This window comes from Streptomyces sp. NPDC043878, from assembly GCF_056435735.1.
Genome location: NZ_JBWKDW010000006.1, coordinates 182,299 through 297,641, shown reverse-complemented (window position 1 = coordinate 297,641; position 115,343 = coordinate 182,299). Strand labels below are relative to the sequence as shown.

Here is a 115,343-nt window from a genome sequence, read left to right as displayed (position 1 = left end):
AGACTCTCCGGCCCGTGCAGGAGCGGCACCGGGACCTGTGCGCGGACCCCGCGTACGTGGAGGGGGTGCTGCGGGACGGGGCCGAGCGTGCGCGGGCGATGGCGCGGCCGACCGTGGACGCCGCCTACCGGGCGATCGGGCTGCTGCCGGCGACCGAGACCGCGCTGAGCGCGGCGCCGTAGGAACACCCGGCCGCCCCTCTCCGGAAAGGGGCGGCCGGGGTGTCGTCAGCTGGTGCCGGAGGCCAGGGCGCGGCTGCGGTCGCGGGCGGCTTCCAGGGCGGCGATGAGCGCGGCGCGTACGCCGTGGTTCTCCAGTTCGCGGATGGCGTTGATCGTGGTGCCCGCGGGAGAGGTGACGTTCTCACGGAGCTTGACCGGGTGTTCGCCGCTGTCGCGGAGCATCACGGCGGCGCCGATCGCGGACTGGACGATCAGGTCATGGGCCTTGTCGCGGGGCAGGCCCAGCAGGATGCCGGCGTCGGTCATGGCTTCGACCAGGTAGAAGAAGTACGCCGGGCCCGAGCCGGAGAGGGCCGTACAGGCGTCCTGCTGCGACTCGGGGACGCGGAGCGTCTTGCCGACGGCGCCGAAGATCTCCTCGGCGTGCGCCAGGTGCCCGGCGGTGGCGTGGCTGCCGGCCGAGATGACCGACATGGCCTCGTCGACCAGGGCGGGGGTGTTGGTCATGACGCGGACGACCGGGGTGCCCGCGGCGAGCCGCTCCTCGAAGAACGAGGTCGGGATGCCCGCCGCGCCGCTGATGATCAGGCGGTCGGCCGGGACGTGAGGGGCGAGTTCGTCGAGGAGGGTGCCCATGTCCTGCGGTTTGACCGTGAGGATCAGGGTGTCGGCGGACTTGGCGGCCTCCGCGTTGGTGACCGGCGTGACGCCGTACCGGGTGCGGAGTTCCTCGGCGCGTTCGGGCCGGCGGGCCGTGACCAGGAGGTCGGCCGGGGCCCAGCCCGCGCGGATCATTCCGCTGAGCAGGGCCTCACCGATCTTGCCGGTGCCGAGGACTGCGACTTTCTGCGACATGGCTGGGGTCCTCCGGGGGGTGTGTCGTCCGGGTTCATCCTCGCACCGGGGCGCGGTGTTCCGGGCGGCGTGTCCGGTGGGCGGACCGCGGCTGTGGGGAGGTCACGGGAGGCGCTTGTCGGGGCCGCCGCGCGCGTCAGCCGGTGCGGCGTCGCAGGGTGGCCGCGCCGAGTCCCAGTACCAGCAGGGCGCAGCCCGCCACGATCAGCGCGTCCCGGACGAAGGCCGCCGTCAGGTCCGTGTGGCGCAGGACCTCGTTCATGCCGTCGACCGCGTAGGACATCGGGAGGACGTCGGAGACGGCCTCCAGCACCGGGTGCATGTCGGAGCGCGGGGTGAACAGGCCGCACAGGAGGAGCTGGGGGAAGATCACCGCCGGCATGAACTGGACCGCCTGGAACTCCGAGGCCGCGAAGGCCGAGACGAACAGACCGAGGGCCGTGCCGAGGAGCGCGTCGAGCAGGGCCACGAGCAGCAGGAGCCAGGGGCTGCCCGTGACGTCCAGGCCGAGAGCCCAGACGGCGAGCCCGGTCGCCAGGGCGGACTGGACGATGGCGACGGCACCGAAGGCGAGGGCGTAGCCGGCGATCAGGTCGCCTTTGCCCAGGGGCATGGCGAGCAGGCGTTCGAGGGTGCCCGAGGTGCGTTCGCGCAGGGTGGCGATCGAGGTGACCAGGAACATCGTGATGAGGGGGAAGATCCCGAGGAGGGAGGCGCCGATGCCGTCGAAGGTGCGCGGGCTGGCGTCGAAGACGTAGCGCAGCAGTACGAGCATCAGGCACGGGATCAGGATCATCAGCGCGATCGTGCGCGGGTCGTGGCGGAGCTGCCGCAGGACCCGGGTCGCGGTGGCGGTGGTGCGGGCGGCGCTCAGGGCGTTCGTGGAGGGCCGGGTGCCGGTGGCGGGCCGGGGGCTCGTGGTCGTGGTCATCGGACCGTTTCCTTCTGGTGGGCCGCGGCGACGGCCTCGTCGACGAGATGCAGGAACGCCGTCTCGACGGTGTCCGAGCCGGTACGGGTACGGAGGGCGTCCGGGGTGTCGTCGGCGAGGATGCCGCCCTCGCGCATCAGCAGCAGCCGGTGGCAGCGCTCGGCCTCGTCCATGACGTGGGAGGAGATCAGGAGCGTCGCCCCGCGGGTGGCCGCGATGTCGTGGAAGAGGGTCCACAGGTCGCGGCGCAGGACCGGGTCGAGGCCGACCGTCGGCTCGTCCAGGACCAGGAGTTCGGGGCTGCCGAGCAGTGCCACGGCGAGGGAGACGCGGTTGCGCTGGCCGCCGGAGAGGTTGCCGGCGAGGGCGTCGGCGTGGGAGGTGAGGTCGACGTCGGCGACGGCCCGGGTGACGTCGGCGTCGCGCCGGTCGGTCGCCGCACGGCCCGGGGTGAGGATCGCGGCGAAGTAGTCGAGGTTCTGGCGGACCGTCAGGTCGTTGTAGACGGAGGGCGCCTGGGTGACGTAACCGATGCGGGTGCGCAGGGTGGGGTGGCCCGCGGGGCTGCCGAGGACCTCCAGCCTGCCGGTGACCTTGGCCTGGGTGCCGACGATCGAGCGCATCAGGGTCGACTTGCCGCAGCCGGAGGGGCCGAGCAGCCCGGTGATCTGGCCGCGCGGGACGGTGAAGTCGAGGCCGCGCAGGACGGTGCGGGGGCCGCGGACGACGGTGAGGCCCTCGGCGAGTATGGCCGGGGACCGCGTGGCGGCGGTGTCGGCGGGCGTGGCCGTGCCCGTGTCGGGAGGGCCGGAGGAGTAATTCACCATGTGATGAATAATGCTCGCGGGTGACGTCGTCGTCAAGGGGGCGCGGGGTGTGGCGCAGGCGCGGGCGGCGTACCTACGCCGTGGAGGTTCGGGGCCCGTTTGTTCGCCTGTTCGCCGCGGGGCGCTCGGGCGGGGCGGGGCGGTTGTCCGGGTGCTGGGGCACGGCTGTTCGCCGCCCCGCTCGACGGGCTGGAGGCGTCGTCGCCCGACCGGGGGTGAGGCGACGGCTGTTCGCCGCGACCGCTCGACGGGCTGGAGGCGTCGCCGCCCGACCGGGGGCTGAGGCTGGAGCTGGGCGGACCGCGGCACCCGCACCTCGCGTGTGCGGCGGCCTTCTACGGCTGGGGCACGCGTGTGCTGCGGCCCGCCACCGGCTGGAGCACGCGTGTACGCGGCCCGCCACCGGCTGGGACAGGCGCGTGTGGTGGCCCGCCACCGCTGGGGCACCGTGTACGCGGTCCGCCACCGGCTGGGGCAGGCGCGTGTGGTGGCCCGCCGCGGCTGGGCCGCCGCACGCGGTCAGGTCGTGACGGCGACGGCCAGGACGACGTCGTAGACCTCCTCGACGAACCCGTCGGGGAAGGACTCCAGCAGGTGCCGGCGCTGGTCGGCGAGGAAGGCGGCGGCCGCGTCCTGCTCGGCGTGGGTGAGGAAGACGGAGTGGCTGCCGAGGTTGGCGAGGTGCGTGTCGACCGGTACGCGCCGGCTCCAGCGGACCTCACGGCGTACGAAGTCGAGGCGGCCCGCGGGGTCGGCGGCCGCGGCACCCGCCTTCGTCTTCTCGGCCGCGGGGTCGACGCCGAGGAAGCGTCCGACGCGGGCGGCCTCCTCGGCGATCCACGGCACGTCGAGGGCGTCGGTGTTCCACCACAGGGCGAGCGCGCCGCCCGGACGCAGCACGCGTACCGCCTCCGGGACGGACTCGGCGGGGTCGGTCCAGTGCCAGGACTGGGCGTAGGTGAGGAGGTCGGCGCTGGCGTCGGCGAGGGGAAGCGCGTTGCCGTCGCCCCGCACGACCGGGACGCCGGGGAGGGTGCGGCGGAACTGGGCGGCCATGCCCTCGCCCGGCTCCACCGCGAGCACCTCGGCACCGCGTGCGTGCAGGAGGGCGGCCGAGATGCCGGTGCCGGCCCCGACGTCCACGACCCGGCAGCCGGCGAGGGGCCGGCCGGACAGGTCCTCGATGACGTCGAGGAGGGCGGGCGGATAGGCGGGGCGGCTGGCCGCGTACTGCGCGGCGGACGCGTTGAAGGAGTGTGCCCGGACGGCATGGGACGCGGGGAGCGGAGGGCGGGGCGCCGAGGATGCGGTCATACGGCCATGGTCGCCGGGCCGGAGCGGGCGCGGGGTGAATGCGGTGAGGTTTGTACGCAGTGAGCTTTGTACGCAGTGAGGTTGGTACGCAGTGAGAGGCCCCCGGCGTGGCCGTGGGGGTCGCTCGCCGGGGGTGGGTCGGGGCCCCGGCGAGGATCTTGTCACTTGCGGCGGCGCTTCTTCGGCGCGCTGCCGTTGCCGTTCTTCGACGGGTTGCCGGTGCGGCGGTGGGCGCGCTTCTCGTACCGGGTGCGGGCCGCGTCGTACTCCTCGCGGTGCAGTTTCTCGCCCGGCGCCTCGACCAGGGAGCGGAAGAAGTAGGCGACGAGCGAGCCGACGAAGCCGACGGCCAGCAGGCCGCGCAGGGACGCCTGGCGGTCGGGGTCGGGGCGCTTGGTGAAGCCGTCCAGGGTCTGGCGGAAGGCGAGGGCGCTGCAGACCGCGAACATCACGATCACCAGGAAGGTCACGAAGCGGCCGGTGGCCGCGACCTGAAGGCCCTCGTAGGCGAAGCGGAGGACCAGGCAGGAGATCACCGCCGCGGCGAGCGAACCCGCGGCCACGCCGGCCCGGCGCAGGGTGTAGCCGTCGTCGTGGTGCACCCAGGTCGTGCCGAAGAAACGCAGGGGCTCGGGGCGGGGGCCCGTGGAGCCCGCGGGGGTGGACGGGGTGCCGTTCTCGTCGCTCACCCGTTGATTATGTCTCCGGGTGTCCGCGGGCTCCGTGGCGGATCAGGCGCAGCGCGCGGCGACGTAGCCGTCGCTGCCGGTCCTCACGTACGCGTCCGACACGTACTCGCCGTTGTCGATGTTGTCCCAGATCTTGGTGGTGCCGTACGGGCCCGTGACGCTGGAGCCGGGTGTCTGGCAGAAGATCGGGACCATGGCGCCCTCGGCGAGGACGCGGACGATGCCGTAGGTGGTGCCGGGGCCGCTGCGGACGTTGAGGCTGACACCCGGCGCGACCGGGTAGTAGTGGAGAGCCGCGGCCGCCGCCTCCTTCACCTCGCCGGCCCCTCCTGTGGCGGCCTCCGCGGCCACCCCGCCCTCTCCGGCGCCTCTGACCTCTTCGACACGGTCGACAGACATGGACAACTCCCCCCGTTGCGACCCCATGAATGCCATGGGGTCCCGTTGATTCCCCTGAATCGCTTGTTGAAACACCTGTACGCAACTCGCACAGGGACGCCAGCCAGCCTCCTCTGTCTCGCACAGGTCATCGACTAGGCTCCGTGCGTCGCGCGCGCGGACGAACAGCACGGGGGTGTTCCCATGGCGCCACAGCGCAACTCCGGAGCGGGCGCGGAAGCGGAACTTCCCGAGTACGCCGGTCACTACCATCTTGAGTCCTGTCTCGGCTCGGGCGGCATGGGCATCGTCCATCTGGCCCGCAGCACCTCGGGTATGAGGGTCGCGGTGAAGGTCGTGCATGCCGAGTTCGCCAGGGACCCCGAGTTCAGGGGGCGTTTCCGGCAGGAGGTGGCGGCGGCGCGGCGAGTGAGCGGCGCCTTCACCGCGTCCGTCGTGGACGCCGACCCCGAGGCCGAACGGCCCTGGATGGCCACGCTGTTCATCCCCGGGCCGACCCTGTCCCACCATGTGAAGCGGAACGGGCCCATGGACGGCGCCCAGTTGCGCCGGCTGATGGCCGGGCTCGCCGAGGCGCTGCGCGACATCCACCGGGTCTCGGTCGTGCACCGGGACCTGAAGCCAAGCAACGTGCTGCTCGCCGAGGACGGCCCGAAGGTCATCGACTTCGGCATCTCCCGGCCGAAGGACAGCGAACTGCGCACCGAGACAGGCAAGTTGATCGGCACCCCGCCGTTCATGGCCCCCGAGCAGTTCCGGCGGCCACGGGAGGTCGGGCCCGCCGCAGACATCTTCGCGCTCGGATCCGTCATGGTGCACGCCGCGACGGGCCGCGGGCCGTTCGACTCCGACAGCCCCTACGTCGTCGCCTACCAGGTCGTGCACGACGAGCCCGACCTGACGGGCGTACCGGACAACCTGGCGCCGCTGGTGCTGCGTTGCCTCGCCAAGGAGCCGGAGGACCGGCCGACTCCCGACGAGCTGATGCGCGAACTGCGGTCGGTGGCGGCCTCGTACGAGACGCAGGCGTTCATACCGCTTCAGCGGACCGGGGATCTGCCGGCGTCGTGGCCGAGCGGCGAGGAGAAGGCCGTGTCGCCGGCCGACTCCCCGAGCGGGCCGGCGGCAGCCCTGGAGCCCGCGTCACCGGACGACTCACCGGACGACTCGCCGGCCGGGTCGGCATCCGCGTCCGCCTCCGGGGCGGCGGTCGGGGCGCCGGCCGGGTCGGCGTCCGCGTCGGCGGTCGGTCCGCGGCCCGGCCGGAAGCCCGGCCGGAACGGTGGGGAGCGCGCGGCCGGGAAGGGCGGCGAGCGCGCGGCCGGGAAGGGCGGCGAGCGCGCGGCCGGGAAGGGCGGCGAGCGCGCGGCCGGGAAGGGCGCGGGCGGGCCGCGGGCGGCGGATCAGCCGCAGCGGCCGCGCGGGGGGAGCCTGCGCAGGCGGGTGGCTCTCGCGGCCGGGGCGCTCGGACTGGTCGTGGTCGGCGCGTTCGCCTCGGTCCCGCTGTTCCGCGGCGAGAGCGGCGGTGCCACGCCGAAAGCCACCCAGTCACGTGCCGCGTCGGCCGGGTTCAGGGCCTGGGAGGCGAAGCCGGTCATCGACAAGGCGGCCACCTCGCAGTGCTCGTACGGGACGGGGACGCTGTTCTGCGCCCAGCCGGGCGTGGTGTTCGCCCTCGACCCCTCGGACGGCGGCGTGCTGTGGCGGCACCCGGTCGCGGCGGCCAGCCGGAGCGGGCCGCCGGTCCTGTCGGGCGGGCTCGTGCAGCTCTCCGCGGACGAGGGGCAGCGCCTGGAGGCCCTCGATCCCGACTCCGGCCGCACCCGCTGGCGGCGGGACGCGCCGGCGCACGGCGGGACCGCGTACGCCGGTGACATGGTGCTGCTCACCGCCGCCGACGGGACGGTCACCGGCGTGGACGGCGCGACCGGCCGCACGAAGTGGAGCCACCGGGTGCCGGGGCAGAGCGTGCCGTACTTCTCCGCCTTCGGCGGCGACTCCTCGGCGTACGCGACGAGCGGTTCCGCCGACAGGTCGAGCACGCGGATCAGCGCGCTGGACCCGGTCACCGGCAAGGTGCGGTGGGAGGCGCGGCTGGAAGGGACCCTCCAACCGGTGGGCGTGCAGGGCGGGTCCGTCTTCCTCGCCGCCGTCGACCCGGTGTACGAGGAGACGCGGGCCGTGGTCCGCTACACCCCCGGCACGCGGGCCACGCGGCGGGTGTCCCTGTCGTACCCCCTCGAACGCGCCCGGGCCGGCGTCCACGGGAACGTCGTCCATCTGCTGGCCGCGAACGGTTCCCTGACGGCCGTCGACATGGCGGCGGGAAAGCAGCGCTGGAGCCTCCAGACGGCCGTGAGCCGCGGTTCGACGCCCGTCGCCGACGACCGTCACGTGTACTTCACCGCCGCCGACGGCCGGCTGCTCGCCGTGGACGCGCGCCGGGGCAGGCTGCTCGGGCAGACCGCGCCACGGCCGGGCACGGACGCCGACCGGGTCACGGCCGCCCTGCCGGAGCCACTGCTCGCCGCCGGCCATGTCTTCGCCGGAGCCCCCGACGGCACCGTCTACGCCGTCGACGGTCGGGACCCGGCGGCCTGGTAGCGCGGCACGCGCGAAGGCCGGGACCCGGCGGCCTGCTAGCGCGGCACGCGCGAGACCTCACAGCCGCAGTCCGGCACCGCGGCACGCGCGAAGGCCGCCACCCGACGGCACCACAACGCAGCACACGCGAGACCCGACAGCCCGACAGCCCGGCACCGGGGCACACGCGAAAGCCGCCACCCGACGGCACCACAACGCAGCACATGCGAGACCCGACAGCCCGGCACCGCGGCACACGCGAAAGCCGCCACCCGACGGCACCACAACGCAGCACACGCGAGACCCGACAGCCCGACAGCCCGGCACCGCGGCACACGCGAAAGCCGCCCTCTCCGCTACGAGTTCACGTCAGGGAGGACTTCACGTCCGGGGACGGCCCGCCAAGCCGGGGCGGGGCATGAGCGAAGGCCGCCCCCGACGGCTTCAGGTCGGGGACGGCCCGCTGAACCAGGGCGAGGGGCTGGGCCCTCAGCCCAGCTTGCTCACGTCGCGTACGGCGCCCTTGTCGGCGCTGGTGGCCATCGCCGCGTACGCCCGCAGCGCGGCCGACACCTTGCGCTCACGGTTCTTCGGGGCGTACACCCCGCCCAACGCCTGCTCGCGGCGCGCCAGTTCGGCCTCGTCGACCAGGAGCTCGATCGTGCGGTCCGGGATGTCGATGCGGATGCGGTCGCCGTCCTCGACCAGGGCGATCGTGCCGCCGGAGGCCGCCTCGGGCGAGGCATGGCCGATCGACAGGCCCGACGTGCCGCCGGAGAAGCGGCCGTCGGTGATCAGGGCGCAGGTCTTGCCGAGGCCGCGGCCCTTGAGGAAGGACGTCGGGTAGAGCATCTCCTGCATACCCGGGCCGCCCTTGGGACCCTCGTAGCGGATGACGACGACGTCGCCGTGCGTGATCTGCTTGTTCAGGATCTTCTCGACGGCCTCTTCCTGGGACTCGCAGACCACCGCCGGGCCCTCGAACGTCCAGATCGACTCGTCGACGCCGGCCGTCTTGACCACGCAGCCGTCCACGGCCAGGTTGCCCTTCAGCACCGCCAGGCCGCCGTCCTTGGAGTAGGCGTGCTCGGCGGAGCGGATGCAGCCGCCCGCCGCGTCCTCGTCGAGGGCCTCCCAGCGCTCGGACTGGGAGAACGCCTCGGCGGAGCGGACGCAGCCGGGCGCCGCGTGCCAGAGTTCGACCGCCTCCGGGGAGGGGGAACCGGCGCGCACGTCCCAGGTCTTCAGCCAGTCCGCGAGAGACGGGCTGTGGACGGCGTGCACGTCCTCGTTCAGCTGGCCGGCGCGGTGCAGTTCGCCGAGGAGCGCGGGGATGCCGCCGGCGCGGTGCACGTCCTCCATGTAGTACGTGCGGTCCTTCGCCACGTTCGGCGCGACCTTCGCGAGGCAGGGCACCCGGCGCGAGACCTCGTTGATCTCCTCCAGGCCGAACGGGACGCCCGCCTCCTGGGCGGCGGCCAGCAGGTGGAGGATCGTGTTGGTGGAGCCGCCCATCGCGATGTCGAGGGCCATGGCGTTCTGGAAGGCCGCGAAGGTGGCGACGTTGCGCGGCAGGACCGTCTCGTCGTCCTGCTCGTAGTAGCGGCGGGTGATGTCCATGACCGTGCGGGCGGCGTTCTCGTACAGCGCCTTGCGGGCGGTGTGCGTGGCGAGGACCGAGCCGTTGCCGGGGAGGGACAGGCCGATGGCCTCGGTCAGGCAGTTCATCGAGTTGGCGGTGAACATGCCGGAACAGGACCCGCAGGTCGGGCAGGCGTTCTCCTCGATACGGAGGATGTCCTCGTCCGAGATCTTGTCGTTCACCGCGTCGGAGATCGCGTCGACCAGGTCGAGGGTGCGGACCGTGCCGTCGACGAGCGTGGCCCGGCCGGACTCCATCGGGCCGCCGGAGACGAAGACCGTCGGGATGTTCAGGCGCAGGGCCGCGTTGAGCATGCCCGGGGTGATCTTGTCGCAGTTGGAGATGCAGATCAGGGCGTCCGCGCAGTGCGCCTCGACCATGTACTCCACGCTGTCCGCGATCAGGTCGCGGGAGGGCAGGGAGTACAGCATGCCGCCGTGGCCCATCGCGATGCCGTCGTCCACGGCGATCGTGTTGAACTCGCGGGGGATGCCGCCGGCCTCGGTGATCGCCTGGCTGACGATCCGGCCGACCGGCTGGAGGTGGGTGTGGCCCGGCACGAACTCCGTGAAGCTGTTGGCGACCGCGATGATCGGCTTCCGGCCGATGTCCGCGCCGGGTACACCGGAGGCACGCATAAGGGCGCGGGCGCCCGCCATGTTGCGGCCGTGGGTGACTGTGCGGGACCTCAGCTCGGGCATCGTCGCTCGCTCCTTCGGGGACTGCGGGGACTGCGATCAGAGACGTCTGACTGGTAACGAGCGTACGCCGGTCATCCAGGGGGCGGACAGGTTGTCCGGAATGCGGGATGTACGTCTCAGGGGGTACGGCCGGTCGGCGCCGGGCGCGGGCAGCGGTGCGGCCGTCCACGTCCCGGTCAGGGCCCAGGTCAGGCTCCGAGGCCGGGTCCCGATCAGGCTCCGGGTCCGGGTCCCGGTCCGGCTCCCTGTCGACGTCCGGCCGAAGTCCGGCCGCGGCTCCCGGTGTGGGGGCGGCTCAGGGACCGGTCAGGTGTCCCTGCACGACCGGCGCCAGGCGCGCGATGACCTGCTCCACGTCCGCGGACGCCAGCGGCTCCACCTTGATCACGTACCGCAGCAGGGCCGCCCCCACGAGCTGCGCGGCCGCGAGTTCGGCGCGCAGTTCCGCGTCCGGCAGTTCCAGCTGCGCGGCGATGCGGCGCAGCAGCTGGGAGGCGATCAGCCGGCGGAAGACGGCGGCCGCGGTCTCGTTGGTCACCGCGGAACGGACGATCGCCAGCAGTGGCGCGCGCGTGGTCGGGTTCTCCCAGATGCCGAGGACGAAGCGGGCCAGGCGTTCCCCGATCGCGTCGACGGGACCGTCGGCGAGTGCCTCCGGCGCGTTCAGCGCGGGCGCGAAGGCGACCTCGATGGCCGCCTCGAAGATCTGCTCCTTGGTGCCGAAGTAGTGGTGCACCAGGGCCGGATCGACGCCGGCGGCCTTCGCGATGCCGCGTACGGACGTCTTCTCGTAGCCCCGCTCGGAGAACTCCTCACGGGCCGCGTTCAGGATGCGGTCGCGGGTGTCGGCGGCTTCCGTACGAGGGGGCCGGCCACGCCTGCGGGCGGTCACGCCGGTCACCGCCGGGGCACTTTCACCGCGGACGCCAGGTGCAGGCGCGTGAAGGCCAGGGCCTCGGCGAGGTCGGCCTCCCGCTCCGCGCCGGACATGGCGCGACGGGTGTTGACCTCGATGACGACATGGCCGTCGAAGCCGGTCAGGGCGAGCCGTTCCAGCAGCTCGGCGCAGGGCTGCGTGCCGCGGCCGGGCACGAGGTGCTCGTCCTTGGCGGAGCCCCTGCCGTCCGCGAGGTGGACGTGGCCGAGTCGGTCGGCCATGCGGTCGATCATCTGCATGGCGTCGCTGCGGGCCGTCGAGGTGTGGCTGAGATCGATCGTGAAGTGACGGTAGTCGTCCTTCGTCACGTCCCAGTCGGGCGCGTAGGCGAGCATCTCGCGGTCCTTGTAGCGCCAGGGATACATGTTCTCGACGGCGAACCGCACATCCGTCTCGTCCGCCATCCGCCAGATCCCGGTGACGAAGTCGCGGGCGTACTGGCGCTGCCAGCGGAACGGCGGGTGGACGACGACCGTGGTGGCGCCGAGCTTCTCAGCCGCCGCGCGGGCGCGCTGGAGCTTGACCCAGGGGTCGGTGGACCACACGCGCTGGGTGATGAGCAGGCAGGGAGCGTGTACCGCGAGGATCGGGATCTGGTGGTAGTCGCTGAGTCTGCGCAGCGCCTCTATGTCCTGGCTGACCGGATCGGTCCACACCATGACCTCGACTCCGTCGTACCCGAGGCGCGCGGCGATCTCGAAGGCCGTCGCCGTGGACTCCGGGTAGACGGAGGCCGTGGACAACGCGACCTTCGCATCCGGGATGCGCACGACTGGTTCTGCCACGGGGGCTAGCGTACGGGGTGCGGTCGGGGGGATGCGGTGCGTCCACCGGCCGTTGTGGCGTTCCCCACGGCCGCGCGCCCCCGGACACGCCGGTGCCGCCCACGCGTTGGGCGCACGGTGGCGCGGGCTCAGGCCCGGCGGGGCGGCCGTACGGCGCGATGCGCTCGCGCTCTGGGGCGTACGGCGCCATGCGCTCGCGCTCGGGAGACGGTCGTACGACGCCAGGCGCTCCCGCTCGGGAGACGGTCGTACGACGCCAGGCGCTCCCGCTCGGGAGACGGTCGTACGACGCCAGGCGCTCCCGCTCGGGAGACGCGGTCGTACGGCGCGATGCGCTCTCGCTCGGGAGGCGCTGTCGCCGGGCGCCGCCGCCTCCGCTTCGGGCACGCGGTCGTACGGTGCCGTGGAGCCGTGCCTACGACGCCCGGGCGTCCGGCCGCCCGTGTCACCGCCCCACGGCACACCCCGCGGCCCGTGCCGGGTGTGACGGCGGACGGTCAGGCGGATCCCATGTGGTCCAGGCGGCGCAGGATCACGCCCTCGCGCAGGGCCCACGGGCAGACCTCCAGGTGCTCCACCCCGAAGAGGTCCATCGCCCCCTCGGCGACCAGGGCGCCCGCGAGGAGCTGGCCGGCCCGGCCCTCGGACACCCCGGGGAGTTCGGCGCGTTCGGCGGTGGTCATGCCGCCCAGTCTCGGGACCCACGCCTCCAGGGACTCCCGCTTCAACTGGCGTTGGACGTACTGGCCGTCGGCGGAGCGGGCGGCACCGGCGAGGCGGGCCAGCTGCTTGAAGGTCTTCGACGTGGCGACCACGTGGTCGGGGGCGCCGAAGCGGGCGAACTCGCCGACCGTACGGGCGATCTGGGCGCGGACATGGCGGCGCAGGGCCCGTATCGCCTCCGGGTCGGGCGGGTCACCGGGCAGCCAGCCGGCGGTGAGGCGGCCCGCGCCGAGCGGCAGCGAGACCGCGGCGTCGGGCTCCTCGTCGATGCCGTAGGCGATCTCCAGGGAGCCGCCGCCGATGTCGAGGACGAGCAGCTTGCCCGCGGACCAGCCGAACCAGCGGCGGGCGGCGAGGAAGGTGAGCCGGGCCTCCTCCGCGCCGGTGAGGACCTGGAGTTCGACGCCCGTCTCGGCCTGCACGCGCGCGAGGACGTCGTCGGCGTTGGTGGCCTCGCGCACGGCGGAGGTCGCGAACGGCAGCAGGTCGACGACCCCCTTGTCCTCGGCGGCCTGCAGCGCGTCCCGGACGACGCTGATGAGTTTGTCGACCCCTTCGGGGCCGATGGCCCCGGCGTCGTCGAGCAGCTGGGCGAGGCGCAGCTCAGCCTTGTGCGAGTGCGCGGGCAGGGGGCACGCGCCGGGGTGCGCGTCCACCACCAGCAGGTGCACCGTGTTCGATCCCACGTCGAGGACACCGAGTCTCATGTACGGAACGCTACTGCCAGCGGAGCGTTCGGCCGTCCCCGGAGCGGCTCCCGGCGACTTACCCTGGACGGGTGCCAAAGACGAAAAAGGCGAAGACCGACATTTCGGCCGACGGTCCCGGGCAGGTGCTGCCGGTGAAGCCGTCGAAGAAGTCGAAGAAGGCCCTGGCAGCCGACGAGAAGGGGCTCGACTTCGCGCGCGCGTGGGTGGAGTTTCCTGATCCGGCGGACGACGAACAGGTCTTCCGCTGCGACCTGACGTGGCTGACCTCTCGCTGGAACTGCATCTTCGGCAGCGGCTGCCAGGGCATCCAGGCCGGCCGCGCGGCGGACGGCTGCTGCACCCTGGGTGCCCACTTCTCGGACGAGGACGACGAGAAGCGGGTGGCGGACCATGTGTCCAGGCTCACGCCGGAGCTGTGGCAGCACCACGACGTGGGCCGGGCGACCGGCTGGGTGTCGGAGGACGACGAGGGGTCGCGGCAGACCCGCCCCTACGAGGGCTCGTGCATCTTCCAGAACCGGCCCGGGTTCCCCGGCGGCGCGGGCTGCTCGCTGCACATCCTGGCGCTCAAGGAGGGCCGGGAGCCCCTGGAGACCAAACCGGACGTCTGCTGGCAGCTGCCGGTGCGGCGCACCTACGAGTGGATCGACCGGCCCGACGACACCCGCGTGCTGCAGGTTTCGATCGGTGAGTACGACCGGCGCGGCTGGGGCCCCGGTGGTCACGACCTGCACTGGTGGTGCACGTCGGCGACCTCCGCGCACGGCGGGGGCGACCCGGTGTACGTGTCCTACCGGCCCGAGCTGACCGAGCTCATGGGCAAGGCCGGCTACGACCGCCTGGTCGAGCTGTGCGAGGAGCGGCTGGCCGCGCAGCTGCCGCTGCTGGCACCGCACCCGGCGGACCCGGTCGGCTGAACCCACGCGCGGGGCGGGCTCTCCGCCCGAGGGGTATGGGCGCTCACGAGCCGGAAGGACTCGCGTCGCCACCGCGGGCGGGCGCTCACGAGTCGGAGGGACTCGGGTCGTCGCTGTCGGCGGGGGGTGGGGTCGAGCTGTCCGGGTCGGTCGGGGCGGAGTCGGTGGGGGTCGGGTCCGGGGGCGGTGAGGACGGCGGCTCGCTCGGCGTCGGGTCGGTGGAGGCCGGGGCCGTGGGCGTCGGACCGGGGTCTGACGGGTGCGGGCCGCCGTGGCCCGGACCGCCGGGGTGGCCGGGGTGCGTGCCGGGTCCGGAGGGGCTGGGCGCGGTGCCGTAACCCTCGATGGAGACGACGGCGGCGGCCGGTGCGACCGCGACGCGCGCGCTCCAGTGCCCGGCCGGCTCGCGCAGGTGGTCCACGTACACCTTGATCGTCAACGTTTCGCCCGGGCTGAGGGTTCCCGAGGACTGGCTGAGGTAGAGCCAGGGTGCCGCCGTGGTCGCGGACCAGCGGACCGGGGCGGAGCCGGTCGCTCTGAGGGTGACCAGCGTGGTGTCCCCGCTGTTGCCGGCCGACACGTCGAGGTGGCCGGCTCCCTTGCGACCGGCGCCGTTGACGCTGACGACCTCCACCGACACGTCGGGGGTGTCCTTCCCGGCGAAGCGGCCGCCGGGCCGGGTCCTGGCGTTGCCCGCGTTCTCGTAGCCGCCGGTCGCCGACTCGCCGTCGAGGCTGCCGGGGCCCTTGGCCTCACTGGCGGTGGCCGGGTGACCGTCCTTGCCGTCCCCGGCGGGCGCACCGCGGTAGGCGGCCCACAGGGCGAGCACCGGGGCGGCCACGACGGTGGCGACGACCGTCGTCGTGACGGCACGCGCGCGCAGACGGTCCCGGCGCGCGGCCCGGTCCCTGGGGTCCATCGGGAAACCGCGCCGGTCGAAGCGCGGGGCGGCGCTGCCCCGCGCGCGCGAGCCGTGCGCCATGGCCCCGTGCAGCGCGGCACGCGGCGCCTCCAGGACGGGCAGCTCGGCGGGGGTGACACCGGCGCCGGGCCAGCGGCCGGGGACCGCGCGTTCGGCGCTGCGGCGGCAGCGCGGGCAGTCGTCGACGTGCCGGACCAGTTCGCGGCGCACGGCCGTGCTGAGCACGAACTGGTCGTCACCGGTGAGGCGCGCCACACCGGGGCAGGAGCCGGTCTCGACGACGGCGAGGGCCGCGCGGGTGCGTTCGACCTCGCAGGCGGCGGAGGCGAGCAGTTCGCGGGCGGCGGTGAGGTCGGTGCCGAGGACGGCGGCGACCTCGTGGGCCGCGAGGTGGTGGCGCACCGCGAGTTCGAGGGCCTCGCGCTGCTCCGGGGTGGTGCCCGCGGCCTCGGGCCAGGCGAGCAGGGCGAGTTGGCTCCGGCGCTGCTCCCGGACCTCGGCGGGGACCGGCGGGGCGGCGGGCTGCGCGGTCCGCTGCCGTTCGGGCCCGTGGCCGCGGCCCGAGGCGTGTGTGCCCTGACGTTTCTGCTTGGCCTCGGCCAGCTTGCGCAGACAGGCCCAGCGGGCCAGCGCGTACAGCCAGGCCCTGCGGTCACCGGCCGCTTCCGGGCCGCGGCGGCGCCCGGCGAGCGCGAGGACGTCGCCCAGGGCGGCGGTCGCCGCGTCGTGGTCGCACAGCACGGACAGGCAGTAGGTGAACAGGCCGTCCAGATACGGCTCGTAGCGCGCGGGCGGCCGCTGCGCGAGCGTGCGCGCGGCACCACGGTCACGCGCCTCCCGGTGCGCCCTGTGTGCGCCGGTGGTGCGGGTCGAGGTCTCCGGAATGCTGCTCATCATCCGTGGACCGTAGGCGGCCCGCGTCGGCCCCTTCCTCCCCCTTGAGCACATTTAATTCGTACGGGTGAAACGATCCCTCATAAGGGGACATGAACCTGCGATGCGCTGGCTCGTTCGTGACGGCGGGTGTCCGGTTCACAGGGGGTGCCCCGCCGGCCGGCGCGGCCGGAACGCGCGCCGTCGGCAGCCCGGCGACCGGCCCGTGCCCGCGTTGTCAGTGGTGGCGGTTACGGTTCGGTCCATGGCTGCCCGTACGAAGACCACCAAGGACCGGCCGTCCTACCGCTGCACCGAGTGCGGCTGGCAGACGGCCAAGTGGCTCGGCCGCTGCCCCGAGTGCCAGGCGTGGGGGACGGTCGAGGAGTACGGCGTGCCCGCCGTCCGTACGACGGCCCCGGGTCGCGTGACCACCTCGGCGGTGCCCATCGGGCAGGTCGACGGCCGGCAGGCCACCGCCCGCCCGACCGGCGTGCCCGAGCTGGACCGGGTGCTGGGCGGCGGACTGGTGCCCGGCGCCGTCGTGCTGCTCGCGGGCGAGCCCGGCGTCGGCAAGTCGACCCTCCTGCTCGACGTGGCGGCCAAGTCGGCGAGTGAGGAACACCGCACGCTGTACGTCACGGGGGAGGAGTCGGCGAGTCAGGTGCGGCTGCGCGCCGACCGCATCCACGCCATCGACGACCACCTGTACCTCGCCGCCGAGACCGATCTGGCCGCCGTCCTCGGGCACTTGGACGCGGTGAAGCCGTCGCTGCTGATCGTCGACTCCGTGCAGACCGTGGCCTCCCCGGAGATCGACGGCGCCCCGGGCGGCATGGCGCAGGTGCGGGAGGTGGCCGGGGCGCTGATCCGGGCCTCCAAGGAGCGCGGGATGTCCACCCTGCTGGTGGGCCATGTCACCAAGGACGGAGCGATCGCGGGACCCCGCCTGCTGGAACACCTGGTGGACGTCGTCCTGAGCTTCGAGGGCGACCGGCACGCGCGCCTGCGGCTCGTACGGGGTGTCAAGAACCGCTACGGCACGACGGACGAGGTCGGCTGCTTCGAGCTCCACGACGAGGGCATCACCGGCCTCGCCGACCCGAGCGGCCTGTTCCTGACCCGGCGGGCCGAACCGGTGCCGGGCACCTGCCTGACCGTCACCCTGGAGGGCCGCCGCCCCCTGGTGGCCGAAGTGCAGGCGCTCACGGTCGACTCGCAGATCCCCTCCCCGAGGCGGACCACGTCCGGGCTGGAGACCTCCCGCGTGTCGATGATGCTCGCCGTCCTCGAACAGCGGGGCCGGATCAGCGCCCTGGGCAAAAGGGACATCTACTCCGCGACGGTCGGCGGTGTGAAGTTGTCGGAGCCGGCCGCCGACCTGGCGATCGCCCTCGCGCTGGCGTCGGCCGCGAGCGACACCCCGCTGCCCAAGAACCTCGTCGCGATCGGTGAGGTGGGCCTCGCGGGCGAGGTCAGACGGGTCACGGGCGTCCAGCGCCGGCTGGCCGAGGCATACCGTCTGGGCTTCACCCACGCCCTCGTACCGGCCGATCCCGGCAGGATCCCGTCCGGTATGAAGGTGATGGAAGTCGCAGACATGGGAGAGGCCCTGAGCGTCCTTCCGCGCTCGCGTCGCAGAGAGGCCCCACGGGACGGCGAGGAGCGCCGGTAGACTTTGCCCTGGTCTCGCCCGTCCGTACGAACCACATGTGCGAAACGGAGCCCCCAGAACCTGCGACCGGAGGAGTGCAGTGGCAGCCAACGACCGGGCGGCAGCTCCCGGAAAATCCGGTGGGAGTTCCGGTGCCGAGGGCCTGATGCGCGCCTCACTGAGTGCCGTGGCACCCGGCACGGCACTGCGCGACGGCCTCGAGCGGGTCCTCCGCGGCAACACCGGTGGTCTCATCCTGCTCGGCTCCGACAAGACCGTCGAGTCCATGTGCACCGGTGGATTCGTCCTGGATGTCGAGTTCACCGCGACGCGCCTGCGGGAGCTGTGCAAACTGGACGGCGGCATCGTGCTGTCCTCGGACCTGTCGAAGATCCTGCGGGCCGGCGTACAGCTGTTGCCGGACCCGGCGATCCCCACCGAGGAGACCGGCACCCGGCACCGCACCGCGGACCGGGTCAGCAAGCAGGTCGGCTTCCCCGTCGTCTCCGTCTCCCAGTCCATGCGCCTGATCGCGCTGTACGTCGACGGGCAGCGTCGGGTCCTGGAGGACTCGGCGGCGATCCTGTCCCGCGCCAACCAGGCGCTGGCCACCCTGGAGCGCTACAAGCTCCGTCTCGACGAGGTCGCGGGCACGCTCTCCGCGCTGGAGATCGAGGACCTGGTGACCGTCCGGGACGTCTCCGCGGTCGCCCAGCGCCTGGAGATGGTGCGCCGCATCGCCACCGAAATCGCCGAATACGTGGTCGAACTGGGCACGGACGGCCGTCTTCTGGCGCTCCAGCTGGACGAGTTGATCGCGGGTGTGGAGCCCGAGCGGGAACTGGTCGTGCGGGACTACGTGCCCGAACCCACCGCCAAGCGCTCCCGCACGGTCGACGAGGCGCTGTACGAGCTGAACGCCCTGGCACACGCCGAGCTGCTCGAAATGCCCACGGTGGCCCGCGCGTTGGGTTACACCGGCTCCCCCGAGGCGCTCGACTCGGCGGTGTCCCCGCGCGGCTTCAGGCTGCTGGCGAAGGTGCCGCGTCTGCCGGGCGCGATCATCGACCGGCTCGTGGAGCACTTCGGCGGACTGCAGAAGCTGCTCGCCGCGAGCGTGGACGACCTCATGGCGGTCGACGGCGTGGGCGAGGCCCGGGCGCGCAGTGTCCGCGAGGGACTGTCCCGGCTGGCGGAGTCCTCGATCCTGGAACGCTACGTCTGAGCGACCGGCCGTCCTTCCGGTACGCCGCCCGCGAGGTGTGACCGCTTCGCGGGCAGCCACCGGCTTCCCGGTCTCGGGTCCGTCCCCCTCGGAACCGCCCGGGGCCCCTCCTGGTCGTCACCAGTGGTTCCCGGCCGCCCCCGGCACTAGTCGTTCTGGAGCACGAACGACGTCTGGGTCCTGGCGAGGGCCGGCGCCTTGGCCTCGACCAGGTAGGTGCCCGCCTTGGCCGATCCCGCCGGCGGCTTCGCGCACTCGGGGGCACTCGGCTTGCGGTCCCACTTCACGGTGTACGTGATGCCGCCGCCGGCCGGTACCCGGAAGACCAGACCGCCGGAGACCTTGGGGCAGTCGGCGGAGGACCAGTAGTCGTCGTCGGAGCCGGCCTGCGTGATCGTCAACACCGCGTTCTTCGGGCCGAGATCGACCTTGCAGTCACTGGCGCCGGAGTTCTTCGCGGTCAGTTCGAAGGCGGGCGTCTGTCCGGGCTCGTAGGTGTTCCTGGCGCTGCGCAGGGTCAACGTCACGCTGCTCGCGGTGCAGTTGGGCAGGGCGGAGCCGGCCGGAAGCGCGTCGCCGGTCCCGACGTCGCCGCCCGTACCGCCCGCCGTACCGCCGCCGGCACCGCCGCCCGCGCCGCCGGAACCGGCACCGGAGCTCGCACCCGAACCGGCGCCCGAGCCCGAGCCGGAGCCGGACGTGGTGCCGGAGCCCGAACCGCCACCGGTTCCCGAGCCGGACCCGCCGGCGGCGCCGCCGCTCGACTCGTCGCGCCCGCCCGGGGCTTGACTGATCGCGGGGCCGGAACCGGAGGGTCCCGCGGTGATCGTGGGGACGGGGTTCTTTCCGTTGGAGCCACCCGCGCCGTTGTCGCCGCCACCGCCGCCGGAAGCCACGATCCAGACGATCAACAGCGTCAACAGGGCGAGTACGGACAGCAGTACGGCCCTCCGTCGCCAGTAGATGGTGGAGGGAAGCGGCCCGACCGGATTGCGCAGAGATCCCACGGCGCAAACTGTACGAGAGATCGCCACGTTCGCTTGCCCCACCCGCCGCCCGGGGCCACAACTTTTCCGGATCATCATCCCGGTTCCGGCCGTCCCCGCACGGCGTTCGCCGAGCCGGGACCGCCATGATCGCGGACTGTGACGACAACACCCTCTCGGCTACCGTTTGTGATCACGGAACGCCGGGTGAGGGTCCTGCCCCCCTCGTCCCGGTCGCCCCGGCCCCCCGCGCGACACCCGTACGGGGACGCCTGGACCGTCAGCCCCTCCGCGGCCGGACACCCGCCTCCACATCCATCCCGACGGACGCCATCCCGCGGTTCCACGGTCGCGTTCCCGCGGTTTCACGATCGCCTTGCCACGGTTCCACGGTCGTCTTCCCGCGGTTCCACGGCCGCCACCCGGACACCCGCCTCCGCACCCGTCCCGGCGACCGCCTCCCCGCCCGGTTCCGCGGTCGCCGCCGGACGGCCCTCCGCGCCCCCGCCCCCCGCCCCGCGGTACGTCGTGGGTCACCACCGTTCGGCGCGCGTGGGCGCTGCCGCGCCCGGGCGTTCGCGATCGTGTCCCTTGCACCTCTGGCCACGGCTGCGACACTCCGTCGCGCCGCCCGGCAGGCGCGCGCCCCCTGGGGTGGCGCTGCCCCCGTCCGCCCGCCCGCGCATGGCAGGATCAAAGAGCCATGACTGCGCCCACGAAGCCCCCGCACAGCGCCCCCTCCGGCACCGCGTCCGACCGCGATCCCGGAGCGTCGCTCCACTCCCCCGTCATCGACTGGTTCGACACGCACGCGCGTGACCTGCCCTGGCGGCGGGCCGAAGCCGGGCCCTGGGGGGTGATGGTCAGCGAGTTCATGCTCCAGCAGACGCCGGTGAGCCGGGTCCTGCCCGTCTACGAGCAGTGGCTGGCCCGCTGGCCGCGCCCCGCCGACCTGGCCGCGGACGCGCCCGGCGAGGCCGTCCGCGCCTGGGGCCGGCTCGGCTACCCGCGCCGCGCGCTGCGGCTGCACGGCGCCGCCGTCGCCATAACGGAACGGCACGGCGGCGACGTACCGACCGAGCACGCGCAGCTTCTCGCGCTGCCCGGCATCGGCGAGTACACGGCCGCGGCCGTCGCCTCCTTCGCCTACGGGCAGCGGCACGCCGTCCTGGACACCAACGTCCGCCGGGTGCTGGCGCGTGCCGTGACCGGCGTGCGGTACCCGCCGAACGCCACCACCGCCGCCGAACGCAGGCTGGCGCGCGAGCTGTTGCCGCCGGACGAGGCGACCGCCGCCCGCTGGGCCGCGGCCTCCATGGAGCTGGGCGCGCTGGTGTGCACGGCCAAGAACGAGGCGTGCCACCGCTGCCCGATCGCCGCGCGGTGCGCGTGGCAGCTGGCGGGCAAGCCCGAGCACGACGGGCCGCCGCGGCGCGGGCAGACGTACGCGGGTACCGACCGCCAGGTCCGCGGCAAACTGCTGGCCGTCCTGCGGGAGGCACACACGCCCGTACCGCAGACGGCGCTCGACCGGGTGTGGCACGAGCCGGTGCAGCGCGCCCGGGCGCTGGACGGGCTCGTCGCGGACGGTCTGGTGGAGCCGCTGCCGGGCGGTCTGTATCGGCTGCCGCACGCCTGACCACACACCCGTCCAAGCCCTCCGGTCCCTCAAATCCCGCTATAGCGCGCCCATTCGGTGCACCCCCTTACCCCGTTCCTACTTCCGTTACACAACCGACGGACAGCCGAGTCCTAGCCGCGCGCTGCTTCGGACAGCCCCGTGACAACCCCTCCGTACCTTCAGTTGCGTACCGCGGGGACAGCGGGACGCAGGCAACGGAGAACCGGCAGCGGGCAGGTCGGAAACGGGGATGGAGGCGGTTGATCATGGCGCAGGGCGAGGTGCTCGAATTCGAGGAGTACGTCCGCACCCGGCAGGACGCGCTGCTGCGCAGCGCGCGTCGGCTGGTCCCTGACCCGGTCGACGCGCAGGACCTGCTGCAGACCGCGCTCGTACGGACGTACGGCCGCTGGGACGGTATCGCCGACAAGCGGCTCGCGGACGCCTATCTGCGCCGGGTCATGATCAACACTCGGACCGAGTGGTGGCGGGCCCGGAAGCTGGAGGAGGTCCCGACCGAGCAGCTCCCGGACGCCAGCGTCGAGGACTCCACCGAGCAGCACGCGGACCGGGCCCTGCTGATGGACATCCTGAAGGTCCTGGCTCCCAAGCAGCGCAGTGTCGTCGTCCTGCGACACTGGGAGCAGATGTCCACCGAGGAGACGGCCGCCGCCCTCGGCATGTCGACGGGAACGGTCAAGAGCACGCTGCACCGGGCGCTCGCCCGGCTCCGTGAGGAGCTGGAGAGCCGCGATCTGGACGCACGCGCGCTGGAGCGTGAGGAGCGGGAGCGTTGCGCGGCCTAGGCACGAGGGCCGGGGACACCGGGCGGGACGGGTATCCGGCGGACGGAGCACCCCTCCCGCCCGGTACCCCCCTGGTCCGGGGGACCCTGCAGGCGGCGATCACGGCAGTGGCCGTGCTCGCCGCCGTCGCCCTTTTCGTCTCGGCCTGCGCCACCGGCGGCACCGGCGCGCGCGACGAGGGTCCGGCCCACTCCGACGTGGTGGGCGGCGGCGGGGTGGCCTCGGCCTCCCCCGCGGTGAGCCCCGCCAGGACCACCGAACGCGTCGACGCCGTCAAGCTGGTCAAGGACGACCCGGCGGTCTCGGCGGAGGTCAAGCGCGAACTGAAGCCGTGCGTCGCCGACGAGTACCCCGTGGACGTGTCCTACGGCGACCTGACCGGCTCCTCGGCGGACGACGTCGTGGTCAACGTGCTGACCTGCGGTGACGCCGTCGGGGTCGGCTCGTATGTGTACCGCGAGGAGAACGGCCGGTACGAGAACGTGTTCCGGGCCGAGGAGCCGCCGGTCTACGCCGAGATAGACCGCGGCGACCTGGTGGTGACCAAGCAGGTGTACGAGAAGGGCGACCCGGTGTCGAGCCCGTCCGGCGAGAACGTGATCACGTACCGCTGGAGCTCGGCCCGGTTCACCGAGGCGTACCGCACGCACAACGACTACAGCAACGCCGTCGGGGACCAGCCCACGGTGGCCCCGGACGACTGAGCGGCACGGCTCACGCACCTTGCGGACTTCACGAACTTCACGGACCTTGGGAGCCTCACGCGTCCGGTGCGCGGCGCGCGGTCCGCGATCCTCGTGGATCTCCGGCAGAGTGAACCGATCGGGCCCCCCGAAACGATTCCCCGGTGAGCGGCCGGCGCACCCGCGAGTGCACGGGCCGGCGTCCACGAGGCACGAGTCCACGAGTCCGCGGACGACGGCAGGAACGAGAGGCGAGAACAGCGGCATGGCAGACCAGACCCACGTCCTTTTCGTAGAGGACGACGACGTCATCCGCGAGGCCACCCAGCTCGCGCTGGAGCGGGACGGATTCGCCGTCACCGCCATGCCCGACGGGCTGTCGGGCCTGGAGGCCTTCCGCGCGAACCGCCCCGACATCGCGCTGCTGGACGTCATGGTCCCCGGTATCGACGGGGTCAGCCTCTGCCGCCGTATCCGGGACGAGTCGACGGTGCCGGTGATCATGCTGTCGGCGCGCGCCGACTCCATCGACGTCGTGCTCGGTCTGGAGGCCGGCGCCGACGACTACGTGACCAAGCCGTTCGACGGCGCCGTACTGGTCGCCCGGATCCGCGCGGTACTGCGCCGCTTCGGGCACGCGAGCGGCGGCGACCGCACCGAAAGCGCCGACGCCACGGCGGACGGGGGCGTGCTCAGCTTCGGGGAGCTGGAGATCGACACCGAGGGCATGGAGGTACGCCGCTCCGGCCGGCCGGTGGCACTGACACCGACCGAGATGCGGCTGCTCCTGGAGTTCTCCTCCGCGCCCGGCACGGTCCTGTCCCGCGACAAGCTGCTGGAACGCGTGTGGGACTACGGCTGGGGCGGGGACACCCGCGTGGTCGACGTCCATGTGCAGCGGCTGCGCACGAAGATCGGCCAGGACCGGATCGAGACGGTCCGCGGCTTCGGCTACAAGTTGAAGGCCTGAGCAGGGGATCACGGTATGCGGGGGAGAGCGCGGCGCCCGGCCCAGGAGCGCCAGGGCATGCGGACGGGCCTGCGGTGGAAGCTCAGCGCGGCCATCGCGCTGGTCGGCGCGCTGGTGGCGGTCGCGCTCAGCCTGGTCGTGCACAACGCGGCCCGGGTGTCGATGCTGGACAACGCGCGGGACCTGGCGGACGAGCGCGTGCAGATCGCCCAGCGCAACTACGAGCTGTCCGGGCGGCCGAACTTCCCGAGCATCAAGATCGACGACTCGCGGCTGCCGGGCGAACTGCGGGAGAAGGTCGGACACGGCCGCCGGGCCACCTACATCACCGACCGGCCCGACGGAGTACCGGACATCTGGGCCGCCGTACCGGTCAAGGACGGACACGTCCTGTCCCTGCACACCGGCATCCCCGACCGCAGCACCGACATCCTGAAGGACCTCGACCAGGCGCTGGTGATCGGCTCCATCGCGGTCGTCCTCGGCGGCAGCGCGCTCGGCGTGCTCATCGGCGGCCAGCTCTCACGCCGGCTGCGCAAGGCGGCGGCCGCCGCCAACCAGGTCGCCCGGGGCGAGTCGGACGTACGGGTGCGGGACGCCATCGGCGGTGTCGTACGGGACGAGACCGACGACCTGGCGAGCGCGGTGGACGCCATGGCCGACGCGCTGCGGCAGCGGCTGGAGGCCGAACGCCGGGTCACCGCGGACATCGCGCACGAACTGCGCACCCCGGTGACCGGACTGCTGACCGCCGCCGAGCTACTCCCGCCGGGCCGGCCCACGGAGCTGGTCCTGGACCGGGCGCAGGCCATGCGGACCCTGGTCGAGGACGTCCTGGAGGTGGCCCGGCTCGACGGCGCCTCCGAGCGGGCCGAACTCCAGGACATCCTGCTCGGCGAGTTCGTCAGCCGGCGGGTGGCGGCGAAGGACCCGGAGATCGAGGTGCGCGTGGTGCACGAGTCGGAGGTCACCACCGACCCCCGGCGCCTGGAACGCGTGCTGTTCAACCTGCTCGCCAACGCGGCCCGGCACGGCAAGCCGCCCATCGAGGTCAGCGTCGAGGGCCGGGTCATCCGGGTCCGCGACCACGGCCCCGGCTTCCCCGAGGACCTGCTCGCCGACGGCCCGAGCCGCTTCCGCACCGGCAGCAGCGACCGCGCCGGGCAGGGTCACGGGCTGGGCCTCACCATCGCGGCCGGCCAGGCCCGCGTCCTGGGCGCCCGCCTGACCTTCCGCAACGTCCGCCCGGCGGGAGCCCCGTCCCACGTACCGGCCGAGGGCGCGGTGGCAGTCCTGTGGCTCCCGGAACACGCCCCAACGAACACGGGGAGCTATCCGATACTGCCGTAGAGGTGGGGTGCGGGCACGCCGTACCCGGTGCGACGGGCGACGGCGAAGACCTCCCCGCGGCCGCCCGCGCACTGCGTCGAAGCACGTCCGCCGACGCCGGAAGGCCCCCGGGGGCGGACACCACCCGGGGGCCTTCGGTACGTCGTAGCAGATCAGACGGTTTCGACGACCGAGGTCGGCGCCACCGCCGCGTCATCGCCCGGCTTGCCCTCGCCCGGGCCCGCGCCCTTCAGCGGGACCTCCTTCACGAACACGGCCGCCACCAGCGCGACGACCGCGACCACGGCGCCCAGCAGGAAGGCGGAGTGCGTGCCGGAGGACACCGCGTGCTGGTACGCCTCGCGCGCCGCCACCGGCAGCTTCGCCAGGCTCGCCGCGTTCAGCTGCGGGGACTGCTCGGTGACCTTCGAGCCGAGCGCGCCGGCCCGCTCCGCCATCACGTGCTGGACCCGGTTGTTGAACAGGGCGCCCATGATGGCGACGCCGAAGGAGGAGCCGAGCGTACGGAACAGGGTGGTGGAGGAGGACGCGACGCCCATGTCCTTCATCTGCACGCTGTTCTGCGCGACCAGCATGGTGATCTGCATCAGACAGCCCATGCCGAGACCGACGACGGCCATGAAGACGCCGGAGGTGAGGCGGCTCGTACCGGTGTCCATCGTGGACAGCAGGTACAGCCCGACGACCATCAGCGCGCTGCCGACGAGCGGGAAGACCTTGTACCTGCCGGTGCTCGTGGTCACCCGTCCGGCGACCATCGAGGTGACGAGCATCGCGCCGAGCATCGGCAGGAGCAGCAGACCGGAGTTGGTCGCGGAGGCGCCCTGCACCGACTGCTGGTACAGCGGGAGGAAGAGCGTCGCACCGAACATCACGAAGCCGGTGACGAAGCCGATGGTCGACATCAGGCTGAAGTTGCGGCTGCGGAAGATGTGCAGCGGCAGGATCGGCTCGACCGCCCTGCGCTGCCAGAAGACGAAGCCGATGAGCGAGGCGACACCGATCGCGATGAGCTCCATGATCCGCGCGGAGGACCAGGCGTACTCCGAACCGCCCCAGGTGGTGACGAGCACGATGGAGGTGATGCCCACGGTCAGCAGTCCGGCGCCCAGGTAGTCGATGCGCGTCTCGGCCCGCTTCTTCGGCAGGTGCAGTACGACGCTGATCGCGGTGAGGGCCACCACGCCGAGCGGCAGGTTGATGTAGAAGGACCAGCGCCAGCCCCAGTTGTCGGTGATGGTGCCGCCGACCAGCGGACCGCCGATCATCGCGAGCGCCATGACGCCGGCCATCATGCCCTGGTACTTGCCGCGCTCGCGGGGCGGGATGAGGTCACCGATGATCGCCATGACGCCGACCATCAGACCGCCGGCGCCGAGACCCTGCACGGCACGGAACCCGATCAGCTCGCCCATGTTCTGGGCCATGCCGCTGAGCGCGGAGCCGATCAGGAAGATCACGATCGAGGTCATGAAGGCGCCCTTGCGCCCGTACATGTCGCCGAGCTTGCCCCAGATGGGGGTGGAGGCGGCGGTCGCCAGGGTGTACCCGGTCACGACCCACGAGAGGTGTTCCAGGCCGCCGAGTTCACCGACGATCGTCGGCATCGCCGTGCCCACGATCATGTTGTCGAGCATCGCGAGCATCATCGTGATCATGAGCGCGAGCAGGACCACCCGCACGCTCCTGGGCTGTTTCTCCGCCCGGGTTTCTGTGTTCTCTGTGTCCGCCATCGTTTCCCACTCCCCTGGGTACCACCGCCCGCGACCTACTTACTTGCCGCCCGGCTAGTTGACTACACTGTGAAGGTAGACGCGCAACTAGCCGGGCGTCAAGTAAGTATGACGGGGGTGCGAGGATGGGCGGCACGATGGACGGCACCAAGCGGCAGCGCCGCGGCAACACCCGCCAGCGCATCCAGGACGTGGCGCTCGAGCTCTTCGCCGAGCAGGGCTACGAGAAGACCTCGCTGCGTGAGATCGCCGAGCGCCTGGACGTCACCAAGGCGGCGCTGTACTACCACTTCAAGACCAAGGAAGAGATCATCGTCAGTCTCTTCGCCGACCTGACCCAGCCGATGGAGGACCTCATCGAGTGGGGGCGGCAGCAGCCGCACAACCTGGAGACGAAGCGGGAGATCCTCGGCCGCTACAGCCAGGCCCTGTCCGACGCGGCGCCGCTGTTCCGCTTCATGCAGGAGAACCAGGCAACGATGCGGGAACTGAGCATCGGCGAGTCGTTCAAGACCCGCATGATGGGCATGCGCGAGATCATCGTCGACCCGGACGCGGACCTGGTCGCCCAGGTCCGCTGCGTCAGCGCCCTGTTCACGCTGCACGCCGGGATGTTCTTCCTGCACGACCTCAACGGCCGGCCCGAGGAGAAGCGCGAGGCCGTCCTCCAGGTCGCCATCGACCTGGTGACACAGGCACATCAGGGGTCGTAGACCCTGTCGGCGCCCCCGGTCGGATCAGGGATCGCAGCCGCCGGACGGAACCCGGCCGGATCAGGGGCCGTAGAGCCTGTCGGCGGGACCCGGCCGCATCAGGCATCGCAGACCCCGCCGGACGGAACCCGGCCGGACCTAGACCGTCACGCCCTTGGCGCGCAGGAAGGCGACCGGGTCGATGGCCGAGCCGTAGTTCGGGGTCGTGCGGATCTCGAAGTGCAGGTGCGGGCCACTGGAGTTGCCCGTGTTGCCGGACCGGGCTATGTGCTGGCCGGTGGCGACGACCTGGCCGACCCGCACGTCGATGCGCGAGAGGTGGGCGTACTGCGAGTACGTGCCGTTGCCGTGCCGGATGACTATCGCGTTGCCGTACGCGGGCCCGTCACCGGCGCCGTTGCCGCCGGCCTTGACGACCGTGCCGCCGTGCGCGGCCATCACGTTGGTGCCGCTGGCCACGGCGAAGTCCTGCCCGCTGTGGGTGGAGTGCCACATGCCGCCGGCCTGGGCGAACTTCGCGGAGAGGGTGTATTTCTTCACCGGGTCGATCCAGGAGGCGGCCTTCTTCGCGGCGGCCCTCTTGGCGACGGCGGCCTTCTTCACGGCGGCCGCCTTCTTCACGGTCGCGGCCTTGGCCTGCGCCGCGGCCTGCGCCTGAACCGCGTTGGCGGCACCGGCGGCGGGCAGGGCCGTCACGCCGGTGTCGGCTGCGGCCGCGACCCCGGCCCCCAGCACGACCGACGCTCCCAGGCCCGTGGCCAGGAGGGCCGCACGGGTACGAAGGCGGGACGCACGGGAAGAACGGGACGAGACGCGCTGGGTCATCGGATACCTCACGGGACGGGGACAAGGAGAACCACCCGGCGCACTGTCATCCGCCGGATGGGGCATCCCTTGGTAACCCTGGAGCCCACCGGCACCCAAACGGCTCATCTACGACGGAACCTAGTAGTTCGGCATAAAACCTCCCTCTTATTGACAGACGCGCTATCCACGCCGAATCCACCCACTACGGCCGCATCCGACCCTCACCTGAAGACTAAAAGTCCTTTTTGCCCGAATCTGTCCATGCACTAAGTGGGTTAGTAACAGACAAATCAGCTGTGCGGCATGTCACCGGCCGACAAGATCCGAACTCCCGGGAATGTGACCGGGACTACGCTGCCGACCAGTCAACGGGGCTCAGGGGGAGGCCACATGGAACCGACGACGGTGGGCGTGAAGGTGGCGTCGAGCGTGGTCACCCCGCTGGTCCGCAGACTCTTCGTCACCGAGGGCCCGGGCGCCGCCCTGGTCGACAGACCGATCCGGATAGCGGGCTTCGTCTCCTTCCGGGGAGAGAAGCGCACCCTCGACGAACCCGCTCTGCGCAGACTCGCGGCCGAACTGGTCCGCCAGGGCCTGAAGACCGGGGAACGACCCGTCCACGCCGACGAGGAACAGGCCGTCGTCCACGCCCTCACCGACACCCTCCACGCCCTCGGCGACCTCACCATGACGGACGCCCAGGCCGTCGAGCTCGGTCACGAGTTCCTCGCGGCGAACCTCCGCTCGTCCGCCGGCCACCCGGACCGCGACCTCTCCCTCGACGCGGGCCTGTTCTACGGCCGTCTGCTCACCACGGCCTGTCTGCACATCGTCCACTTCTTCACCCAGCGGTCCAGCTTCGTCGCCCGCACACTGGTCGAGCAGAGCCGCAGGCAGCGCGAACTCATCGCCAAGGTCGACGCGTTGATCGCCAGGACACCCCCGACCGGCGGCACCGACACCGCCTTCGAACAGCGCTACCTGACCTACCTGGCGACCAGGCACAGCCACCTCACCATCTACGGCATCGACCTGGCGAACTCCCCCGACCGCTGGCCCCTGGACGCCGCCTACCTCAGCCTCCAGGCCCTCGGGCCGGCCGGACACGACCACACGGCCGGCCCCGGCGGCCCGCACCCCGCCTCCGCCGCGACGCCCCGGCCCGCCGACCGGGCGCTCGCCGCCCACGAGCGGGTGCTGCTGCGCGGGGTCGCCGGCTCCGGGAAGACCACGCTCGTGCAGTGGCACGCGGTCACCGCGGCCCGGGGCGAGCACGGTGACCTCATCCCGTTCGTCCTGCCCCTGCGCACCCTCGTCCGCCGCCCCGACGGCCTCCCGGCCCCCGACGCCTTCCTCGCGGCCGTCCGCGTCCCCTTCCACGCGAGCGGGCCTGACGGCTGGGCCGACCGCGTGCTCGCCGCGGGGCGCGGGCTGCTCCTGGTCGACGGCGTCGACGAGATCCCCGAGCGGGAACGCGAGCACACCCGCCGCTGGCTGCGGGACCTGCTGGACGTCTATCCCGGCAACCGGTGGCTGGTCACCTCCCGCCCCTCGGCCGTACGGGAGGACTGGCTCGCCCCCGACGGCTTCACGGAGCTGGCCCTGACCCCCATGGGCCCCGACGACGTCGCCGCCTTCGTCGCCCGCTGGCACGCGGCGGCCCGCAGCCACGCCCACGGAAGCGACCTGGACCGCCTCGACGGCTACGAACGCGGCCTCCTCGACGCCGTCCGGACCACACCCGACCTCGGCCGGCTCGCCACCAACCCCCTCATGTGCGGCCTGATGTGCGCCCTGCACCGCGACCGGCGCGGCCATCTCCCGCACGGCCGCCCGGAGTTGTACGACGCCGCCCTGTCGATGCTGCTCGCGCGCCGGGACGAGGAGCGCGACATGGTCCCGCACGGCGGCGACCACGACGGCGTCCGCCTCACCGAACTCCCGCAGATCCAACTGCTCCAGCGCCTCGCCTACTGGCTGATCCGCAACAACCAGTCGGAGATGGACCGCGAACGGGCCGAACGCATCGTCGCCGACGTCCTGCCGTCCCTCCCGGCCGCCGCGGCACAGGGAGACGCCCCCGCGATCCTGCGGCACCTCCTCGTCCGCAGCGGGCTGCTGCGCGAACCCACCACCGGCACCGTCGAGTTCGTGCACCGCACCTTCCAGGACTACCTGGGCGCGAAAGCCGCTGTGGAGGACGGCGACTTCGGCCTGCTCGTCCGGGGCGCCACCGACGAACAGTGGGCGGACGTGGTGCGGATGGCGGTGGCGCACGCCCGTCCGCGCGAACGCGCCCGCCTGCTCACCGACCTGACCGCCTCGGCACGCCACCTCGCCGGCCCGGCGGCCACCCGCGTACGACTCCTCGCGCTCGCCGCCCTGGAACACGCCACCGAACTCGACCCTGACGTCTGGGCCGCCGTGGAACGCGACGCGGCCGCGCTCATCCCGCCCCGGACCACCCAGGAGGCCCGCGCCCTGGCCTCCGCCGGGCCGCTCGCGCTGGAGCTGCTGCCCGGCCCGGAGGGCCTCGGCGACGCGGAGGCGCGCGCGGTGGTGGTCACCGCCTCCCTCATCGGCACGGACGCGGCGGTACCCGTGCTGGCCCGCTTCCGGGCGCACCCGGCGCTGTGGGTGCGCGCCCAGCTCACCTGGACCTGGGACCGCTTCCCGACGCGGCGCTACGGCGACGAGGTCATCGCCCACCTGTCCGAGGACGACGACCTCTTCTTCACGGCACGCTCCCCCGCGGAACTCCGCCACCTGCGGAAACTCGGCGGCCGTGGCAGCGTCCAGCTCATCGGTCACCTCACCCCCGCCGAGATCGCCGCCGGCCTGGTTCCCGAGCGGGTGACCCAGCTGGTCCTGCACCGCAACGACCGGCTGGACGACCTGGGATGCCTCTCGTCCCTGCGCGGGCTGACCTATCTGTCCCTCGGCCGGTGCGCGAACGTACGGCAGCTCGACCCGCTCGTGCAACTGCCCCTGACCTGGGTGTCGTTGAACGACATGACCGGCCTGGAGCGGCAGGCCCTGCACGCGTTCTCCGGCTCCACGACGCTGGAACGGCTCGATGTCGGGACACCGCTGGAAGGAGAGACCCTCGACGCCGTCCTGCCCACCGGCCTGCCGTTGCGTCACCTGGGGCTCCACGAGGACGCGGTGCGGCACACCGGCCTGCGCGGCCTGGGCCGCTTCCGTGCGCTGCGCCGCCTGAGTCTGCTGCGGCTGCCCGCCGGGCTCTCGGCGGACGACCACGACGAGATCGCCCGGCTCCCCGCCCTGGAGGAGCTGCACATCGACTGGCCGGAGACCGGCTGGGCCGGCCCGCCCCTGCCCGGCGTCACCGCCCTGCGCCTCAGCGGGTTCCAGGGGTCGGAGGACCTCTCGGCCGTGCCGGACCTCTTCCCCGGGCTGCGCGAGGTCTCCGTGGTCCTGGCCCCGGACGTGACCGCCGTACCCGAGGACGTTTTCGCCCCGCTCCCCCGCACGCCCGAAGTCATCAAGGTCTACGGCGTACTGTGACGCACGTCTCTGGCCACCTACCCCCCAGTAACCCTACGGTTCCCCTCGCGCCATCCTCGTGAACGAACATGCACCCGACAACGGCACGTACGTCCGGACGTGAGAGGAACCCCCACACATGAGAAGCCGACGCCCCCTGGCGCGCCGCACCGCCGTCATCGCCGCCTCGGCGGCCGCCCTCGTGGCCATGGCCGCCCCGGCGGACGCCGTCACGGCGACGACGAGCACCTCCTCCACCACCGCTGCCGCCGCCGCCGAGGACGTCGACTACGCCACCTGGCAGCAGGACTGCAAGGCCGTGATGAACCAGGCGCTGCCCGCCCTGAGGCAGCGCATCGCCGCGACGAAACCGGGCGAGAAGCAGGCGATCGTCTTCGACATCGACAACACCACCCTGGAGACCGACTTCGGCTTCAGCTACCCCCAGCCGGCCAACAAGCCGGTCCTGGACGTCGCCAGGTACGCCCAGGAGCACGGTGTCTCGCTGTTCTTCGTCACCGCCCGCCCCGGCATCATCGACTCGGTGACCTCGTACAACCTCACCTACGACGGCTACAAGGTCTCCGGCCTCTACACGCGCGGCCTGCTCGACCTCTTCAAGGACGTCGCCGCCTACAAGACCGCCCAGCGCGTCGCCATCGAGTCGAAGGGCTACACGATCATCGCGAACATCGGCAACAGCGCCACCGATCTGTCGGGCGGCCACGCCGAGACGACGTACAAGCTCCCGGACTACGACGGTCAGCTGTCGTAGGGCCTCCGGACATGCGGAAGGGGCCGGTGCTGTGATCAGCACCGGCCCCTTCCGTCGAGACGGACCCCGGAGGGTTACGCCTCCTTGCTCAGGTTCGGACCGGCTCCGCCGGCCGCCTGCTCGATCGGCGGGACGTCCGGCAGGGCCGCCTTCTCCTCACCGCGGAAGGTGAAGGTCTGGGTCTCACCCTCGCCCTCGGTGTCCACGACCACGATGTGACCGGGACGCAGCTCGCCGAAGAGGATCTTCTCCGAGAGGGTGTCCTCGATCTCGCGCTGGATGGTGCGACGCAGCGGACGCGCACCCAGCACCGGGTCGTAACCCTTCTTGGACAGCAGTTCCTTGGCGGACTGGGAGAGCTCGAGGCCCATGTCCCGGTCCTTCAGGCGCTCGTCCACCTTGCCGATCATCAGGTCGACGATCCGGAGGATGTCCTCCTGGGTCAGCTGCGGGAAGACGACCACGTCGTCGACGCGGTTGAGGAACTCGGGGCGGAAGTGCTGCTTGAGCTCGTCCGAGACCTTGTTCTTCATGCGCTCGTAGTTGGACTTCTTGTCGCCCGAGGCCGCGAAGCCCAGGTTGAAGCCCTTGGAGATGTCCCGGGTGCCGAGGTTGGTCGTCATGATGATGACCGTGTTCTTGAAGTCCACGACCCGGCCCTGGGAGTCGGTCAGGCGACCGTCCTCCAGGATCTGCAGCAGCGAGTTGAAGATGTCCGGGTGCGCCTTCTCGACCTCGTCGAACAGGACGACCGAGAACGGCTTGCGGCGGACCTTCTCGGTCAGCTGGCCGCCCTCTTCGTAGCCCACGTAGCCGGGGGGCGAACCGAAGAGACGCGAGACCGTGTGCTTCTCGCTGAACTCCGACATGTCGAGGGAGATCAGCGCGTCCTCGTCACCGAAGAGGAACTCGGCGAGCGCCTTGGACAGCTCGGTCTTACCGACACCGGACGGGCCGGCGAAGATGAACGAACCACCGGGACGCTTCGGGTCCTTCAGACCGGCACGCGTACGACGGATCGCCTTCGAGAGCGCCTTGACGGCGTCGACCTGGCCGATGACCCGCTTGTGGAGCTCGTCCTCCATGCGCAGCAGGCGGCTCGACTCCTCCTCGGTCAGCTTGAAGACCGGGATGCCGGTGGCCGTCGCGAGGACCTCGGCGATCAGCTCGCCGTCGACCTCGGCCACGACGTCCATGTCGCCGGCCTTCCACTCCTTCTCCCGCTTGGCCTTGGCGGCCAGGAGCTGCTTCTCCTTGTCGCGGAGGGAGGCGGCCTTCTCGAAGTCCTGCGAGTCGATCGCGGACTCCTTGTCGCGGCGCACGCCCGCGATCTTCTCGTCGAACTCGCGCAGGTCCGGCGGCGCGGTCATCCGGCGGATACGCATCCGGGAACCGGCCTCGTCGATCAGGTCGATCGCCTTGTCCGGCAGGAAGCGGTCCGAGATGTACCGGTCGGCCAGGGTGGCGGCCTGGACCAGCGCCTCGTCGGTGATGGAGACGCGGTGGTGCGCCTCGTACCGGTCGCGCAGGCCCTTGAGGATCTCGATGGTGTGCGGCAGCGACGGCTCCGCGACCTGGATCGGCTGGAAACGGCGCTCCAGGGCCGCGTCCTTCTCCAGGTGCTTGCGGTACTCGTCGAGCGTGGTCGCACCGATGGTCTGCAGCTCACCGCGGGCCAGCATCGGCTTCAGGATCGAAGCGGCGTCGATGGCGCCCTCGGCGGCACCCGCACCGACCAGCGTGTGGAGCTCGTCGATGAACAGGATGATGTCACCGCGGGTGCGGATCTCCTTGAGCACCTTCTTCAGGCGCTCCTCGAAGTCACCGCGGTAGCGGGAGCCGGCGACCAGCGCGCCGAGGTCGAGGGTGTAGAGGTGCTTGTCCTTGAGGGTCTCGGGCACCTCGCCCTTGACGATGGCCTGAGCGAGGCCCTCGACGACGGCGGTCTTGCCGACACCGGGCTCACCGATCAGGACCGGGTTGTTCTTGGTACGGCGGGACAGCACCTGCATGACCCGCTCGATCTCCTTCTCGCGCCCGATGACCGGGTCGAGCTTGGACTCACGAGCGGCCTGGGTGAGGTTCCGGCCGAACTGGTCGAGGACCAGGGACGTCGAGGGGGTGCCCTCCGCAGGACCGCCACTGGCGCCGGCGGTCTCCTTGCCCTGGTAACCGGAGAGCAGCTGGATGACCTGCTGCCGCACCCGGTTGAGATCAGCGCCCAGCTTGACCAGGACCTGGGCGGCGACGCCCTCGCCCTCACGGATCAGGCCGAGCAGGATGTGCTCCGTGCCGATGTAGTTGTGGCCCAGCTGAAGAGCCTCCCGGAGCGACAGCTCCAGGACCTTCTTGGCACGGGGGGTGAAGGGGATGTGGCCGGACGGGGCCTGCTGCCCCTGCCCGATGATCTCCTCCACCTGCTGGCGGACCGCCTCGAGCGAAATCCCGAGGCTCTCAAGGGCCTTGGCGGCGACACCCTCACCCTCGTGGATCAGGCCCAGGAGGATGTGCTCGGTGCCGATGTAGTTGTGGTTGAGCATCCGGGCTTCTTCCTGAGCCAGGACGACAACCCGCCGCGCGCGGTCGGTGAACCTCTCGAACATCGTTAATCGCTCCTCAGAGCGGTCAGGCAGTAAGGGGACGCTCCCCTCCCTGTCCTTCCGCAGCTTAGTCCCGCAAGCGGGGACCGCTCATTCCAACTGCCGACACCGGACCGAGAACCAACACTGCCTCCTGACCCCGAACGCCGACACCTACTCCAACCCGATCGTGCGAGACGATGTTCCCGCAGGCCAGGCAGTTACCCCCGCCACCAGTACGCCGATGGCGAACGTGAGACGGCCCGATCCGCGTGCCGCCCCCTCCCACTAGGGATTGTCTTACCCGCTCCGGCGGACACTCCATGCCGCGCGCACCGGTTCGCTCCGCTATGGGCGAACAACCTCGCTCCGCCCCGCACCCCCGTACGCCCCCCTGTCCGGCACTGTGTGCGTTTACCGAAACACCCAGCGTAACTCGCGGGGCTTTTCCGCGGTTGCACTTGGCATGGTTGGCACCCCTCGCCCGGTCCCGCTTCCCGTCCGCGCTTCCCACTCGCCCTCCCTCCCGCCGGCCGCCTCGCCGCCCGCCCTGCTCCCTCTCCCGCTTCCCCGCCGGCCGCTCGACGCGAGCGATCAGATCCGCCGGTGGTACGAGAACGAACTGGGCTGGCCGACAGTGCCCGCCGGCCCGGAGGGCGCGGCCGGTGCCGACAGCCCGGGGAGCCCAGCAGGGCCTGCGGGTCGGAGAGGGTCCGTCGGCCCGGGCGGTCCCGAGATCGCCGGGGTCCCGGTGCGGCTGCGGACGGGCGTGCGCTTCGACGTCCTGGACGTGCCGGCCGAGGCGGGCCGGGCGGCGCTGCGGCACCTCGCGCCGGACTCCCCGGTGGCCGTGCGGGGCGACCGGATGCGGCTGCTGGTGGCGGCGGGCAGCGCGGAGGAGCTGCCGGGGCTGCTGGACTGGCTGGAGTGGGGGGCGCTGGCCCTCGACCTCACGGTGCTCGGCGAGGGCGGGCTGATGGACGCGCCCGCTCCCCCCGGCGCGGGGCGGACCGGAGGGCCCTCGCTCTCCCCGGGCCGCGCGGAGGTCCTGCAGGGGGCCGCCACGTGGTTGCGGCCCCCCGGGCCGGGACGCGAGGTCGAGGCCTCGCTGCCGACGCTGTCGGCCTTGGGGGGCGGTGGGGGCGCCCCCGATCTCGTACGCGTGGTGGCCACCGCGGCGACGCGGTGCCACCGGCTGAGGCTGATGCGCGCGTGCGCTCAGCCGTTGGCCTTCTCGTAGGCCTCGCGAATCGACGCCGGAACGCGGCCGCGGTCGTTGACCTCGTAGCCGTTCTCCTTGGCCCACGCGCGGATCTGCGCGGTGTCCTGGCTGCCGCCTGAAGCGACGCGCGCCTTTCCGCGCCCGCCCGCGGCACGGCCCCCGGTACGGCGGCCGCCCTTCACGTAAGGGTCGAGAAGACCGCGCAGCTTGTCCGCATTGGCGGTCGTGAGATCGATCTCGTAAGTCTTGCCGTCCAGCGCGAACGTGACAGTCTCGTCCGCCTCGCCGCCGTCGAGGTCGTCGACAAGAAGGACCTGAACCTTCTGTGCCACCGGATTTCCTTTCATCCATAACCTGTGGGCCCGGGGCCCGCGGCGTCCGCCGTTTCGCCGTCCCCTGTTATATGCAGTACTGCAGTACGTCGGAAAGCAAACCGCTTTTGCCGGAAAAACACAAACCCCTGGCGGAGACCCGCAGGTCCACACCGGTCCGGAAACGTGCGCGTTTCGGACATAGGGAACCCGGGCAGGGCGGGCCGGAGTGAAATAGTTCTTGACGGTCCTTGTGGATCCTTGACGGACCTTGGGGATGCGTGTGGATGCCCGGCGATCACAGATGCAGAAGCATCCGACTGTTGCCCAAGGTGTTCGGTTTCACCCGTTCGAGACCGAGGAACTCCGCAACGCCTTCGTCATAGGAACGCAGGAGCTCCGCGTAGACATCGGTGTCGACGGGTGTCTCGCCGATCTCGACGAAGCCGTGCTTGCCGAAGAAGTCCACTTCGAAGGTCAGACAGAAAACGCGGCGAACACCGAGCCAGCGCGCGGTCTCCAGCAACTTCTCCAGCAACCGATGACCCACGCCGGCACCCTTGAGGCCGTCCTTCACGGCGAGAGTGCGGACTTCCGCGAGGTCTTCCCACATCACGTGCAGAGCGCCGCAGCCGACGACCTCGGCGTTGTCGTCCCGTTCGGCGACCCAGAACTCCTGGATGTCCTCGTAAAGCGTCACCGTGGCTTTGTCGAGCAGGATGCGGTCACGGACGTAGGCGTCGAGGAGACGGCGCACGGCCGGGACATCGCTGGTTCGGGCCCGCCGGACGGTGATGGCTTTCGAGGTGACTTCGGGGCGCTCTGCTGACATGAGCGGACGCTATCGCCCGCCGGTCTCCGGCGCCGAGCCGGGGTTCCCGGCGCCGGTATCGGGTGCGGTATCCGGGGCGGGTTCGGGAGTTTCCGGTCCCTGGACGATCCGTACGGCGTCCCGCAGGGCATGTCGCTGTTCCTCGCTCATCATCCCGAAGAACGCGACGAGAGCGGCGGCGGGGTTGTCGCTCTGGGACCAGGCGTCGTTCATCAGCGCGGCGGCGTAGGCGGCCCGTGTGGAGACCGCCTCATATCGATAGGCCCGGCCTTCCGCCTCACGGCGCACCCAGCCCTTCTGATGGAGATTGTCCAAAACGGTCATCACCGTGGTGTAGGCGATGGACCGTTCCTGCCGAAGGTCTTCCAGGACTTCCCGAACGGTCACCGGGCGGTTCCACTTCCACACCCGCGTCATGACCGCGTCTTCGAGTTCTCCCAATGGGCGAGGCACAGCTCAGCACAATAGTGGGAGATCCGGACATTGACCTGCCGGACGTGCGCTTTTACCGGCAAAGACGACAAAAAGGGCGTACGACGGGGAAGTCGTACGCCCTGCGGGGTGCGGCGGGTTCAGGCGTCGGTGGGCGCCGAGGTCCGGCGGGCGCTCTCCGCGCGCGCGAGGGCGGCGTCGACGGCGGCGTCCTCCTTGGCCTTGTTGGCCCCGCCCTGGGTCTTCACGATGACCCGGATGAGCCCGATGAAGAAGACGGCCATGACGACCGGAGGCACGAGCGCGGAGACGTAGTCCATGCGTCCAGAGTAGCCACGGCCCGGGGGACGGGCGGGGCGGGGTGCGGCGAAACGGGCCGGACGGCGGTCGCGGGCCCCTCAGACGGCGGTGAGCTGGTGCGGCGGGTTCGCCGGCGGCGGGGCGGGCTTGCGGCGGGGGAAGACCTCGCCCGGGGTCGGGATGGGGCGGGCCGGCCGGGGGGCGTCGGGGGCGGGCCGGGGGGCCGGCCGCTCGGCGGGCTTCTTCTCGGGCCGCCGGGCGGGATCCTGGCCGCCCGTCCCGACCGCGGCCGTCCGACCGCCCGTGCGGCCGCCGGGAAGGGCCAGCAGGCGCGTACGGGAGGCGGGAACCGTCGGGACGGCCGCGACGGCCGCGGGCGCGGCCCGGCGCGCGAGACGGGCCCGCACGTCCTGCTCGGCCAGCGGCCGGCAGCGGTCCAGGAGCGCGGCCGCCACGGGGTTGCCGCGCAGCGCCCGCAGCGCGGCGAGGTCGTCGGCGTCCGGGCGGTGTCCGGCACCGAGGGCCTCGTCGAGGAGCGCGAGGTAGCCGGCCGCGGTGCCCGGCAGGGCGGCCCGGTAGCGGACGAGGTCGGCCACCAGGAAGGCCCGCAGCCGGGCGCCCTCCCGCAGCGCCTCGTCGAGGGACTCGGCGAGCCGGAGACAGTCCTGGACGTCCTCGGCCGTGGCGGGGCTGGGCTGGAGGGCGAGGGCGAGAGCGCGGCGGAGCACACGCAGCTCCTCCGCACCGAACGCCATGCCGCCGCGGGATCCATATGGCGTGGGCATGCGGCGACAGTACCCGCTAATCAGACAAACCCGACATAGCGGGCAGGTGTGGCGCGGTGCGGCCACCCGGGCGGCGGGTGAGACGGGTGCGGCGGCCGGGTCACACGCCCCGGTGAACGGGAAGGCCGCCGGGTCACACGTCCCGGTGAGCGGGTACGGCGGGCTGGTTTGCGCGCCCTGCTGGGCCAGTGCCGCCGGCGATCCGCGCGCCCTGCTGGGCCAGTGCCGCCGGCGATCCGCGCGCCCGGCGGGGCGAAAGCGGCCTGTAATTTACGCGCCCGGCTGGGCGTGTGCAGTCGCCGGGCCGCGCGCCCGGGTGAGCGAGTGCCGCCGGTGATCCGCGCGCCCTGGTGGGCGAGTGCCGTCGGTGACCGCGCCAGGCTCACATGCGGGCCATGTTCCGTTCGTAGACCAGTCGCAGGCCCACCAGTGTCAGCCACGGTTCGTGCTCGTCGATGACCGAGGACTCCCCCAGCACCATGGGCGCCAGCCCGCCCGTGGCGATCACCGTCACCTCGTCGGGGTCCTGGGCCAGCTCCCGCGCCATCCGCTGCACGACGCCGTCCACCTGGCCGGCGAAGCCGTAGACGATGCCCGACTGCATCGCCTCGACCGTGTTCTTGCCGATCACGCTCCGCGGCCGTGCCACCTCGATCTTCCGCAGTTGGGCGCCCTTGACGCCCAGCGCCTCGACCGAGATCTCGATGCCGGGGGCGATGACCCCGCCGACGTACTCCCCGCGGGCGCTGACCGCGTCGAACGTCGTCGCCGTACCGAAGTCGACCACGATCGCCGGGCCGCCGAAGAGCTCGACGGCGGCGACCGCGTTGATGATCCGGTCCGCGCCGACCTCCTTCGGGTTGTCGGTGAGGATCGGTACGCCCGTCTTGACGCCCGGCTCGACCAGGACCGCGGGCACGTCGCCGTAGTAGCGGCGGGTCACCTCGCGCAGCTCGTGCAGCACCGACGGCACGGTCGCGCAGATCGCGATGCCGTCGATGCCGTCTCCGAGCTCGTCGCCGAGGAGCGGGTGCATGCCCATCAGGCCCTGCAGCAGCACGGCCAGTTCGTCGGCCGTGCGGCGCGCGTCCGTGGAGATGCGCCAGTGCTCGACGATGTCCTCGCCGTCGAACAGTCCCAGAACGGTGTGCGTGTTGCCGACGTCGATCGTCAGGAGCATGGCCTTTACTCCGCCTCGCGCAGGTCGAGGCCGATGTCCAGGATCGGCGCGGAGTGGGTCAGCGCGCCGACGGCCAGGTAGTCCACACCCGTCTCCGCGTACGCCCTGGCGTTGTCCAGGGTGAGCCGGCCGGAGGCCTCCAGGGCGGCGCGGCCGTGCACGAGGGCCACCGCCTCCTCGCACTCGGCCGGCGTGAAGTTGTCCAGCAGGATCAGGTCGGCCCCCGCGTCCACCACCTCGCGCAGCTGGTGCAGCGTGTCGACCTCGACCTCGATCGGCACGTCCGGGAACGCCTCGCGCACGGCCTTGAACGCCTGGGCCACCCCGCCCGCGGCGACCACGTGGTTGTCCTTGACCAGGGCCGCGTCCGACAGCGACATGCGGTGGTTGACCCCGCCGCCGCAGCGGACCGCGTACTTCTCCAGGGAGCGCAGGCCGGGCGTCGTCTTGCGGGTGTCCCGCACCCGGGCGCCGGTGCCCTCCAGCGTGTCCGCCCACGCGCGCGTGGCGGTCGCGACGCCCGACAGACGGCACAGGAGGTTGAGAGCACTGCGCTCGGCGGTCAGCAGGTCACGCGTGCGCGTGGTGACCGACAGCAGCCTCTGCCCCTCCGCCACGCGGTCGCCGTCCTCGACGTGCCGCTCGACCTCCAGCTCGTCGGTGCAGACCACGGAGAGCACGGCTTCGGCCACCCGCAGGCCCGCCACGACGCCCGCCTCGCGCGCGGTGAAGTCGGCGGTGGCGACCGCGTCCTCGGGGATGGTCGCGACCGTCGTCACGTCCACCCCGTGGTCGAGGTCCTCCTGGATGGCGACGTTCGCGATGTCCTCGACCTCCACGGGGTCGAGGCCCGCGTCGGCCAGGAGCTGGGCGAGCGCGGGGTCGAGCCCGCACTCCAGGTATTCGTCGCCGGCGTCCGCGCCGCCACAGGCGCAGCCGTCGCCGCAGCCGCCGTTCGGCACGAGGGGGAGGTCGGGGGTGCTCACTGCTGTCACTGCTCCTGAAGGGGCTGCCGGTGCTGCCGGGTCGGGGGGAAGTCTGCGGTATCGGTGGTGTGTACGGCGAGCGTGCGGTCCGAATTCAGCCGTACGACGATGTGGCGGCGCCATGCCCGGTCGTCCCGGTCGGGCCGGTCCTCGCGCCAGTGGCAGCCGCGGGTCTCCTCGCGCTGGAGCGCGGCGGCGACCAGGACGCGGGCCACGCACAGGAGGTTGGTGGCCTCCCAGGTGTCGACCCCGGGCTCCGCCGTCTTGCCGTTCTCGTCGAGGGCGTCACGCGCGTCGCTGTGCAGCCGCTGGAGCCGGCCCGCGGCCGCCTCCAGCGAGGCGGCCGAGCGCAGGACGCCCGCGCCGTCCGTCATGATCCGCTGGATCGTGAAGCGGTCCTCGGGCGCGAGCAGCGGGTGCGCGGGCCGGCCGGGGTGCGGCACCGGCTCGGGCACCCGCGCGCGCAGGCCGTCGTCCGCCCGGCTCGCCGCGATGTCCGCGGAGATGCGCTCGGCGTACACCAGGCCCTCGAGGAGGGAGTTGGAGGCTAGCCGGTTCGCGCCGTGCACGCCCGTGCAGGCGACCTCACCGCAGGCGTACAGGCCGGGAACGGTGGTGCGGCCGCGGGAGTCGGTGCGCACGCCACCGGACGCGTAGTGGGCCGCCGGCGCGATCGGGATGGGCTCGGTGACCGGGTCGATGCCGTGCGTGCGGCAGGCGGCGAGGATCGTCGGGAAGCGGTGCTCCCACATGTCGGCGCCGAAGTGCCGGGCGTCGAGGAACATGTGCTCGGCGTCCTGCTCCTGCATGCGGCGCATGATGCCCTTGGCGACGATGTCCCGGGGCGCCAGTTCGGCCAGTTCGTGCTGCCCGACCATGAAGCGCACGCCGTCCGCGTCGACCAGGTGGGCGCCCTCGCCGCGGACCGCCTCGGAGACCAGGGGCTGCTGGCCCTCCGCGTCCGCGCCGAGGAACAGCACCGTCGGGTGGAACTGCACGAACTCCAGGTCGGAGACCTCCGCGCCGGCGCGCAGGGCGAGAGCCACGCCGTCGCCCGTGGACACGGACGGGTTGGTGGTGGCCGAGAAGACCTGGCCCATACCGCCGGTCGCCAGGACCACGGCGGGAGCGTGCACGGCGCCCACGCCGTCGTGCTGGCCCTCGCCCATGACGTGCAGGCTCACGCCCGCGGTGCGGCCCTCCGCGTCCGTGAGCAGGTCCAGGACGAGCGCGTTCTCGATGGTCCGCATGCCACGCGCGTGGCATGCCTCGACGAGGGCGCGGGAGATCTCGGCGCCGGTCGCGTCACCGCCCGCGTGCGCGATACGGCGCCGGTGGTGGCCGCCCTCGCGGGTGAGTTCGAGGCCGCCCTCGGAGGACTCGTCGAAGTGGGCGCCGGTCTCGATCAGCCGGCGTACGGCGCCGGGGCCCTCGGTGACCAGGAGCCGTACCGCCTCCTCGTCACACAGGCCGGCGCCCGCCACCAGCGTGTCGTCCAGGTGCTGTTCCGGCGTGTCCCCGTCGCCCAGGGCCGCGGCGACACCGCCCTGCGCCCAGCGGGTGGAGCCGTCGTCCAGACGGGCCTTGGTGACGACGACGGTCGTCAGGCCGGCGGCCTCGCAGCGCAGGGCCGCGGTCAGCCCGGCGACTCCGGAGCCGACGACCACCACGTCCGCGGTGATGTTCCAGCCGGGCGCGGGCGCGTGCAGTCGTATGCCTGTGCTGGTCACGAGGCGGCTCCGAAGGTGAGGGGGATGTTGTCGATCAGCCGGGTCGTCCCGACCCGGGCCGCGACGGCGAGGACGGCCTCGCCGGTGAAGTCGTCCGCGATGTCCGTGAAGTCGGACGGGTCGACGAGAGCCAGGTAGTCCAGGTCCAGCGGCGGGTCCAGCCGGGCGGCCTCGTCGAGGACCAGGCGGGCGGCCGCTCGGACGGCCGCCGGGCCGCCCGGGGACGCCTGCGCGACGGCGTGCGCGTCGGCGGCCGCGCGGGACTCCCCTATGGCGCTGAGCGCCTCGGCGCGCGCGTGCGTGGCGGGCACCTCGCGCGCCCGTGCGCGCAGCGCCTCCTGGGCGGCGTGCCGGTCGGCGCCCGCGAACAGGGCCCGGGACAGGGCGAGAGCGGTGCGGCGCGCCCCGGCCGAGAGGTACCGGTTGCGGCTGGACAGGGCGAGGCCGTCGTCCTCCCGGACCGTGGGCACGCCGACGATCTCGACGCCGAAGTTCAGGTCACGGACCATCCGGCGGATCAGGGCGAGCTGCTGGGCGTCCTTCTGCCCGTACAGCGCGAGGTCGGGGCGCGTGAGGTGCAGCAGCTTGGCGACGACGGTGAGCATGCCGTCGAAGTGCCCGGGACGCGCGGCACCCTCCAGGCGCCCGCCCATGGGTCCCGCCGTGACGCGGACCTGGGGTTCGCCGCCGGGGTAGACCTCCTCCACGGACGGGGCGAACACGGCGTCCGCGCCGGCCGCCTCGGCGATCTTGAGGTCGGCGTCCAGGGTGCGCGGGTAGCGGTCGAGGTCCTCGCCCGCGCCGAACTGGAGGGGGTTCACGAAGACGGTGACGACGACCTCGCCGTCCGGGCCGGCGATCTCGCGCGCGGTGCGGATCAGGGTGGCGTGGCCCTCGTGCAGGGCGCCCATGGTCATCACGACGGCCCGCCTGCCCACGCGCGCGCGTGCGTGCAGTTCGTCGGCGGTACGCAGCAGCGTGGTGGTCATCGGGCGTCTCCCTCTGCGCCGTCGGTCCCGGCGGCGCCGGTTCCGTCGGCGAGTACCCCGAGGAGGTCCTCGGCGAGTTCCGGTTTCAGCAGGCCGTGGGCGAGCGCCCGGTCGGCGGTCGCGCGGGCCATCGCCAGATACCCGGCGACGGTCTGCGGGGCGTGCGCGCGCAACTCCGCGACGTGCGCGGCGACCGTGCCGGCGTCCCCGCGCGCGACGGGGCCGGTCAGCGCCGCGTCGCCGGAGCGCAGGGCGTTGTCGAGGGCGGCGCCGAGCAGCGGGCCGAGCATCCGGTCCGGGGCCTCGACACCGGCGGCGCGCAGCAGCTCCATGGACTGGGCGACCAGCGTGACCAGGTGGTTGGCGCCCAGCGCGAGCGCCGCGTGGTACAGCGGGCGGTTCTCCTCGGCGATCCACTCGGGTTCGCCGCCCATCTCGATGACCAGGGCCTCGGCGGCCAGCCGCAGTTCTTCGGGCGCGGTGACGCCGAAGGAGCAGCCGGCCAGGCGCTGGACGTCCACGGCGGTGCCGGTGAAGGTCATCGCCGGGTGCAGCGCCAGCGGCAGCGCGCCCGCGCGCAGGGCGGGGGCGAGGACCTTCGCGCCGTAGCGCCCGGAGGTGTGCACCAGCAGCTGGCCCGGCCGCACGGCGCCGGTCTCCGCGAGGCCCTCCACGAGGCCGGGCAGCGCGTCGTCCGGGACCGTCAGCAGCACCAGGTCGGCACGGCGCATGACCTCGGCGGGCGGTACCAGGGGCACGTCGGGCAGCAGGTGCGCGGCGCGGCGCCTGGAGGCGTCGGAGACTCCGGAGACGGCCACCGGGCGGTGTCCGGCGAGCTGGAGCGAGGCGGCGAGCGCGGGGCCCACGCGGCCGGCGCCGACGACGCCGACGGTGAGCCGCGCGGGGCGGTCCCTGGGGTCTGGCTGGTGGACTGTACTCACGCGACGGCGGCCTTCCCGTTCCAGTCCGCTCTGGGTACCGGACGATTTCTCGTCATGTTAACGCGATTGGTTCCGGGGGCGTCGGGTTGTCCACAGGCTGTGGGTTTCCGCGCACCGCGCGCGGGCGGTCGCGGCGGGAAAGGCGGGTACCGCGCGGACCGGCGGGAAAGACGGGTGCCGCGCGGGCCCGCGGGAAACGCGGGTGCCCTCCGGGCCCGCAGGCGGCATGATCCGGGCATGAGCGATACGGCGCGGCAGGACCGGGACGAGCGGCGACCTGGGCAGGAGTCCGACGAGGACCGACCGGGAGGGGACGCCGGTGTCGAGCGGTGGGGGCCGGCAGCCGGCGACGGGCAACCCCGAACTGCAGACGGCGACGAGCCGTCCGGACCGGAAGACGGCGACGAGCCGTCCGGACCGGAAGCCGGCGACGAGCCGTCCGGACCGGAAGCCGGCGACGAGCCGTCCGGACCGGAAGCCGGCGACGAGCCGTCCGGACCGGAAGCCGGACCGGAAGCCGAGGAGGACCGGCTCCGCCGGCGGCGGGACCGGCGCATCGCCGCCACCCGAGGCGCGGACCGGGCACTCGCGCGCCTCGGCTTCCTCGGTTCGCTCCGGGACCGGCTCGCCCTGTTGGACGCGGCGGCGGACGTGTACGACCTGGACGAGACCTCGGACATCTACGGCAACGGCGTCGTCGAGGCGCTGGAGGAGAAGGTCGCCGGGCTGCTCGGCAAGGAGGCCGCCGCGTTCTTCCCCACGGGCACCATGGCCCAGCAGGTGGCCCTGCGCTGCTGGGCGGGCCGCACCGGTGACCGGGCCGTCGCCCTGCACGCGCTGGCGCACCCCGAGGTGCATGAGCGCGACGCGTTCAGCCAGGTCAGCGGCCTGCGCCCGGTCACGATGACGAGCGAGGCACGGCAGCCGACCGCCGCCGAGGTACGCGGCTTCGAGGAGCCGTTCGGGGCGTTGATGCTGGAACTCCCGCTCAGGGACGCCGGTTTCGTGCTGCCGTCCTGGGAGGAGCTGACCGAGATCGTGGAGGCGGCGCGCGAGCGCGACGCGGTGGTGCACTTCGACGGCGCGCGCCTGTGGGAGACCACCGTCCACTTCGACCGCTCCCTGGCGGAGATCGCGGACCTGGCGGACAGCGTCTACGTGTCGTTCTACAAGTCCCTGGAGGCTTTCGGCGGGGCGGCCGTGGCCGGGCCCAGGACGCTCGTCGAGGAGGCGAAGGTCTGGCGACACCGCTACGGCGGCGCCGTGTTCCAGCAGTTCCCCACCGCGCTGTCCGCACTCGTCGGCCTGGAGCGGCAGCTGCCGCTCCTGCCCGCGTACGTGGCGCAGGCGCGCGTCGTGGCCGCCGCGCTGCGCGAGGGCCTCGCGGCGGCCGGGGTGCCGTGGGCGCGCGTGCACCCCGAGGTGCCGCACACCCATGACTTCCAGGTCTGGCTGCCGTACGACGTCGACGTGGTCTCCGAGGCCGCGATCCGGCAGGCCGAGGAGACGGGCGCCGTGCTGTTCGCCAACGCCTGGGACCGCAGGGGTCCGGGCCTGTGCGCGACGGAGGTCTACGTCCGGGAGGCCGCCCTGGAGTGGACGGCCGAGGACGTGCGGGCCGCCGCCACGGAGTTCGGCTCCCGACTGGTCGAGGAGAGCCGCACGGCCCGAACGCCCCAGTGACGCATCTCACAGGGGACGGCGCGGGTCCAGGCGTCGCCATGCGCGGTCGCCGGCCGAGGCGGTCGGTCGCCGATCGAGGCCGTCAGGCGTCGGTCCCGCCGGTCGCCGGTCGAGGCCGTCAGGCGTCGGTCGCCGGTCGCCGGTCGCCGGTCGCCGGTCGCCGGTCGAAACCCTCAGGCGTCCGTCGCCGGTCGAAACCGTCGCGTCGCCGGTCGAGGTCGTCAGGCGTCGGTCGCGGGCCGCGCTGTCAGTGGCCGAGTGCACCATGAGGGCATGAGCGTGCGCATCGACATCGCAGGGCTGCGGCAGGAGCGGGTCGCCGTCGTGCCCTCTCCCCTGGCCGAGCTCGGCATGGCCCTGCACGCGCTCTCCGAGTCCGGTCACCATCCGGGACTCCAGGGCTGGGCGACCGGCGTGACCGCCCGGCTCGACTCGCACCTCGCTGACCGGATGTGCGAGGCGGACTTCCTGTGGCGGTCGACGTTCTCGGACCTGTTCCTGCCGGCGGCCGGCCTCCCGGGCGGCGCCACGCCGCCCGGTGCCACGCTCGCCGAGGAGCTGGACCTGCTGGACAAGCTCACGGACGAACAGTTCGTGGACGCGGCCCTGGAGTTCACCTGCGCCCTGCCCTACAGCGCGCACGGCCCGGCCGCCCTCGCCGACGCCGGACTGCGGCGCCGGGCGCTGGAGCTGGCCGCCGCGCGCGGGCCGCAGCAGATGCGCTTCAGCGAGCGGCTGCTGGCCGACCCGCCGCGGATCAGGGCCTGGCTCCGTCAGTTCCTGGAGGACTGCGAGGAGGCCTTCTTCGCGGAGACCTGGGACCGGCTGCGGCAGCAGCTCACGGCGGACGCCCGCCACAAGTCGGATCTGCTGCGACGCAAGGGCCTGGCGGAGGCACTGGCCGCGGTGTCCCCGGCGGTCACCCTCGACGAGAGCGCCGCGCGGATCACCGTCGACAAGCTCGGCGACGGCCGTACGGCGACGGCGGAGGGCGGGCTCCTGCTCGTCCCCACCAGCCTGGGCTGGCCGCACCTGATGGTCCTGCACCGGTACGGCTGGCAGCCCGTGCTGCACTACCCGGTGGGCGCCCCCGAGCTCACCGCCCCGCCCTCGGTTGAGCAGCTGACCCTGCGGATGTCGGCCCTGTCCCACCCGGTGCGGATGCGGCTGTGCCGCAGCCTGGCCCGCAGCGCGTTCACCACGGGCGAGTTGACCCAGGTCCACGGCATGACCGCCCCGGAGATATCCCGGCACCTGGGCGTCCTGAAGAAGGCCGGCCTGGTCACCACCCGCCGCCGCGGACGCTACGTGCTCCACCAACTGGACGTGACCCTGGTGGCCCGCCTGGGCAGCGACTTCCTGGAGGGCATCCTCAGGTAGGCAGGCCGGAGGCGGGGGCGGTCAGTCGAACCGGATGTGCCGCAGGCCGACCCACGCCTGTCTGAGCCGCGTCCGCACCGCGCCCTCGGTGTTCGGCCCGAGCCTCAGCCCGGCCAGGACGGCGATGCGGTCCGCGGTCTTCGGCACGGTCGAGTCGTCCGTCCACAGGTGTTCGGCGAACTCCGGCTCCCGCAGTCGCTCCAGGCAGTGGTCGAGATGCCGCTCGGCCCAGTTCCCCGCGCGCGCGGAGGTGTTCTTCCCGGCGACGTGCTGGAGGAGGTGCCCGAAACCGCGCTCGCGCAGCCGTTTCAGGACGGTCTCGCGCCGTGCGAGCAGGGTGAAGTGCCTTACGTCGTGGTCGAGTTCACGCAGCCGGCCGACGGTCTCGGCGAAGTGGCCGGAGTCGGTGACCGTCATCGGGACGATCACCACCCCGGCGTGCGCGGTGAGGGTGAGATCCAGGATCTCGACGACGCCCTGCCGCCAGGACGCCAGGTCCTGGAAGTCACCGCGCAGTCCGGGCGGCAGCATGCGGTGCAGGCCGAACCCGAGGTGCTCGGGGTCGCAGATCACGCTGCCGGGCAGGCGCCGCCGGATCTCGTGTGCGGTCTGTGTCTTGCCGCCCCCGTAAGGGCCGTTGATCCACAGGAGCATGCGCAGACCCTAGGGGACGGCCGCCCTCGCGTGCCGCGTTTCCCGGGTTCAGCCGTGGCCGCCCGCCCGGACCAGTCCCGTCTCGTACGCCAGGACCACCACCTGCACCCGGTCCCGCAGGCCCAGTTTGGTCAGGATGCGGCCGACGTGGGTCTTGACCGTGGCCTCGGACAGCACCAGGCGGGCGGCGATCTCGCCGTTGGACAGGCCCTGGGCGACCAGGACCATGACCTCCCGCTCGCGTTCGGTCAGGCGCTCCAGGCCCTCGTGCCGGTCCTTCTTGCCGGCGGAGGGCAGCATGGGCGCGAACCGGTCCAGGAGGCGCCGGGTCGTCGACGGAGCCACGACCGCGTCGCCGCTGTGCACGGAGCGGATGGCGGTGAGGAGCTCGCCGGGCGGCACGTCCTTGAGCATGAAGCCGGAGGCGCCCGCCTTCAGTCCGGAGAAGGCGTACTCGTCGAGGTCGAAGGTGGTCAGGATCAGCACCCTGGGCGGGTTGGGGTCCGAGCAGATGCGGCGGGTGGTCTCCACGCCGTCGAGCTTCGGCATGCGGACGTCCATCAGGACGACGTCCACGGAGGTCGCGCGCAGCACCTGGAGGGCCTCGACACCGTCGCCCGCCTCGGCGACGACCTCCATGTCCGGCTGGGCGTCGAGCACCATCCGGAACCCGGTGCGCAGCAGCACCTGGTCGTCGACGAGCATCACGCGGATCGTCATCGGGTCTTCTTCCGTTTCCGTGGGGCCTGGCGGGTGCGGGGCGGCGCTGGCGCGGGGCGGCGTCAGTGCGCGGGTTTGAGCGGGAGCAGGGCGCTGATCCGGAATCCTCCGCCCGGCCGGGGCCCCGCGTCCAGGGTGCCGCCGACCATGCCGACGCGCTCGCGCATGCCGATCAGGCCGTGTCCGCGGCCGTCGGCGCCGCCCTCCTCGTACAGCTCGTGCGGGGCGCCCTTGCCGTCGTCCTCGACGAGCAGGCCCAGCCCGTCGTCGAAGTAGACCAGCCGAACGCTGGCGCCCGCGTTCGGGCCGCCGTGCTTGCGCGTGTTGGTCAGCGCCTCCTGCACGATGCGGTACGCGGTGAGCTCGACGCCGCTGGGCAGCGGGCGCGGCGTGCCCTCGACCTTGAAGTCGACGGGCAGGCCGGACCCCCGGCACTGCTGGACGAGGTCGTCGATCTGCTCCACGTCGGGCTGCGGGACGTACTCTCCGCCCTCCCGGTGCTCCCCGGTGCGCAGCACCCCGAGCAGGCGGCGCATCTCGGCGAGGGCCTGGCGGCCGGTGGAGGAGATGGTCTCCAGGGCCTTCTTCGCCTGGTCGGGCGCGGTGTCCAGGACGTAGGCGGCGCCGTCGGCCTGCACCACCATCACCGACACGTTGTGCGCGACCACGTCGTGCAGTTCGCGGGCGATCCGGGCGCGCTCGGCGGCGACGGCGACCTTGGCCTGCGCCTCGCGCTCCTTCTCCAGCCGGGCCGCCCGCTCCTCCAGCTGCGCGAAGTAGGCGCGGCGGGTGCGGATCGAGTCGCCGAGCACCCAGGCCAGCGCGAACGGCACCGTCTGGAAGATCACTATGGCGACGTTGCCGAGGACCGACGTCTCGTGGTTCGGCCAGCGCAGCTGGGCCAGCGGGGCGGCGCACAGACCCGCGGTCAGCGCGAGCCGGGAGGCCCAGCGGGCGCCGGTCGCGGCCACCGTGTAGACGATCACCAGCATGGCGAAGTCGGCGGCCGTCGTCGCCGCGTCCAGCGCGAGCTGCGCGGTGCCGAGGGCTATGGCGAGCAGCAGCATCTTCTCCGGCATGCGCCGGCGGAACGCGACGACCGCGCTCAGCAGGAACGCGATCGGGACGAGGACGGCCAGGGATTCCGTGCCCGCGCCCTCGTGACGGGCTGCCCCGCTGACGACGGAGATCCCGAACAGGACGGCGGCCCAGAAGCCGTCGACCCATGCCGGGTGCCTGCGGAGGAAGTCGTAGAGGCGTTGCACGTAACCCAGAGTAGGGAAGCCAGATGCGTGCAGGGGTCAACCGGAGGGGCGATCCGCGTCGGGTGCGCGTACTCCGCAAGGTGGAGGGAGCGCTCCCCTCTACGCCTAACCTGGGCGCGTGGCTGGAGAGGTGAGGGGTGAGTGGCGGGGCCGGCGGGCGGCGGCCGAGGCCGCGCTGTACGGACCGGACGGCTTCTATCGCAGGCCCGAGGGTCCGGCCGGGCACTTCCGTACGTCGGTGCACGCCTCACCCCTGTTCGCCGGGGCGGTGGCGCGGCTGCTGTGCCGGGTGGACGAGGCCCTGGGCGGCCCCGACGTCCTCGACTTCGTCGACATGGCGGCGGGGCGCGGGGAGTTGGTCACCGGCGTCCTCGCCGCGCTCCCGGCCGGTGTGGCCCGCCGCACGCGCGCGTACGCCGTCGAGCTCGCCGGCCGGCCGCCTCACCTCGACCACCGGATCGAGTGGCGGGCCGAGACCCCGCGGCACGTCACGGGCCTGCTGTTCGCCAACGAGTGGCTGGACAACGTGCCGGTCGACGTGGCGGAGGTGGACCACGCGGGCGCGGCACGCCTGGTGCTGGTGCGGGCGGACGGCGAGGAGCGGCTCGGGGAGCCGGTCGCGGGCGCGGACGCGCAGTGGCTCGCCCGCTGGTGGCCGCTGCCGGCCGAGGAGGGACTGCGGGCGGAGATCGGCCGGCCGAGGGACCTGGCCTGGGCGGACGCGGTCGCCTCCGTGGACCGGGGTCTCGCGGTCGCCGTCGACTACGGGCACACCGCGGACGCGCGACCCCCCTTCGGGACCCTGACCGGCTTCCGTGGGGGCCGTGAGACGGCGCCCGTGCCGGACGGGTCGTGCGACATCACGGCGCATGTCGCCCTGGACGCCTGCGCGCTCCCCGGCGCACGCCTGCTGCCGCAGCGCGAGGCACTGCGCGCCCTCGGCATCAGCGGCGCACGCCCCCCGCTCGCGCTCGCGTCCAGCGACCCCGCCGCCTACGTCCGCGCCCTCACGAGCGCCGGTGAGGCCGCGGAGCTCACCGCGCCGGGCGGACTCGGCGACTTCGGCTGGCTGCTCCAGCCGGTCGGCGTCCCCGACCCGCTCGGCCCGCCGGACTGACCTACTTGTCGATGTCCCCGACCACGAAGAACAGGGAGCCGAGGATCGCCACCATGTCCGCCACCAGCGTCCCCGGCAGCAGCTCCGCGAGCGCCTGGATGTTGTTGTACGACGCCGAGCGCAGCTTGAGCCGGTACGGGGTCTTCTCGCCCCTGCTGACCAGGTAGTAGCCGTTGATGCCGAGGGGGTTCTCGGTCCACGCGTAGGTGTGGCCCTCGGGCGCCTTCAGCACCTTGGGCAGCCGCTGGTTGATCGGCCCGGGCGGCAGCTCGGCGAGCCGGTCGAGACAGGCGTCGGCGAGGTCGAGGGCGTTGTGGGTCTGCCGCAGCAGCACCTCGAAGCGGGCGAGACAGTCACCCTCCTGCCGGGTGACGACCTCCAGGGTGTCGCGCAGTTCCGCGTAGGCGAGGTACGGCTCGTCCCGGCGCAGGTCGAAGTCGACACCGGAGCCGCGCGCGATGGGTCCGCTCACGCCGTACGCGTGCACGGCCGCCGGAGTGAGCACGCCCACGCCCCGCGTGCGCCCCCGGAAGATCTCGTTGCCGAGCACCAGGTCGTCGTACACGTCCATGCGCGAGCGGACCTCGGCGACGGCCCCGCGCGCGCGGGTCGCCCAGCCGGCCGGAAGGTCCTCCTTGAGGCCGCCGACGCGGTTGAACATGTAGTGCATCCGGCCGCCGGAGACCTCCTCCATGACGTTCTGGAGGGTCTCGCGCTCCCGGAACGCGTAGAAGACCGGGGTGATCCCGCCGAGCTCCAGCGGATACGAGCCGAGGAACATCAGGTGGTTGAGCACCCGGTTGAGCTCCGCGAGCAGCGTGCGCGTCCACACCGCGCGCGCGGGCACCTCCATGCCGAGCATGCGCTCCACGGCCAGGACGACGCCCAGCTCGTTGGAGAAGGCCGACAGCCAGTCGTGACGGTTGGCCAGCATGATGATCTGCCGGTAGTCGCGGGCCTCGAAGAGCTTCTCCGCACCGCGGTGCATATAGCCGATCACCGGCTCCGCGTGCATGATGCGCTCGCCGTCCAGGACCAGCCGCAGCCGCAACACCCCGTGCGTGGACGGATGCTGGGGACCGATGTTGAGCACCATGTCGGTGCTCTCCGCGGCGCCGCCGATGCCGACCGTGGTCTCCGTCGTAGGAGTCATGCGGACAGTCTCCCCTACGTACTCTTACCTCATGGAGACGGGGAGCCCGCACGACACGGGGCCTGCGGGATCGACGGGGACGACAGGGGCGGCGGAGGGCGAGCCGGCGTGGACCGGGCTGCCGCCGGGGCTGCTACGGATGCGACGGCTGCTGCTGGTGGTGTGGCTGGGCCTGCTCGCCGCCGGCCTGGCCGTGCTGCTCGGCCTGACGGCCGGGCCCGCCTGGGCCGCCCTCGCGCTGCTGCCGCTCGCGCTGGCCGCCTGGGGCTGGGTCCTGCTGGGCCGCAACTGGCGCTCCTGGCGGTACGCCGAGCGGGCCGACGACCTGCTGATCAGCCGGGGTGTGCTGTGGCGTGAGGAGACCGTCGTGCCGTACGGGCGGATGCAGCTGGTCGAGGTCACCTCCGGGCCCGTCGAACGGCACTTCGGCCTGGCCAGCGTGCAACTGCACACGGCCGCCGCGGCGACCGACGCGACGATACCCGGCCTGGACCCGGTCGAGGCGGAACGGCTGCGCGACCGGCTCACCGAACTCGGCGAGGCCCGATCGGCCGGCCTGTGACCGCGCCGGGTGTCGACGACGGTATACGCGAGAAGCCGCCCGTCACCGAGCGGCGGCTGCACCCCGTCACACCGTTCAGACGGGCCTGGGCGCCGATCGCGGTGATCGCCGGCTGGGCCGTGCACGACCCCGACCAGGCGCAGCGCCAGCTCACCCGGCTGACGACCACCACCCTCCTGATCGCGCTCGCCGCGGTCGTCCCGGCCGCCGCCCTCTACGGCTTCCTGACCTGGTGGTTCACCCACTTCGCGGTGACGGACTCCGAACTGCGCATCCGCACCGGGCTGTTGTTCCGGCGCACCGCGCACATAAGGCTGGAACGCATCCAGGCCGTCGACGTCACCCAGCCGCTGCTCGCGCGGGTCGCGGGCGTCGCCAAACTCAAACTCGACGTCGTCGGCGTGGACAAGAAGGACGAACTCGCCTTCCTCGGCGAGGACGAGGCCCGCGCGCTGCGCGCCGAACTGCTCGCGCGGGCGGCCGGTTTCGCACCCGAGACGGCACACGAGGTCGGCGAGGCGCCGTCCCGGCAGCTGCTGCACGTGCCGCCGGGCGTCCTCGCCGTCTCGCTGGTGCTGACCGGCGCGACCTGGGGCTCGCTGGCCGCCGCGCTCGTCGTACCGCCGCTGCTGTGGCTGGCCACCCACAGCCTGTGGACGGTCCTCGCCACCGGCCTGCCCCTGCTCGGTGCGGCGGGCGCGAGCAGCGTGGGACGGTTCGTCTCGGAGTACGACTGGGCGGTCGGCGAGTCCCCCGACGGGCTGCGCATCGACCACGGGCTGCTGGACCGCGCCCATGAGACCGTGCCGCCCGGCCGCGTGCAGACCGTGCGCCTCGTGGAGCCGCTGCTGTGGCGGCGGCGCGGCTGGGTGCGGGTCGAACTCGACGTGGCCGGGTCGTCCAACTCCGTGCTGGTGCCGGTCGCGCCGCGGGAGATCGCCGAAGCCGTCGTCGCGCGCGTGCTGCCCGGCGTGACCGTGCCGGCTCCGGCCACGCTGGCCCGTCCGCCGCTGCGCGCCCGGTTCTGCGTGCCCCTGTGGTGGCGGGCGTACGGCTTCACCGCCACGGACGCGGTGTTCGTCACCCGGCACGGCCTGCTCCGGCGCAGCCTGACACTGGTGCCGCACGCGAAGGTGCAGAGCGTCCGGCTGACACAGGGCCCGTGGAAACGGGCCCGCGGCCTCGCCGACCTCCATGTGGACACGGGCGCGAACAAGACGGTGACGGCACGACTGCGCGACACCGCCGAGGCACACGACCTGCTGCGCGAACAGTCGGAACGGTCCCGGACGGGGCGGCGGGGGGCCCGGCCGGACCGCTGGATGGTGTGACGCGGGGCTGACGCGACGAAGCCGGCGACATGTGCCGCCGGCCGTGGGTCGCGCGTGCGCCGGTGTCTGTCGGGACACCGCGGTGTGGTTCATCCGTCACCGCGGTGTGGTTCGTCATGGCACCGCGCGGTGGTCGGTCGCGACACCGCGCCGTCTTTCGTCACGACACCGCGCGGTGGTCGGTCGCGACACCGCGCCGTCTTTCGTCACGACACCGCGCTGCGCAGGCCCTCCACGTCGATGTGCTCCGTCTCGTCGTGGGCCGTCAGGTCGATGACCTGGCCGACGCCTCGCGCCTGGTCGGTCACCGGCTTGAAGTCCGCCTCGGACTCGGCCTTGTGGAGCGCGAGGGCCTCCTGGCCCACGACGTCGGCGAGGTCCTCGTTCTGGACGGACTCCAGCGGGTCCCCCGACTCCTGCTTCGTGCCGAAGAAGTCGAAGCCGCCCTCGACCGTCGGGCGTCGCGCGGGCGTCGCCGGTGCGACGGCCACGGCGGTCGGCGCGATGAAGTGCCCGGAGGGCTGCCGCACGGGCTGCGCGGTGCTCCGGGCCGGAGGGGTGGCGGCCGCGCGCTGATGCCCGTCGACCGCCTCGGGCTTCCCCCGCGCCTCGTCCTCCTGCGCGGCCTCCGTGTCGTTCCCGCCGGCGCCGCCGGCACCGTCGGTCGCTGCCTGCACCGGCGCTTCCGGCTCCGGCGTCTGACGGGGTTCCTGCTCCAGGAACGCGGCCCTGGGGGCCGGCTTCGCGGCGAGCCTGGGCTCGGGGACGAACGCGGCGGCGTCACGGTCGGCGTCGGTACCGGTACCGGACGCGCCGCCGGTCACCACGACCTCGCTCGACTCCGTGTCGGTGCCGGTGTCGGCGTCGGTCCCGGCCTCGGCGTCCGTGTCCTCGGGGAGGTCCGCCTCGGAGTCGGCCTCCGTCTGCGTCTCCACGGAAGCCCCGGCGTCTTCGCCGTCTTCACCGTCTTCACCGACTTCGACGCCATCGATGTCACCGGGGCCTTCGCCGGTCGCCTCGGCGTCGAACTGTCCCAGCGCCGCCTTCGCCCGCAGGAACAGCCGGGAACCCTCGGGCGAGAAGATCGCGGGGGCCGCCCCCTCGTCGGTGGTCTCGTCCTCCGTGGCCGCCCCGGCGCCCTCGTCATCGACCTCGGCAGCGGTGTCCGGACCGGTCCCGCCCTCGGTTTCCGCGTCGACCACGGTCTCCGTGCCGGCCTCGCCACCGGCCTGGGCCGGGGACTCGGCGGCGACCGCCCCGGTGTCCTCGTCCGGGCCCGTCTCCGTCTCCGCCACCGTTCCGGCGGCCAGTGCGCGCGCCGGGCTGATCGTCTCTATCTCCAGCAGGCGACGGCCTTCGAGGGCGCTGGCGCGCTCGGTCTCCGCGGTGGCGTACCGGCGCAGCAGCGCGGCGTGCTCGTTGCGCAGCCCGGCCAGCTCCGCGCGCTTGGCCCGCAGCCGCTGCTCCAGTTTGACGCGCAGTTCGCGCGACTCCTCGAGGTCGGTCTCCAGTTCGGCGACGCGTTCCTCGTGCCGCCACTCGTCGCTCGCCCGCGCGCGCGTGAGGTCGGCGACCTGCCGGCCCGCCTGGCTGTCCCAGTGGCGCATGACGACCGCGCCGCCGACCGCCGTCACCGCGGCGGCCGCGGCCAGCGCGCGCAGCGCCGACGGCTGCGTGAACAACCAGGGGCCGAGGGCGCAGACGAGGGACACGCCTGCGATCGCCGAGAAAGGAAGGAGCCGGTGCAGGGGCGGGGAATGGCGGTGGCGTCCACGTGGCATGGCCAGAAACTTACCGCGCGTAGGCGAACCTTGGTGCCCCGCCCCGTAAAAACAACGCCGTCCCACGCCCTTTACCCGACACCGGCATTCCGGCCACCCCCGGCATTCGCCCCGAGCCGCGCTCACCGGCCGCTCAACCGCCCGCTGATCCACTGGAGCGTCCCCGGAATCTCCCGCCGCCAGGTGTTGAAGTTGTGGCCGCCGCTGTCGAGGATGATCGACGAGATCCGCGTCAGTCCGGTGGCCTTCACCCGCCTTATGAACGCGAGGGTGTCCCTGTAGTTGGACTCCCCGATCCGGCTGCTGCTGACGAGCAGTGAGGTGTCCGGCGCGGGCAGGTGCTTGAGGCACCACCACAGGTCCGCGCGGTCGCGCACCTCGTCGTCGCCCTGGAAGAGGTCGCCCGTGGTGGGGTCGATCGGCGCCTTGTAGTACGGCGACAGCCCCGCCCCGGCCGCGTACACCCCGGGGTGGTGCATCGCGATCTTCAGCGCGCAGTAGCCGCCCGTGGAGTCGCCGATGATGCCCCAGCTGCCCGGCTTCCTGCCCACCCGGTAGTGCGCCAGCACGGCCTCGGGCAGGTCCTCGGCGAAGAAGGACTCGGTCTGCGGCCCGCCCGGCACGTCCACGCACTCCGTGTCCCGCGGCGGCGCCACCGTCGGGCGGAGCATCACCAGGATCATCGGCTGCACGCGCCCGTCCTTGGCCAGCTGCAGGGCCGTACGCGGATAGTGGAGCTTGTCCACGAGGGCCTGGGCGGTGCCGGGGTACCCGGTGAGCACGACGGCCGCCGGGAAGGTGCGCGTGCGGTACCGGGGCTGGAAGTACTCCGGCGGGAGGTACACGTACGCCGGCGTGGCGATGTGGGTGGCGCGGCCCACGATGTCGACGCGCTGCACCTGTCCGCCGTACTGCGGACGCGAACCGCCGGACTCCTTCACCCGCCGGGTGTCGACGACCCGCAGGGGGCCGCCCGATCCGGCGGCGGAGGTGTGGTCGACGACCACGCCCAGTCCGTCCTCCTGGCCGAACAGGTCCGCCCAGGTGGCGTAGAACCCGAACGCCTGGTTGGTGGCGAGTCCCAGTGTCGCGAACAGCGCCAGCTGGGTGGCGAACAGCAGACCGACCCGACCGCTGACGGCTCGCCAGCTCGGCCGTGCCAGCCGTGGCCACTGCCACACCGTGCCGCCGAACAGCACAACGGCGAACAGGATCGCCAGCGTCAGTGCCGCGTTGCTCGTGAGACCCATGGGGCTGCTTCCCGCCTAAGGTTTCCGCCCGGGCCCTCACAACGTCGTGAGAGCTTGTCCGGGACTTTCCTCCGCCTTTGAAAGGGCTTTGAGGAGTTGAGTGAACCTCTCTCCTCGAGACACCGTCCTAGAGGGCGCAATGTCGCCGGATGCCCGAATCGGCACCGGATCCAAGAAACTCTCGCGCTAGCTAGTGGGTTGCGATGTCTGTCAGGACAGATGAGGAAATGTCGGTCGAGGTTCCGAAACGATCACATCCGGTCCAGCGTGCCCTCCGTGGCCCGCGCCCCGAGGTGGTTCCCGTCCTCATCGCCAGAGCGTGTGCTCTGGTCGGTCTCCTGGACATCGCCGCGGGCGTCTTCCCGCGCTTCCGTCACAGCCGTATGCACACCGTCGCGGAGGTGCTGCCCGGCGCGCTCGGGCCGTTCGCGGCCGCCCTCTCGCTCAGCAGCGGAGTCCTCCTGCTGCTGCTCGCCCACGGGCTGCGGCGCCGCAAGCGCCGCGCCTGGCGGGCCGCCGTGGTCCTGCTGCCGGCCGGCGCGGTGGCCCAGCTGACGTACCGCCACTCGCTGCTCGGCCTGGTCATCTCGCTGGCGCTGCTCGCACCGCTGCTGCGCCACCGCGACCAGTTCGCCGCGCTGCCCGATCCGCGCAGCCGGTGGCGCGCGCTCGCCAACTTCGTCCTCATGGGTGCCGGTTCCCTCGTCCTCGGACTCGTCATCGTCAGCGTCCACCCCCATCGCCTGGTCGGCGACCCGAGCCTGGCCGATCGCATTACGCACGTCCTCTACGGCCTGTTCGGCTTCGAGGGACCGGTCGACTACCAGGGCGACACCTCGTGGACGGTCGCCTTCTCCCTCGGCGCCCTCGGGCTGCTCACCGCAGTCACCACCATCTACCTCGCGTTCCGGCCCGAGCACCCCGCCGCGCGGCTGACGGAGGAGGACGAGGCCAGGCTGCGGGTCCTGCTGGACAAGCACGGCGGCCGCGACTCGCTCGGCCACTTCGCGCTGCGTCGCGACAAGGCGGTCGTCTTCTCACCCAGCGGCAAGGCGGCGGTGACCTACCGGGTCGTGTCCGGCGTGATGCTCGCCAGCGGCGACCCCATCGGGGACGTGGAGGCGTGGCCGGGCGCCATCGAACGCTTCATGGACGAGGCCACCGCCCACTCCTGGACGCCCGCCGTCATGGGCTGCTCCGAGACCGGCGGCGAGGTGTGGACCCGCGAGACCGGCCTGGACGCCCTCGAACTGGGCGACGAGGCGGTGGTGGACGTCGCGGATTTCTCCCTCGCCGGCCGCGCGATGCGCAACGTACGGCAGATGGTCAAGCGCATCGAGCGGGCCGGTTACGAGACCCGGGTCCGGCGCGTCCGTGACCTCGGGGAGGCCGAGCTGGAGCGGATCCGCCGCGCCGCCGAGGACTGGCGCGGCACCGACACCGAGCGCGGCTTCTCCATGGCGCTGGGCCGCATCGGCGACCCGGCCGACGGCGACTGCCTCATCGCGACCGCCCACAAGACCGACGAGCGGCCGGGCCCCTACGGCGACCTCAAGGCGGTTCTGCACTTCGTGCCGTGGGGCACGGACGGGGCCTCCCTCGACCTGATGCGCCGGGACCGTTCGGCCGACCCCGGCATGAACGAGCTGCTCATCGTGGCGGCCCTCCAGGCCGCCCCGAAACTCGGCATCGCGCGCGTGTCGCTCAACTTCGCGATGTTCCGCTCGGCGCTCGCGCGCGGCGAGAAGATCGGCGCGGGTCCCGTGCTGCGTGCCTGGCGGGGACTGCTGGTGTTCCTCTCCCGCTGGTTCCAGATCGAGTCCCTGTACAAGTTCAACGCGAAGTTCCAGCCCCGCTGGGAGCCCCGCTTCGTGGTCTACCGCGCCTCCGGAGACCTGCCGCGCATCGGTTTCGCCGCCATGCAGGCGGAGGGCTTCGTCGACCTCGCCCTGCCCCTGCCCCGCTTCCTGCGCCGCCGCACCCCCGTCGCGCGCGCATGCGCCCACGGCACGGCGGAACGCAGCGTCCGCGCCGCGTGACGGCCCGCGGTACCGGTACCGGTACCGGCGCCGGGCCGGGACGGATGGGCCGGAAGGGCTCGCGCGCGTGCCCTTCCGGCCCATCCGTCGCGCGTGCCCTGACCGGACACCGTCGCGCGTGCCCTGGCCTGCCCGCGCTCACCCCGCGAGGCCAGGCGCGGGCTCCCGGTCTCGCGCCCTGGGCCTAGGCTGAACGCATGAGCAAGCAGAGCGGACGCGGGCGCATCGCGGGCCTTCCGGAATGGGACCGCTGCGCGGTCATGGGAGTCGTGAACGTCACCCCCGATTCCTTCTCCGACGGCGGCCGCTGGTTCGACACGACGGCCGCCGTCAAACACGGCCTCGCGCTGGTCGGCGAGGGTGCCGACCTGGTCGACGTCGGCGGGGAGTCCACCCGCCCCGGCGCCACCCGCGTGGACGAGGCCGAGGAGCTCAAACGCGTCGTCCCCGTCGTCCGCGGTCTCGCCTCCGAGGGCGTCACGGTGTCCGTCGACACCATGCGCGCCTCGGTCGCGGCCCAGGCCCTCGCCGCCGGCGCCGCCCTCGTCAACGACGTCAGCGGCGGCCTCGCCGATCCCGCGATGATCCCGGTGGTGGCGGAGGCGGGCGCTCCGTTCGTCGTCATGCACTGGCGCGGATTCCTGGACGGCGACAACGTCAGGGGCGTGTACGAGGACGTCGTACGGGAGGTCGTGGACGAACTCCACGCGCGCGTGGAGGCCGTCCTGGCCGGCGGCATCGCCCCGGACCGGGTGGTCGTCGACCCCGGTCTGGGCTTCTCCAAGGACGCCGGGCACGACCTCGTCCTGCTCGCCCACCTCGACCGCCTGCTCGCCCTCGGGCACCCCCTCCTGGTCGCCGCCTCCCGCAAACGGTTCCTCGGCCGCGTCCTGGCCGGACCCGGAGCCGCCCCGCCCCCCGCGCGGGAGCGCGACGCGGCGACGGCCGCCGTGTCCGCGCTCGCGGCGCAGGCCGGCGCGTGGGCGGTGCGGGTGCACGAGGTACGCGCGACAGCGGACGCGGTACGAGTCGCGCGCGCCGTGGAAGGGGCGCGCACGGCGGAGAACGCGCCGGGCGCGGCCCTCGGCGAAGGAGCCCGGTGAGCGCCCCCCACACCGACGTGGAACAGGTCGGACAAGCCAACACCGCCTTCTACGAGGCCCTGGAGCGGGGCGACTTCGACGCACTCTCCTCGCTCTGGCTCACCCCCTCCGACCTGGGTGTCGACGAGGAGTACCACGACCCGGCCGACGTCGGCGTCATCTCCTGCGTGCACCCGGGGTGGCCCGTGCTGACCGGCCGCGGAGACGTTCTCCGGTCGTACGCCCTGATCATGGCGAACACGGACTACATCCAGTTCTTCCTCACCGACGTGCACGTCTCCGTCACCGGCGACACCGCCCTGGTCACCTGCACCGAGAACATCCTCAGCGGCGGTCCCGCCCCGGAGGGCGACGAGGAGCTCGGCCCGCTCGTCGGCCAGCTGGTGGTCGCCACGAACGTGTTCCGCCGTACCCCCGACGGCTGGAAACTCTGGTCGCACCACGCCTCACCGGTGCTGGCCGAGAACGACGAGGACGAAGCCGAGGAGCCCCCCGCCTGAGGGGGCGCGCTCCCGGGAACACCCCGGCGCGCGCGCCCGGGAAGCACCTCGGAATCGCCCGCCGGGACCAAGAAGTGGTTGGAATCACGGCACGGGGGTAGGGACGGCTACCAGCCCGTCAGCCGCCGGGTTCCCCGGGGAGCACACACCATGAGGAACCCCGGCCTCCGCTCGGGCCCGTGCCCTGGTGGCCCGGCCCTGTCGGTGCCCGCGGGTAGATTCACCTGAGGCCGGTCCACCGCCCGCACGCGGTACGGACGGGCCCTCACCGACGACTGCAGGAGTGATTCGCGTGGATCGTGTCGCGCTGCGCGGCCTCAAGGCCCGTGGACACCACGGTGTGTTCCCCAGGGAGCGCGAGGAGGGCCAGACCTTCGTCGTGGACCTCTCCCTCGGCCTGGACACCCGGCCGGCCGCGGCTGACGACGACCTGACGAAGACCGTGCACTACGGCATCGTCGCGGAGGAGGTCGTGGCCGTGGTCAAGGGCGAGCCCGTCAACCTCGTCGAGACGCTCGCCGAACGCATCGCCCAGACGTGCCTGAAACACGAAGCGGTCCAGGAGGTCGAGGTCCGCGTCCACAAACCGGACGCCCCGATCACCGTCCCCTTCGACGACGTCACCGTCACCATCACCCGGAGCCGAGCATGACCGCGTCCTTCACCGAGGGCCACAGCGACCCGACCGTACAGCCGGTGCCCGCCTCCGTCGTCGAGAAGGTCGACGCCGCCGACACCACCCTGCACAACCCGCAGCGGGCCGTGCTCTCCCTCGGCTCCAACCTCGGCAACCGCCTGGAGACCCTCCAGGGCGCCGTCGACGCCCTGGAGGACACCCCCGGCGTACGCGTCAAGGCGGTCTCCCCGGTCTACGAGACCGAGCCGTGGGGCGTCGAGCCGGGCAGCCAGCCCTCCTACTTCAACGCGGTGGTGCTGCTGAAGACCACGCTGCCCCCGTCCTCCCTGCTGGAGCGGGCGCACGCGGTGGAGGAGGCGTTCAACCGGGTGCGGGACGAACGCTGGGGCCCGCGCACCCTCGACGTCGACATCGTCGCGTACGCCGACGTCGTCTCCGAGGATCCGGACCTCACCCTGCCCCACCCGCGCGCCCACGAACGCGCCTTCGTCCTCGCCCCCTGGCACGACGTGGAACCCGGGGCCCAGTTGCCCGGCCGCGGCCCCGTCGCCGGTCTGCTGGACACCGTCACCCGCGAGGGCGTCGATCCGCGCAAGGACCTGGAACTCCACCTGCCCGAGTAGTCGTTAAGGTTCAGGCGACCACAGGACGGCCCGACGGGACGGCACGTCCCGGAAGGTCACCACGACCACAGGGCCGGCGGGTCCGGGAACCGAAGGGACACCGTGAGAGAGCTTCGCATCAGGCTACTGGCCGGCGTTTTCGCCGTGGCCGGAATCCTGTCCTGGGCGGGCGCCCGCCTCTGGAACTCGATCGGGACCCTCCCCAGCGTCCCGCTGGCCGCACCCATCGTGCTGGCGGTGATCGCGGTGGTCCTGCTGGCCACGGCGCTGTCGATCCGCGCCCGCCTGAAGGCGCAGCGCGAGCGGCGGCCCGGTGCCAAGGGCGTCGACCCGCTGATGGCGGCGCGCGCGGTCGTCTTCGGCCAGGCAAGCGCCCTGGTCGCCGCCCTCGTCGCCGGCATGTACGGCGGCACGGGCGTCTTCCTGCTGGAGTCCCTCGACATCCCCGCCCGCCGCGACCAGGCGATCTACGCCGGTTTCTCCGTCCTGGCGGGCATCGGCGTCATAGCGGCGGCCCTCTTCCTGGAGCGCGTCTGCAAGCTCCCGGAGGACGACGAGCACAACACGGGGGCCGCGTCGGCGGCCTGAGACAGGCGGCAGGCCGCGGGCGTCAGCGGGCCATGATGAGGCTCATCGCCTCGTTGCGGGTCGCCGGGTCACGCAGTTGGCCGCGGACCGCCGAGGTGATGGTCTTCGCCCCGGGCTTGCGAACCCCCCGCATCGACATGCACATGTGCTCGCACTCGACGACGACGATGACCCCGCGCGGCTCCAGGATCGCCATGAGGGAGTCGGCGACCTGCGTGGTGAGCCGCTCCTGCACCTGGGGCCGGCGCGCGTACACGTCCACGAGCCGGGCCAGCTTCGACAGGCCCGTGATCTTGCCGTCGGCGGACGGGATGTACCCCACGTGGGCCACCCCGACGAACGGCACCAGGTGGTGCTCGCAGGAGCTCAGCACCTCGATGTCCTTGACCAGCACCATCTCGTCGTGACCCAGGTCGAAGGTCGTCGTCAGCACGTCCTCGGGCTTCTGCCACAGACCCGCGAATATCTCCCTGTAGGCGCGCGCCACCCGCCCGGGAGTCTCCCGCAGCCCCTCACGGTCGGGGTCCTCCCCCACCGCGATCAGCAGTTCGCGTACGGCGCTCTCGGCCCGCTTCTCGTCGAACTCGCCGATAAACCCTTCGCCGTCCAGTGTCACGGGGTCGGTCATCTGCTGCCTCGTTCCTGTGCGTCTCGCCCGCGGGCATACGAAAATGCCGCGGCCCCCCAGGCTAGAACCTGGGGGGCGCGGCTTCCATTCCGGACCTGCTGAGCACGGTGCCCTGCCGGGCACGGTGCTCTACGGCGTCAGCTCTCGGGGCGGTCCTCCGGGGCCGTCTCCGTCGCCGGAGCGTGCTCCGCCGCGGTGGACTTCGCGGTGGAGATCGCCGCCGTCGAGCCGTTGGCGCCGTTCGTCAGTGCGAGCTCCCTGGGGGAGAGCACCGGCGGGCGGGTGGAGGGCGTGCGGCGGGAGGAACCGGTCCAGGCGGGCCGGGGCGGACGCTTCACGATCGGGGCGAAGATCTCGGCGATCTGCTCCTTGTTCAGCGTCTCCTTCTCCAGCAGCTGAAGCACCAGCTGGTCGAGGACGTCGCGGTTCTCGACCAGGATCTCCCAGGCCTCGTTGTGCGCCGTCTCGATGAGCTTCTTGACCTCTTCGTCGACCAGCGCGGCGACCTCTTCCGAGTAGTCACGCGGGTGCGACATCTCCCGGCCCAGGAAGGGTTCGGTGTTGTCGCCGCCGAACTTGATGGCGCCGAGACGCTCGGTCATGCCGTACTGCGTGACCATCGCGCGGGCCGTGGCGGTGGCCTTCTCGATGTCGTTCGCGGCACCCGTGGTCGGGTCGTGGAAGACGAGCTCCTCCGCCGCGCGGCCGCCCAGCATGTACGCGAGCTGGTCCAGCATCTCGTTGCGCGTGGTGGAGTACTTGTCCTCCTCCGGCAGCACCATCGTGTAGCCCAGAGCACGACCTCGGGAGAGGATCGTGATCTTGTGGACCGGGTCGGAGTTCGGAGACGCCGCCGCGACCAGGGCGTGTCCGCCCTCGTGGTACGCGGTGATCTTCTTCTCCTTGTCCGACATGATCCGGGTCCGCTTCTGCGGGCCCGCGACCACACGGTCGATCGCCTCGTCCAGCATCGCGTTGTCGATCAGCTTGCGGTCGCTGCGCGCCGTGAGGAGCGCCGCTTCGTTCAGCACGTTCGACAGGTCGGCGCCGGTGAAGCCCGGTGTACGGCGGGCGACCGCCGACAGGTCGACGTCGGTGGCGACCGGCTTGCCCTTCTGGTGGACCTTGAGGATCGCCAGACGGCCCAGCATGTCCGGACGGTCGACCGCGATCTGCCGGTCGAAACGGCCGGGGCGCAGCAGCGCCGGGTCGAGGATGTCGGGCCGGTTCGTGGCGGCGATGAGGATCACGCCGCCCTTCACGTCGAAGCCGTCCATCTCGACGAGCAGCTGGTTCAGGGTCTGCTCGCGCTCGTCGTGACCACCGCCGAGGCCGGCGCCGCGATGGCGGCCGACCGCGTCGATCTCGTCGACGAAGACGATCGCCGGGGCGTTCGCCTTGGCCTGCTCGAACAGGTCACGGACCCGGGAGGCACCGACACCGACGAACATCTCGACGAAGTCGGAACCCGAGATCGAGTAGAAGGGGACTCCGGCCTCGCCCGCGACGGCTCGCGCCAGCAGGGTCTTGCCGGTGCCGGGAGGGCCGTACAGCAGTACGCCCTTGGGGATCTTGGCGCCGACGGCCTGGAACTTCGCCGGTTCCTGGAGGAACTCCTTGATCTCGTGGAGCTCCTCGACGGCCTCGTCCGAACCCGCGACGTCGGAGAACGTCGTCTTCGGGGTGTCCTTGGTGATGAGCTTCGCCTTGGACTTGCCGAAGTTCATGACGCGGGAGCCGCCGCCCTGCATCTGATTCATCAGGAACAGGAACACGACGACGATGAGGACGAAGGGGAGCAGGGACAGCAGGATCCCGACGAAGGCGTTCTGCTTCGTCGGCGCGACCGTGTAGCCGTCGGGGATCTGCTTGTCCTGGTACTTGGTCTGCAGCGTGCTGGCGATGGTCACGCCTTGGTCGCCGATGTAGCTCGCCTGGATCTTCGAGCTGCCCTTGACCTTCACGCCGTCTTTGAGCTGCACCTTGATGGTCTGCTCGTCGCCGGTGGTGATTTTGGCCGACTCGACCTTGTTGTCATTGATCGCCTGGACGACCTGGCCGGTGTCCACCGTCTTGTAGCCACCGGACGAGCCGACGACCTGCATCAACACGACCACGGCAAGGACGGCCAGCACGATCCACATGACCGGCCCACGGAAGTATCGCTTCACGTCCATCCATACGGAGCGGTGTCGCCCCGTCCCTCCTGCCATAGTGAGTTTGATAAGACAGTTCTTCTGACGGTACCCCAGCATGGTGGGCCGAAGCCGCACGGGACAGCCGGTGAACCCGTCTGCATGCTCCAACGGTGGGCGGTCCGCTGAGGTTCCCGGTCGCCCTCCGAGCGGCTCAGGGCTTTGCGCCCTTCGGGTTCAGCCGCCGTACACGTGGGGCGCGAGCGTACCCACGAACGGGAGATTCCGGTACTTCTCGGCGTAGTCGAGGCCGTAGCCGACGACGAACTCGTTGGGGATGTCGAAGCCGGCCCACTCCACCTCGATGGCGACCTTGGCAGCCTCGGGCTTGCGCAGCAGCGTGCACACCTTGAGGGAGGCGGGCTCGCGCGAGCCGAGGTTGGAGATCAGCCAGGACAGGGTCAGCCCGGAGTCGATGATGTCCTCGACGATCAGGACGTGCTTGCCCTTGATGTCGGTGTCGAGGTCCTTGAGGATCCTGACCACCCCGGAGGACTGGGTGCCCGCGCCGTAGGACGACACGGCCATCCAGTCCATCGTGACGGGGGTGGACAGCGCCCGGGCGAGGTCCGCCATCACCATCACCGCGCCCTTGAGGACACCGACGATGAGCAGGTCCTTGCCCGCGTACTCCGCGTCGATCTTCGCGGCCAGCTCGGCCAGCTTCGCGTCGATCTCTTCCTTGGTGATGAGCACCTCTTTGAGGTCGGCACCCATGTCTTTCGCGTCCACCCGCATCACTTTCGGTCGTCCCACGTCTGATGGCCAGGCCACCCCGGGGACCCGCGTCCCCTCGGCGTACTCGCGCGGCCGCCCGGACCGCCCACGACCCGCGCACACGGTCCGAGGAAGCGGGTCCGGATTCAGCCCTGCCGAATCACCAGTCTGCCACCCTGCCGCTGGGCCACGACCTTGCCGGGGAGATTGATCACTCCCTGGCCGCGCCAGCCGGTGATCAGCCGGTCCACTTCCTCGATGTGCCGGGCGAACAGGGAACCCGCGGGCGCGCCCGCCTCGATGGCCGCGCGGCGCAGGATGCGGCGGCGCACGGCGGGCGGCAGGGCGTAGAGCTTGGCGCACTCCAGGAGGCCGGTGGCGTCGCGGACGGATGCCTCGGCCTGGCCTGCCCAGGCGTCGAGGGCGTCGGCGTCGTCGCGGGAGAGCTGGGCCGTACGGGCGAGCGCCTCCACGACTCCTTTGCCCAGCGCCTTCTCCAGGGCCGGCAGTCCCTCGTGGCGCAGCCGCGAACGGGTGTACGCGGGGTCGGCGTTGTGCGGGTCGTCCCAGACGGGCAGCGACTGGACCATGCAGGCCTTGCGGGCGGTCTGCCGGTCGAGCCGCAGGAAGGGGCGGCGGTAACGGCCGTCGGCCCCCGAGACCGCGGCCATGCCCGACAGGGAGCGGATGCCGGAGCCGCGGGCGAGGCCGAGCAGGACGGTCTCGGCCTGGTCGTCGCGGGTGTGGCCGAGGAGCACGGCGGCGGCTTCGTGGCGGACGGCCGCGTCGTCGAGGGCGGCGTAGCGGGCGTCCCGGGCGGCTGCCTCGGGGCCGCCACCGCGCCCGACGATCACGGCGACGGACTCGACCGGTTCCAGGCCGAGTTCGCGAAGGCGCAGCACGACCTCCTCGGCACGCAGGTCGGAACCCGGCTGCAGGCCGTGGTCGACGGTGACGCCGCCGGCGCGGATGCCCAGCCGGGGGGCCTCGAACGCGAGAGCGGAGGCGAGAGCCATGGAGTCGGCGCCGCCGGAGCAGGCCACGAGCACGAGCGGTGCCGGGGGGCGCTCGTGCGGGGTGTCGGGGGAGACGGGGATGTCGGTGAGGATGTCGTGGAGGACGCGGCGGACCGCCAGGCGTATCGCCGCGACCGCAGGATGGGGACCCATGTCCGGTTCCCTTCATGAAATTGTCGGGGGTTGAACCCGAGCTCGGTCACTCAGAGTGTGTAGATGGTGACAGAGCCGGAGCGTTCCCCGAGCATTGCACGCCTACCCGTGCCTCACGGTCCCTCGGACGGGTGATTGAAGGGGCGTTCGCCTGCCGTCGGCCGGATTCGTTTCACGACCCCGGCGCCGGGTTCACGAGTCGGCCTTCCGGTGCACCCGCGCGACCCAGTCCGCCGGTTTGGCGATCTCCGACTTCGTCGGCAGGGTGTTCGGGGACGTCCAGACGCGGTTGAAGCCGTCCATGCCGACCTGGTCGACGACGGCACGCACGAAGCGTTCGCCGTCGCGGTACTGCCTGAGTTTGGCGTCCAGGCCCAGCAGTCGGCGCAGGGTCATGTCCAGCCGGGAGGCGCCCTTGGCGCGGCGCTGCTGGAACTTCTCGCGGATCTCCGCGACGGTCGGCACCACCTGGGGGCCGACGCCGTCCATCACGAAGTCGGCGTGTCCCTCCAGGAGGGACATCACGGCGGTGAGGCGGCCGAGGATCTCGCGCTGGGCCGGTGTCTGCACGATCTCGACGAGGGAGCGCCCCCCGTCGTCCTCCTCGCTCTCGGGCCGGCCGCCGGCCAGCGACTGGGCGGCCTCCCGGATCCGCTCCAGCACGGTCATCGGGTCGACGTCGGTCTCCCCCAGGAAAGACTGGATTTCGCCCTCGAGGTGGTCGCGCAGCCAGGGCACGGCCGTGAACTGGGTGCGGTGCGTCTCCTCATGCAGGCACACCCACAGACGGAAGTCGTGCGGCCGGACGTCGAGTTCGCGCTCCAGGTGGACGATGTTCGGGGCGACGAGCAGGAGTCGGCCGCCGCCGTTCTGGCCCGCCGGCAGGTCACGGGTGTCGGGGGCGAAGGTCTCGTACTGGCCGAGGACGCGGGAGGCCAGGAAGGACAGCAGCATGCCGAGTTCGACGCCGGTGACCTTGCCGCCGACGGCGCCGAGGACCGCTCCGCCGGGAGTGCTGCCGCGCCGCTCCTGCATCTTGTCGAGCAGCGGCTTGAGGATCTCCCGGAACCCGGCGACGTTCGCCTGGACCCAGCCGGGGCGGTCGACCACCAGGACGGGGGTGTCGTGGGTCTCCTCCGTCCCCATACGGGTGAAACCCCGGACGTGTCCCTCCGCGGTCTTGGCGTGTCGGCGCAGTTCCGCGACGACGGCCCGGGCCTCGTCGCGGCTCACCTCGGGGCCCGGCCGTACGAGCCGGGTCGCGGTCGCCACCGCGAGATTCCAGTCGACCATCCCGGAAGAAGCGGCACCACCGATGCTCGTCATGCGTCAACCGTACGTGAGCGCCGCCGCTTGGGGCAGGGCGGCGAGGAGTCGGCCGGTCCGGCCCTGGAGCCGGCCGGACCCCGGCGGTCAGCCGCAGCCGCACCCCGCGAGCGCTGTCGCCGCCCTGTCCAGCGCCGACTGGGCGGCCGCCGGATCGGTCGTGCCGGAGGCCAGGAACGCGAAGGCCAGCAGGTGGCCGTCCTGGTCGACGACGGTTCCCGCCAGGCTGTTGACGCCCGTCAGGGTGCCGGTCTTGGCGCGTACGACCCCGGCCGCGCCCCGCGTGTAACGACTGCTCAGGGTGCCGGTGAAACCGGCCACCGGAAGGCCGGTGAGCACCGGGCGGAGTTCGGGCCGTGCCGGGTCGCCCGCCTTGACGAGCAGCGCGGTGAGCAGGTCCGCGGTGAGCCGGTCCGCGCGGTCCAGGCCGCTGCCGTCGTGGAAGTCGGCGCCGGCCAGGGGCAGTCCGAGCTTCTTCAGCCGGGCGCGGACCGCGGCCGCGCCGCCGGCGAAGTCGGCGCGGCCGCCCGCCGCCACCGCCGTCTGCCGGGCGAGGGCCTCGGCGATGTCGTTGTCGCTGTTGGTCAGCATGCGTTCGACGAGCGCCGACAGCGGCGGCGAGGAGACCGCCGCGAGGGGTTCGGCGCGGCCGGTCGCCTTGGAGGGTCCCGGGGACGTCGTCGTGATGCCCTCGGCCCGCAGGAGGGTGGCGAAGGTGCGGGCCGCCTCCGCCGCCGGGTCGGGCACGCGCGTCACCGGGCCGCTCGCGGAGTCGTCCGGGCGGGCCTCGTCGACCATCAGGGCGCTGACCGGGGCGAGGTTGTCGTTGGGCCCGATCGGGTGCTGCCCGGAACCGGCGTAGAGCGTGGTGTCGTACGACAGCGTCACCTCGCGCACGTCCCGCTTCTTGAGCGCGGCGGCCGTGCGGTCGGCGAGGGTGCGCAGGCTCGCCCAGCCCCCGCTCTGCCGGTGGGCGGTGAGGGTGGGGTCGCCGGCGCCGACGAGGACGACTTCACCGGTGTCGGGTTCGAAGGCGGCGCGGGTGGTGAGGCGGTGGTCGGCGCCCAGCGCGGACAGGGCGGCGACAGCGGTGGCGATCTTCGTGGTGGAGGCGGGGGTGAGCGCGGCGCGGGAACCGGTGCCGTAGAGGCGCCGCCCGCCGGTGACGTCGACGACCGCGGCGCCCTGGTGGGTGCCGAGCGCCGGGTCCTTCAGCAGGGGGGCCAGGACGGCGGTGAGGGCCTTGGTGTCCGACGCCGCCCGGAGCGTGCCGGCCGAGCCGCCCAGGCCGGTGAGGACGGCCACGGCGCTGGGGGCCGGCCGGGGCCCGCCGGCCGCGGTGGCGGAGCCGGAGTCGCCGCCGTGATCTGCGCCACCCACGTGCTCGCGGGCGGCGGCCCAGTCCCGCTCCGCCGTACGCTGGCCGGAGGAGTCCCAGGGGCCGGCCGCGGTCACCACCGTGGCGGCCAGCGCCAGTCCGGCGCCGGCGGCGCCGGCGGTGTACTGCCAGGTCTTCGGCCGCATGACCCGCGCGACCTGCGGTTCCGCGGCCCGTACGATCCGCGCGACCCGCGGTCCCGTTACCCGTGAGACCCTTGCGACCTGCGGTTTCACCACTGCGGCGGCCCGTGCCAGACGCGGCCGCACGGCGTTCGCGACCCGCTCCACGTGCGGTCTCGCGGTCTGCCAAAACCTCAGCTCTGGCACGACGACCAGCCCCTTTCGCGATCACACACCTGCGTGAGGGACACTTAACCACCAGAACTATGTGTTGATCATGGAGGAGCCACCGGTGGAGTTCGACGTCACGATCGAGATTCCGAAGGGTTCGCGGAACAAGTACGAGGTGGACCACGAGACCGGTCGGATCCGCCTGGACCGTCGCCTCTTCACCTCGACCAGCTACCCGGCCGACTACGGCTTCGTCGAGAACACCCTCGGCGAGGACGGCGACCCGCTGGACGCGCTGGTCATCCTGGACGAGCCGACCTTCCCCGGCTGCCTCATCCAGTGCCGCGCGATCGGCATGTTCCGGATGACGGACGAGGCCGGCGGCGACGACAAGCTGCTGTGCGTGCCCGCGCACGACCCGCGGGTGGAGCACCTGCGCGACATCCACCACGTGTCGGAGTTCGACCGCCTGGAGATCCAGCACTTCTTCGAGGTCTACAAGGACCTGGAGCCCGGCAAGTCGGTCGAGGGCGCCAACTGGGTCGGCCGCGCCGACGCCGAGGCCGAGATCGAGCGGTCCTACAAGCGCCTCAAGGAGCAGGGCGGTCACTGACCCCCCTCTCGTGCCGACGGGCCGCATGCCTGCGCGTGCGGCCCGTCGGCGTGTCCGTGCGCATACTGGTGAGGCCGCAAAGGGTGTCGTACTAGGAGTTACGGAGTGACGGAGGCTCAGGACCGGAAGCCGCGGTCGGACGAGGCCAGGGGCGGTTTCGCCGCTTCCGGAGCGGACGGCGAGTCGCAGACGACGTCCGAGTTCGCGCTCCCGCGGGGGCTCGCCGTGGCCAGGCCCGGCACGGAGTCGGAGACGACGTCGGAGTTCGCCGTCCCCGACGGTCTCGACGTCCCGCACTCCCCCGGCGGCGACTCCGAGGGGTCGGCTTTCAGCCGGCCGCGCACCTACAGCTCCCGGCAGGCCCCGCCCGCGTTCACCCCGGCGGGCGGTGTGCCCGTGGTCAGTCTGACCAAGGACGTGCCCTGGCAGGACCGGATGCGCACGATGCTGCGGATGCCGGTGACCGAGCGGCCCGCGCCGGAGTTGGTGCAGAAGGCGGAGGAGGAGGGCCCGGCCGTCCCGCGCGTGCTGGACCTGACGCTGCGCATCGGCGAGCTGCTGCTGGCGGGCGGCGAGGGCGCGGAGGACGTCGAGGCGGCGATGTTCGCGGTCTGCCGCTCCTACGGCCTCGACCGCTGCGAGCCGACCGTCACCTTCACCCTGCTGTCGATCTCGTACCAGCCGTCCCTGGTGGACGACCCGGTGACGGCGTCGCGGACCGTGCGCCGCCGGGCCACCGACTACACCCGGCTCGCGGCCGTCTTCCAGCTGGTGGACGACCTCAGCGACCCGGAGACCCAGACCTCCCTGGAGGAGTCCTACCGGCGGCTCGCGGAGATCCGCCGCAACCGGCATCCGTACCCCACCTGGGTGCTGACCGCGGCGAGCGGGCTGCTGGCGGGCGCGGCCTCCGTGCTCGTCGGCGGTGACCTGGTCGTGTTCGTCGCGGCCGCGCTCGGCGCGATGCTCGGCGACCGCCTGGCCTGGCTCAGCGCGGGGCGCGGACTGCCGGAGTTCTACCAGTTCACGGTGGCCGCGATGCCGCCGGCCGCGATCGGCATCGCGCTGACACTGGCGCACGTCGACGTGAAGGCGTCCGCGGTGGTCACCGGTGGGCTGTTCGCGCTGCTGCCCGGGCGGGCCCTGGTGGCGGGCGTGCAGGACGGGCTGACCGGCTTCTACATCACCGCGGCGGCGCGGCTGCTGGAGGTCATGTACTTCTTCGTCGGCATCGTCACCGGGGTGCTGATGATGCTGTACGTCGGGGTGCAGCTGGGCGCCCATCTCAACCCCGACGCGGCCCTGGGCAGCGCCGACCGGCCGCTGTGGCAGATCGGCGCGTCGATGCTGCTGTCGCTGACCTTCGCCGTGCTGTTGCAGCAGGAGCGGTCCACGGTGCTGGCGGTGACGCTGAACGGGGGCGTCGCCTGGTCGGTGTACGGCGCGATGCACTACACCGGCGGCATCTCACCGGTCGCCTCCACGGCCGTCGCGGCGGGGCTGGTCGGACTGTTCGGGCAGTTGCTGTCCCGCTACCGGTTCGCGTCCGCGCTGCCTTACACGACCGCGGCGATCGGGCCCCTGCTGCCGGGGTCGGCCACGTACTTCGGGCTGCTGGCGATCGCGCAGAACGAGGTCGACAAGGGCCTGGTGTCGCTCACCAAGGCGGCCGCCCTGGCGATGGCCATCGCCATCGGGGTGAATCTCGGGTCGGAGATCTCGCGGTTGTTCCTGCGGGTGCCGGGCGGCTCCGCCGGTGGCCGGCGGGCCGCGAAGCGGACGCGCGGCTTCTGACCGGCGGACGCCGGCGCCCACACGGTGGGGGTTGGGGGGCCGGTCAGTAGCCCCCGTTGTGCGGGTACTGCTGGGAGCCGTACGGCTGCTGGTTCGGGTTCGGGTCCGGGTTCTCGTGCGAGCCGTACGGCTGCTGGTTGTGGTTCTGGTCCGGGTTCTGCTGGGAGCCGTACGGCTGCTGGTTCGGGGTCTGCTGCGAGCCGTACGGCTGCTGGTTCTGGTTCGGGTTCTGCTGCGAGCCGTACGGCTGCCGGCCGTAGCCCTGGGGGTACTGCTGCGGGGCGGGCTGCTGCTGGGGCGCCTGGCCGTAGTACTGGTCGTAGCCGTACTGCTGCCGGCCCTGGTCGCCCTGGTCGCCGTACTGCTGCTGGTGCTGGTCGGTGGACGGGACGCGGCGCAGCTGGGTCGTCGCGTCGTCCATCGCCGGCTGCTGCCAGGCGGACCGGTCGTGGCCGTCGGACCGGTCGGGCTGCTGGGCGGGAGCGGCGGGCTGGGACGGGTTCTTCTTGTTCTTGGAGCGCGCGCGCAGGTACTCGATGGCGATCGGGATCACCGAGACCAGCACGATCAGGATCAGGATCGCCTCGATGTTCTTGTTCACGAAGTCGATCTTGCCGAGCCAGGAGCCGAGCAGGGTGACGCCCGCACCCCACAGGACGCCGCCGATGACGTTGAAGACGAGGAACGAGCGGTACCTCATGCCGCTGACGCCGGCGATGATCGGCGTGAACGTGCGCACGATCGGCACGAAGCGGGCCAGCACCAGGGACTTCGGGCCGTACTTCTCGAAGAACTCGTGCGCCTTGACGACGTTCTCCTGCTTGAAGAGGCGCGAGTCCGGCCGGTTGAACAGCGAGGGGCCGACCTTCCTGCCGAACATGTAGCCCGCCTGGTCGCCGAGGATCGCGGCGACGCAGATGAGGGCGATCGCCGCCCACAGCGGGAAGTCCAGCTGCTTCGACGTGATCAGCAGACCGCAGGTGAACAGGAGCGAGTCACCGGGCAGGAAGAACCCGATGAGCAGGCCCGACTCCGCGAAGACGATGAGGAGCAGACCCCAGATGCCGAAGTTGTCCAGCAGGGTGTTGGGGTCCAGCCAGCTCGGTCCGAGGGCAAACGTCGTCACGGTTCCGGGCTCCTGAGGGGGTGGAGGGAGGTTCGGCGCGGTTGCGGCTGCGTCAAAGCTATCAACGCGGTGTGTCCGCCCCAGGTTCCACGGGTGTCTCCGGGATGCGCTGTGAGCCCGCAGGGACAAGGCTGTGCACCATGGGCATCGAAGAATACGGCGGCGGTCAGGGCCCTCGGCCCGACGTCCTGGTCGTGACCACGAACGACGTACCCGGCCACCGCGTGCAGGAGGTCATCGGCGAGGTCTTCGGACTCACCGTGCGCTCCCGGCACCTCGGCAGCCAGATCGGCGCGGGCCTGAAGTCGATGGTCGGCGGTGAGCTCAAGGGCCTCACCAAGACGCTCGTGCAGACCCGCAACCAGGCCATGGAACGGCTCGTCGAGCAGGCCCGCGCGCGCGGGGCGAACGCCGTGCTGATGTTCCGGTTCGACGTGACCGAGGCGGCCGACCTGGGCACCGAGGTGTGCGCGTACGGCACGGCGGTGGTCCTGGCCCGGGAGTGAGGCCCCCGGGCCGGGACAGGTGCCCGGGCGCCGGCTACGCGCGCGTGGCGCGAGCCGCGTTCGCCGTGATCGCCGCCCTGAGGTGCTCGGCGAGGCCCGGCCGCACGGAGTCGTAGAACGCCTTGAAGCGCTCGTCGGAGACGTACATCCCGGCGAGGTCCTGGTGGAAGTCGTACGAGCACTCGTAGAACCATGTGCGGATGTGCTGCCGGTGCTCCTCCGCCAGGTCCATGGCGGCCTCGCCGGCCGGCGGCTCACCGGCGGCCATCAGGGCGTCGTAGCGGGCGCTCCAGTCCTCGACCTCGGCGTGCATGCGTTTCCAGTCGTCCTTGGTGTAGCGGGCCGCGCGGCGCTGCGACTCGGCGTACATGTCCGTGCCGCCCCAGCGTTGTTCGGCCTCCTCGGCGTACCGGCCGGGGTCCTTGTCCCCGAAGACCTCGAACCGTTCCTCGGGCGTGAGGTTGATGCCCATCCTGCGTGCCTCCATCGCCTGCTCCACGGCCGCCGCCATGCTGCGCAGTCGCTCGATCCGGGCGGTCAGCAGTTCGTGCTGCCGGCGCAGGTGCGCGCGCGGGTCCGCGTCCGGGTCGTCGAGCAGCGCGGCGACCTCCTCGAGCGGGAAGCCGAGCTCCCGGTAGAACAGGATGCGCTGCAGCCGGTCGAGGTCGGCGTCGCTGTAGCGCCGGTGGCCCGCACGGCTGCGCCCGCCCGGGGCGAGCAGGCCGATGGCGTCGTAGTGGTGCAGGGTGCGCACCGTGACTCCGGCGAATCCGGCCACCTGTCCCACGGAGTAGCTCACTTCCGCTCCCTTCTCGGTACGCCCCCCACGCTGCCGCCTCACGTCACGTGAGGTGCAAGCGCGCCCGCCCTCAAGCTGTTGCGTCCGTTTTGCCCGTCTATGGTGGGCGCGTGGCCCAGGACACCGCGCAGCAGTCACCCGCCGCACCGGCTGCCCCGGCAAGGATGCTGCTGGCGATGCTCCTGCCCGCGCTCCTGGTGGGCGTGGGCGCGAGTCTGTCGCTCCTCGCGGTGAGCGCGCTCGGCGAGCAGTTGCAGCACGTGCTCTGGGCGTATCTGCCGGACGCGCTGGACATCGGCCGGTACTCCGTCTTCTGGATGTTCGTCGTGCTCACGGCCACGGGCGTGGCGGTCGGGCTGGTGGTCTGGAGGGTCCCTGGCCACGCCGGGCCCGACCCGGCCACCACCGGCCTCGCCGCCCCCGTCCTGCCGCCGGGCGTGCTGCCGGGACTGGCGCTGGCGACCGTGCTGATGCTCGCGGGCGGGCCGAGCCTCGGCCCGGAGAACCCGATCATCGCGGTGAACGTCGCACTCGCCTTCTGGCTGGGGCATCGGCTGGTTCCCCGGATGCCGGGGCCGCTGTGGGTGATGCTGGCGGAGGCGGCCACGATCGGTTCGCTGTTCGGCACGCCGGTGGCGGCCGCCCTGGTGCTCTCCGAGGCGCTGGCCGTCCGACAGGTCGGAGGAGCGCTGTGGGACAACGTCTTCGCACCGCTGGCCGCGGCCGCGGCGGGCGCCATGACGACCAGTCTGGTCGCCGAGCCGTCCTTCGACCTGCGTCTGCCCCCGTTCGGCACGCCCGGCTGGAGCGATCTGCTGGCGGCGCTGGTGATCTCGTCCCTGGCGGCGGTGCTCGGCATGTGCGCCGTGTACGCCTTCCCCTCCGTCCACCGCGCGTTCTCCCGCCTCCGGCACCCCATGGTGGCGCTCCCGGCCGGCGGACTCGTACTGGGGCTCCTGGGGGCCCTGGGCGGTCATCTGACGCTGTTCAAGGGGCTGGACGAGATCGCGGAGCTGGCGCGCGATCCCGACGGCTGGTCGGCCGGGCAGTTCGCCACCATGTCGGTGGTGAAGCTGGCGGCGCTGCTCGTCGCCGCGTCCTGCGGCTTCCGGGGCGGGCGGATCTTCCCTGCCGTGTTCGTCGGGGTGGCGTTCGGCCTGGGCGCCCACGCCCTGGTGCCCGCGGTGCATCCGGCGGTCGGCGTCGCGACGGGCGTGCTGGGCATGCTGCTCGCCATCACCCGGCAGGGCTGGCTGAGTCTGTTCACGGCCGCCGTCCTGGTGGCCTCCCCGACGATCCTCGCCCTGCTCTGCATCGCCTCGCTGCCCGCCTGGCTGCTGGTCACCGGCCGGCCGCAGATGCAGCTCCGCGCGGACGGAACCCCGGTCCGCTGACCCCCACCCGTGCCGCGCGCGACCTCCCCCGGTCCCCGTCAACCGCCGTCCGACCAGCCGTCCCGCCGATCCACTCGTCCCGCCGACCCAGCCGTCCGCCGTCCGACCCAGCCGTCCCGCCGTCCGATCCCTTTCGATCTCGTTCGATCCCGTCCCATCCTGTGAGGAGTCACTTCATGCCGCTTCACCAGGGGCCCGAGAAGCCCGACGAGCGCCCGATCTCCGTCAACCCCTTCTACGGCGACGCGAATCCGGTCAGCGGCATGACCGAGGCACCGCCCCGGCACCGGCTCCCGGCCACGCCCCTGCCGCCCGCGACGGCCTATCAGCTGGTGCACGACGAGCTGATGCTGGACGGCAACTCGCGCCTCAACCTCGCCACCTTCGTCACCACCTGGATGGAACCGCAGGCCGGGGTCCTGATGGGTGAGTGCCGGGACAAGAACATGATCGACAAGGACGAGTACCCGCGCACCGCCGAGCTGGAGCGGCGCTGTGTGGCGATGCTCGCGGACCTGTGGAACGCGCCCGATCCGGGGACCGCCGTGGGCTGTTCGACAACCGGGTCGAGCGAGGCGTGCATGCTCGCCGGGCTGGCGCTCAAACGCAGGTGGGCGCAGCGCAACGCCGACCGCTACCCCGGCCGGGACACCCGCCCGAACCTCGTCATGGGCGTCAACGTCCAGGTCTGCTGGGACAAGTTCTGCAACTTCTGGGAGGTCGAGGCGCGCCAGGTGCCCATGGAGGGCGACCGGTACAACCTCGACCCGGAGGCGGCGGCCGCGCTGTGCGACGAGAACACCATCGGGGTGGTCGGCATCCTCGGCTCGACCTTCGACGGTTCCTACGAGCCGATCGCGGACCTGTGCGCCGCGCTCGACCGGTTGCAGGAGAGGACGGGCCTCGACGTCCCCGTGCACGTCGACGGCGCGTCCGGCGCGATGGTCGCCCCGTTCCTCGACGAGGACCTGGTCTGGGACTTCCGGCTCCCGCGCGTGGCGTCGATCAACACCTCGGGGCACAAGTACGGGCTGGTCTACCCGGGTGTCGGCTGGGCGCTGTGGCGGGACAGGGAGTCGCTGCCCGAGGAGCTGGTGTTCCGCGTCAACTACCTGGGCGGTGACATGCCGACGTTCGCACTGAACTTCTCGCGCCCCGGCGCCCAGGTGGTCGCGCAGTACTACACGTTCCTGCGGCTGGGCCGGGAGGGGTTCCGGGCCGTGCAGCAGGCCACGCGTGACGTGGCCCGCGGCGTCGCCGACCAGGTGGAGGCGCTCGGCGACTTCCGGCTGCTGACCCGGGGCGACCAACTGCCCGTCTTCGCCTTCACGACGGCGCCGGGCGTGGAGGCGTACGACGTGTTCGACGTCTCCCGGCGGCTGCGCGAGCACGGCTGGCTGGTGCCCGCGTACACCTTCCCGCCGAACCGGGAGGACCTGTCCGTCCTGCGGGTCGTGTGCCGCAACGGCTTCTCCAGCGACCTGGCGGAGCTGTTCGTGGAGGACCTGGGCCGGCTGCTTCCGGAACTGCGCCGCCAGCCGCATCCCGCGACACGGGACAAGGCGGCGGCGACCGGGTTCCATCACTGAGCGCCGCCGGAAGGTCGGGGGCCGGTACGCCACGCCGTCACGGCGGGTCCGGACGCCACGCCGTCACGGCGGGTCCGGACGCCACGCCGTCACGGCGGGTCCGGGCGCCACGCCGTCACGGCGGGTCCGGGCGCCACGCCGGAAGGGCGGGTCCGGACGTGGGACCACTCGTGCGCGCCCCAGTACTCCAGGTCGTCGCGCACCTGGTAGCCGTGGGCGCGCCCGCGCTGACGAACCGCGCCGAGCACGAGCAGGCGGATCGCTGACATGCGGCCCGGGCTATGGGCCGCGGCTCAGCCGGCCTGCTCCCGTGACACCAGCTCGAAGGCGGTCCTGCCGTCCAGGGACTCCCGGATGATGTCGGCGTGGCCGGCGTGCCGGGCCGTCTCGCGGATCAGGTGCAGCATCAGCCAGCGCACCGAGACGGCCTCGTCCGGCGGGAACCAGGGCGCGTCGGGCAGCGGGAAGGTGTCGTCGAGGCTGGGGACCGAACGGACGTACGCCTCCGTCTCGGCGGCCACCCGCTCCCCGTACGCGAGTTGCTGCTCGACGCTCTCGCCGTCCATGAGCACGAAGCACTCGTGCCAGTTCGACTCGTCCCGCTTCACCGCCGGCGCCTCGCCCCTGGCCCGCGCAACCCAGCCCTGTTCGGTCTCGACGACATGCTTGAGCAGCCCGCCGAGGGACAGCTCGCTCGCGCTGGGGCGGGACGCGGCCTGCTCCGCCGTCAGCCCGAGCAGCGCCCTGCGGACACCGCCCCGCTCCTCGGCCAGGAACGAGAGCAGCGCTCCACGCTCGTCGCCCGGGGCTTCCGCGCGTACGTGAGTGACCATGACCTGCCGCCTTTCGCCGGGTCCGGGAGAGCCGCACCCTCCCACACCGTCAACGCTACGGGCCCTTGCGGTCAGCTGCTGTCCGCAAGGGCCCGCACCGGTCGCACATCGGTCCCCCATCGGTACACAGGAGGGAGAAGATCAGAACGGGAAGGCGCTGCGCCCGTGCTGCACCGAGATCCACTTGAGCGTGGTGAACGCGTCCAGCATGGTCTCCCCGTTCAGGCGGCCGATGCCGGAGCTCTTCTCACCGCCGAAGGGCACGATCGGCTCGTCGTGGACGGTGCCGTCGTTGACGTGGAACATGCCCGTCTCGATCTGCTTGGCGAAGTTCACGCCCCGCTCGATGTCGGCGGTGTGGACGGCGCCGCTCAGCCCGTAGGGGCTGTCGTTGACGAGGCGCACGGCCTCCTCCTCGCCGTCGAACGGGATGAGGAAGGCGACCGGGCCGAAGAGCTCCTGCCGCAGCAGCGCGGAGTCGGCGGGCAGGCCGGTCAGCACGGACGGCGCGACCAGGTTGTCCGTGGTCGAGCCGTGCAGCAGCGCGGTGGCACCGTCGGCGATCGCCTGCTCGACGGCGGCCGAAACGGCGTCCGCCTGCGAGGAGTTGATCAGCGGGCCGATGACGGTCTCGGGGTCCCGCGGGTCGCCGACCTTGAGGGTCCTGACCTTGGCGACGAACTTCTCGGTGAACTCCTCCTCGACCGCACGGTCGACCAGGACACGGTTCGCGGCCATGCAGACCTGGCCCTGGTGGACGTACCGGCTGAAGACGGCCGCGTCCACGGCGTAGTCGATGTCGGCGTCCTCCAGCACCACCAGGGCGCTGTTGCCGCCGAGTTCGAGGACGGAGCGCTTGAACTGCGAGGCGCAGACGGTGGCGACGTGCCGGCCGACCTTGTCGGAGCCGGTGAAGGAGATGACCTTCGCGAGGGGGTGCTCCAGGAAGGCGTCGCCGATCTCGGCGATGTCGGTGATGACGACGTTGAGCAGACCGCCGGGCAGGCCGGCCTCCTCGAAGATCTTCGCGACCAGGGAGCCGCCGACGATCGGGGTGTTCTGGTGGGGCTTGAGCACCACGCCGTTGCCGAGGGCCAGCGCCGGCGCGACGGACTTGATCGACAGCAGGAAGGGGAAGTTGAAGGGGCTGATCACCCCGACGACGCCGACCGGGACGCGGTAGACGCGGTTCTCCTTGCCGTCGATCGGCGAGGGGATGATCCGGCCCTCGGGCCGCAGCGCCAGGTGGACCGCCTCGCGCAGGAACTCCTTGGCGAGGTGCAGTTCGAAGGCCGCCTTGAGGCGGGTGCCGCCGAGTTCGGCGACGATCGCGTCGGAGATCTCGGACTCGTGCTCCTCGATCACCCTCAGGGCCTTCTCGAAGACCGCGCGGCGCGCGTAGGCGTTGGTCGCGGCCCACTGCTTCTGGGCGCGGGCGGCCGCCTGGTACGCGTCGTCGACCTCGTCCACCGTGGCTATGGTGATCGACGCCAGCTTCTCGCCGTCGTACGGGTTGAAGTCGATGATGTCCCAGGAACCCGTGCCCGGGCGCCACTCGCCGTCGATGTACTGCTGAGCCAAGTCGGTGAAGTACGACGACATGTGATCCCTCAATCCCCTGATACGACCGACGTCACGATCTGATCACACGTCATCGTACGTGTGTTTCAGGGGAGTTGGCGGCCACTTGGGGCCGGTCCGGCAGGTCCGGGGGAAAACCCTCAGGAGAGCTGGATCAGGCCCCGCAGCAGGTCCCGGCTCTCGTCCGGCCCCGGGCTGTCCTGCTGGAGCTCCTTGAGCGCCTTCTCGTACTGGGCCACGTCCTCCTGCTTGTCCAGGTACAGCGCGCTGGTGAGCTGCTCCAGGTACACGACGTCCGAGAGGTCGGACTCCGGGAAGCTGAGGAGCGTGAACGCGCCGGACTCGCCGGAGTGACCGCCGAAGCTGAACGGCATGACCTGCAGCCGCACGTTGGGCCGCGCGGAGATCTCGATCAGGTGCTGGAGCTGGCCGCGCATCACCTCGCGGTCGCCGTAGGGCCGGCGCAGGGCGGCCTCGTCCAGGATGACGTGGAACTCGGGACCGCCGTCGGAGAGCAGGTACTTCTGCCGCTCCAGGCGCAGTGCCACGCGCCGTTGCACGTCCGCCTCGCTCGCGCCCTTCATGCCGCGCCGCACGACCGCGCGCGCGTACGCCTCGGTCTGCAGCAGGCCGTGCACGAACTGCACCTCGTAGGCGCGGATGAGGGAGGCGGCGCCCTCCAGGCCCACGTAGGTGGGGAACCAGCTGGGCAGGACGTCCGAGTAACTGTGCCACCAGCCCGCGACGTTGGCCTCCTTGGCCAGGGACAGGAGCGACAGCCGCTCCGCCTCGTCCGTGATGCCGTACAGCGTCAACAGGTCCTCGACGTCCCGTGTCTTGAAGCTCACCCGGCCCAGCTCCATCCGGCTGATCTTGGACTCCGAGGCGCGGATCGAGTACCCCGCCGCCTCACGCGTGATCCCGCGCGCCTCGCGCAGCCGCCTGAGTTGCGAGCCGAGCAGCATCCGCCGCACCACCGATCCGGGCTCTCCCGCGCTCACGTTCGCCAGCCTCCCCAACCGTCTTCAGAGGCCGAAGTCTGCCACTAAAACACTCCGAGCAGTACTCGTCCGATTACAGAGATGGAAATAAGTCAAGGATTCCGCGCACGACCGGGACAGGAACGGCGAAGAAGTGACGGTCGCTGGCTGCGAATATGGCGGAAAAAATGGCCAACAAGCGGTACGGGAGGGCTCAATTCGGTCGCGTGCACGTGCATCTGCCCTTGCATCTGCTGTACGCATCCGAAACCATGGTCTCGCGCAACCGCTGCATCGCAACGACCGCGAACCCCGGGAGTGCCTCGCATGGGGATGAATGGATCGACCATGCTCGAGCCGTTACGGCAGGGCCTTCCGCCACTGGATCCCGCAGCTGTGTCCAGCGCCGCCTCGTGTGCTCTGCCCGCCCGCTACGAAGCGGTGCGCGAGGCACGGCAGTTCACCCGCAGAACGCTCGACCAGTGGGACATGAGCGACCGCTTCGACGACGTCTGTCTCGTGGTCTCCGAACTGGTCACCAACGCCCTGCGGCACGCGCTGCCCGCCAACACCCCGCGCATACCGGAGCAGAACCCGCCCGTCCGCCTGCACCTCATGCGCTGGACGGAGCGACTGGTGTGCGCGGTGCGCGACCCCAGCCACTACAGCCCGATCGCACGCGAGGCGGACGACTTCTCGGCGGAGTCGGGCCGCGGCCTGTTCCTCGTGGACTCGTTCGCGGACAGCTGGGGCTGGCACCCGCTGGCCGGCACGCTGGGCGGCAAGGTCGTCTGGGCGCTGTTCCGGCTCCAGACAAAGATCGCGGAATGAGGAACCGCGGCGCCTTCTGACGCCGCGGTTCTACGCGCGTTACGCAGCGCGACGCGTCGATCGGCTTCGGTCACACCCGGGTCGGAGCCCGGGTCAGCCCGCGATCAGGTGGTCGAACTCGCCGTCCTTGATGCCCAGGAGCATCGCCTCGATCTCGGCGCGCGTGTAGACGAGCGCGGGACCGTCGGGAAAGCGCGAGTTGCGCACGGCCACGTCCCCGCCGGGCAGCCGGGCGAACTCCACGCAGGAACCCTGCGAGTTGCTGTGCCGACTCTTCTGCCAGGCCACCCCGTCCAGATGTGTGGCCGCCATGCCGTTGTGCGCGTGGAACACGTCGTACCCCCCGTAAACGCCGTCAACGTCGTGGTCCACAGGTCGCTCCCCGGTGGTGCACTGGCTGATGTGGCCATTGATGCAGTGGTCAACTGTTCCGGATCATAGCTCTGTTCACAGTGCAGATGCATGGGCAGATGCACGTGCACGCCGGGTGTTCCCGTGGTTACAGCTCGGCCGGCCGCACCACCGGAGCCGTTCCGGTGTCCGCCTCGGAACTCACCGAATTCTTCGTGTACTAGAGACAGACGCATACCAGGGCCTTACTGTTCCAACCCCCGCGTGATCGTCCGGTGAAGGCTCTCCGGACGGCCGGTTCCCGCCCTCCCGGCCGGTTCCCGCGCGTCGTCCCGCCGGACCGCCCACCGGACCGGCCTGGTAGCGTGCTGCGACCGTTTCGGCCAACCGGGCCGACGCGACCGCAGGCCCGACCACTGCGGGCGTCCTCGACCGGCTACAGCTTGGGAGCTTCCAGTGACTACGGCGACCACGGAGACCACTCCCGGCACGGCAACGGTCTCACGGCGGCGGCGGCTGCGGATCGCGGCGGGGGCCGTGGCGCTGGCGGGCTCGCTGGCCCTGACGGCCTGCGGCGGCGGGAACGGCGGCTCCGACGACACCTCCTCCGGCGACCCCAGCGCCTCGGCGAGCGCGGACACGGGCGGCACGTCCGGCGGCCCGTCGTCCTCGTCGTCCTCGGCGGCCGCCGGAAAGCTCGCGGGCAGCTGGCTCGCGACGACCGACGGCAAGGCCGTGGCCCTGGTGGTCAACGGCACGCAGGCCGGCGTCTTCACGACCGGCGGGAGCGTGTGCAGCGGCACCGCGAAGGAGGAGGCGGGCATGCAGATGATCCGCCTCAAGTGCACGGACGGCAGCAAGGACCGGGCGGTCGGGATGGTCGACTCAGTCGGCAAGTCGACGCTGAAGGTCACCTGGCAGCAGGGCATCGGCTCGGAGACGTTCACCAGGACGGTAGGCGGAACGCTGCCGTCGGGGCTGCCCACGGCCAGCCTGGGGTCGTAGGCGCGTCGCGGTCGCGTTGTGGGCGCGTAGTGGTCGCGGTCGCGTAGTGGTCGCAGGCGCGTCGCGGCCGTAGGCGCGGTCGCGTAGTGGTCGCGGTCGCGGTCGCGTTGTGGTCGCAGCCGCGTTGTGGTGGTAGGCGCAGTCGCGTAGTCGTCGCGGTCGTAGACGCGTAGTAGGGCGGCGGGGCGCGGGACGGCGCGCGGTGGGGCGTTCCGGAGCGGGGCACGGCGGGAGGGTGCGGGGCGGCCCGGGTTCCGCAACCGATGTGCGGGTTCGTGCGTGATGATCCATGCACGAACCGATCCCCACGTTTTGTGCGCGGTGGCCGTGCGCGCGATGATCTGCTGCGCGTGCGGGTGATCCACGTACGCGATCATGTGCTTCGCCCGCGCGGTGAACCCGCGTGGACGATCACCGACATCGCGTACGTGGTGACACGCACGCCGTCACCGACGTACCGACGTCCCCCGTCCCGCCCCCAGAGGACCCCACATGCGCGCCTTGCCCATCGCCGTCACCGCTCTGGCCGCGGCTCTGCTTCTGACCGCCTGCGACAGCGGCGGCGACTCGGCCACCAGCCAGGACAGCAAGCCCGCAGGCCAGGACGGCACGGCCTGCACGATCGACGGGGTCGCGGTGCAGGTCGGCCCCGCCAGCGCCGCCCCCGCCGCCGGAGACACCGGCAACGTGCCCGTCACGATCACCAACCACGGCGCCGCGTGCACCCTGAACGGGCTGCCCACCGTCAGCCTCCACGCGGGCGGCACCTCGGCCGCCGTCGCGCCCGACCGGGCCGCCAAGGCCCAGCAGCTGACCCTCGCGAAGGACACCGCGGCGTCCTTCACGCTCACCTACGTGCGCGGCGAGGCCGGTGGCGACAAGAGCCTCGCCGTGAAGACGGCGACGTTCGCCCTGCCGGGCGGCAAGGCCACCCACAGCTTCGCGTGGTCGTACGGCGAGGTCGCGCTGAAGGCCGCCAAGGGCGAGCCGGACGCGTCGGTGAGCGCGTTCCAGCCGGCCGGCGACTAGGCCGGCCGGGGCCGGCTCACCGGAGCGGCCGCCGGGCTCCGACCTGGGCCCGGTCGGCCGCTTCGGCGCCCTCCGTCCAGCCGGCCTCGTCGCTGACACCGCGCAGGCGGGTCGTGGTCGTACGCGGGAAGAGGTGGTCGAGGCGGTCGCCGACCGCCAGGTCCCGGGTGGCCAGGACCGGCAGCAGGTCCTGGGTCACCTGGGTCTCGGCGGCCGCGGCGAGCCGACTGCCGACGCGGTGGGCGTAGGCCGCCAGGAAGGACTGCCGGAAGGTCTTGGTCCGCTTGCGGCCGCCCGCGCGCTGGGCGGCCTCCGCCCTCGTCATCGCGGTCTCCGCCTGCACGAGCAGCGAGGTGTAGAGGAGTTCGACCACCTCCAGGTCGGTGTCGAAGCCGACGACGGTGGAGAAACCGAGGCTCTCGTTCCACACCGCGCGGCAGTGGTTCGCGGTGGCGACCGCGTCCAGCAGCACCGCCTTGGCCTGCTCGTACGGCGGCTCGACCCCGATACGGCAGGCCCCGGGCACGTCCCCGGCCGGCGCCCCGGCGGCGAGCAGCGCCTCGTCGACGCTGTGCCGGGCCATCAGTTCCTGCGCCTTCGCACTGAGCGCCTCCGCCTCCTCCGGGTAGCCGGTCGCCTCCGCCTTGGCGAGCAGCGCGCGGATGCGGGAGAGCATGCGCGACTCGGGCCGCCGCTCACGCCGCGCCCCCGCCGACCGAAGGGGCTCCGAGGGCTCCTGGGGCTCCAGGGGCTCCAGCGTGGGCAGGCCCAGCAGCAGGCGGTACAGCTCCAGGACAGTGGTGGCGTGCGTGAAGCGGTCGGGCCGGGGGGTGCGCTGCCCATGCTGGTCGGGCCGGACGAGTTCGGCGAGTTCGGCGAGCTGGGTGGCCCAGCGGGGGCTCCGGGGGCGGTGTCGCGCGGACTGCTTGGGCGGCTGGTCCGGCGACGACTCGGCGAGGATCAGTGACGCGACCAGGCGCACGTGGACGTCGTCCAGTTCGCGCCGGACGATCCGTACGAGGTCGGCGGGCTGCCAGCCGCGCCGCCAGGCCGTCGCCACGAACTCCTCACCGCGCCGGGTGAGTTCGGCGTCCGCGCCGGGGTCGGAGGCGAGCAGCGAGGCGCCCGTGTCGAGGGACGTGTCGGTGTCGGCGTAGAGGGCGGCCCGGAAAGCGCGCTCGACGGTGCTGGTCGTACTCACCCGGCGATCGTCTCACCCGCGCGTCGCGGCCCCGGAGGGCGGCGACGGTCGACGTCAACCGAGGGTTGACACCCCCCACCTGTCAACCTACGGTTGACACATGACGACGAAGCCGACCATCACGTCCTCCGTACGCCTCGACGACCTCATCGCGGCCATCAAGAACGTTCACCCCGACGCCCTCGACCAGCTTGAGGACGCGGTCATCGCCGCGGAACACCTCGGTGACGTGGCCGACCACCTGATCGGTCACTTCGTGGACCAGGCGCGCCGCTCCGGCGCGTCCTGGACCGAGATCGGGAAGAGCATGGGGGTGACCCGGCAGGCCGCGCAGAAGCGGTTCGTGCCGAAGGAGTCGACGGGCCTCGACCCCAACCAGGGCTTCGGCCGGTACACCCCGCGCGCCCGCGCGGTGGTGATGGCCGCCCACAACGAGTCCGTCGCCGCCCGCAACGCCGAGGGCCGCCCCGAGCACCTGGTGCTCGGTCTGCTGGCCGAGCCGGAGGGCCTGGCCGCCAAGGCGATCACCGCGCACGGCGTACTCCTGGACTCCGTCCGCCAGGCCGCCACCGCGGCGCTGCCGCCCGCCGCGGACGAGGTCCCGGAACTCGTCCCCTACGGCTCCGACGCCAAGAAGGTCCTGGAGCTCACCTTCCGCGAGGCCCTGCGCCTCGGCCACAACTACGTCGGCACCGAGCACATCCTGCTCGCCCTGCTGGAGTTCGAGCACGGCCAGGGGGTTCTGTCGGGCCTCGGCCTCACCAAGGCGACGGCGGAGCAGCACATCGCCAGGGCACTCAGCGCCTTCGTCGTGGGGGGCGAGCCCGGAACCGAGACCGAGCAGGACTGAGCAGGAGCGAGGGGCTGGGGCCAGGGCTCGAGGGCTGGGGCTGGGGGCTGGGGGCTCGGGGGGCCGAGCGGGGTCGGCAGGGCCGCCAGGGCCGCCAGGGCTGGAGGATGGGGCGTCGGGTTGCCGCCGGGCACGGCCGCCGCGAGGGGCTGACGCCGGGGCGTCCGTACGGCCGGTTCCCCGGGGTGTGCCCGGCTGGTTCCCCTGGGGTGTACCCGGCCGTACGGACGTGTGCCGGGGTGCGCCCGGCCGGTGCTGGGGTGCGCCCGGCCGGTGCCCGGGGTGCGCCCGGCTCGTACCCGCCTCCGGTGAGCGGGAGCGGGGGCGTTGTCAGAGGTGGCTGGCAGACTCGCAGCATGGCCGACCGGTGGGTGCTCGCTCCGGCCGAGGACGGTGGCGCGGAGATCGCCCCCCTCGGTCCGGACGGGCTGCCCGCGGGCCCCGTGCTGCGGGAGGCGGACCTCGCCGCCGCCGTGCGCGGGCGGCCGGAGGTCACCCGCTGGGTGTGGCGTTCGACGCCCGAGGTCTATCCGCGCCTGCTCGCCGCGGGGGTGCGAGTGGAGCGGTGCTACGACATCGAGGACGCCGAGACGCTGCTCCTCGGCCACGAGGGCCGGTCGGGCGAACCCCGGTCGGCCGCGGCCGCCCTGGCCCGGCTGCGCCGCGGCCCGGTACCGCCCGATCCGCCGCAGCGGGCCGCCGAACCCGGCTCGCAGTCCCCGCTCTTCGAGCCGCAGACCGTGCACGTGCCCCTGGCCGACCTCGCCGAGGTGTACGCCGAGCAGCAGCGCCGGCATGATCGGGCCGCCCATCCGGAGCGCATGCGGCTGCTGACGGCGGCCGAGTCGGCCGGGATGCTGGTCGCCGCCGAGATGAACCGGTCCGGGCTGCCGTGGAGCGCCGAGGTGCATCGCCGGCTGCTGCACGAACTGCTCGGCGAGCGGTACGCCGGCGGGGGTGAGCCCCGCCGCCTGGCCGAGCTCGCCGACGAGGTGTCCGCCGCCTTCGGCCGCCGGGTCCGGCCCGATCTGCCCGCCGACGTCATCAAGGCGTTCGCTCGGGCCGGGATCAGGATCAAGTCGACGCGGCGCTGGGAGATCGAATCCCTGGACCACCCTGCGGTGAAGCCTCTGGTCGAGTACAAGAAGCTCTACCGCATCTGGGTCGCCCACGGTTGGTCCTGGCTCCAGGACTGGGTGCGGGACGGCCGGTTCCGGCCCGAGTTCCTCGCCGGCGGCACCGTCACCGGGCGCTGGGTCACCAACGGCGGAGGCGCCCTGCAGATCCCCAAGGTGATCCGGCGTGCCGTCGTCGCCGACCCCGGCTGGCGGCTCGTCGTCGCCGACGCCGACCAGATGGAGCCCCGGGTACTGGCCGCCATCTCCCGCGACCCCGGTCTGATGGAGGTGGCCGGGCGGGCGAGCGACCTCTACCAGTCCGTCTCCGACCGCGCGTTCTCCGGCGACCGCGCCCAGGCCAAGCTCGCAGTGCTCGGCGCGGTGTACGGCCAGACCTCCGGCGACGGCCTCAAGAACCTCGCCGCCCTCCGCCGCCGCTTCCCCAAGGCGGTGGCCTACGTAGACGACGCCGCCCGCGCGGGCGAGGAGGGGCGGCTCGTGCGGACCTGGCTCGGGCGGACCTGCCCGCCGGCGGCCGGAGCGGGCGAGGACCCGGCGGAGGAGGCGGGCATCCCCCTCACCGAGGACGAGACGGAGGGGCAGCCCGGTGGGCGGCCCGGCGGACCGTTCGGAGGGCGGTCGGGCGGCCAGGCCGACGAACCGTCCGGCGGGGCGCCCGGCGGGCCGGACTGGACCCCGGGGTACGCCTCCGGCAACGCCCGGGCGAGGGGCCGGTTCGCCCGCAACTTCGTCGTCCAGGGCAGCGCCGCCGACTGGACGCTGCTGCTGCTCGCCGCGCTCCGCCAGTCCTGCGCGACGATGGCCGCCGAACTGGTGTTCTTCCAGCACGACGAGGTGATCGTGCACTGCCCCGAGGAGGAGGCCGCGACGGTTGTGGCCGCGATCCAGCAGGCGGCGGACCTCGCCGGACGCCTGACGTTCGGCGAGACACCGGTGCGGTTCCCGTTCACCACGGCGGTGGTGGGGTGCTATGCGGACGCCAAGTGAGCAACGCCGGGGGCCGGCCGACCCGGGCGGCGGGGGCAGTCGCGGCCGGAGCGGAATGCCGACGGCGGCCGGTGCGGGGACCGTTGTGAGCGACGAGGGGCCGGCCACGCTCGGCGCCGGAGCAATCGTGAGCGCCGAGGGTCTGCCCCGGTCAGCGCCGCGTCAGTCCTGAGCGCCGAGGAGCCGGCCGCCGTCGGCGCCGGGGCAATCGTGAGCGCCGAGGGTCTGCCCCGGTCAGCGCCGCGTCAGTCCTGAGCGCCGAGGAGCCGGCCGCCGTCGGTGCCAGGGCAGTCATGAGCGCCGAAGGGCCGGCCGCCGTCGGCGCCGCGTCAGTCGCGGTCGGTCAGCAGGTCCCGCAGCTCCGCCACGACCGCCTTCTCGTCCGTCCCGTCCAGCGCGTCGAGAGCCGACCGCCACTCCTCGTACGCCTCCTCGGCGCGCCCCGACTCCCGCAGCAGCAGGCCGTACTGGTGGCGGCCGAGACCGCCCATGTAGCGGTCGGCGCGGTCGTCGGCCCGACGCAGCAGTTCCGCGCACTCGCGGCCGGCCCGGGACGGTCGGCCGAGCTGCCGCAGCGCGCGCACCAGGCCGAGCCGGGTCTGGGACTCGCCGTGCCAGTCACCGTGGCCGCCGAGGATGCGCAGGCTCTCCTCGAAGTGGGGCAGCGCGGCGGCGGGTTCACCGAGACGGAGATGGGCGTAGCCGATGTTGCAGTGCGCGGAGTGCCGCACGATGACGTTGCCGATCTCGTCGCCGAGGGCGAGGGAGCGCCGGTGCTGTTCGATGGCGGCCCGCGGGTCGGTGTGCTCGTACAGGTTGCCGAGGTGGCTGTAGGTCACGGCCTCGCCGTGCGGGTCGTCCAGTTGCCGGGAGAACTCCAGGCTCTGCCGCAGCGCCCGCTCCGACTCGGCGTACCGGCCGAGGCCTTCGAGCAGCAGTCCGCGGTTGTTGAGGCACCGGCGCATCCGGGAGACCGCGCCGCGCCGCCGCCAGATCGCGAGGGCCCCGTCGTTGAGGGTGAGGGCCTCGCCCTGCCGGCCGGTCAGGAAGTGCACGCCCGCGAGGTCGCCCAGCGCGTACGCCTCGGCCGCCTCGTCACCGAGCCGCCGCGCCACCTTCAGGGCGGCCCGGCCGAGCACCTCCATCTCGGCGACGCGGCCACTGCGCTGGACGTACGGCAGGACGAGGCGCAGCAGGGCGGAGACGCGCGCCGCCGTACGGTCGTCGGGGTCCTCGACGTGCCCCTCCACCAGCGCCACGACGTTCTCCAGCTCCAGGTCTCCCCAGCCGAAGGCCTCCGCCGGGCCGGCGAAGGGCCGGGCGGCGGCGACGTGCACCGCGTGTTCGGGCAGTTGGGCCGAGGTGGGCCTGCGGCGGTCGTCCTGGTCGAGTCCGGGTTCGACGATCGCGGTGAGGGTGCGCTCGGCGACGGCCGCGTACCAGCTGAGGGCCGCGGTGACCGAGCGGGCACTCGGGATGTCGCCGTCGGCCGGGTCGCCGTCGGGTGCGGTGCCGGCCACCTCGCGGGCGAAGTCGCGGACCAGGTCGTGGGGTGCGTAACGGCCGTACGACGTCTCCTCCAGCAGTGCCACGTCGACGAGCCGGTCCAGGGCGGCCTCGGCGCGGGCCTCGTCGGTGCCGGCCAGCCGGGCCAGGAGGGGCGCGCCGTACGCCGGGAGGTCGACACCGCCGATGTGGCGCAGGGCGAGGGCCGCGTCCCGGTCGGCCCGGCGGTCCGAGGCGGCGAGCGCGTCATGGGCGACGGCGAGGGAGCGGCGGACACTGAGGTCGTCGTACTCCAGGTGCGACAACCGGCTCTCGGCGGCGGCCAGTTGACCGGCCAGCGCGTCCGGGGTGAGGGCGCGGCGGGCGGCCAGCCGGGCGGCGACCACGCGCAGGGCCAGGGGCAGGCGGCCGGTGAGCGCGACGAGCGGATGGTCCGCGCCGAGGGCGTCCCGGCCGGAGACCGCCCGCAGCAGTGCCGCGCTGTCCTCACCGCTCAGCGGGGCGAGCGGAAAACGGCGTGCCCCGTCCAGCGCGGTCAGCGGCGAGCGGCTGGTGACGATCACCGCGCAGTCCTCGCCGGCCGGCAGCAGCGGCCGTACCTGGGCGGCGTGCGCGGCGTCGTCCAGCACCATCAGCGTCCGGGTCGGTGCGAGCAGCGACCGCAGCAGGGCGGCCGCCGCGTCGGGGTGCTCGGGGATACGGCGGGGCTCGGTGCCGAGGTCGCGCAGCAACGCGGTGAGCGCCTGGAGAGGCGTGAGCGGAGCCATGCCCGGGGTGGCGCCGTGCAGGTTGACGTAGAGCTGACCGTCGGAAAAACGTTCCCGCAGGCCGTGCGCCACGTGCAGGGCGAGGGCGCTCTTGCCGACACCGGCCATCCCGCTGATGACAGCCACGGCCAAATGCCCGCCGCCTGAAGCCAGCACGCGACGCAGACCGTCGAGGACGACGGCCCGCCCTGTGAAGCACCCGATCGGCGGAGGAAGTTGGGCGGGACGGGGTGGGGGGAGAGGGGCGGGGACGGGGGCGGGGACGGGGGCTTCGGTGGGGGTGGCGGGCGTGCTCGGGCCGTCGGTCCTGGGGGCGCTGTCATCGGATTCGGTGGTGTCGACGGGTTCGGTGATGCCGGTGGTGTCGACGGACTCGGTGGTGCTGGCGGTGCCGGGGATGTTGGCGGTGTGGGCGGGGCTGGCGGGGCGGGTGTCGTCGCCGGGGTCCACGGGCTCGCCGATGCCTGCCGCGCCGGTGGAGTCCACGGCGGCCGTGGCATCCACGGCGTCTACGGCGCCCGTGGCGTCCATGGCGCCCCTGGCATCCGCAGGGTCCGCGGGGTCCGCGGGGTCGGAGACCGCGTAGGCGATGTCCCGCAGCACCTCCACATGGGCCTGCCGCACCGTCGGCCCCGGCTCGATGCCGAGTTCCTCGACGAGGCGGGTGCGCAGGTCGCGGTGGACGGCCAGGGCCTCGGCCTGCCGACCTGTGCGGTGCAGGGCCAGCATCAACTGCCGGTGGTACGCCTCCCGGAGCGGATGCTCGGCTGCCAGCGCCGCCAACTCCGGTACGAGGGTGGCGAGGCGGGCCGGACTCGTGACGCGCGTAGCGGTGACGGCCAGTTCGGCGTCGTAGCGCCATTCGAGGACGAGCAGGCGCGCCTCCTTCAGGCGCTCCACGAAGGCGTACCCGGCGAACTCGGACGGCAGCCCGCTCAGCGGGGTGCCCCGCCACAGTGCGAGCGCGGCCGCGCACTCGTGGATGACCCGCGCCCAGTTCCGGGCGGCGTGCGCGCCTCGGGCCGCGGCGACATGCCGGTCGAAGACGTGGACGTCCAGTTCGCCGGGCTCGACCCTCAGTTGATAGCCGGGCGGCACGGCACGCAGCCGCTCGGGCTCGTCGAGCAGCCGACGCAGCCGGGTCACGTGATTGTGCAGCGAGGCCCGCGCGGACGGGGGCGGTGCGCCGGCCCAGAGCGCGTCCTTGAGGGAGTCGACGGAGACGGCCCGGCCGGCATCCAGCAACAGGGCCGCGAGCAGCGCCCGCACCTTGGGACTGGTGACACTCCTGACCTCGCCGCCGGTTCCACCGGGGCCGCCGTGAACGTCGTACAGCACCGGCGTTCCCAGCAGTCCGAACCGCAGCTCGCACCGCATCACGCCGTCCACTGCCCTCCCCCGCGCCTCGATCGGCCGCGCCCGCACTCCGCGGTGGCCTTCCGCCGTTTCCGCGTCTCTGATGTCCCGACGTCGCGGCATGTCTGGCGGGTTCCCGCCTCTGCGGGGCGTTTTCCCGCCAACCTGCCCACGGCGCCCCCGGCCGGAAATCCCCCGCACACAGGCCGTCGAGCCTCAGCTGACAACGGCTTCCCGCCAATCGGCGGACGCCGAAAAGTAGAACCGTTGGCCACATGTTAGCGATTCGTTGGCGCGGCCTGATGTGATCACATCATCGGATCTGGCCCGACGGCGCGCGCGTAGGACGCGCAACTCGGGGGAGTGTCGCCGTCGCGGCCGGTTCCGGGGGACACGAAGAGGGTCCCGGTCGGCCGAGGTGACCGACCGGGTCCCTCGTCCTGTCGTTCACCGTCTGGTCAGGGACGACGAGCGGTTGAACAACGGACGGCGGCGGACGAGAGGTCGTGCCGGACGACAGAGGGCTGCGGACCACAGGCCGGGTCGGACGGCAGACGGCTGCGGACAACGGGCCGGGTCGGACGGCAGACGGCAGACGGCCGCAGACCACAAGCCGTATCGAACCACGCGCCGTGTCCGACCACAGGCCCGGTCCGACAACAGACGGCGGCAGACCACAGGCCGTAGCGGACCACCCGCAGTGTCGGACCACAGGCGTGTCGGACGACAGCGGTCTCAGATGACGGGCGGCCGTCCCAGCCGGGTGAGCCGCCAGACCGTCCGCCAGCGCATGGGCCGCCGCTCACCGGCAGACTCCCGTACGCCTTCCGCGAATCCGCCGAACCAGGCGCGCAGACCGGCCGCCGACCGCACCCGCAGCAGGGTGATCAGCGTCCACACGCCGAGGTGGACGGGCACCAGGAGCAGCGGCAGCCGGCGCCTGACCAGCCACACCCGGTTCCGGGCGTTGACCCGGTAGTAGATCGCGTGCCGGGCGGGCGAGGTCTTCGGGTGCTGGAGCAGCAGTTCGGGCGCGTAGCGGATCGACCAGTCGGCGTCCACGGCCCGCCAGGCGAGGTCGATCTCCTCGTGGGCGAAGAAGAACTCGGCGGGCCAGTCGCCGATCTCGCCGAGCATCGTCATGCGCAGGGCGTGCCCGCCGCCGAGGAAGCCGGTGACGTGTCCGCCGCGCAGGGGGTCGGAGGAACCGACCCGGGGCACGTGCCGCCGCTGGGTCTCCCCGTTCTCGTCGGCGATACGGAACCCGACGATTCCCAGTCGCGGCTCGGCGGCGAACAACTCCCCCACGCGGCGCAGGACATCGGCCTCGACGAGCAGTCCGTCGTCGTCGAGTTCCACGACGACGTCCACGTCGCCGAACTCCCGCAGTCGCGCCAGCGCCACGTTCCGCCCGCCGGGACAGCCGAGGTTCTCCTCCAGGTCGATCGTGGCGACCTCACCCGGAAGGGCGAGCCCGTGCGTGAACTCGGGCAGCCGGCAACCGTTTCCGACGATCACGATGCGCGCGGGCGCGTGGTCCTGCTTCGCCACGGACTCCAGCAGCGCCTCCACGGCACCCGGCCGGTTCCCCATGGTCACGACGGCGACGGCGATCCTCGGCAACGCCCCCATGTCCCTCACCTCATCCCGGCCGACAACTGCGACCGGGATGCTAGCCGTTCACGGTAAGGACTTCTCAAGTACGCGGAATCTTGGGGCGAACGGGTGCGTCGCTTGTGGCCTCGGTGTCGGGGCTGTCGGCGGTGTCGGTGGTTCCCGACCGGGGGCGATCAGGCACACGTCTCACCCTTGCCGCGTCACGTTCAGCCCTGTCGCGTCACACTCACCCTTGCCGCGTCACACTCACTCTTGCCGCGTCACACTCACCCTTGCCGCGTCACACTCACCCGCACGGTGAGCGTGCCCCTGTTGTCCTGCGAACAGGACCCGGCGACGTCGTTCATCCCCAGTTGCAGGATGCCGTTGCCGGCCGCCTGGAACGTGACCTCGCGTCCGACGGCGTGGACCGGGAAGTCCTGCTCACCCTTGAGACGTGCCAGCAGGGCCCCGAACGGGGAGGCGGCCCTGATCTTGCAGTCCTGGGCTCCGTCGAGTCGTTTGTTGGTCTGCGCGTCGTACCCGGCGGGCCCGGTCACGGGCATGTTCCGGTAGTCGGCCGTCCACTGTCCGGACACGAACCGGACGGTGACCCGGTCTCCGCGCCGGACGGACACTCCCCTCACCGGCTGCCATCCGGTCGCCGCCTGGACGACCTGACCGGTGGTCGTCGTCTTCGGGGTGTCGTCGAGCGGCAGCGTCCCGGTGAGGAAGAGCCCGCCGACGACGCCCGCCGCCAGCACCGCCGTACCGGCCAGGGCCCATACCAGCCGCTTCGGCCCGGCGGAGCGGGACGGCTGCGGGGGCGCGGACCGGAGCGAGGTGGTGTGCCGTGCCGTCGGCACCGCGTGTCCGGGCCGGACGACGCCCTCCTGGCCTCTGGTCACCGTGTCCGCGTCGGCCCACGGCGACGCCGCCCCTGACACGCGCAGGGTCTCCGACGGGAGCAACTGCCCGGGGTCCGGGTCCCCCGCCGCGACGCGCCGGAGCGCCTCCCGTGCGGCGGGCGTCGAGGGGCGGTCGTCCGGCGACTTGCGCAGCAGCGCCTCGACGACCGGCAGCAGCGGCCCCAGCCGCTCCGACAGGGCGGGTTCCTCGTACGCCACCGCGTGCAGGGTCGCGGGCGCACTCGGCCTGCGGAACGGGGACCGTCCGGTGCACACCGTGACGAGGGACGCGCCCAGCGACCACAGGTCGGAGGGCGGACCGGCCTCCGAGCCCATGACCCGCTCGGGCGCCATGTACTCCAGGGAGCCGACCAGTTCACCGGTGGTCGTCAGGAACTCGCCGTCGTCCAGGGCCGCGATGCCGAAGTCGGTGAGGACAACGTTGCCGCCGGGCCGCACGAGGACGTTGGCGGGCTTCACGTCGCGGTGCAGGGTGCCGGCCGCGTGCACGGCCTCCAGCGCGTCGAGCAGTTGCAGACCGAGGGCGGCGGTGTGCTGCGGTGTGAGCGGTCCCGTCTCGGCGATCCGATGAGCCAGCGAGGGCCCCTCGACGAGCTCCATGACGATCCACAGCCGGTCCTCGGACTCGACCAGGTCGTGGACGCCGACCACGTGGGGGTGCGGCACCCGCGCGACGGCACGAGCCTCCCGAACGGCGCGGCGCACGCGTATACGGTGCTCGGTGTCACCGTCGGTGAGGATGTGCAGCTCCTTGGCGGCGACCGGACGGTCGAGCAACTGGTCGTGAGCGCGCCAGACCGTACCCATGCCGCCTCGCCCGAGGACGTCGTGCAGCAGATACCGGCCGGCGATCAAGCGCCCCGCACCGCGTTCAGAGCCCCACCCCGAACGCGTCGCGGCCTGGTGATCGCCATCCTCGGATCTCACGCGCTCTCTCACGATCCCTCATCGACGGTCGGTGCGCTTACCGACCGACACCCGTTCGAACGGAGCTGAGCATAGCGGAGCACATCGACGCCATACGCGGCCAACTCCCGCGCCTCGACGTGTCGTTGACGACCCCCTGCCGGCTCCCCGCCGAGCCTTCGCGGAATCAGCGGAATCAGGGGAATCAGCGCGATCAATGGGATCAACGACGCGATCACCGGTGAAGTCGTGGCCGGCCCGCCCGCACAAGAGCAAAAGCCCCAGGTCACGGCGAGTGAGTCCTGAGGCTTCCACGGAGCCGCCTTCGGGATCGACCCCGAGACCTACGTATTACGAGACCAGGGCCAACCGGGTTTCCCACCTCCCGGTTTCCGCAGCGTGGACCCAGTTAGCATCCAGTGGGACGACAGAAAGAAAAGAATCGATCAGGTCAGGGGAACAAGCCGGAGTGACAGGTGGGACGGCGCGGTTGCGAGTACCGGTGGGCGAGGACGCGGAACGGTGGGTCACACGCGTGGGCTGTCGTCGCGTCCTGTTCATCGTGCACAACGTGACGTCCGCGACTCGCCTGCTGGACGTGCTTCCGCTTTTCCACAGCGATGTCCGTGTGCAGATGTTCGCCACCTGCACGGGTTCATCTCCTTTCCTTGCCGGAGTGCCCGAGTTGTTGGCTCAGGCGGGGCTGCCCGTCCTCCCTTGGGACCAAGCCAAGGACACGGAGTTCGATCTGGCGGTGGCCGCGAGCTATGGCGGCGAACTGGGCTCGATACGCGGCAAGTTGGCCATTTTGTCCCATGGGGTGGGATACAATAAGAGGTTGGCGACACCGGACACCGGACACCGGACACCGGACACCGGACACCGGACACCGGACACCGGACACCGGACGCGGGGCCACCGGTCTTCGGCCTGGCGCCGGACTGGCTCCTGGAGGACGGGCGTCCGCTCGCCACCGCCACGGTGCTGTCCCACCCCGAACAGCTGGAGAGGCTCCGCTCGACCTGCCCCGAGGCGGTCCCCACCGCGATACTCGCCGGGGATCCTTGCTACGACCGTATCCTCGGCGCTCTCCCCCAGCGCGACCGCTTCCGCCGTGCACTGGGTGTGGGGCCCGGCCGGCGGTTGATCGTCGTCAGCTCGACCTGGGCACCGCGTTCCCTCTTCGGCGGTGCCGGGGCAGGAGGAGCGGGCGAACCGGGTGCGGATGATCTCCTGCCCTGGCTGCTGTCACGTCTGGCGGCGGAGCTGCCGGCCGACGAGTACCGGACGACTGCTGTTCTGCATCCGAACATCTGGTACGGCCACGGTCCTGGCCAGGTCCGTGCGTGGCTGGACAACGCGCGGCGAGCCGGCCTCGAGGCGATCCCGCCGCTCGACGGGTGGAGACAGGCCCTGATCGCCGCCGACTGTGTCCTCGGGGACCACTCCAGCGTCACCTACTACGCGGCGTCCATTGGCATCCCCGTCCTCCTCGGAGCGTTCCCCCAGGAAGACCTCGACCCGCTCTCCCCGGTGGCCGCCCTCGGCCGTACGGCTCCCCGCCTCCTCCGCCGCGGCAGCCTCCGCGCCCAGATCGACCGGGCGATCACCTCGCACAACCCCGGCCGCTACAAGGAACTGGCGCAGCAGACCAGTTCGTCACCAGGAGAGTCGGCCGCCCTGCTGCGCCGCCTGTTCTACGGCCTCATGGACATACCCGAGCCCGCAGGGCACCCGGCGCTGCTCGACCCGCTGCCGCTGCCGCCGTACATCCCCGCCCGCGTCACCGCGCCGATCCGCGTCCTCGCCCAGCGGATCAGTACAGATCCTCCGGAACTCGCCCTCGTCCGGTACGCCGTCGTCGGCGACGAGCCCGACCCGTCGCAAGACCCGGCGGCGCCGGCCGACACCGCGCACACGGTGGCCGACGAGGAGACACGGGAGACCGGCCGGCTGCGCGTCGCCGACGTCGTCGTACGGCATGCGGCCGGGGACGACCCACGGCTCGGGCCGCCGGCCGCCTGGACCTCGGAGGCGCTCGACCGCTATCCGGACTGCGGACTGGTCGCCTATGTCGACGGCCCGGACCGTTGTGTCGTACGCACCCGCGAGGGAGATCTCGTGCGACTGTCCGCCGCCACGGAACGCGACGGGCGGCCCGACCTGTGCGATCCCGCCGTCTACGCCTCCGCGCTCTACGCGTGGCTCGCGAGCGGGCAGCCCCTGGCCAACGCCCTCCCTGCGATCACCGTACGCACCGGCGCCACGGCCCATCACGTCACCGTCGAACTGCTCCCGCCGTCCCCACCGTCGGCCGGGTCTCACGCCTCCAGTTCGGCGAGCACCGTCCGGATCCGCTCGGCACCCACCCGGTCACCGTTCTCCTCGTAGTGCACAGCGGCGGTGCGAAGATCCGCCGCCGCCTGAGCCGGACGGTCCGAGAGACGATGGCACCGGGCCCTCGACTCGAAGACATCGGCGAGCTGCAGCCCCGCGCCTGCCGTTTCCATGGCCTTGACGGCCTTGTCCAGGCACACCCGTGCGAGGTCCGTGTCGCCCGCGTCCAGGTGCACCTCGCCCAGGCTCATGTAGACCCGGCCCTCGTTGTAGGCGTCGCCGCCGCCGGGCAGCCGGCGGAACCGCACCAGCGCGTCGTTGAGCCGCGCGAGAGCCTCCGCGAAGTGCCGCTGCTTCGTCTGGGCACGGCCGATGTGGTGCTCCAGCAGGGCCGTGGCACGAGGCAGGTCCTCCCACCCGTCGTCGCCCTCCCGGATACGCCCCAGGATCTCCCGCGCCTCCTCGAAGCACCGCTGGGCCTCCGCATACCTCCACCGCTTGAGGCGGAGCAGACCCAGGGCCTCGACTGCGCTCGCCTGCCCGCGATGGTGGCCGCACGCCTCGTCCGCGCCCACCGCCTCCGCGAGGGCCTCCTCAGCGTCGTCCGCCCGCCCGGCTCCCATGTAACCGAAGGCGAGTTGCACCAGCATCCGGCCCACCGCACGCCGGTCACCGAACTCCGCGGCGCAGCGCCGGGCGGCCTCGACTCCGAGCAGGTGTGTGTCGATCCACTGGGCATGGAAGCCGAGCAGCAGATGCAGACCCCACATCGCCTCGCACAACTGCCACACGAGGTCGTCGAAGCCGTGGTGACCGGCCGCCCGGATGACGGCCGCGAGGTTCTCCCGCTCACGACGCAGTTCCGCCAGCGCGCGTCTGCCGTCCGCCGGGTCACGGTCCTCCGGCAGAACGAGTGCCCGATAGGCGGGGCCAAGCCGCCAGCGCAACGGCATGACCCGGAAGTCCGCTTCCGCCGCCCACCGCAGATACGCGACCGCCACCCGGCGGACCCCGGCGGACATACGGCCATGACCGTCCTCGGCCACCGCGAGCTCACGTGCGTGCGCCCGCGCCAGATCGTGGAAGCGGTAGCGCTCCTCACCGACCTCCTCCAGCAGATGCACCCTGGCCAACTGCTCCAGCAGTTCCCGTGCTTGGCCCTCCTCCACGCCGGCGGCATGGGCGGCGCACATGACGGTCACGGTCGGCCATGCCCACCCCGCGATCGCACGGTAGAAGGCGGCGCACTCGGGAGTCAGCTCGCTGTACGAGGCATCCTGCGCGTGGCGAACAGGATCGGCGGGACCACCTGGGTCGTCGGTGCTTCCCGATCGCATGGCGTCGCCTCCCTGGCCCTGGCCGTGGATCCGCTCGTTCAACTGTCGCGCCACTCGCTCCCAGGCCAAGTGCTCCCGGACTGCGAGACCGGCACCCGTGGTGCACAACGCGAGAGGAACACCACCAGCCGCCTCCGCCACGGCCTGAACGACCGCGTCCGGAGCCGTCGCACGCTCACTCCCCGCGACCCGCCGGAGCAGGAGGACGGAATCCGCGGTCGACAGCGGCCGGAGGACGAGCGGACGAGCCCCGTGCTCGGCCACGAGGCGGCCCAACCGGTGCCGACTCGTCACCAGGACGAGGCACCCGGGCGAAGCCGGGAGCAACGGGATGACCTGGGCGTCGGCATGGGCGTTGTCCAGTACGACCATCATGCGTCGGTCGGCCGTGCAGTCGCGGAACAGATCCCGCTGACGGGCCTCATCGCCCGGCACCATGGCGGGCGGAACCCCGAGCCTCTCCAGGAACCGCGCAAGCACGTCGGAAGGCGGGAGGGCCGTGCCGGAGGACGCGCCGGCCAGGTCCACGAACAGGATCCCGTCGGGGAACCGCTCCCGTAGTGCGTACGCGCACTGAACGGCGACAGCCGTCTTACCGATCCCGCCCGGCCCGGTGAGGGCGGCAATCGTCGGCGCGCCCTGTACGTGGTCATCAACGTCCAGCAGTGCCGTGATCCACGCGATCACGTCCTCGCGGTCCGTGAACACCGCGGTCGCCGGCGGCAGCATCTGCGGACGGGAGGCACCACTGGCCACGGCGGGCACGGCACGCGGCGCCAGCCAGGAGGCCTCACGGGCCCATTCCGCGACTTCGCGCGCGAACTCGGGGGATCTGCGGGCGACTTCCATCAGCCGTAAGGCGGCTGCCGTCTGCTCCTGCGCGGTGACGGGCAGGGTGGGTTGCTCCTCACCGCCTCCGGAACCGGTGCCCGCTCCGTCATCCGCGGTGCGTGCTCGACTCAGCAAGCCGTAGAGACTCTCGGAGGTCCGCCTGCCCATCTCGCCGCCCGCTCCGGAAAGAGCGCCCGAAGCGACCGTGCCGACAGTCGAGAGCACCACACTCATCAGCGGTTCCACGCAGGACTCCCCCAACTCGCCGTTCCTGCAATGGTATCGACAAGATCGGAGCACGGACGGAATGAGCCGAAGCTGCGAGGGCGCGGTGCGAGGGTTCTGCGGGAACCGCGCGGCCGGGCCCGGCCAGAGACTGATGGGAGTTCCCTCCCAACCGCATTCACCCGGGGTGCGGAGCCGAGTCGCTTGCGTTCCTCCGTGAAACGGGAACCCCCGCCCGTACGACGGAAGCCGCCACACCGCCGGCACGATCCTCAACGAACTCGGGGTCGACATGCCCACGATCATGGAGATCCCCCGGCACACCCAGATCAGCCAGACCCGTCAGTACGTGAAGGGCCGCTCGCACCTCTCGAAGGACGCCATGCGCCGCATGGGCGACACCTTCATGCCGCGCCCGGAACCCACCCCGGAGCCTCAGCCGGAACCCCGTCCTGAACCGTCCATTGAGACCAGAAATGAGACCAGGGACAACCGCGCGGCACGCTCACAGCGCCGCCGCATCCGGCAAAAGCAAAAGCCCCAGGTCACGGCGAGTGAGTCCTGAGGCTTCCACAGAGCCGCCTTCGGGATTCGAACCCGAGACCTACGCATTACGAGTGCGTTGCTCTGGCCATCTGAGCTAAGGCGGCGCGCTGCCACACCATGGTGCGATCAGCAACGTCGGTAAGTCTACACAGTTTCCAGGGGTGCTCCGTACCGGCCCCGGAGGTGGGGTTCCGGGGCCGGTCGGGGCGGTGGCCGGGCGATGTCTCGGCGGCGGTGACCTGGGGTTTCTTCCCGTGGACGGCTCCGGCACCCGCCGTCTCCGCCCCTCCCCGCACCCGCCGGTTTCGCCCTCTCCCCCGCGGGAGCTACGAGCAGCGCTTCCCCCGCGCCGGGGGCGTGCCGTGGAGCAGGTACGTGTTGATCGCCGAGTCGATGCAGCTGCTGCCACGGCCGTACGCGGTGTGGCCGTCGCCCTTGTAGGTGAGCAGGCGGGCCGAGGAGAGCTGGTGGGCGAGGGAGCGGGCCCAGCGGTAGGGGGTCGCCGGGTCTCGGGTGGTGCCGACCACGACGATGGGCGCCGCGCCCTTCGCCTCGATGCGGTGCGGCTCGCCCGTGGCCCGCACCGGCCAGTAGGCGCAGTTCAGGGAGGCCCAGGCGAGGCCCTCACCGAAGACGGGGGACGCTTTCTCGAAGGCCGGGAGCGCGCTGCGCACCTGGTCGGGGGTGGAGAAGGCGGCCGGGAGGTCGAGGCAGTTCACGGCGGCGTTGGCGAACATCAGGTTCGTGTAGCGGCCCTCGGCGTCCCGCTCGTAGTAGCTGTCGGACAGGACCAGCAGGCCCGCGCCGTCGTTGTGCTTCATGGCCGAGGTCAGCGCCTCGCGCAGCTGGGCCCAGGCGCCCTCGTCGTACATCGCCGCGATCACACCGGTGATGGCCAGGGCCTCGCCGAGTTTGCGGCCGTCGGCGTCGCCGGTGGGGATCGGGTGCGCGTCCAGCTTCCGGAAGAACGCCTTCAGGTTCCTGCCGACCTGGGCGGGGCTGGTGCCCCTCGCGCCCAGGGGGCAGTCCGTCTGCCGTACGCAGTCCTTCGCGAACGACTGGAACGCCGTCTCGAAGCCCGCCGTCTGATCGAGGTTCAGCCGCCGGGCGGGAAGCGCCGGGTCCATCGCACCGTCCAGGACCAGCCGCCCGACGCGGCCGGGGAAGAGGCCCGCGTACGTCGCCCCGAGGAGCGTCCCGTACGACGCCCCCACGTAGTTCAGCTTCGGGTCGCGCAGCGCCGCCCGCACGATGTCCATGTCCCGGGCCGTCTCCACGGTCGACACATGGCGCAGCAGTTTCGGCGCGTCCGCACCGCAGCCCTCCGCGAACTTCTTGTAGGCGTCAATGAGTTGGGTGGTCTCCTTGGCGTCGTCGGGCGTGGGGTCCGTCTGTGTGTACGCGTCCATGTCCCGCCCGCCCAGGCACTCGACGGGTTCACTGCGGGCGACCCCGCGCGGATCGACGGCGACCATGTCGTACCGGGCGCGGACGCCGGCCGGGTAGCCGATCCCGGCGTACGCCTGGAGGTAGCCGATCGCCGAGCCGCCCGGTCCGCCCGGGTTCACCAGCAGCGAGCCGAGCCGCTTGCCCGGACCCGTGGCCTTCTTGCGGGCGACGGCGAGCCGCACGTCACCGGCCGACGGGTCGGCGTAGTCGAGCGGCGCCTTGATCGTGGCGCACTCGAAACCGGGGACCCCGCAGCTGCGCCAGCTCGGTTTCTGGCCGTAGTACGACGCGAGCGCGGACGGCGTGGCCTGCGGGAGCGCGACCAGCGCAGCCCCCGCCTCGGAGCTGGCGGAGCTCGTCGAGGCGCCGGGCGAGCAGGCCGAGACGAGCAGCGCGGCGGCGGCGAGCAGGACACCACCGGCACGGACCGTGCGGGCCGAGACGCGCTGACGGGGACGGGACTCGCGGGAGGAGGACGGGCGGGCCTTTCGCCTGATGTACATCCAACGAGCGTAACGCTGTGCAATGAGGTGAGTGCTGTGCGTGCCCGCTGTGCCTCGTACGAGTTACCTCGTCAACCGGCGGACCGCCGACCTCGAAGGCCCCGGCGGACCGGTGCTGTCAGCCCGCTCTCAACGCCATGGTCATCGCCTCCACCGCGAGCAGCGGCGCGACGTTGCGGTCGAGGGCGTCCCGGCAGGCGGCTATCGCCTCGATACGGCGGAGGGTGGACTCCGGGGAACTGCTGCGGGCCAGTCGCTCCAGCGCGTCCTCGGCGTCGACGTTGGCGATCGCCACGCGGGAGCCGAACTGGAGGGCGAGGACGTCCCGGTAGAAGCCGGTGAGGTCGGTGAGGGCGACGTCGAGACTGTCCCGCTGGGTACGCGTTCTGCGCCGCTTCTGCTTGTCCTCCAGGTCCTTCATGACGCCCGCCGTGCCGCGTGGCATCCGGCCGCCCTGGACCGCGCCCATCGCGGCCTTGAGATCCTCGGTCTCCTTGCCGTCCCGCTCCTCGGCGAGTTGCCGGGCGTCCTCCGAGGCCGCGTCGACGAGTTCCTGGGCCGCCCTGAGACAGCCGCCGATGTCGTCGACGCGCAGGGGCAGCTTCAGCACGGTGGCCCGGCGTGCGCGGGCGGCCGGGTCGGTGGCCAGGCGGCGGGCCCGGTCGACATGCCCCTGGGTGGCCCGGGCGGCGGCCATGGCGGCGGCCGGCTCGACGCCGTCACGGCGTACGAGCATGTCGGCGACGGCGTCCACCGCGGGCGTCGAGAGGTTCAGGTGACGGCAGCGGGAGCGGATCGTCGGCAGGACGTCCTCGATGGAGGGCGCGCACAGCAGCCACACCGTGCGGGGCGCCGGTTCCTCGACCGCCTTGAGGACCGCGTTGGCCGACTTCTCGTTCAGCCGCTCGGCGTCCTCGACGAGGATGATCTGCCAGCGGCCGTTCGCCGGCGAGGTGAACGACTTGCGGACGGTGTCGCGCATGTCGTCGGCGAGGATCTGGCTGCCGACGGCCGCGACCGTGTTGACGTCGGCGTGGGTACCGATCAGCGCCGTATGACAGCCGTCACAGAAGCCGCAGCCGGGGATCCCGCCGAGGGCGCGGTCGGGACTGACGCACTGCAGGGCGGCGGCGAAGGCCCGCGCCGCCTGGTTCCGCCCCGCGCCGGGCGGGCCGGTGAACAGCCAGGCGTGCGTCATCTTCGACGCCTCGGGCGGCGGCGCGGCGGCGGCGATCGCGGTGACCAGGGCGTCGGCATCCCGTGCGGCGGCGCCGAGCTGCTCGCTCACCCTCTCCTGGCCTACCAGGTCGTCCCAGACGGTCACGCCTCACCCCGCCCTTTCGTCACGTTTCGCGGTGCGGACTCCATTGTGCGCGGCGCCACTGACAACGGCCGCCACCGGACTGCCCCGACCCCCGCCCCACGCCCCGTGCCCCACGACCCGGCAGCACCGCAGCACCGCAGCACCGCAGCAAGGGGACCCGTCTCAAAGGCGCACCCCGCGCACGGCGCACAGCCGCGCCGCTCAGTCCCGGCGTCCTCTTCCCCGCCCGCGGCCGCGGCCCCGGCCCTCTTCGCCGCCCTGGTCCTCGTCGTCCTCGCGCGGTCCGAGCAGTTCGTCCGCCAGGGTGGGGAGGTCGTCCAGCGGTGTCTCCTCGGCCCAGTCGGACCGGGCCCGCCGCTGCGGTGTCCCGTCCGCGTCGACCTGAGGCAGCTCGCGCGTGCGGTCCTCGGTCCCGTCGGGTCGTACCGCCGGGGTCCCGTCCGCCTGCTCGTCCCGGAAGAACCCGTGCGGAACGCGGTCGGCGGCGGTGTTCCCGCGGACCGGCGGCAGGACCGCCGTCTCGTCGGCCGCACCGGACCGGACCGGCGGCAGCACCGCGGTCTCCTCCGCGTCGCCGCGGGGCACGGGACGCAGCACGGCCGTCTCGTCGTCCGCCGCGCGGGCCGGCACCGGCGGCAGGACCGCCGTCTCGTCCGACGCGCCCGGCGCCACCGGCGGCTGCGGCAGTTCGGCCGTCACCTCCGAGTCCGGCACCCGGGACGCCCGGGCGGAAGCCGAGGCGGTCGTGGAGGACCGGCCGTCGGGCCGCTCGTCACGCACGGGCGGCAGTACGGCCGTCTCGTCCACCGGTCCGCCCGACGCGTTCGTCGGCGTCACCACCGGAGTCGGCACGGTCGCCGCGTCCCGCGGAACGGCCGGGGGCTGCTGCGGACCGGCCTTGGCCGCGGCCGTGGCCTGTTCGGCCAGCCGGCGCGCCTCCTCGGCGCGCAGCAGGGCCTCCTCCGCCTTGCGCTGCGTCTCCAGACGCAGTTCCTCGGCCTCCGCGCGCAGCCGCGCCTCCTCCTCGGCCTGCCTGCGCCGGCGCTCCTCCTCGGCCTTGCGACGGGCCTCTTCCTCGGCCCGCGCCTTCTCCTCGGCCAGGAGCCGCGCGCGCTCCTCCTCGGCCCGGCGGCGCGCTTCCTCGGCCCGCACCCGGGCCTCCTCCGCCTGCCGTTCGGCCTCGCGGCGCTGCGCCTCCTCCAGCTCGCGGCGCTTGCGCTCCTCCTCCTCGGCCCGCAGCCGCGCGAGGAGCTCCTGGCGCTCGCGCTCCAGGCGCTCCTCCTCGGCCTTGCGGGCGGCCTCTTCCTCGGCCTTGCGCCGGGCCTCCTCCTCGGCGGCCTTGCGCGCCTCCTCCAGCGCCTTCACCTCGGCCTCGGACAGCGGCAGCATCTGGTCGAGCCGGTGCCGCACGACCGTGGTGACCGCCTCGGGCTCCTGGCCCGCGTCGACCACCAGGTAACGGCCCGGGTCGGAGGCGGCCAGCGTGAGGAAGCCGGACCGCACGCGCGCGTGGAACTCGGCCGGCTCGGACTCCAGCCGGTCAGGGGCCTCGGTGAAGCGTTCGCGGGCGATCTCCGGCGACACGTCGAGCAGGACGGTCAGGTGCGGTACGAGTCCGTCGGTCGCCCACCGGTTGATGCGCGCGATCTCGGTCGGGGACAGGTCACGGCCCGCGCCCTGATAGGCGACGGAAGAATCGATGTAGCGGTCGGAGACGACCACCGCGCCGCGCTCCAGGGCCGGCCGCACGACCGTGTCGACGTGCTCCGCGCGGTCGGCCGCGTACAGCAGTGCCTCCGCGCGGTGCGAGAGGCCCGCACTCGACACGTCCAGCAGGATGGACCGCAGTCGCTTGCCGACGGGCGTCGCCCCCGGCTCGCGCGTCACCACGACCTCGTGGCCCTTGGCCCTGATCCACTCGGCGAGCGCCTCGGCCTGGGTGGACTTCCCGGCGCCGTCGCCGCCCTCCAGGGCGATGAAGAAACCGTTCGTCGTGATCGCCGGCACCGGGTCGTCGCCGCCGAGCAGCGCGTCGCGCAGGTCGTGCCGCAGCGGCACACCGGACCGGTCGTCGATCTTGGCGAGCACCAGCGCGGCCACCGGCAGCAGCAACGCGCCGATCAGCATGAGGGTGAACGCGGCGCCGCCGTGCGCGAAGACGAACCTGCCGTTCTCCAGGCGGTGCGGTCCGACGGCCGCGGCGACCACCGGCGCCACCAGCGCGCCCAGGGCCACCGAGACCCGTACGACCGCGTGCAGGTGCTCCGTGGTGCGGGCCCGGCGGTACTCCTCGGCCTCCTGGTCGAGCAGGGTGTGCCCGGTGTTGGCGGCGACGCCCGCGCCGGCACCGGCCAGCGCGACGATCAACAGCACGCTGGTGACGTCCGGGACGAGGCCGGCGGCCAGCAGCGCGACACCGGTGAAGGCGATGGCCAGGGACAGCAGGCGCCGCCGCGACAGGGTGGGCAGCACAGCGGGCGCCGTACGGATGCCGAGGACGACTCCCCCGGTCAGCGCGAGGACCAGCAGGCCGTACAGCACCGGGCCGCCGCCCAGGTCCTTGGCGTGCAGCACGGACACGGCGACCGCGGCCGCCACCGATCCGGCGACCGCGGCGCAGGCGAGCACCAGCAGCGGGATCGCGCCGGTGCGGCCGTTGTCGACGCCCGCGCCCGCCCGGGGGCGCCGCAGCCCCTCCAGCGGTGAACGCGCGCGCGGGGTACGGGTGCCGGGGAGTTCCAGGTAGGTCAGCACCGACAGCGAGGCGGCGAACAGTCCGGCGGCCACGTAGGAGGCGAGGGCCGCCTGGTGCTGCGCGAACCAGTCGATGCCGGCGCCCAGCAGGTTGTTGACCAGCGACGCGACGACGAGCGCGGCGGCCGCGAGCGGGATGGCGACGAAGCTCGTACGCAGCGACAGGCGGCGCAGGGCGTCCAGGTGGTCCGGCAGCGGTCGTACCGTCGCGCCCTCCGGGGGCGGGGCGGGCAGCAGCGCGGGCGCCGCACTCTCGCGGCACACCGTCCAGAAGCGCTCGGCGACGCCGGCCACGAACGCGGTGACCAGGATCATGGCCAGCGCGTCGTCCGGCATCCAGTCGATCCACAGCGGCGCCACGATGAGCACCGCGGCCCGCAGACCGTCGGCGCCGACCATCGTCCAGCGGCGGTCGAGCGGGCCCTCGTGGGCGGTGAGCGAGGTGAGCGGGCCGAGGAGGACGGCTCCGAAGAGCAGCGTCGCCAGGACGCGCACCCCGAACACGGTCGCCACCGCGAACGCCACGCCCCGGTAGCCGCCGCCGAACGAGCCCTCGGCGATCGCCGCCTGGAGCGCGAGTACGACCAGCACAAGCAGGGCGAGGGTGTCGCCGACACCGCCCACGAGCTGTGCGCTCCACAGCCGTTTCAGCTGCGGCCGGCGCAGCAGGGCGCGGACGGCGCGCTCGCGGGAGTCCGCGACAAGGGCGTCGTCGGGGGCCGGGTGGTGGGCCGTTGGCTGCTCGCCTCGCGTCATGCTTTCAGCCTATCGGGAGCAACTGACAGCCTGGGGCGCGCGTCCGCACGTGCGCACGCCCCGACACCAAAGTGATGCCGGGGCGTTCCTTTCGCGAAGCCGGCGTGAAGAATCCGCGACCGGCCTTCACGCCGCAACGCGGAGGCCCGGCTTCCGAACGCGGCCCGAAACCGGGCGAGTCGGAAGGCCGGGCCTGCGAAGACGGCCCGAAAGACTCAGTCCTCGGACGCCGACTTGGCGGCAGCCGCCTTCTTCGCCGTGGCCGTCGTCTTCTTCGCCGTCGTCTTCTTCGCGGTCGTCGTCTTGGCCGCGGTCTTCTTGGCGGCCGTCGCCTTCTTGGCCGGGGCCTTCTTCGCGGGCGCCTTCTTGGCCGTCTTCTTCGCGGGCGCCTTCGCACGCTTCTCGGCGAGCAGTTCGAAGCCGCGCTCGGGGGTGATGTCCTCGACGCTGTCGCCGGAGCGCAGGGTCGCGTTGGTCTCCCCGTCGGTGACGTACGGCCCGAAGCGGCCGTCCTTGACGACGACCGGCTTCGCGCTGACCGGGTCCTCGCCCAGCTCCTTCAGCGGCGGCTTGGCGGCTGCGCGGCCACGCTGCTTGGGCTGGGAGTAGATCTCCAGCGACTCTTCGAGGGTGATCGTGAAGAGCTGGTCCTCGGTCTGCAGCGAGCGCGAGTCCGTGCCCTTCTTCAGGTACGGCCCGTAGCGCCCGTTCTGCGCGGTGATCTCCACGCCCTCGGCGTCCTTGCCGACGACACGCGGCAGCGACATCAGCCGGAGCGCGTCCTCGAGCGTCACCGTGTCCAGGGACATCGACTTGAACAGCGAGGCGGTGCGCGGCTTGACGGCGTTCTTGCCGGTCTTCGGGGTGCCTTCGGGCAGCACCTCGGTGACGTAGGGCCCGTAGCGGCCGTCGCGGGCGATGATCTGGTGGCCCGTCGACGGGTCGGCTCCGAGTTCGAAGTCACCGCTCGGCTTGGCGAGCAGCTCCTCCGAGAGCTCGATGCTCAGCTCGTCCGGGGGCAGGTCCTCGGGGACGTCGGCGCGCTGGTGGTTCTCGGAGTCCTTCTCGCCGCGCTCGATGTACGGCCCGTAGCGCCCGACCCGCAGCACGATGTCGTTGCCCACGGGGAACGACGACACCTCGCGCGCGTCGATCGCGCCCAGATCGGTGACGAGCTCCTTGAGGCCGCCGAGGTGGTCCCCGTCGCCGTTGCCGGCGTCCGCGGCGCCGCCCGTGCCGGCGCCCTCGCCGAAGTAGAACCGCCTCAGCCACGGCACGGCTTGCGCCTCACCGCGGGCGATGCGGTCGAGGTCGTCCTCCATCCTGGCGGTGAAGTCGTAGTCGACGAGCCGGCCGAAGTGCTTCTCCAGCAGGTTGACCACGGCGAAGGACAGGAAGGAGGGGACGAGTGCCGTGCCCTTCTTGAAGACGTAGCCGCGGTCCAGGATCGTGCCGATGATCGACGCGTACGTCGACGGGCGGCCGATCTCGCGCTCTTCGAGCTCCTTGACGAGGCTGGCCTCGGTGTAGCGGGCCGGGGGCTTGGTGGCGTGGCCGTCGACCGTGAGCTCCTCGGCCGTCAGCGCGTCGCCCTCGGTGACCTGCGGCAGGCGGCGCTCACGGTCGTCGAGCTCGGCGTTCGGGTCGTCGGCGCCCTCGACGTACGCCTTGAGGAAGCCGTGGAAGGTGATCGTCTTGCCGGAGGCGCTGAACTCCACGTCCCGGCCGTCGGCGGCCGTGCCACCGATCTTGACGGTGACGGAGTTGCCGGTCGCGTCCTTCATCTGGGAGGCGACGGTCCGCTTCCAGATCAGCTCGTACAGCTTGAACTGGTCGCCGGTCAGACCCGTCTCGGCCGGGGTGCGGAAACGATCACCCGAGGGCCGGATCGCCTCGTGCGCCTCCTGCGCGTTCTTCACCTTGCCGGCGTACGTGCGCGGCTGGGCCGGCAGGTAGTCGGCGCCGTACAGCTGCGTGACCTGGGCGCGGGCCGCCTTGACGGCGGTCTCGCTCAGCGTCGTGGAGTCCGTACGCATGTAGGTGATGTAGCCGTTCTCGTACAGCTTCTGGGCGACCTGCATGGTCGCCTTCGCGCCGAAACCGAGCTTGCGGCTGGCTTCCTGCTGAAGCGTCGTCGTACGGAACGGGGCGTACGGCGAGCGGCGGTACGGCTTCGACTCGACGGAGCGGACGGCGAACCGCGTGTCCTCCAGGGCGGCGGCCAGGGCGCGGGCGTTCGCCTCGTCGAGGTGGAGGATGTTCGCGCTCTTGAGTTGTCCCAGGGAGTCGAAGTCGCGGCCCTGCGCGACCCGCTTCCCGTCGACGGCCTGGAGGCGGGCGACCAGCGACGACGGGTCCGAGGAGTCGCCCACGCGGCCGGTCGCGAAGGTGCCCGTCAGGTCCCAGTACTCAGCGGAACGAAACGCGATGCGCTCGCGTTCCCGCTCCACGACGAGACGGGTGGCCACCGACTGGACGCGGCCGGCCGACAGGCGCGGCATGACCTTCTTCCACAGGACCGGCGAGACCTCGTAGCCGTAGAGACGGTCGAGGATGCGGCGGGTCTCCTGGGCGTCGACCATGCGCTGGTTGAGGTCGCGCGGGTTGGCGACGGCGGCGCGGATGGCGTCCTTGGTGATCTCGTGGAACACCATGCGCTTGACCGGGACCTTGGGCTTCAGCACCTCCAGGAGGTGCCACGCGATGGCCTCGCCCTCGCGGTCCTCATCGGTGGCGAGGAAGAGCTCGTCGGAGTCGCGCAGCAGGTCCCTGAGCTTCTTGACCTGGGCCTTCTTGTCCGCGTTGATGACGTAGATCGGCTGGAAGTCGTGTTCGACGTCCACCCCGAGCCGACGCACCTCGCCGGTGTACTGCTCCGGCACCTCCGCGGCGCCGTTGGGGAGGTCGCGGATGTGCCCCACGCTCGCCTCGACGACGTATCCGGGGCCGAGGTAGCCCTTGATCGTCTTCGCCTTGGCAGGCGACTCGACGATGACGAGTCGGCGGCCGCCCTGTGCGGTCTCGCTGGTCGGGGACAACTTCGCTCTTCTCTCCGGTCGACGCTGGGGCCTCCCCAGGCGTTCGTCCCGGGGTCGGGTCATGGTGACGCTGCGGAGTGTGACGGTACATCCCGCCCCCGTGTCAAACGGGAAAAGCTCGCAACGGCCACTCGAACGGTAACCCGACTACCGCCATTCCTGCCGCCCGGAGTGCCCGCCGTTCTGTTCGGGGCTGTCCGGCGGGCGACCTCCCCTTCACCGCGGCCGCGGGCAGGTCGCAGCCTCGCGCGCGGCTCTGGCGTGGTCCTCAGAGCCGCGCGAAGCACCACGCGCCGAGGGCCAGCGCGAGCACCGCGGTGATCGTCGCGAGCGTCGCCGATGCGACAGGGCTCACACCGTGGGCGACGGGTTCGCGGTGCCGCACGCGGACCGCGGTCCACATCAGCAGCCCGCCTCCGAACAGGGCGAACACCACTCCCGCGAAGATCGCCGGTCCGCTCTCCATGGCTCCCCGTGCCTCTTCTCTCCCGTCCCGGTGTGTCCAGCCCGTGGAGGCTGACACGCGGGGACGACGGACAGGCGAACCTGAGGTGAACGCGGAACAGCCGCGGCCGGGGGCTCGCCCACGGCGCCCCCGGTTTCGCCGGTCACCCGGCGTCCGGCCGGCGCCGCACCGGGTCCGGCACGGGTGTTTTTCCGGTCGTCTTCTTTTTGTCTTTTTTGACGTGGGTGGGGCGCGGCGGGGAGCGCACCGGCCCTGTTGACGTGCGCGGCGAGCGCGGGCGCGCGCCGCGCCTCAGCCCGGTCCGTCTGAGACCGGTTCCGATTCGGACCGGTTCCGATTCGCACCAGATCGACTCGGGCCGGTTCGACTCGGACCGGTTCCGACTCAGACCGGTTCGACTCAGACCGGCTCGACTCAGACCGGTTCGATGAACCCCTGTTCCACCAGCAGCCGGATCTGCGCGGGCGTGCGGTCGCGCAGCAGCACCGGGTCCTCGCCGACCAGCTGGGCGATGGCGTCCAGGATGCGGCCCGCGCTCAGGCTGCCGTCGCAGACCCCGGCGAAGCCCGCCCCGACCGTGTCCACCTTGGTGGCGCGCCGCATGCCGCGGTTCTGGCGCAGCACCACGTGCTCGGGGTCCTCGGCGCCGGGCAGCCCGACCTGCTCCTGGACGATCTCCGCCGCGAGCCTGAAGTGTCCCGCGAGCAGGGCGGCGTCGTCGTGCTCACGCAGGTGGTCGAGGCGCTCGAAGTGCGCCCGGACGGTGTCGCCGAGCGGCTGTTCGACCGGGTGCGGCCACTCCTCCACGGTGACCGAGGGCACGGCCGCGTCCGTCCTGCGCAGCGTGATCCAGCCGAAGCCGACGGCCCGCACCTTGCGTGCCTCGAACTCGTCCAGCCACGCGTCGTAGCGTGTCTGGTACTCGACCGGGTCTGCCCGGTGGTCGCCGGCGTCCCGGAGCCACAGCTCGGCGTACTGCGTGACGTCCTGCACCTCACGCTGCACGATCCACGCGTCGCACCCGCGCGGCACCCAGGACCGCAGCCGGTCCTGCCAGTCCTCCCCCTCCACGTGCTGCCAGTTGGCGAGGAACTGCGCGAACCCGCCCTCGCGCAGCCGGTCCCCCGCCTGCTGAACGAGCGTGCGGCACAGATCGTCCCCGCCCATCCCGCCGTCGCGGTAGGTGAGCCGCGCACCCGGCGAGATGACGAACGGCGGGTTCGACACGATCAGGTCGTACGTCTCGTCGTCCCGGACCGGTTCGAACAGCGAGCCCTCGCGCAGATCGGCGGCCGGCGCGCCGGACAGGGCCAGGGTCAGCGCGGTGATGTGCAGCGCGCGCGGGTTGAGGTCGGTCGCCGTCACGCGTGTGGCGTGCCGGGCCGCGTGCAGCGCCTGGATGCCGGACCCGGTGCCTAGGTCGAGGGCGGCGGAGACGGGCGTACGGACCGTGATGCCGGCCAGCGTCGTGGAGGCGCCGCCGACGCCGAGGACGATGCCTTCCTCGCGGCTGCCGATGCCGCTCGCGCCGCCGACCGCGCAGCCGAGGTCGGAGACGATGAACCAGTCCTCGCCGTCGGGACCGCCGAAGGGCCGTACGTCCACCGTCGCCGCGACGGCCGCTCCGGCGCCCGTGCCGACACGGGTCAGCCAGCCGGCCTCGACGCACTCGGCGACGGACAGGACGCCCTCCACGCGCGCGTGAGGCACGGGCTGCTGCAGCAGGAACAGCCGTACGAGCGTCTCCAGCGGCGTGTCGCCCCGGGTGGCCCGGAGGGCGGGCACGGTCTCGCTGCGGGCGAGGGCCGCGTACGCGGCGGCGCCGAGCAGTTCGAGCAGACCGTCGGCGGTGAAGGAGGCCCCGATCAGGGCGTCCCGCAGGCGGACGGTGACGTCGGCGCGGTCAGGGGCGGGGAGCGCGGGCAGGCCGGAGTTACTCACGCCCCCATTGTGACCCGCGGGACGCGGACACCGCTGCCCCGCGCCGGACTTCGGCCCGCGCCCGGCGGGCCCTCGGCACGTCTCCGGCAGGGTCTCGGCACGCTCCCGGCGGAGTCTCGGCCCGCTCCCGGCAGGCCCTCAGCTCGCCGTCGCGGGTGCCGAGGCGGCGGCCGCCTTGCAGGTGTCCTGCTGGGCCATCGCCTTGCCGACATCGCCCTCTTCGAGGGTCTTCAGCGCGTCGTTGCCGCTCTGGCTCAGCTTGTCCAGCTCGGTGGCGATGTCCTTGAGGCCGTCCGCGAACTTGGCCTGGTCCTTCGTGTTGAGCTCGTCGACCTGCTTCCTGAGGTCGCCGTACGACGTGGAGATGCCGTTCAGCTCCTTGACGGCGTCCTGCTGCTTCTTGGCGCCGTCGTCGACGTTCGGCGCGCCGGCCGAGTTCACGGCGGCGCCGATCGCCTTGTAGGCGTCCGACATGGCCTGAAACGCCTCGGCGTCGGTCTTCCGCACCGCTTCCGGCGTGCTGTTGTCGGAGGTCTCCTTCTGGATCGCGGCGTTGGCCGCCTCGATCTTCTTGGCCTGCGGCTGCACGGCGTCGCACACCTGCTTGGCCCAGGCGTCGAGCTTGGCGTTGCCGTCGTCGCCGCCACCGCATCCCGACAGCGCCAGTACCAGTACCGCACCGCCGGACAGTGCGGCCGCGAGCTTCTTGTTCACCGGATTGGTCCCTTCCATGGCTCTCGGCCCCGGAACATACACGCCAGGTGGGCCGTGCCCACGAATCGAACATCCGTTAAGACCACTATTGGGACTATTTGCGCCGGGCGAGAGAAGGCTCACGGCGAGGGCGTACGCCCGCACGAAGCGGGGGGGGGGGGGGGGGGGGGGGGGGGGGGGGGGGGGGGGGGGGGGGGGGGGGGGGTGGGGTGTGGGGGGGCGGGAAAGGCAGAGAGCAAGAGAAAGAAACACCTA

At 72.4% G+C, this 115,343-nt stretch carries 92 protein-coding genes, 1 tRNA gene and 2 pseudogenes (1 of these 95 running past the window's edge); 38 read left to right on the top strand and 57 right to left on the bottom strand.

Annotated elements, in window-relative coordinates:
* Positions 1 to 182, top strand: partial view of a tryptophan--tRNA ligase gene (gene trpS, locus AC07AZ_RS11745; protein ID WP_478846364.1) — the 3' end only. It extends 841 nt beyond the left edge of the window; only the last 182 of its 1,023 coding nucleotides appear in the window; the start codon falls outside the window, past its left edge; the stop codon is at positions 180 to 182.
* Between the two features lie 45 nt (positions 183 to 227).
* Here the strand turns inward: trpS and proC are convergent, their stop codons facing one another.
* The 3 genes from proC to AC07AZ_RS11730 form a co-directional block, all read right to left on the bottom strand.
* Positions 228 to 1,037, bottom strand: coding sequence for a pyrroline-5-carboxylate reductase (proC, locus tag AC07AZ_RS11740; RefSeq protein WP_478846362.1), 810 nt, complete (start codon positions 1,035 to 1,037; stop codon positions 228 to 230).
* A 136-nt stretch (positions 1,038 to 1,173) separates the two neighbouring features.
* Positions 1,174 to 1,968 carry an ABC transporter permease gene (locus AC07AZ_RS11735; protein WP_478846360.1) on the bottom strand — a complete coding sequence of 265 codons (795 nt, stop codon included), beginning with the start codon at positions 1,966 to 1,968 and terminating at the stop codon, positions 1,174 to 1,176.
* Positions 1,965 to 2,795, bottom strand: a complete 831-nt coding sequence (locus AC07AZ_RS11730; RefSeq protein WP_478846358.1) for an ABC transporter ATP-binding protein — start codon at positions 2,793 to 2,795, stop codon at positions 1,965 to 1,967. The genes AC07AZ_RS11735 and AC07AZ_RS11730 overlap by 4 nt, the downstream gene beginning before the upstream one ends.
* A 385-nt stretch (positions 2,796 to 3,180) precedes the next feature.
* On the opposite strand from AC07AZ_RS11730, the gene AC07AZ_RS11725 reads away from it, so the two are divergent.
* Positions 3,181 to 3,351 (top strand): hypothetical protein, encoded by a 171-nt coding sequence (locus AC07AZ_RS11725; protein WP_478846356.1) that lies wholly within the window; start codon positions 3,181 to 3,183, stop codon positions 3,349 to 3,351.
* Here AC07AZ_RS11725 and AC07AZ_RS11720 read toward each other — a convergent pair.
* The 3 genes from AC07AZ_RS11720 to AC07AZ_RS11710 all read right to left on the bottom strand — a co-directional run bounded on the left by AC07AZ_RS11720 (position 3,315) and on the right by AC07AZ_RS11710 (position 5,197).
* Positions 3,315 to 4,109 (bottom strand): class I SAM-dependent methyltransferase, encoded by a 795-nt coding sequence (locus AC07AZ_RS11720; protein WP_478846354.1) that lies wholly within the window; start codon positions 4,107 to 4,109, stop codon positions 3,315 to 3,317. The two genes, AC07AZ_RS11725 and AC07AZ_RS11720, sit on opposite strands and share 37 nt — an antisense overlap.
* A gap of 161 nt (positions 4,110 to 4,270) precedes the next feature.
* Positions 4,271 to 4,798 (bottom strand): EamA/RhaT family transporter, encoded by a 528-nt coding sequence (locus AC07AZ_RS11715; protein WP_478846352.1) that lies wholly within the window; start codon positions 4,796 to 4,798, stop codon positions 4,271 to 4,273.
* Positions 4,799 to 4,840: 42 nt separating this feature from the next.
* Positions 4,841 to 5,197: an SH3 domain-containing protein gene (locus AC07AZ_RS11710; RefSeq protein ID WP_478846350.1), complete on the bottom strand. Its 357-nt coding sequence runs from the start codon at positions 5,195 to 5,197 to the stop codon at positions 4,841 to 4,843.
* 183 nt (positions 5,198 to 5,380) lie between these two features.
* Between AC07AZ_RS11710 and AC07AZ_RS11705 the strand changes: the two genes are divergently transcribed.
* Positions 5,381 to 7,801 (top strand): serine/threonine-protein kinase, encoded by a 2,421-nt coding sequence (locus tag AC07AZ_RS11705; protein WP_478846348.1) that lies wholly within the window; start codon positions 5,381 to 5,383, stop codon positions 7,799 to 7,801.
* A 468-nt stretch (positions 7,802 to 8,269) separates the two neighbouring features.
* Here the strand turns inward: AC07AZ_RS11705 and ilvD are convergent, their stop codons facing one another.
* The 4 genes from ilvD to AC07AZ_RS11685 all read right to left on the bottom strand — a co-directional run bounded on the left by ilvD (position 8,270) and on the right by AC07AZ_RS11685 (position 13,275).
* The gene (ilvD, locus tag AC07AZ_RS11700; RefSeq protein WP_478846346.1) at positions 8,270 to 10,123 is read right to left on the bottom strand and encodes a dihydroxy-acid dehydratase; all 1,854 of its coding nucleotides are present in this window, start codon (positions 10,121 to 10,123) and stop codon (positions 8,270 to 8,272) included.
* A 295-nt stretch (positions 10,124 to 10,418) separates the two neighbouring features.
* Positions 10,419 to 11,024 carry a TetR/AcrR family transcriptional regulator gene (locus tag AC07AZ_RS11695; protein WP_478846344.1) on the bottom strand — a complete coding sequence of 202 codons (606 nt, stop codon included), beginning with the start codon at positions 11,022 to 11,024 and terminating at the stop codon, positions 10,419 to 10,421.
* Positions 11,021 to 11,845, bottom strand: coding sequence for a sugar phosphate isomerase/epimerase family protein (locus tag AC07AZ_RS11690; protein WP_478846342.1), 825 nt, complete (start codon positions 11,843 to 11,845; stop codon positions 11,021 to 11,023). The genes AC07AZ_RS11695 and AC07AZ_RS11690 overlap by 4 nt, the downstream gene beginning before the upstream one ends.
* A gap of 497 nt (positions 11,846 to 12,342) precedes the next feature.
* Positions 12,343 to 13,275 (bottom strand): Ppx/GppA family phosphatase, encoded by a 933-nt coding sequence (locus AC07AZ_RS11685; protein ID WP_478846340.1) that lies wholly within the window; start codon positions 13,273 to 13,275, stop codon positions 12,343 to 12,345.
* A gap of 71 nt (positions 13,276 to 13,346) precedes the next feature.
* Between AC07AZ_RS11685 and AC07AZ_RS11680 the strand changes: the two genes are divergently transcribed.
* A complete protein-coding gene (locus AC07AZ_RS11680; RefSeq protein ID WP_478846338.1) occupies positions 13,347 to 14,195 on the top strand; it encodes a DUF3109 family protein in 849 nt (282 codons plus the stop codon).
* Positions 14,196 to 14,280: 85 nt separating this feature from the next.
* On the opposite strand, the gene AC07AZ_RS11675 is transcribed toward AC07AZ_RS11680, so the two are convergent.
* Entirely contained in the window at positions 14,281 to 16,014 is a 1,734-nt protein-coding gene (locus AC07AZ_RS11675) for a BACON domain-containing protein (RefSeq protein ID WP_478846336.1), read from the bottom strand.
* Between the two features lie 241 nt (positions 16,015 to 16,255).
* Here AC07AZ_RS11675 and radA point away from each other — a divergent pair, with 241 nt between their 5' ends.
* Both radA and disA read left to right on the top strand, forming a co-directional pair.
* The gene (radA, locus tag AC07AZ_RS11670; protein ID WP_478846334.1) at positions 16,256 to 17,665 is read left to right on the top strand and encodes a DNA repair protein RadA; all 1,410 of its coding nucleotides are present in this window, start codon (positions 16,256 to 16,258) and stop codon (positions 17,663 to 17,665) included.
* A 79-nt stretch (positions 17,666 to 17,744) separates the two neighbouring features.
* On the top strand, positions 17,745 to 18,869 hold the full coding sequence (gene disA, locus AC07AZ_RS11665) for a DNA integrity scanning diadenylate cyclase DisA (protein ID WP_478846332.1): 1,125 nt from the start codon (positions 17,745 to 17,747) through the stop codon (positions 18,867 to 18,869).
* Between the two features lie 146 nt (positions 18,870 to 19,015).
* Here disA and AC07AZ_RS11660 read toward each other — a convergent pair whose 3' ends face one another.
* The gene (locus tag AC07AZ_RS11660; RefSeq protein ID WP_478846330.1) at positions 19,016 to 19,876 is read right to left on the bottom strand and encodes a hypothetical protein; all 861 of its coding nucleotides are present in this window, start codon (positions 19,874 to 19,876) and stop codon (positions 19,016 to 19,018) included.
* Positions 19,877 to 20,558: 682 nt separating this feature from the next.
* On the opposite strand from AC07AZ_RS11660, the gene AC07AZ_RS11655 reads away from it, so the two are divergent.
* The 5 genes from AC07AZ_RS11655 to cseC all read left to right on the top strand — a co-directional run bounded on the left by AC07AZ_RS11655 (position 20,559) and on the right by cseC (position 25,285).
* Entirely contained in the window at positions 20,559 to 21,494 is a 936-nt protein-coding gene (locus AC07AZ_RS11655) for an HhH-GPD family protein (RefSeq protein WP_478846328.1), read from the top strand.
* 248 nt (positions 21,495 to 21,742) lie between these two features.
* Entirely contained in the window at positions 21,743 to 22,282 is a 540-nt protein-coding gene (locus tag AC07AZ_RS11650) for a SigE family RNA polymerase sigma factor (RefSeq protein ID WP_478846326.1), read from the top strand.
* A 71-nt stretch (positions 22,283 to 22,353) separates the two neighbouring features.
* Positions 22,354 to 22,986 (top strand): hypothetical protein, encoded by a 633-nt coding sequence (locus AC07AZ_RS11645; RefSeq protein ID WP_478846388.1) that lies wholly within the window; start codon positions 22,354 to 22,356, stop codon positions 22,984 to 22,986.
* Between the two features lie 244 nt (positions 22,987 to 23,230).
* A complete protein-coding gene (gene cseB, locus AC07AZ_RS11640; protein ID WP_478846324.1) occupies positions 23,231 to 23,935 on the top strand; it encodes a two-component system response regulator CseB in 705 nt (234 codons plus the stop codon).
* A 15-nt stretch (positions 23,936 to 23,950) separates the two neighbouring features.
* Positions 23,951 to 25,285 carry a two-component system sensor histidine kinase CseC gene (gene cseC / locus AC07AZ_RS11635; protein WP_478846322.1) on the top strand — a complete coding sequence of 445 codons (1,335 nt, stop codon included), beginning with the start codon at positions 23,951 to 23,953 and terminating at the stop codon, positions 25,283 to 25,285.
* Positions 25,286 to 25,437: 152 nt separating this feature from the next.
* On the opposite strand, the gene AC07AZ_RS11630 is transcribed toward cseC, so the two are convergent.
* The gene (locus tag AC07AZ_RS11630; RefSeq protein WP_478846320.1) at positions 25,438 to 27,018 is read right to left on the bottom strand and encodes an MDR family MFS transporter; all 1,581 of its coding nucleotides are present in this window, start codon (positions 27,016 to 27,018) and stop codon (positions 25,438 to 25,440) included.
* Positions 27,019 to 27,143: 125 nt separating this feature from the next.
* On the opposite strand from AC07AZ_RS11630, the gene AC07AZ_RS11625 reads away from it, so the two are divergent.
* Entirely contained in the window at positions 27,144 to 27,731 is a 588-nt protein-coding gene (locus AC07AZ_RS11625; RefSeq protein WP_478846318.1) for a TetR/AcrR family transcriptional regulator, read from the top strand.
* Positions 27,732 to 27,869: 138 nt separating this feature from the next.
* On the opposite strand, the gene AC07AZ_RS11620 is transcribed toward AC07AZ_RS11625, so the two are convergent.
* Complete coding sequence (locus AC07AZ_RS11620; RefSeq protein WP_478846316.1) at positions 27,870 to 28,556, bottom strand: M23 family metallopeptidase; 687 nt, start codon at positions 28,554 to 28,556, stop codon at positions 27,870 to 27,872.
* 372 nt (positions 28,557 to 28,928) lie between these two features.
* Here AC07AZ_RS11620 and AC07AZ_RS11615 point away from each other — a divergent pair, with 372 nt between their 5' ends.
* Together AC07AZ_RS11615 and AC07AZ_RS11610 are read left to right on the top strand one after the other, a co-directional pair.
* Positions 28,929 to 32,066 carry an NACHT domain-containing protein gene (locus AC07AZ_RS11615; protein WP_478846314.1) on the top strand — a complete coding sequence of 1,046 codons (3,138 nt, stop codon included), beginning with the start codon at positions 28,929 to 28,931 and terminating at the stop codon, positions 32,064 to 32,066.
* A 118-nt stretch (positions 32,067 to 32,184) separates the two neighbouring features.
* Positions 32,185 to 32,820 (top strand): HAD family acid phosphatase, encoded by a 636-nt coding sequence (locus AC07AZ_RS11610; protein ID WP_478846312.1) that lies wholly within the window; start codon positions 32,185 to 32,187, stop codon positions 32,818 to 32,820.
* Between the two features lie 74 nt (positions 32,821 to 32,894).
* Here the strand turns inward: AC07AZ_RS11610 and AC07AZ_RS11605 are convergent, their stop codons facing one another.
* Positions 32,895 to 35,423 carry an ATP-dependent Clp protease ATP-binding subunit gene (locus tag AC07AZ_RS11605; protein ID WP_478846310.1) on the bottom strand — a complete coding sequence of 843 codons (2,529 nt, stop codon included), beginning with the start codon at positions 35,421 to 35,423 and terminating at the stop codon, positions 32,895 to 32,897.
* A gap of 526 nt (positions 35,424 to 35,949) precedes the next feature.
* Here AC07AZ_RS11605 and AC07AZ_RS11600 point away from each other — a divergent pair.
* Positions 35,950 to 36,639, top strand: coding sequence for an SCO3374 family protein (locus tag AC07AZ_RS11600; protein WP_478846386.1), 690 nt, complete (start codon positions 35,950 to 35,952; stop codon positions 36,637 to 36,639).
* On the opposite strand, the gene AC07AZ_RS11595 is transcribed toward AC07AZ_RS11600, so the two are convergent.
* From AC07AZ_RS11595 to AC07AZ_RS11550, 10 genes are all read right to left on the bottom strand, one after another.
* On the bottom strand, positions 36,618 to 36,953 hold the full coding sequence (locus tag AC07AZ_RS11595) for a histone-like nucleoid-structuring protein Lsr2 (RefSeq protein WP_371669927.1): 336 nt from the start codon (positions 36,951 to 36,953) through the stop codon (positions 36,618 to 36,620). The genes AC07AZ_RS11600 and AC07AZ_RS11595 overlap by 22 nt on opposite strands.
* Positions 36,954 to 37,230: 277 nt before the next feature.
* Entirely contained in the window at positions 37,231 to 37,764 is a 534-nt protein-coding gene (locus tag AC07AZ_RS11590; RefSeq protein ID WP_478846307.1) for an amino-acid N-acetyltransferase, read from the bottom strand.
* Positions 37,765 to 37,773: 9 nt separating this feature from the next.
* A complete protein-coding gene (locus AC07AZ_RS11585; protein WP_478846305.1) occupies positions 37,774 to 38,205 on the bottom strand; it encodes a BlaI/MecI/CopY family transcriptional regulator in 432 nt (143 codons plus the stop codon).
* A gap of 131 nt (positions 38,206 to 38,336) precedes the next feature.
* The gene (locus AC07AZ_RS11580) at positions 38,337 to 38,516 is read right to left on the bottom strand and encodes a hypothetical protein (protein WP_478846303.1); all 180 of its coding nucleotides are present in this window, start codon (positions 38,514 to 38,516) and stop codon (positions 38,337 to 38,339) included.
* A 78-nt stretch (positions 38,517 to 38,594) separates the two neighbouring features.
* A complete protein-coding gene (locus tag AC07AZ_RS11575; RefSeq protein ID WP_478846384.1) occupies positions 38,595 to 39,251 on the bottom strand; it encodes a hypothetical protein in 657 nt (218 codons plus the stop codon).
* Between the two features lie 412 nt (positions 39,252 to 39,663).
* The gene (locus AC07AZ_RS11570) at positions 39,664 to 40,461 is read right to left on the bottom strand and encodes a type III pantothenate kinase (protein ID WP_478846301.1); all 798 of its coding nucleotides are present in this window, start codon (positions 40,459 to 40,461) and stop codon (positions 39,664 to 39,666) included.
* A 5-nt stretch (positions 40,462 to 40,466) separates the two neighbouring features.
* Complete coding sequence (gene nadC / locus AC07AZ_RS11565; RefSeq protein WP_478846299.1) at positions 40,467 to 41,447, bottom strand: carboxylating nicotinate-nucleotide diphosphorylase; 981 nt, start codon at positions 41,445 to 41,447, stop codon at positions 40,467 to 40,469.
* A 5-nt stretch (positions 41,448 to 41,452) separates the two neighbouring features.
* Entirely contained in the window at positions 41,453 to 43,177 is a 1,725-nt protein-coding gene (locus tag AC07AZ_RS11560; protein WP_478846297.1) for an L-aspartate oxidase, read from the bottom strand.
* A complete protein-coding gene (gene panC, locus AC07AZ_RS11555) occupies positions 43,174 to 44,166 on the bottom strand; it encodes a pantoate--beta-alanine ligase (protein ID WP_478846295.1) in 993 nt (330 codons plus the stop codon). The genes AC07AZ_RS11560 and panC overlap by 4 nt, the downstream gene beginning before the upstream one ends.
* Complete coding sequence (locus AC07AZ_RS11550; RefSeq protein WP_478846293.1) at positions 44,163 to 45,107, bottom strand: Rossmann-like and DUF2520 domain-containing protein; 945 nt, start codon at positions 45,105 to 45,107, stop codon at positions 44,163 to 44,165. Before AC07AZ_RS11550 ends, panC begins: the two co-directional genes overlap by 4 nt.
* Before the next feature lie 237 nt (positions 45,108 to 45,344).
* On the opposite strand from AC07AZ_RS11550, the gene AC07AZ_RS11545 reads away from it, so the two are divergent.
* Both AC07AZ_RS11545 and AC07AZ_RS11540 read left to right on the top strand, forming a co-directional pair.
* Positions 45,345 to 46,790 carry a threonine aldolase family protein gene (locus AC07AZ_RS11545; protein ID WP_478846291.1) on the top strand — a complete coding sequence of 482 codons (1,446 nt, stop codon included), beginning with the start codon at positions 45,345 to 45,347 and terminating at the stop codon, positions 46,788 to 46,790.
* A 273-nt stretch (positions 46,791 to 47,063) separates the two neighbouring features.
* Positions 47,064 to 48,170: a DUF5937 family protein gene (locus AC07AZ_RS11540; protein WP_478846289.1), complete on the top strand. Its 1,107-nt coding sequence runs from the start codon at positions 47,064 to 47,066 to the stop codon at positions 48,168 to 48,170.
* Positions 48,171 to 48,191: 21 nt separating this feature from the next.
* Here AC07AZ_RS11540 and AC07AZ_RS11535 read toward each other — a convergent pair whose 3' ends face one another.
* The 3 genes from AC07AZ_RS11535 to AC07AZ_RS11525 form a co-directional block, all read right to left on the bottom strand.
* Entirely contained in the window at positions 48,192 to 48,824 is a 633-nt protein-coding gene (locus tag AC07AZ_RS11535; RefSeq protein WP_478846287.1) for an AAA family ATPase, read from the bottom strand.
* Positions 48,825 to 48,872: 48 nt separating this feature from the next.
* The gene (locus AC07AZ_RS11530) at positions 48,873 to 49,544 is read right to left on the bottom strand and encodes a response regulator (RefSeq protein WP_478846285.1); all 672 of its coding nucleotides are present in this window, start codon (positions 49,542 to 49,544) and stop codon (positions 48,873 to 48,875) included.
* A gap of 62 nt (positions 49,545 to 49,606) precedes the next feature.
* The gene (locus AC07AZ_RS11525; protein WP_478846283.1) at positions 49,607 to 50,809 is read right to left on the bottom strand and encodes a sensor histidine kinase; all 1,203 of its coding nucleotides are present in this window, start codon (positions 50,807 to 50,809) and stop codon (positions 49,607 to 49,609) included.
* 118 nt (positions 50,810 to 50,927) lie between these two features.
* Here AC07AZ_RS11525 and AC07AZ_RS11520 point away from each other — a divergent pair, with 118 nt between their 5' ends.
* Positions 50,928 to 51,926, top strand: a complete 999-nt coding sequence (locus tag AC07AZ_RS11520) for an SAM-dependent methyltransferase (protein ID WP_478846281.1) — start codon at positions 50,928 to 50,930, stop codon at positions 51,924 to 51,926.
* 1 nt (position 51,927) lies between these two features.
* Here the strand turns inward: AC07AZ_RS11520 and AC07AZ_RS11515 are convergent, their stop codons facing one another.
* Entirely contained in the window at positions 51,928 to 53,079 is a 1,152-nt protein-coding gene (locus tag AC07AZ_RS11515) for an NADH-quinone oxidoreductase subunit D (protein ID WP_478846279.1), read from the bottom strand.
* Between the two features lie 31 nt (positions 53,080 to 53,110).
* On the opposite strand from AC07AZ_RS11515, the gene AC07AZ_RS11510 reads away from it, so the two are divergent.
* Both AC07AZ_RS11510 and AC07AZ_RS11505 read left to right on the top strand, forming a co-directional pair.
* Positions 53,111 to 53,641 (top strand): PH domain-containing protein, encoded by a 531-nt coding sequence (locus tag AC07AZ_RS11510; RefSeq protein ID WP_478846277.1) that lies wholly within the window; start codon positions 53,111 to 53,113, stop codon positions 53,639 to 53,641.
* Entirely contained in the window at positions 53,638 to 54,972 is a 1,335-nt protein-coding gene (locus tag AC07AZ_RS11505; RefSeq protein WP_478846275.1) for a PH domain-containing protein, read from the top strand. The genes AC07AZ_RS11510 and AC07AZ_RS11505 overlap by 4 nt, the downstream gene beginning before the upstream one ends.
* A 206-nt stretch (positions 54,973 to 55,178) precedes the next feature.
* Here AC07AZ_RS11505 and AC07AZ_RS11500 read toward each other — a convergent pair whose 3' ends face one another.
* Both AC07AZ_RS11500 and AC07AZ_RS11495 read right to left on the bottom strand, forming a co-directional pair.
* The gene (locus tag AC07AZ_RS11500; RefSeq protein ID WP_478846273.1) at positions 55,179 to 56,753 is read right to left on the bottom strand and encodes a hypothetical protein; all 1,575 of its coding nucleotides are present in this window, start codon (positions 56,751 to 56,753) and stop codon (positions 55,179 to 55,181) included.
* 122 nt (positions 56,754 to 56,875) lie between these two features.
* On the bottom strand, positions 56,876 to 58,003 hold the full coding sequence (locus tag AC07AZ_RS11495; RefSeq protein ID WP_478846271.1) for an alpha/beta hydrolase: 1,128 nt from the start codon (positions 58,001 to 58,003) through the stop codon (positions 56,876 to 56,878).
* Between the two features lie 227 nt (positions 58,004 to 58,230).
* Between AC07AZ_RS11495 and AC07AZ_RS11490 the strand changes: the two genes are divergently transcribed.
* From AC07AZ_RS11490 to AC07AZ_RS11465, 6 genes are all read left to right on the top strand, one after another.
* Positions 58,231 to 60,042, top strand: coding sequence for a phosphatidylglycerol lysyltransferase domain-containing protein (locus AC07AZ_RS11490; RefSeq protein WP_478846269.1), 1,812 nt, complete (start codon positions 58,231 to 58,233; stop codon positions 60,040 to 60,042).
* A gap of 197 nt (positions 60,043 to 60,239) precedes the next feature.
* Positions 60,240 to 61,145 (top strand): dihydropteroate synthase, encoded by a 906-nt coding sequence (gene folP / locus AC07AZ_RS11485; RefSeq protein ID WP_478846267.1) that lies wholly within the window; start codon positions 60,240 to 60,242, stop codon positions 61,143 to 61,145.
* Positions 61,142 to 61,645 (top strand): nuclear transport factor 2 family protein, encoded by a 504-nt coding sequence (locus AC07AZ_RS11480; protein ID WP_478846265.1) that lies wholly within the window; start codon positions 61,142 to 61,144, stop codon positions 61,643 to 61,645. The genes folP and AC07AZ_RS11480 overlap by 4 nt, the downstream gene beginning before the upstream one ends.
* A gap of 292 nt (positions 61,646 to 61,937) precedes the next feature.
* Positions 61,938 to 62,297 carry a dihydroneopterin aldolase gene (gene folB / locus AC07AZ_RS11475; protein ID WP_478846263.1) on the top strand — a complete coding sequence of 120 codons (360 nt, stop codon included), beginning with the start codon at positions 61,938 to 61,940 and terminating at the stop codon, positions 62,295 to 62,297.
* Complete coding sequence (gene folK / locus AC07AZ_RS11470; RefSeq protein WP_478846261.1) at positions 62,294 to 62,905, top strand: 2-amino-4-hydroxy-6-hydroxymethyldihydropteridine diphosphokinase; 612 nt, start codon at positions 62,294 to 62,296, stop codon at positions 62,903 to 62,905. The genes folB and folK overlap by 4 nt, the downstream gene beginning before the upstream one ends.
* A 102-nt stretch (positions 62,906 to 63,007) precedes the next feature.
* Positions 63,008 to 63,493, top strand: a complete 486-nt coding sequence (locus tag AC07AZ_RS11465; protein ID WP_478846259.1) for a DUF3180 domain-containing protein — start codon at positions 63,008 to 63,010, stop codon at positions 63,491 to 63,493.
* 22 nt (positions 63,494 to 63,515) lie between these two features.
* Here the strand turns inward: AC07AZ_RS11465 and folE are convergent, their stop codons facing one another.
* The 6 genes from folE to dacB form a co-directional block, all read right to left on the bottom strand.
* Positions 63,516 to 64,121 carry a GTP cyclohydrolase I FolE gene (gene folE / locus AC07AZ_RS11460; protein WP_478846257.1) on the bottom strand — a complete coding sequence of 202 codons (606 nt, stop codon included), beginning with the start codon at positions 64,119 to 64,121 and terminating at the stop codon, positions 63,516 to 63,518.
* Between the two features lie 137 nt (positions 64,122 to 64,258).
* Positions 64,259 to 66,298: an ATP-dependent zinc metalloprotease FtsH gene (ftsH, locus tag AC07AZ_RS11455; RefSeq protein ID WP_478846255.1), complete on the bottom strand. Its 2,040-nt coding sequence runs from the start codon at positions 66,296 to 66,298 to the stop codon at positions 64,259 to 64,261.
* A 195-nt stretch (positions 66,299 to 66,493) separates the two neighbouring features.
* The gene (gene hpt / locus AC07AZ_RS11450) at positions 66,494 to 67,054 is read right to left on the bottom strand and encodes a hypoxanthine phosphoribosyltransferase (protein WP_356045399.1); all 561 of its coding nucleotides are present in this window, start codon (positions 67,052 to 67,054) and stop codon (positions 66,494 to 66,496) included.
* Positions 67,055 to 67,179: 125 nt separating this feature from the next.
* On the bottom strand, positions 67,180 to 68,202 hold the full coding sequence (tilS, locus tag AC07AZ_RS11445) for a tRNA lysidine(34) synthetase TilS (protein WP_478846253.1): 1,023 nt from the start codon (positions 68,200 to 68,202) through the stop codon (positions 67,180 to 67,182).
* A 192-nt stretch (positions 68,203 to 68,394) separates the two neighbouring features.
* Complete coding sequence (locus tag AC07AZ_RS11440) at positions 68,395 to 69,528, bottom strand: zinc-dependent metalloprotease (protein ID WP_478846251.1); 1,134 nt, start codon at positions 69,526 to 69,528, stop codon at positions 68,395 to 68,397.
* 87 nt (positions 69,529 to 69,615) lie between these two features.
* Positions 69,616 to 71,196, bottom strand: coding sequence for a D-alanyl-D-alanine carboxypeptidase/D-alanyl-D-alanine endopeptidase (gene dacB, locus AC07AZ_RS11435; protein WP_478846382.1), 1,581 nt, complete (start codon positions 71,194 to 71,196; stop codon positions 69,616 to 69,618).
* Between the two features lie 124 nt (positions 71,197 to 71,320).
* On the opposite strand from dacB, the gene AC07AZ_RS11430 reads away from it, so the two are divergent.
* Positions 71,321 to 71,812, top strand: coding sequence for an inorganic diphosphatase (locus AC07AZ_RS11430; protein ID WP_053746895.1), 492 nt, complete (start codon positions 71,321 to 71,323; stop codon positions 71,810 to 71,812).
* 105 nt (positions 71,813 to 71,917) lie between these two features.
* On the top strand, positions 71,918 to 73,606 hold the full coding sequence (locus AC07AZ_RS11425) for a threonine/serine exporter family protein (RefSeq protein ID WP_478846249.1): 1,689 nt from the start codon (positions 71,918 to 71,920) through the stop codon (positions 73,604 to 73,606).
* Between the two features lie 43 nt (positions 73,607 to 73,649).
* Here the strand turns inward: AC07AZ_RS11425 and AC07AZ_RS11420 are convergent, their stop codons facing one another.
* Positions 73,650 to 74,732 carry a DedA family protein gene (locus AC07AZ_RS11420; RefSeq protein ID WP_478846247.1) on the bottom strand — a complete coding sequence of 361 codons (1,083 nt, stop codon included), beginning with the start codon at positions 74,730 to 74,732 and terminating at the stop codon, positions 73,650 to 73,652.
* Between the two features lie 140 nt (positions 74,733 to 74,872).
* Between AC07AZ_RS11420 and AC07AZ_RS11415 the strand changes: the two genes are divergently transcribed.
* The gene (locus AC07AZ_RS11415; RefSeq protein WP_127178696.1) at positions 74,873 to 75,238 is read left to right on the top strand and encodes a YbjQ family protein; all 366 of its coding nucleotides are present in this window, start codon (positions 74,873 to 74,875) and stop codon (positions 75,236 to 75,238) included.
* Between the two features lie 34 nt (positions 75,239 to 75,272).
* Here the strand turns inward: AC07AZ_RS11415 and AC07AZ_RS11410 are convergent, their stop codons facing one another.
* On the bottom strand, positions 75,273 to 76,037 hold the full coding sequence (locus AC07AZ_RS11410; protein WP_478846244.1) for a MerR family transcriptional regulator: 765 nt from the start codon (positions 76,035 to 76,037) through the stop codon (positions 75,273 to 75,275).
* 110 nt (positions 76,038 to 76,147) lie between these two features.
* Between AC07AZ_RS11410 and AC07AZ_RS11405 the strand changes: the two genes are divergently transcribed.
* The gene (locus tag AC07AZ_RS11405; protein WP_478846242.1) at positions 76,148 to 77,431 is read left to right on the top strand and encodes an ion channel protein; all 1,284 of its coding nucleotides are present in this window, start codon (positions 76,148 to 76,150) and stop codon (positions 77,429 to 77,431) included.
* 176 nt (positions 77,432 to 77,607) lie between these two features.
* On the top strand, positions 77,608 to 79,020 hold the full coding sequence (gene gad, locus AC07AZ_RS11400) for a glutamate decarboxylase (protein WP_478846240.1): 1,413 nt from the start codon (positions 77,608 to 77,610) through the stop codon (positions 79,018 to 79,020).
* Positions 79,021 to 79,172: 152 nt separating this feature from the next.
* On the opposite strand, the pseudogene AC07AZ_RS11395 reads toward gad, so the two are convergent.
* The 4 genes and pseudogenes from AC07AZ_RS11395 to AC07AZ_RS11380 all read right to left on the bottom strand — a co-directional run.
* Positions 79,173 to 79,289 (bottom strand): annotated as a pseudogene (locus AC07AZ_RS11395) (PadR family transcriptional regulator); the annotation flags it as partial.
* A gap of 24 nt (positions 79,290 to 79,313) precedes the next feature.
* Positions 79,314 to 79,853: a DinB family protein gene (locus AC07AZ_RS11390; RefSeq protein WP_478846238.1), complete on the bottom strand. Its 540-nt coding sequence runs from the start codon at positions 79,851 to 79,853 to the stop codon at positions 79,314 to 79,316.
* 141 nt (positions 79,854 to 79,994) lie between these two features.
* Positions 79,995 to 81,455, bottom strand: a complete 1,461-nt coding sequence (locus AC07AZ_RS11385) for an aldehyde dehydrogenase family protein (protein WP_478846236.1) — start codon at positions 81,453 to 81,455, stop codon at positions 79,995 to 79,997.
* Between the two features lie 119 nt (positions 81,456 to 81,574).
* Entirely contained in the window at positions 81,575 to 82,399 is an 825-nt protein-coding gene (locus tag AC07AZ_RS11380; protein ID WP_478846379.1) for a helix-turn-helix domain-containing protein, read from the bottom strand.
* Between the two features lie 363 nt (positions 82,400 to 82,762).
* Between AC07AZ_RS11380 and AC07AZ_RS11375 the strand changes: the two genes are divergently transcribed.
* Positions 82,763 to 83,245 (top strand): ATP-binding protein, encoded by a 483-nt coding sequence (locus AC07AZ_RS11375; RefSeq protein ID WP_478846234.1) that lies wholly within the window; start codon positions 82,763 to 82,765, stop codon positions 83,243 to 83,245.
* 93 nt (positions 83,246 to 83,338) lie between these two features.
* Here the strand turns inward: AC07AZ_RS11375 and AC07AZ_RS11370 are convergent, their stop codons facing one another.
* Positions 83,339 to 83,617 (bottom strand): DUF397 domain-containing protein, encoded by a 279-nt coding sequence (locus AC07AZ_RS11370; RefSeq protein WP_478846232.1) that lies wholly within the window; start codon positions 83,615 to 83,617, stop codon positions 83,339 to 83,341.
* A 435-nt stretch (positions 83,618 to 84,052) separates the two neighbouring features.
* Here AC07AZ_RS11370 and AC07AZ_RS11365 point away from each other — a divergent pair, with 435 nt between their 5' ends.
* Together AC07AZ_RS11365 and AC07AZ_RS11360 are read left to right on the top strand one after the other, a co-directional pair.
* Positions 84,053 to 84,601, top strand: coding sequence for a hypothetical protein (locus AC07AZ_RS11365; RefSeq protein WP_478846230.1), 549 nt, complete (start codon positions 84,053 to 84,055; stop codon positions 84,599 to 84,601).
* A gap of 492 nt (positions 84,602 to 85,093) precedes the next feature.
* A complete protein-coding gene (locus AC07AZ_RS11360) occupies positions 85,094 to 85,630 on the top strand; it encodes a DUF4232 domain-containing protein (RefSeq protein ID WP_478846228.1) in 537 nt (178 codons plus the stop codon).
* 16 nt (positions 85,631 to 85,646) lie between these two features.
* On the opposite strand, the gene AC07AZ_RS11355 is transcribed toward AC07AZ_RS11360, so the two are convergent.
* Positions 85,647 to 86,831 (bottom strand): DUF2786 domain-containing protein, encoded by a 1,185-nt coding sequence (locus AC07AZ_RS11355; protein ID WP_478846226.1) that lies wholly within the window; start codon positions 86,829 to 86,831, stop codon positions 85,647 to 85,649.
* A 100-nt stretch (positions 86,832 to 86,931) separates the two neighbouring features.
* Between AC07AZ_RS11355 and AC07AZ_RS11350 the strand changes: the two genes are divergently transcribed.
* Together AC07AZ_RS11350 and AC07AZ_RS11345 are read left to right on the top strand one after the other, a co-directional pair.
* Entirely contained in the window at positions 86,932 to 87,681 is a 750-nt protein-coding gene (locus tag AC07AZ_RS11350; protein WP_478846224.1) for a Clp protease N-terminal domain-containing protein, read from the top strand.
* 356 nt (positions 87,682 to 88,037) lie between these two features.
* Positions 88,038 to 89,807, top strand: a complete 1,770-nt coding sequence (locus tag AC07AZ_RS11345) for a bifunctional 3'-5' exonuclease/DNA polymerase (RefSeq protein WP_478846222.1) — start codon at positions 88,038 to 88,040, stop codon at positions 89,805 to 89,807.
* Between the two features lie 329 nt (positions 89,808 to 90,136).
* Here AC07AZ_RS11345 and AC07AZ_RS11340 read toward each other — a convergent pair whose 3' ends face one another.
* From AC07AZ_RS11340 to AC07AZ_RS11330, 3 genes are all read right to left on the bottom strand, one after another.
* A complete protein-coding gene (locus AC07AZ_RS11340; RefSeq protein WP_478846377.1) occupies positions 90,137 to 93,457 on the bottom strand; it encodes an AfsR/SARP family transcriptional regulator in 3,321 nt (1,106 codons plus the stop codon).
* A gap of 714 nt (positions 93,458 to 94,171) precedes the next feature.
* A complete protein-coding gene (locus tag AC07AZ_RS11335) occupies positions 94,172 to 95,068 on the bottom strand; it encodes a glycosyltransferase family 2 protein (RefSeq protein ID WP_478846220.1) in 897 nt (298 codons plus the stop codon).
* Positions 95,069 to 95,319: 251 nt separating this feature from the next.
* The gene (locus tag AC07AZ_RS11330; RefSeq protein WP_478846218.1) at positions 95,320 to 96,816 is read right to left on the bottom strand and encodes a serine/threonine-protein kinase; all 1,497 of its coding nucleotides are present in this window, start codon (positions 96,814 to 96,816) and stop codon (positions 95,320 to 95,322) included.
* A 1,032-nt stretch (positions 96,817 to 97,848) separates the two neighbouring features.
* Here AC07AZ_RS11330 and AC07AZ_RS11325 point away from each other — a divergent pair.
* Positions 97,849 to 99,258 (top strand): hypothetical protein, encoded by a 1,410-nt coding sequence (locus AC07AZ_RS11325; protein ID WP_478846216.1) that lies wholly within the window; start codon positions 97,849 to 97,851, stop codon positions 99,256 to 99,258.
* Here the strand turns inward: AC07AZ_RS11325 and AC07AZ_RS11320 are convergent.
* On the bottom strand, positions 99,189 to 101,507 hold the full coding sequence (locus AC07AZ_RS11320) for an XRE family transcriptional regulator (RefSeq protein ID WP_478846214.1): 2,319 nt from the start codon (positions 101,505 to 101,507) through the stop codon (positions 99,189 to 99,191). The two genes, AC07AZ_RS11325 and AC07AZ_RS11320, sit on opposite strands and share 70 nt — an antisense overlap.
* A 322-nt stretch (positions 101,508 to 101,829) precedes the next feature.
* Between AC07AZ_RS11320 and AC07AZ_RS11315 the strand changes: the two are divergent.
* A pseudogene (locus tag AC07AZ_RS11315) lies at positions 101,830 to 102,162 on the top strand (hypothetical protein); the annotation flags it as partial.
* A gap of 11 nt (positions 102,163 to 102,173) precedes the next feature.
* Here AC07AZ_RS11315 and AC07AZ_RS11310 read toward each other — a convergent pair.
* The 8 genes from AC07AZ_RS11310 to AC07AZ_RS11275 form a co-directional block, all read right to left on the bottom strand.
* Positions 102,174 to 102,247, bottom strand: a tRNA-Thr gene (locus AC07AZ_RS11310).
* Positions 102,248 to 102,469: 222 nt separating this feature from the next.
* Positions 102,470 to 104,095, bottom strand: a complete 1,626-nt coding sequence (locus AC07AZ_RS11305) for an alpha/beta hydrolase (protein ID WP_478846212.1) — start codon at positions 104,093 to 104,095, stop codon at positions 102,470 to 102,472.
* 118 nt (positions 104,096 to 104,213) lie between these two features.
* Positions 104,214 to 105,419, bottom strand: a complete 1,206-nt coding sequence (locus AC07AZ_RS11300; RefSeq protein ID WP_478846210.1) for a DNA polymerase III subunit delta' — start codon at positions 105,417 to 105,419, stop codon at positions 104,214 to 104,216.
* 201 nt (positions 105,420 to 105,620) lie between these two features.
* Complete coding sequence (gene tmk / locus AC07AZ_RS11295; protein WP_478846208.1) at positions 105,621 to 108,929, bottom strand: dTMP kinase; 3,309 nt, start codon at positions 108,927 to 108,929, stop codon at positions 105,621 to 105,623.
* 215 nt (positions 108,930 to 109,144) lie between these two features.
* Positions 109,145 to 111,967: a type I DNA topoisomerase gene (gene topA / locus AC07AZ_RS11290; protein WP_478846206.1), complete on the bottom strand. Its 2,823-nt coding sequence runs from the start codon at positions 111,965 to 111,967 to the stop codon at positions 109,145 to 109,147.
* 268 nt (positions 111,968 to 112,235) lie between these two features.
* Positions 112,236 to 112,433, bottom strand: coding sequence for a hypothetical protein (locus AC07AZ_RS11285; RefSeq protein ID WP_478846204.1), 198 nt, complete (start codon positions 112,431 to 112,433; stop codon positions 112,236 to 112,238).
* Between the two features lie 414 nt (positions 112,434 to 112,847).
* Positions 112,848 to 114,374, bottom strand: a complete 1,527-nt coding sequence (locus AC07AZ_RS11280) for a DUF7059 domain-containing protein (protein WP_478846202.1) — start codon at positions 114,372 to 114,374, stop codon at positions 112,848 to 112,850.
* A 138-nt stretch (positions 114,375 to 114,512) separates the two neighbouring features.
* Positions 114,513 to 115,106 carry a small secreted protein gene (locus AC07AZ_RS11275; RefSeq protein ID WP_478846200.1) on the bottom strand — a complete coding sequence of 198 codons (594 nt, stop codon included), beginning with the start codon at positions 115,104 to 115,106 and terminating at the stop codon, positions 114,513 to 114,515.
* Positions 115,107 to 115,343: the final 237 nt, after the last annotated feature.

Bases quoted from the DNA above. Each gene is read 5' to 3' on its own strand.
- folP (WP_478846267.1), top strand. From the start codon at position 60,240: ATGAGCAAGCAGAGCGGACGCGGGCGCATCGCGGGCCTTCCGGAATGG.
- AC07AZ_RS11685 (WP_478846340.1), bottom strand. From the start codon at position 13,275: ATGAGACTCGGTGTCCTCGACGTGGGATCGAACACGGTGCACCTGCTG.
- AC07AZ_RS11620 (WP_478846316.1), bottom strand. From the start codon at position 28,556: ATGACCCAGCGCGTCTCGTCCCGTTCTTCCCGTGCGTCCCGCCTTCGT.
- AC07AZ_RS11380 (WP_478846379.1), bottom strand. From the start codon at position 82,399: ATGCTGCTCGGCTCGCAACTCAGGCGGCTGCGCGAGGCGCGCGGGATC.
- AC07AZ_RS11515 (WP_478846279.1), bottom strand. From the start codon at position 53,079: ATGACTCCTACGACGGAGACCACGGTCGGCATCGGCGGCGCCGCGGAG.
- AC07AZ_RS11440 (WP_478846251.1), bottom strand. From the start codon at position 69,528: ATGACGAGCATCGGTGGTGCCGCTTCTTCCGGGATGGTCGACTGGAAT.
- AC07AZ_RS11650 (WP_478846326.1), top strand. From the start codon at position 21,743: ATGGCGCAGGGCGAGGTGCTCGAATTCGAGGAGTACGTCCGCACCCGG.
- AC07AZ_RS11345 (WP_478846222.1), top strand. From the start codon at position 88,038: ATGGCCGACCGGTGGGTGCTCGCTCCGGCCGAGGACGGTGGCGCGGAG.
- AC07AZ_RS11500 (WP_478846273.1), bottom strand. From the start codon at position 56,753: ATGCCACGTGGACGCCACCGCCATTCCCCGCCCCTGCACCGGCTCCTT.
- AC07AZ_RS11390 (WP_478846238.1), bottom strand. From the start codon at position 79,853: ATGGTCACTCACGTACGCGCGGAAGCCCCGGGCGACGAGCGTGGAGCG.
- AC07AZ_RS11730 (WP_478846358.1), bottom strand. From the start codon at position 2,795: ATGGTGAATTACTCCTCCGGCCCTCCCGACACGGGCACGGCCACGCCC.
- AC07AZ_RS11710 (WP_478846350.1), bottom strand. From the start codon at position 5,197: ATGTCTGTCGACCGTGTCGAAGAGGTCAGAGGCGCCGGAGAGGGCGGG.
- tmk (WP_478846208.1), bottom strand. From the start codon at position 108,929: ATGACGCGAGGCGAGCAGCCAACGGCCCACCACCCGGCCCCCGACGAC.
- AC07AZ_RS11340 (WP_478846377.1), bottom strand. From the start codon at position 93,457: ATGCGGTGCGAGCTGCGGTTCGGACTGCTGGGAACGCCGGTGCTGTAC.
- AC07AZ_RS11375 (WP_478846234.1), top strand. From the start codon at position 82,763: ATGCTCGAGCCGTTACGGCAGGGCCTTCCGCCACTGGATCCCGCAGCT.
- radA (WP_478846334.1), top strand. From the start codon at position 16,256: ATGGCTGCCCGTACGAAGACCACCAAGGACCGGCCGTCCTACCGCTGC.
- cseC (WP_478846322.1), top strand. From the start codon at position 23,951: ATGCGGGGGAGAGCGCGGCGCCCGGCCCAGGAGCGCCAGGGCATGCGG.
- tilS (WP_478846253.1), bottom strand. From the start codon at position 68,202: ATGGGTCCCCATCCTGCGGTCGCGGCGATACGCCTGGCGGTCCGCCGC.
- AC07AZ_RS11655 (WP_478846328.1), top strand. From the start codon at position 20,559: ATGACTGCGCCCACGAAGCCCCCGCACAGCGCCCCCTCCGGCACCGCG.
- AC07AZ_RS11415 (WP_127178696.1), top strand. From the start codon at position 74,873: ATGGGCATCGAAGAATACGGCGGCGGTCAGGGCCCTCGGCCCGACGTC.
- AC07AZ_RS11675 (WP_478846336.1), bottom strand. From the start codon at position 16,014: ATGATGAGCAGCATTCCGGAGACCTCGACCCGCACCACCGGCGCACAC.
- AC07AZ_RS11285 (WP_478846204.1), bottom strand. From the start codon at position 112,433: ATGGAGAGCGGACCGGCGATCTTCGCGGGAGTGGTGTTCGCCCTGTTC.
- AC07AZ_RS11385 (WP_478846236.1), bottom strand. From the start codon at position 81,455: ATGTCGTCGTACTTCACCGACTTGGCTCAGCAGTACATCGACGGCGAG.
- folK (WP_478846261.1), top strand. From the start codon at position 62,294: ATGACCGCGTCCTTCACCGAGGGCCACAGCGACCCGACCGTACAGCCG.
- hpt (WP_356045399.1), bottom strand. From the start codon at position 67,054: ATGCGGGTGGACGCGAAAGACATGGGTGCCGACCTCAAAGAGGTGCTC.
- gad (WP_478846240.1), top strand. From the start codon at position 77,608: ATGCCGCTTCACCAGGGGCCCGAGAAGCCCGACGAGCGCCCGATCTCC.
- AC07AZ_RS11335 (WP_478846220.1), bottom strand. From the start codon at position 95,068: ATGGGGGCGTTGCCGAGGATCGCCGTCGCCGTCGTGACCATGGGGAAC.
- AC07AZ_RS11540 (WP_478846289.1), top strand. From the start codon at position 47,064: ATGAGCGTGCGCATCGACATCGCAGGGCTGCGGCAGGAGCGGGTCGCC.
- cseB (WP_478846324.1), top strand. From the start codon at position 23,231: ATGGCAGACCAGACCCACGTCCTTTTCGTAGAGGACGACGACGTCATC.
- AC07AZ_RS11350 (WP_478846224.1), top strand. From the start codon at position 86,932: ATGACGACGAAGCCGACCATCACGTCCTCCGTACGCCTCGACGACCTC.
- AC07AZ_RS11305 (WP_478846212.1), bottom strand. From the start codon at position 104,095: ATGTACATCAGGCGAAAGGCCCGCCCGTCCTCCTCCCGCGAGTCCCGT.
- AC07AZ_RS11705 (WP_478846348.1), top strand. From the start codon at position 5,381: ATGGCGCCACAGCGCAACTCCGGAGCGGGCGCGGAAGCGGAACTTCCC.
- AC07AZ_RS11615 (WP_478846314.1), top strand. From the start codon at position 28,929: ATGGAACCGACGACGGTGGGCGTGAAGGTGGCGTCGAGCGTGGTCACC.
- panC (WP_478846295.1), bottom strand. From the start codon at position 44,166: ATGACCACCACGCTGCTGCGTACCGCCGACGAACTGCACGCACGCGCG.
- AC07AZ_RS11580 (WP_478846303.1), bottom strand. From the start codon at position 38,516: ATGGACTACGTCTCCGCGCTCGTGCCTCCGGTCGTCATGGCCGTCTTC.
- AC07AZ_RS11575 (WP_478846384.1), bottom strand. From the start codon at position 39,251: ATGGCGTTCGGTGCGGAGGAGCTGCGTGTGCTCCGCCGCGCTCTCGCC.
- AC07AZ_RS11545 (WP_478846291.1), top strand. From the start codon at position 45,345: ATGAGCGATACGGCGCGGCAGGACCGGGACGAGCGGCGACCTGGGCAG.
- AC07AZ_RS11630 (WP_478846320.1), bottom strand. From the start codon at position 27,018: ATGGCGGACACAGAGAACACAGAAACCCGGGCGGAGAAACAGCCCAGG.
- folE (WP_478846257.1), bottom strand. From the start codon at position 64,121: ATGACCGACCCCGTGACACTGGACGGCGAAGGGTTTATCGGCGAGTTC.
- AC07AZ_RS11625 (WP_478846318.1), top strand. From the start codon at position 27,144: ATGGGCGGCACGATGGACGGCACCAAGCGGCAGCGCCGCGGCAACACC.
- AC07AZ_RS11495 (WP_478846271.1), bottom strand. From the start codon at position 58,003: ATGGGTCTCACGAGCAACGCGGCACTGACGCTGGCGATCCTGTTCGCC.
- ftsH (WP_478846255.1), bottom strand. From the start codon at position 66,298: ATGGACGTGAAGCGATACTTCCGTGGGCCGGTCATGTGGATCGTGCTG.
- AC07AZ_RS11360 (WP_478846228.1), top strand. From the start codon at position 85,094: ATGCGCGCCTTGCCCATCGCCGTCACCGCTCTGGCCGCGGCTCTGCTT.
- AC07AZ_RS11535 (WP_478846287.1), bottom strand. From the start codon at position 48,824: ATGCTCCTGTGGATCAACGGCCCTTACGGGGGCGGCAAGACACAGACC.
- AC07AZ_RS11510 (WP_478846277.1), top strand. From the start codon at position 53,111: ATGGAGACGGGGAGCCCGCACGACACGGGGCCTGCGGGATCGACGGGG.
- AC07AZ_RS11590 (WP_478846307.1), bottom strand. From the start codon at position 37,764: ATGTCAGCAGAGCGCCCCGAAGTCACCTCGAAAGCCATCACCGTCCGG.
- AC07AZ_RS11605 (WP_478846310.1), bottom strand. From the start codon at position 35,423: ATGTTCGAGAGGTTCACCGACCGCGCGCGGCGGGTTGTCGTCCTGGCT.
- proC (WP_478846362.1), bottom strand. From the start codon at position 1,037: ATGTCGCAGAAAGTCGCAGTCCTCGGCACCGGCAAGATCGGTGAGGCC.
- AC07AZ_RS11275 (WP_478846200.1), bottom strand. From the start codon at position 115,106: ATGGAAGGGACCAATCCGGTGAACAAGAAGCTCGCGGCCGCACTGTCC.
- AC07AZ_RS11720 (WP_478846354.1), bottom strand. From the start codon at position 4,109: ATGACCGCATCCTCGGCGCCCCGCCCTCCGCTCCCCGCGTCCCATGCC.
- AC07AZ_RS11735 (WP_478846360.1), bottom strand. From the start codon at position 1,968: ATGACCACGACCACGAGCCCCCGGCCCGCCACCGGCACCCGGCCCTCC.
- AC07AZ_RS11570 (WP_478846301.1), bottom strand. From the start codon at position 40,461: ATGCTCCTGACGATCGACGTCGGCAACACGCACACCGTTCTGGGACTG.
- AC07AZ_RS11530 (WP_478846285.1), bottom strand. From the start codon at position 49,544: ATGACGATCCGCGTGATGCTCGTCGACGACCAGGTGCTGCTGCGCACC.
- AC07AZ_RS11610 (WP_478846312.1), top strand. From the start codon at position 32,185: ATGAGAAGCCGACGCCCCCTGGCGCGCCGCACCGCCGTCATCGCCGCC.
- ilvD (WP_478846346.1), bottom strand. From the start codon at position 10,123: ATGCCCGAGCTGAGGTCCCGCACAGTCACCCACGGCCGCAACATGGCG.
- AC07AZ_RS11490 (WP_478846269.1), top strand. From the start codon at position 58,231: ATGTCGGTCGAGGTTCCGAAACGATCACATCCGGTCCAGCGTGCCCTC.